Annotated in this window: 109 protein-coding genes, 2 tRNA genes and 1 riboswitch (2 of these 112 cut by a window edge); of the genes, 65 read left to right on the forward strand and 46 right to left on the reverse strand. The window is 67.9% G+C overall.

What is annotated here, in order from left to right:
* Positions 1-967 carry the 3' portion of a UTP--glucose-1-phosphate uridylyltransferase gene (locus tag ACZ3HL_RS08525; protein ID WP_465529699.1) on the forward strand. It extends 407 nt beyond the left edge of the window, so the window shows 967 of its 1,374 coding nt (coding positions 408-1,374); its start codon lies off the left edge, out of view; the stop codon is at positions 965-967.
* Here the strand turns inward: ACZ3HL_RS08525 and ACZ3HL_RS08530 are convergent.
* The 3 genes from ACZ3HL_RS08530 to ACZ3HL_RS08540 form a co-directional block, all read right to left on the reverse strand.
* Positions 964-1,686 carry a class I SAM-dependent methyltransferase gene (locus ACZ3HL_RS08530; RefSeq protein WP_465529701.1) on the reverse strand — a complete coding sequence of 241 codons (723 nt, stop codon included), beginning with the start codon at positions 1,684-1,686 and terminating at the stop codon, positions 964-966. The genes ACZ3HL_RS08525 and ACZ3HL_RS08530 overlap by 4 nt on opposite strands.
* 337 nt (positions 1,687-2,023) lie before the next feature.
* Entirely contained in the window at positions 2,024-2,167 is a 144-nt protein-coding gene (locus ACZ3HL_RS08535) for a hypothetical protein (RefSeq protein ID WP_465529703.1), read from the reverse strand.
* Positions 2,168-2,269: 102 nt separating this feature from the next.
* The gene (locus tag ACZ3HL_RS08540; RefSeq protein WP_465529705.1) at positions 2,270-3,025 is read right to left on the reverse strand and encodes a GNAT family N-acetyltransferase; all 756 of its coding nucleotides are present in this window, start codon (positions 3,023-3,025) and stop codon (positions 2,270-2,272) included.
* Between the two features lie 50 nt (positions 3,026-3,075).
* Between ACZ3HL_RS08540 and ACZ3HL_RS08545 the strand changes: the two genes are divergently transcribed.
* Positions 3,076-3,363: a CPCC family cysteine-rich protein gene (locus tag ACZ3HL_RS08545; protein WP_465529707.1), complete on the forward strand. Its 288-nt coding sequence runs from the start codon at positions 3,076-3,078 to the stop codon at positions 3,361-3,363.
* On the opposite strand, the gene ACZ3HL_RS08550 is transcribed toward ACZ3HL_RS08545, so the two are convergent.
* A complete protein-coding gene (locus tag ACZ3HL_RS08550) occupies positions 3,360-4,094 on the reverse strand; it encodes a DUF2786 domain-containing protein (RefSeq protein WP_125674159.1) in 735 nt (244 codons plus the stop codon). The two genes, ACZ3HL_RS08545 and ACZ3HL_RS08550, sit on opposite strands and share 4 nt — an antisense overlap.
* 95 nt (positions 4,095-4,189) lie before the next feature.
* Between ACZ3HL_RS08550 and ACZ3HL_RS08555 the strand changes: the two genes are divergently transcribed.
* On the forward strand, positions 4,190-5,623 hold the full coding sequence (locus ACZ3HL_RS08555) for a phytoene desaturase family protein (protein WP_465529709.1): 1,434 nt from the start codon (positions 4,190-4,192) through the stop codon (positions 5,621-5,623).
* Here ACZ3HL_RS08555 and ACZ3HL_RS08560 read toward each other — a convergent pair.
* A complete protein-coding gene (locus tag ACZ3HL_RS08560; RefSeq protein WP_457959783.1) occupies positions 5,611-6,168 on the reverse strand; it encodes a TetR/AcrR family transcriptional regulator in 558 nt (185 codons plus the stop codon). The two genes, ACZ3HL_RS08555 and ACZ3HL_RS08560, sit on opposite strands and share 13 nt — an antisense overlap.
* Positions 6,147-6,947 (reverse strand): SGNH/GDSL hydrolase family protein, encoded by an 801-nt coding sequence (locus ACZ3HL_RS08565; protein ID WP_465530019.1) that lies wholly within the window; start codon positions 6,945-6,947, stop codon positions 6,147-6,149. The genes ACZ3HL_RS08560 and ACZ3HL_RS08565 overlap by 22 nt, the downstream gene beginning before the upstream one ends.
* 94 nt (positions 6,948-7,041) lie before the next feature.
* Between ACZ3HL_RS08565 and ACZ3HL_RS08570 the strand changes: the two genes are divergently transcribed.
* Positions 7,042-7,629 (forward strand): DinB family protein, encoded by a 588-nt coding sequence (locus tag ACZ3HL_RS08570; RefSeq protein WP_465529711.1) that lies wholly within the window; start codon positions 7,042-7,044, stop codon positions 7,627-7,629.
* Here the strand turns inward: ACZ3HL_RS08570 and ACZ3HL_RS08575 are convergent.
* Entirely contained in the window at positions 7,592-9,082 is a 1,491-nt protein-coding gene (locus tag ACZ3HL_RS08575; protein ID WP_465529713.1) for a helix-turn-helix domain-containing protein, read from the reverse strand. The genes ACZ3HL_RS08570 and ACZ3HL_RS08575 overlap by 38 nt on opposite strands.
* Positions 9,083-9,186: 104 nt before the next feature.
* Between ACZ3HL_RS08575 and exaC the strand changes: the two genes are divergently transcribed.
* Both exaC and ACZ3HL_RS08585 read left to right on the forward strand, forming a co-directional pair.
* On the forward strand, positions 9,187-10,710 hold the full coding sequence (exaC, locus tag ACZ3HL_RS08580) for an acetaldehyde dehydrogenase ExaC (protein WP_465410992.1): 1,524 nt from the start codon (positions 9,187-9,189) through the stop codon (positions 10,708-10,710).
* On the forward strand, positions 10,710-11,093 hold the full coding sequence (locus ACZ3HL_RS08585) for a DUF779 domain-containing protein (protein ID WP_465410993.1): 384 nt from the start codon (positions 10,710-10,712) through the stop codon (positions 11,091-11,093). The genes exaC and ACZ3HL_RS08585 overlap by 1 nt, the downstream gene beginning before the upstream one ends.
* Here the strand turns inward: ACZ3HL_RS08585 and ACZ3HL_RS08590 are convergent.
* On the reverse strand, positions 11,047-11,619 hold the full coding sequence (locus ACZ3HL_RS08590; RefSeq protein WP_465410994.1) for a TIGR03086 family metal-binding protein: 573 nt from the start codon (positions 11,617-11,619) through the stop codon (positions 11,047-11,049). The genes ACZ3HL_RS08585 and ACZ3HL_RS08590 overlap by 47 nt on opposite strands.
* Positions 11,620-11,660: 41 nt before the next feature.
* Here ACZ3HL_RS08590 and ACZ3HL_RS08595 point away from each other — a divergent pair, with 41 nt between their 5' ends.
* Positions 11,661-12,356, forward strand: a complete 696-nt coding sequence (locus ACZ3HL_RS08595) for an MOSC domain-containing protein (protein ID WP_465529715.1) — start codon at positions 11,661-11,663, stop codon at positions 12,354-12,356.
* The gene (locus ACZ3HL_RS08600) at positions 12,346-12,957 is read left to right on the forward strand and encodes a TetR/AcrR family transcriptional regulator (protein WP_465410996.1); all 612 of its coding nucleotides are present in this window, start codon (positions 12,346-12,348) and stop codon (positions 12,955-12,957) included. The genes ACZ3HL_RS08595 and ACZ3HL_RS08600 overlap by 11 nt, the downstream gene beginning before the upstream one ends.
* A 7-nt stretch (positions 12,958-12,964) precedes the next feature.
* Here the strand turns inward: ACZ3HL_RS08600 and ACZ3HL_RS08605 are convergent, their stop codons facing one another.
* The 5 genes from ACZ3HL_RS08605 to ACZ3HL_RS08625 form a co-directional block, all read right to left on the reverse strand.
* Positions 12,965-14,545 (reverse strand): beta-N-acetylhexosaminidase, encoded by a 1,581-nt coding sequence (locus ACZ3HL_RS08605; protein WP_465529717.1) that lies wholly within the window; start codon positions 14,543-14,545, stop codon positions 12,965-12,967.
* Positions 14,546-14,654: 109 nt separating this feature from the next.
* Complete coding sequence (locus ACZ3HL_RS08610; RefSeq protein ID WP_465529719.1) at positions 14,655-16,526, reverse strand: propionyl-CoA synthetase; 1,872 nt, start codon at positions 16,524-16,526, stop codon at positions 14,655-14,657.
* 63 nt (positions 16,527-16,589) lie between these two features.
* Entirely contained in the window at positions 16,590-16,961 is a 372-nt protein-coding gene (locus ACZ3HL_RS08615) for a hypothetical protein (RefSeq protein WP_465529721.1), read from the reverse strand.
* Entirely contained in the window at positions 16,958-18,709 is a 1,752-nt protein-coding gene (locus ACZ3HL_RS08620; RefSeq protein WP_465529723.1) for a hypothetical protein, read from the reverse strand. Before ACZ3HL_RS08620 ends, ACZ3HL_RS08615 begins: the two co-directional genes overlap by 4 nt.
* Before the next feature lie 19 nt (positions 18,710-18,728).
* On the reverse strand, positions 18,729-19,373 hold the full coding sequence (locus ACZ3HL_RS08625) for a hypothetical protein (RefSeq protein ID WP_465529725.1): 645 nt from the start codon (positions 19,371-19,373) through the stop codon (positions 18,729-18,731).
* A gap of 104 nt (positions 19,374-19,477) precedes the next feature.
* Here ACZ3HL_RS08625 and ACZ3HL_RS08630 point away from each other — a divergent pair, with 104 nt between their 5' ends.
* Both ACZ3HL_RS08630 and ACZ3HL_RS08635 read left to right on the forward strand, forming a co-directional pair.
* Positions 19,478-19,993 carry a hypothetical protein gene (locus tag ACZ3HL_RS08630; protein WP_465529727.1) on the forward strand — a complete coding sequence of 172 codons (516 nt, stop codon included), beginning with the start codon at positions 19,478-19,480 and terminating at the stop codon, positions 19,991-19,993.
* A gap of 92 nt (positions 19,994-20,085) precedes the next feature.
* The gene (locus ACZ3HL_RS08635; protein WP_465529729.1) at positions 20,086-21,858 is read left to right on the forward strand and encodes a serine/threonine-protein kinase; all 1,773 of its coding nucleotides are present in this window, start codon (positions 20,086-20,088) and stop codon (positions 21,856-21,858) included.
* An 80-nt stretch (positions 21,859-21,938) separates the two neighbouring features.
* On the opposite strand, the gene ACZ3HL_RS08640 is transcribed toward ACZ3HL_RS08635, so the two are convergent.
* Positions 21,939-22,307, reverse strand: a complete 369-nt coding sequence (locus tag ACZ3HL_RS08640; protein WP_465529731.1) for a hypothetical protein — start codon at positions 22,305-22,307, stop codon at positions 21,939-21,941.
* Between ACZ3HL_RS08640 and ACZ3HL_RS08645 the strand changes: the two genes are divergently transcribed.
* Entirely contained in the window at positions 22,291-22,530 is a 240-nt protein-coding gene (locus tag ACZ3HL_RS08645) for a hypothetical protein (protein ID WP_465411001.1), read from the forward strand. The genes ACZ3HL_RS08640 and ACZ3HL_RS08645 overlap by 17 nt on opposite strands.
* Before the next feature lie 37 nt (positions 22,531-22,567).
* On the opposite strand, the gene ACZ3HL_RS08650 is transcribed toward ACZ3HL_RS08645, so the two are convergent.
* Positions 22,568-23,611 carry a DUF3558 domain-containing protein gene (locus tag ACZ3HL_RS08650; protein ID WP_465529733.1) on the reverse strand — a complete coding sequence of 348 codons (1,044 nt, stop codon included), beginning with the start codon at positions 23,609-23,611 and terminating at the stop codon, positions 22,568-22,570.
* Between the two features lie 84 nt (positions 23,612-23,695).
* Positions 23,696-25,267 carry a dolichyl-phosphate-mannose--protein mannosyltransferase gene (locus ACZ3HL_RS08655; RefSeq protein WP_465411003.1) on the reverse strand — a complete coding sequence of 524 codons (1,572 nt, stop codon included), beginning with the start codon at positions 25,265-25,267 and terminating at the stop codon, positions 23,696-23,698.
* Positions 25,268-25,335: 68 nt separating this feature from the next.
* Between ACZ3HL_RS08655 and rsmI the strand changes: the two genes are divergently transcribed.
* A complete protein-coding gene (gene rsmI, locus ACZ3HL_RS08660; protein ID WP_465529735.1) occupies positions 25,336-26,172 on the forward strand; it encodes a 16S rRNA (cytidine(1402)-2'-O)-methyltransferase in 837 nt (278 codons plus the stop codon).
* Here the strand turns inward: rsmI and ACZ3HL_RS08665 are convergent.
* A complete protein-coding gene (locus ACZ3HL_RS08665; RefSeq protein WP_225949353.1) occupies positions 26,169-26,645 on the reverse strand; it encodes a QsdR family transcriptional regulator in 477 nt (158 codons plus the stop codon). The two genes, rsmI and ACZ3HL_RS08665, sit on opposite strands and share 4 nt — an antisense overlap.
* Positions 26,646-26,822: 177 nt before the next feature.
* Between ACZ3HL_RS08665 and ACZ3HL_RS08670 the strand changes: the two genes are divergently transcribed.
* Positions 26,823-27,782 (forward strand): quinone oxidoreductase family protein, encoded by a 960-nt coding sequence (locus ACZ3HL_RS08670; RefSeq protein ID WP_465529737.1) that lies wholly within the window; start codon positions 26,823-26,825, stop codon positions 27,780-27,782.
* A gap of 10 nt (positions 27,783-27,792) precedes the next feature.
* On the opposite strand, the gene ACZ3HL_RS08675 is transcribed toward ACZ3HL_RS08670, so the two are convergent.
* The 5 genes from ACZ3HL_RS08675 to ACZ3HL_RS08695 form a co-directional block, all read right to left on the reverse strand.
* Entirely contained in the window at positions 27,793-29,070 is a 1,278-nt protein-coding gene (locus ACZ3HL_RS08675) for an aminodeoxychorismate synthase component I (protein ID WP_465411006.1), read from the reverse strand.
* Positions 29,071-29,179: 109 nt separating this feature from the next.
* Complete coding sequence (locus ACZ3HL_RS08680) at positions 29,180-29,800, reverse strand: glycoside hydrolase family 25 protein (RefSeq protein WP_465411007.1); 621 nt, start codon at positions 29,798-29,800, stop codon at positions 29,180-29,182.
* 86 nt (positions 29,801-29,886) lie between these two features.
* Entirely contained in the window at positions 29,887-30,651 is a 765-nt protein-coding gene (locus tag ACZ3HL_RS08685) for an ABC transporter permease (protein WP_465529739.1), read from the reverse strand.
* On the reverse strand, positions 30,641-31,651 hold the full coding sequence (locus ACZ3HL_RS08690) for an ATP-binding cassette domain-containing protein (RefSeq protein WP_465529741.1): 1,011 nt from the start codon (positions 31,649-31,651) through the stop codon (positions 30,641-30,643). Before ACZ3HL_RS08690 ends, ACZ3HL_RS08685 begins: the two co-directional genes overlap by 11 nt.
* Before the next feature lie 87 nt (positions 31,652-31,738).
* Positions 31,739-32,335, reverse strand: coding sequence for a PadR family transcriptional regulator (locus tag ACZ3HL_RS08695; protein ID WP_465529743.1), 597 nt, complete (start codon positions 32,333-32,335; stop codon positions 31,739-31,741).
* Between the two features lie 62 nt (positions 32,336-32,397).
* Here ACZ3HL_RS08695 and metG point away from each other — a divergent pair, with 62 nt between their 5' ends.
* The 3 genes from metG (at position 32,398) to ACZ3HL_RS08710 (ending at position 36,828) form a co-directional block, all read left to right on the forward strand.
* Entirely contained in the window at positions 32,398-34,191 is a 1,794-nt protein-coding gene (gene metG, locus ACZ3HL_RS08700) for a methionine--tRNA ligase (RefSeq protein ID WP_465529745.1), read from the forward strand.
* A gap of 7 nt (positions 34,192-34,198) precedes the next feature.
* Positions 34,199-35,035: a TatD family hydrolase gene (locus ACZ3HL_RS08705; RefSeq protein ID WP_465529747.1), complete on the forward strand. Its 837-nt coding sequence runs from the start codon at positions 34,199-34,201 to the stop codon at positions 35,033-35,035.
* Positions 35,036-35,448: 413 nt separating this feature from the next.
* Positions 35,449-36,828: a transglycosylase family protein gene (locus ACZ3HL_RS08710; protein ID WP_465411218.1), complete on the forward strand. Its 1,380-nt coding sequence runs from the start codon at positions 35,449-35,451 to the stop codon at positions 36,826-36,828.
* Positions 36,829-36,886: 58 nt separating this feature from the next.
* Here the strand turns inward: ACZ3HL_RS08710 and ACZ3HL_RS08715 are convergent, their stop codons facing one another.
* Both ACZ3HL_RS08715 and ACZ3HL_RS08720 read right to left on the reverse strand, forming a co-directional pair.
* Positions 36,887-37,894: a DUF222 domain-containing protein gene (locus ACZ3HL_RS08715; RefSeq protein ID WP_465529749.1), complete on the reverse strand. Its 1,008-nt coding sequence runs from the start codon at positions 37,892-37,894 to the stop codon at positions 36,887-36,889.
* A gap of 146 nt (positions 37,895-38,040) precedes the next feature.
* Positions 38,041-38,625 (reverse strand): GNAT family N-acetyltransferase, encoded by a 585-nt coding sequence (locus ACZ3HL_RS08720; RefSeq protein WP_465529751.1) that lies wholly within the window; start codon positions 38,623-38,625, stop codon positions 38,041-38,043.
* 40 nt (positions 38,626-38,665) lie between these two features.
* On the opposite strand from ACZ3HL_RS08720, the gene rsmA reads away from it, so the two are divergent.
* The 5 genes from rsmA to ACZ3HL_RS08745 all read left to right on the forward strand — a co-directional run bounded on the left by rsmA (position 38,666) and on the right by ACZ3HL_RS08745 (position 45,705).
* The gene (gene rsmA, locus ACZ3HL_RS08725; RefSeq protein ID WP_465529753.1) at positions 38,666-39,502 is read left to right on the forward strand and encodes a 16S rRNA (adenine(1518)-N(6)/adenine(1519)-N(6))-dimethyltransferase RsmA; all 837 of its coding nucleotides are present in this window, start codon (positions 38,666-38,668) and stop codon (positions 39,500-39,502) included.
* 223 nt (positions 39,503-39,725) lie between these two features.
* Positions 39,726-39,816: riboswitch (SAM riboswitch) on the forward strand.
* Positions 39,817-40,027: 211 nt separating this feature from the next.
* Positions 40,028-41,038 (forward strand): methionine ABC transporter ATP-binding protein, encoded by a 1,011-nt coding sequence (locus tag ACZ3HL_RS08730; protein ID WP_465411015.1) that lies wholly within the window; start codon positions 40,028-40,030, stop codon positions 41,036-41,038.
* A 119-nt stretch (positions 41,039-41,157) separates the two neighbouring features.
* The gene (locus ACZ3HL_RS08735) at positions 41,158-42,123 is read left to right on the forward strand and encodes a 4-(cytidine 5'-diphospho)-2-C-methyl-D-erythritol kinase (protein WP_465529755.1); all 966 of its coding nucleotides are present in this window, start codon (positions 41,158-41,160) and stop codon (positions 42,121-42,123) included.
* Positions 42,124-42,189: 66 nt separating this feature from the next.
* Complete coding sequence (locus ACZ3HL_RS08740; RefSeq protein WP_465411016.1) at positions 42,190-43,962, forward strand: ABC-F family ATP-binding cassette domain-containing protein; 1,773 nt, start codon at positions 42,190-42,192, stop codon at positions 43,960-43,962.
* Positions 43,963-44,013: 51 nt separating this feature from the next.
* Positions 44,014-45,705, forward strand: coding sequence for a fatty acyl-AMP ligase (locus tag ACZ3HL_RS08745; RefSeq protein ID WP_465529757.1), 1,692 nt, complete (start codon positions 44,014-44,016; stop codon positions 45,703-45,705).
* A gap of 61 nt (positions 45,706-45,766) precedes the next feature.
* On the opposite strand, the gene ACZ3HL_RS08750 is transcribed toward ACZ3HL_RS08745, so the two are convergent.
* The 4 genes from ACZ3HL_RS08750 to ACZ3HL_RS08765 all read right to left on the reverse strand — a co-directional run bounded on the left by ACZ3HL_RS08750 (position 45,767) and on the right by ACZ3HL_RS08765 (position 47,827).
* Positions 45,767-46,096: a DivIVA domain-containing protein gene (locus tag ACZ3HL_RS08750; RefSeq protein WP_465529759.1), complete on the reverse strand. Its 330-nt coding sequence runs from the start codon at positions 46,094-46,096 to the stop codon at positions 45,767-45,769.
* A complete protein-coding gene (locus tag ACZ3HL_RS08755) occupies positions 46,096-46,455 on the reverse strand; it encodes a DivIVA domain-containing protein (RefSeq protein ID WP_465411018.1) in 360 nt (119 codons plus the stop codon). The genes ACZ3HL_RS08750 and ACZ3HL_RS08755 overlap by 1 nt, the downstream gene beginning before the upstream one ends.
* A gap of 159 nt (positions 46,456-46,614) precedes the next feature.
* Positions 46,615-47,211, reverse strand: a complete 597-nt coding sequence (gene pth / locus ACZ3HL_RS08760) for an aminoacyl-tRNA hydrolase (protein WP_465529761.1) — start codon at positions 47,209-47,211, stop codon at positions 46,615-46,617.
* 10 nt (positions 47,212-47,221) lie between these two features.
* Entirely contained in the window at positions 47,222-47,827 is a 606-nt protein-coding gene (locus ACZ3HL_RS08765) for a 50S ribosomal protein L25/general stress protein Ctc (RefSeq protein WP_465411020.1), read from the reverse strand.
* A 339-nt stretch (positions 47,828-48,166) separates the two neighbouring features.
* Here ACZ3HL_RS08765 and ACZ3HL_RS08770 point away from each other — a divergent pair, with 339 nt between their 5' ends.
* Both ACZ3HL_RS08770 and ACZ3HL_RS08775 read left to right on the forward strand, forming a co-directional pair.
* A complete protein-coding gene (locus ACZ3HL_RS08770) occupies positions 48,167-49,288 on the forward strand; it encodes a hypothetical protein (protein WP_465529763.1) in 1,122 nt (373 codons plus the stop codon).
* A 96-nt stretch (positions 49,289-49,384) separates the two neighbouring features.
* Positions 49,385-50,002, forward strand: a complete 618-nt coding sequence (locus ACZ3HL_RS08775) for an NAD(P)-dependent oxidoreductase (protein WP_465529765.1) — start codon at positions 49,385-49,387, stop codon at positions 50,000-50,002.
* On the opposite strand, the gene ACZ3HL_RS08780 is transcribed toward ACZ3HL_RS08775, so the two are convergent.
* The 5 genes from ACZ3HL_RS08780 to ACZ3HL_RS08800 all read right to left on the reverse strand — a co-directional run bounded on the left by ACZ3HL_RS08780 (position 49,996) and on the right by ACZ3HL_RS08800 (position 55,373).
* Positions 49,996-50,871, reverse strand: coding sequence for a TIGR03621 family F420-dependent LLM class oxidoreductase (locus tag ACZ3HL_RS08780; RefSeq protein WP_465529767.1), 876 nt, complete (start codon positions 50,869-50,871; stop codon positions 49,996-49,998). The two genes, ACZ3HL_RS08775 and ACZ3HL_RS08780, sit on opposite strands and share 7 nt — an antisense overlap.
* A 129-nt stretch (positions 50,872-51,000) precedes the next feature.
* The gene (locus tag ACZ3HL_RS08785; protein WP_465529769.1) at positions 51,001-51,981 is read right to left on the reverse strand and encodes a ribose-phosphate diphosphokinase; all 981 of its coding nucleotides are present in this window, start codon (positions 51,979-51,981) and stop codon (positions 51,001-51,003) included.
* On the reverse strand, positions 51,978-53,465 hold the full coding sequence (gene glmU / locus ACZ3HL_RS08790) for a bifunctional UDP-N-acetylglucosamine diphosphorylase/glucosamine-1-phosphate N-acetyltransferase GlmU (protein WP_465411024.1): 1,488 nt from the start codon (positions 53,463-53,465) through the stop codon (positions 51,978-51,980). Before glmU ends, ACZ3HL_RS08785 begins: the two co-directional genes overlap by 4 nt.
* A gap of 44 nt (positions 53,466-53,509) precedes the next feature.
* Positions 53,510-55,258 carry a GGDEF domain-containing protein gene (locus ACZ3HL_RS08795; protein WP_126736467.1) on the reverse strand — a complete coding sequence of 583 codons (1,749 nt, stop codon included), beginning with the start codon at positions 55,256-55,258 and terminating at the stop codon, positions 53,510-53,512.
* 43 nt (positions 55,259-55,301) lie between these two features.
* A tRNA-Gln gene (locus ACZ3HL_RS08800) sits at positions 55,302-55,373 on the reverse strand.
* 174 nt (positions 55,374-55,547) lie between these two features.
* Here ACZ3HL_RS08800 and ACZ3HL_RS08805 point away from each other — a divergent pair.
* The 3 genes from ACZ3HL_RS08805 to ACZ3HL_RS08815 all read left to right on the forward strand — a co-directional run bounded on the left by ACZ3HL_RS08805 (position 55,548) and on the right by ACZ3HL_RS08815 (position 57,907).
* Positions 55,548-56,498: an acyl-CoA desaturase gene (locus ACZ3HL_RS08805; RefSeq protein WP_125674120.1), complete on the forward strand. Its 951-nt coding sequence runs from the start codon at positions 55,548-55,550 to the stop codon at positions 56,496-56,498.
* 98 nt (positions 56,499-56,596) lie between these two features.
* Entirely contained in the window at positions 56,597-57,190 is a 594-nt protein-coding gene (locus ACZ3HL_RS08810) for a TetR/AcrR family transcriptional regulator (RefSeq protein WP_037318732.1), read from the forward strand.
* An 81-nt stretch (positions 57,191-57,271) separates the two neighbouring features.
* Entirely contained in the window at positions 57,272-57,907 is a 636-nt protein-coding gene (locus ACZ3HL_RS08815; protein ID WP_465529771.1) for an LppU/SCO3897 family protein, read from the forward strand.
* Positions 57,908-57,911: 4 nt separating this feature from the next.
* Here the strand turns inward: ACZ3HL_RS08815 and ACZ3HL_RS08820 are convergent, their stop codons facing one another.
* Positions 57,912-58,304 (reverse strand): NUDIX hydrolase, encoded by a 393-nt coding sequence (locus tag ACZ3HL_RS08820; protein WP_465411026.1) that lies wholly within the window; start codon positions 58,302-58,304, stop codon positions 57,912-57,914.
* Between the two features lie 3 nt (positions 58,305-58,307).
* Entirely contained in the window at positions 58,308-58,829 is a 522-nt protein-coding gene (locus ACZ3HL_RS08825; protein ID WP_465529773.1) for an isochorismatase family protein, read from the reverse strand.
* 32 nt (positions 58,830-58,861) lie between these two features.
* Between ACZ3HL_RS08825 and ACZ3HL_RS08830 the strand changes: the two genes are divergently transcribed.
* On the forward strand, positions 58,862-59,587 hold the full coding sequence (locus ACZ3HL_RS08830; RefSeq protein ID WP_465529775.1) for an SDR family NAD(P)-dependent oxidoreductase: 726 nt from the start codon (positions 58,862-58,864) through the stop codon (positions 59,585-59,587).
* On the opposite strand, the gene ACZ3HL_RS08835 is transcribed toward ACZ3HL_RS08830, so the two are convergent.
* The gene (locus ACZ3HL_RS08835) at positions 59,584-60,768 is read right to left on the reverse strand and encodes a PQQ-dependent sugar dehydrogenase (protein WP_465529777.1); all 1,185 of its coding nucleotides are present in this window, start codon (positions 60,766-60,768) and stop codon (positions 59,584-59,586) included. The two genes, ACZ3HL_RS08830 and ACZ3HL_RS08835, sit on opposite strands and share 4 nt — an antisense overlap.
* 21 nt (positions 60,769-60,789) lie before the next feature.
* Positions 60,790-61,572, reverse strand: a complete 783-nt coding sequence (locus ACZ3HL_RS08840; protein ID WP_465529779.1) for an MmyB family transcriptional regulator — start codon at positions 61,570-61,572, stop codon at positions 60,790-60,792.
* 86 nt (positions 61,573-61,658) lie between these two features.
* On the opposite strand from ACZ3HL_RS08840, the gene ACZ3HL_RS08845 reads away from it, so the two are divergent.
* The 9 genes from ACZ3HL_RS08845 to ACZ3HL_RS08885 all read left to right on the forward strand — a co-directional run bounded on the left by ACZ3HL_RS08845 (position 61,659) and on the right by ACZ3HL_RS08885 (position 72,458).
* Complete coding sequence (locus ACZ3HL_RS08845; RefSeq protein WP_465529781.1) at positions 61,659-62,573, forward strand: LLM class flavin-dependent oxidoreductase; 915 nt, start codon at positions 61,659-61,661, stop codon at positions 62,571-62,573.
* A gap of 56 nt (positions 62,574-62,629) precedes the next feature.
* Positions 62,630-66,184, forward strand: a complete 3,555-nt coding sequence (gene mfd / locus ACZ3HL_RS08850; RefSeq protein WP_465530021.1) for a transcription-repair coupling factor — start codon at positions 62,630-62,632, stop codon at positions 66,182-66,184.
* Between the two features lie 93 nt (positions 66,185-66,277).
* Positions 66,278-67,282, forward strand: a complete 1,005-nt coding sequence (locus tag ACZ3HL_RS08855) for a hypothetical protein (RefSeq protein WP_465529783.1) — start codon at positions 66,278-66,280, stop codon at positions 67,280-67,282.
* A complete protein-coding gene (locus ACZ3HL_RS08860; protein WP_465529785.1) occupies positions 67,279-68,202 on the forward strand; it encodes a nucleoside triphosphate pyrophosphohydrolase in 924 nt (307 codons plus the stop codon). Before ACZ3HL_RS08855 ends, ACZ3HL_RS08860 begins: the two co-directional genes overlap by 4 nt.
* Before the next feature lie 141 nt (positions 68,203-68,343).
* On the forward strand, positions 68,344-68,886 hold the full coding sequence (locus ACZ3HL_RS08865; RefSeq protein WP_465411034.1) for an RNA polymerase sigma factor: 543 nt from the start codon (positions 68,344-68,346) through the stop codon (positions 68,884-68,886).
* Positions 68,883-69,698, forward strand: coding sequence for a zf-HC2 domain-containing protein (locus ACZ3HL_RS08870; RefSeq protein WP_465529787.1), 816 nt, complete (start codon positions 68,883-68,885; stop codon positions 69,696-69,698). The genes ACZ3HL_RS08865 and ACZ3HL_RS08870 overlap by 4 nt, the downstream gene beginning before the upstream one ends.
* 17 nt (positions 69,699-69,715) lie before the next feature.
* Positions 69,716-70,519 carry an ABC transporter ATP-binding protein gene (locus tag ACZ3HL_RS08875; protein WP_465530022.1) on the forward strand — a complete coding sequence of 268 codons (804 nt, stop codon included), beginning with the start codon at positions 69,716-69,718 and terminating at the stop codon, positions 70,517-70,519.
* Positions 70,516-71,889, forward strand: a complete 1,374-nt coding sequence (locus ACZ3HL_RS08880; RefSeq protein WP_465529788.1) for a hypothetical protein — start codon at positions 70,516-70,518, stop codon at positions 71,887-71,889. The genes ACZ3HL_RS08875 and ACZ3HL_RS08880 overlap by 4 nt, the downstream gene beginning before the upstream one ends.
* An 8-nt stretch (positions 71,890-71,897) precedes the next feature.
* On the forward strand, positions 71,898-72,458 hold the full coding sequence (locus tag ACZ3HL_RS08885) for a hypothetical protein (RefSeq protein ID WP_465529790.1): 561 nt from the start codon (positions 71,898-71,900) through the stop codon (positions 72,456-72,458).
* A 50-nt stretch (positions 72,459-72,508) separates the two neighbouring features.
* Here ACZ3HL_RS08885 and ACZ3HL_RS08890 read toward each other — a convergent pair whose 3' ends face one another.
* Entirely contained in the window at positions 72,509-72,919 is a 411-nt protein-coding gene (locus ACZ3HL_RS08890) for a PPOX class F420-dependent oxidoreductase (RefSeq protein ID WP_125674107.1), read from the reverse strand.
* 262 nt (positions 72,920-73,181) lie between these two features.
* On the opposite strand from ACZ3HL_RS08890, the gene ACZ3HL_RS08895 reads away from it, so the two are divergent.
* Positions 73,182-78,401, forward strand: coding sequence for an AAA domain-containing protein (locus ACZ3HL_RS08895; protein WP_465529792.1), 5,220 nt, complete (start codon positions 73,182-73,184; stop codon positions 78,399-78,401).
* Here the strand turns inward: ACZ3HL_RS08895 and ACZ3HL_RS08900 are convergent.
* Together ACZ3HL_RS08900 and ACZ3HL_RS08905 are read right to left on the reverse strand one after the other, a co-directional pair.
* Positions 78,361-78,588, reverse strand: coding sequence for a hypothetical protein (locus ACZ3HL_RS08900; RefSeq protein WP_465530024.1), 228 nt, complete (start codon positions 78,586-78,588; stop codon positions 78,361-78,363). The two genes, ACZ3HL_RS08895 and ACZ3HL_RS08900, sit on opposite strands and share 41 nt — an antisense overlap.
* A gap of 180 nt (positions 78,589-78,768) precedes the next feature.
* Positions 78,769-79,242 carry an imelysin family protein gene (locus tag ACZ3HL_RS08905; protein WP_465529794.1) on the reverse strand — a complete coding sequence of 158 codons (474 nt, stop codon included), beginning with the start codon at positions 79,240-79,242 and terminating at the stop codon, positions 78,769-78,771.
* A gap of 207 nt (positions 79,243-79,449) precedes the next feature.
* On the opposite strand from ACZ3HL_RS08905, the gene ACZ3HL_RS08910 reads away from it, so the two are divergent.
* Complete coding sequence (locus ACZ3HL_RS08910) at positions 79,450-80,154, forward strand: lysozyme family protein (RefSeq protein WP_465529796.1); 705 nt, start codon at positions 79,450-79,452, stop codon at positions 80,152-80,154.
* On the opposite strand, the gene ACZ3HL_RS08915 is transcribed toward ACZ3HL_RS08910, so the two are convergent.
* A complete protein-coding gene (locus ACZ3HL_RS08915; protein ID WP_465529798.1) occupies positions 80,127-81,047 on the reverse strand; it encodes an NAD(P)/FAD-dependent oxidoreductase in 921 nt (306 codons plus the stop codon). The two genes, ACZ3HL_RS08910 and ACZ3HL_RS08915, sit on opposite strands and share 28 nt — an antisense overlap.
* Positions 81,048-81,101: 54 nt before the next feature.
* Here ACZ3HL_RS08915 and ACZ3HL_RS08920 point away from each other — a divergent pair, with 54 nt between their 5' ends.
* Complete coding sequence (locus ACZ3HL_RS08920; protein ID WP_465529800.1) at positions 81,102-81,671, forward strand: helix-turn-helix domain-containing protein; 570 nt, start codon at positions 81,102-81,104, stop codon at positions 81,669-81,671.
* 74 nt (positions 81,672-81,745) lie between these two features.
* On the opposite strand, the gene ACZ3HL_RS08925 is transcribed toward ACZ3HL_RS08920, so the two are convergent.
* Entirely contained in the window at positions 81,746-82,159 is a 414-nt protein-coding gene (locus ACZ3HL_RS08925; RefSeq protein ID WP_465411041.1) for a tetratricopeptide repeat protein, read from the reverse strand.
* 72 nt (positions 82,160-82,231) lie between these two features.
* Here ACZ3HL_RS08925 and ACZ3HL_RS08930 point away from each other — a divergent pair, with 72 nt between their 5' ends.
* From ACZ3HL_RS08930 to ACZ3HL_RS08995, 14 genes are all read left to right on the forward strand, one after another.
* Positions 82,232-82,720: a VOC family protein gene (locus ACZ3HL_RS08930; RefSeq protein WP_465529802.1), complete on the forward strand. Its 489-nt coding sequence runs from the start codon at positions 82,232-82,234 to the stop codon at positions 82,718-82,720.
* 161 nt (positions 82,721-82,881) lie between these two features.
* The gene (gene eno, locus ACZ3HL_RS08935; RefSeq protein WP_126736446.1) at positions 82,882-84,168 is read left to right on the forward strand and encodes a phosphopyruvate hydratase; all 1,287 of its coding nucleotides are present in this window, start codon (positions 82,882-82,884) and stop codon (positions 84,166-84,168) included.
* 186 nt (positions 84,169-84,354) lie between these two features.
* Positions 84,355-84,717 (forward strand): FtsB family cell division protein, encoded by a 363-nt coding sequence (locus tag ACZ3HL_RS08940; protein WP_465411221.1) that lies wholly within the window; start codon positions 84,355-84,357, stop codon positions 84,715-84,717.
* An 18-nt stretch (positions 84,718-84,735) separates the two neighbouring features.
* Complete coding sequence (locus tag ACZ3HL_RS08945; protein ID WP_340687037.1) at positions 84,736-85,251, forward strand: DUF501 domain-containing protein; 516 nt, start codon at positions 84,736-84,738, stop codon at positions 85,249-85,251.
* A 182-nt stretch (positions 85,252-85,433) separates the two neighbouring features.
* The gene (locus tag ACZ3HL_RS08950) at positions 85,434-86,603 is read left to right on the forward strand and encodes a lytic transglycosylase domain-containing protein (protein WP_465529804.1); all 1,170 of its coding nucleotides are present in this window, start codon (positions 85,434-85,436) and stop codon (positions 86,601-86,603) included.
* Between the two features lie 75 nt (positions 86,604-86,678).
* A complete protein-coding gene (locus ACZ3HL_RS08955) occupies positions 86,679-87,632 on the forward strand; it encodes a Ppx/GppA phosphatase family protein (RefSeq protein WP_465529806.1) in 954 nt (317 codons plus the stop codon).
* 257 nt (positions 87,633-87,889) lie between these two features.
* A complete protein-coding gene (locus ACZ3HL_RS08960; protein WP_465411045.1) occupies positions 87,890-89,506 on the forward strand; it encodes a peptide ABC transporter substrate-binding protein in 1,617 nt (538 codons plus the stop codon).
* Between the two features lie 87 nt (positions 89,507-89,593).
* On the forward strand, positions 89,594-90,520 hold the full coding sequence (locus ACZ3HL_RS08965; protein ID WP_465411046.1) for an ABC transporter permease: 927 nt from the start codon (positions 89,594-89,596) through the stop codon (positions 90,518-90,520).
* Complete coding sequence (locus ACZ3HL_RS08970; protein ID WP_465411047.1) at positions 90,513-91,466, forward strand: ABC transporter permease; 954 nt, start codon at positions 90,513-90,515, stop codon at positions 91,464-91,466. Before ACZ3HL_RS08965 ends, ACZ3HL_RS08970 begins: the two co-directional genes overlap by 8 nt.
* Positions 91,467-91,472: 6 nt before the next feature.
* Positions 91,473-92,465, forward strand: coding sequence for an ABC transporter ATP-binding protein (locus tag ACZ3HL_RS08975; RefSeq protein WP_465411048.1), 993 nt, complete (start codon positions 91,473-91,475; stop codon positions 92,463-92,465).
* On the forward strand, positions 92,458-93,456 hold the full coding sequence (locus ACZ3HL_RS08980; protein WP_126736438.1) for an ABC transporter ATP-binding protein: 999 nt from the start codon (positions 92,458-92,460) through the stop codon (positions 93,454-93,456). The genes ACZ3HL_RS08975 and ACZ3HL_RS08980 overlap by 8 nt, the downstream gene beginning before the upstream one ends.
* Before the next feature lie 97 nt (positions 93,457-93,553).
* A complete protein-coding gene (locus tag ACZ3HL_RS08985; RefSeq protein ID WP_465530026.1) occupies positions 93,554-95,254 on the forward strand; it encodes a S8 family serine peptidase in 1,701 nt (566 codons plus the stop codon).
* 194 nt (positions 95,255-95,448) lie between these two features.
* Positions 95,449-98,085: an HAD family hydrolase gene (locus ACZ3HL_RS08990; protein ID WP_465529808.1), complete on the forward strand. Its 2,637-nt coding sequence runs from the start codon at positions 95,449-95,451 to the stop codon at positions 98,083-98,085.
* Entirely contained in the window at positions 98,082-99,029 is a 948-nt protein-coding gene (locus ACZ3HL_RS08995; protein ID WP_465529810.1) for a class I SAM-dependent methyltransferase, read from the forward strand. Before ACZ3HL_RS08990 ends, ACZ3HL_RS08995 begins: the two co-directional genes overlap by 4 nt.
* 58 nt (positions 99,030-99,087) lie before the next feature.
* Here ACZ3HL_RS08995 and ACZ3HL_RS09000 read toward each other — a convergent pair whose 3' ends face one another.
* Entirely contained in the window at positions 99,088-100,593 is a 1,506-nt protein-coding gene (locus ACZ3HL_RS09000) for a S10 family peptidase (RefSeq protein WP_465529812.1), read from the reverse strand.
* A 28-nt stretch (positions 100,594-100,621) separates the two neighbouring features.
* On the opposite strand from ACZ3HL_RS09000, the gene ACZ3HL_RS09005 reads away from it, so the two are divergent.
* From ACZ3HL_RS09005 to ACZ3HL_RS09045, 9 genes are all read left to right on the forward strand, one after another.
* A complete protein-coding gene (locus ACZ3HL_RS09005; protein WP_465529814.1) occupies positions 100,622-101,302 on the forward strand; it encodes an endonuclease V in 681 nt (226 codons plus the stop codon).
* Positions 101,299-101,991 carry a uracil-DNA glycosylase gene (locus tag ACZ3HL_RS09010; RefSeq protein WP_465411056.1) on the forward strand — a complete coding sequence of 231 codons (693 nt, stop codon included), beginning with the start codon at positions 101,299-101,301 and terminating at the stop codon, positions 101,989-101,991. The genes ACZ3HL_RS09005 and ACZ3HL_RS09010 overlap by 4 nt, the downstream gene beginning before the upstream one ends.
* A gap of 84 nt (positions 101,992-102,075) precedes the next feature.
* On the forward strand, positions 102,076-103,404 hold the full coding sequence (locus tag ACZ3HL_RS09015) for an NAD(P)/FAD-dependent oxidoreductase (RefSeq protein WP_005155795.1): 1,329 nt from the start codon (positions 102,076-102,078) through the stop codon (positions 103,402-103,404).
* A gap of 77 nt (positions 103,405-103,481) precedes the next feature.
* Positions 103,482-103,973 carry an SLATT domain-containing protein gene (locus tag ACZ3HL_RS09020; RefSeq protein WP_465529816.1) on the forward strand — a complete coding sequence of 164 codons (492 nt, stop codon included), beginning with the start codon at positions 103,482-103,484 and terminating at the stop codon, positions 103,971-103,973.
* A 23-nt stretch (positions 103,974-103,996) separates the two neighbouring features.
* Positions 103,997-104,070 (forward strand) — tRNA-Leu (locus ACZ3HL_RS09025).
* Between the two features lie 266 nt (positions 104,071-104,336).
* On the forward strand, positions 104,337-104,873 hold the full coding sequence (locus ACZ3HL_RS09030; RefSeq protein WP_465529818.1) for a hypothetical protein: 537 nt from the start codon (positions 104,337-104,339) through the stop codon (positions 104,871-104,873).
* Between the two features lie 314 nt (positions 104,874-105,187).
* The gene (locus tag ACZ3HL_RS09035) at positions 105,188-105,472 is read left to right on the forward strand and encodes a response regulator transcription factor (RefSeq protein WP_465529820.1); all 285 of its coding nucleotides are present in this window, start codon (positions 105,188-105,190) and stop codon (positions 105,470-105,472) included.
* 12 nt (positions 105,473-105,484) lie between these two features.
* Positions 105,485-106,324, forward strand: a complete 840-nt coding sequence (locus ACZ3HL_RS09040) for an alpha/beta fold hydrolase (protein ID WP_465411059.1) — start codon at positions 105,485-105,487, stop codon at positions 106,322-106,324.
* Entirely contained in the window at positions 106,321-106,905 is a 585-nt protein-coding gene (locus ACZ3HL_RS09045; RefSeq protein WP_465529822.1) for a DUF7010 family protein, read from the forward strand. The genes ACZ3HL_RS09040 and ACZ3HL_RS09045 overlap by 4 nt, the downstream gene beginning before the upstream one ends.
* Here ACZ3HL_RS09045 and ACZ3HL_RS09050 read toward each other — a convergent pair.
* Both ACZ3HL_RS09050 and ACZ3HL_RS09055 read right to left on the reverse strand, forming a co-directional pair.
* Entirely contained in the window at positions 106,878-107,525 is a 648-nt protein-coding gene (locus tag ACZ3HL_RS09050; protein ID WP_465411223.1) for a response regulator transcription factor, read from the reverse strand. The two genes, ACZ3HL_RS09045 and ACZ3HL_RS09050, sit on opposite strands and share 28 nt — an antisense overlap.
* A 30-nt stretch (positions 107,526-107,555) precedes the next feature.
* Entirely contained in the window at positions 107,556-108,746 is a 1,191-nt protein-coding gene (locus ACZ3HL_RS09055) for a sensor histidine kinase (protein WP_465529824.1), read from the reverse strand.
* Between the two features lie 223 nt (positions 108,747-108,969).
* On the opposite strand from ACZ3HL_RS09055, the gene ACZ3HL_RS09060 reads away from it, so the two are divergent.
* Positions 108,970-109,521, forward strand: coding sequence for a DUF4190 domain-containing protein (locus ACZ3HL_RS09060; protein ID WP_465411224.1), 552 nt, complete (start codon positions 108,970-108,972; stop codon positions 109,519-109,521).
* Between the two features lie 77 nt (positions 109,522-109,598).
* On the forward strand, positions 109,599-110,726 hold the full coding sequence (locus ACZ3HL_RS09065) for an acyl-CoA dehydrogenase family protein (protein WP_465529826.1): 1,128 nt from the start codon (positions 109,599-109,601) through the stop codon (positions 110,724-110,726).
* A 109-nt stretch (positions 110,727-110,835) separates the two neighbouring features.
* On the opposite strand, the gene ACZ3HL_RS09070 is transcribed toward ACZ3HL_RS09065, so the two are convergent.
* A complete protein-coding gene (locus tag ACZ3HL_RS09070; protein WP_465529828.1) occupies positions 110,836-111,282 on the reverse strand; it encodes a heavy metal-responsive transcriptional regulator in 447 nt (148 codons plus the stop codon).
* 129 nt (positions 111,283-111,411) lie between these two features.
* On the opposite strand from ACZ3HL_RS09070, the gene ACZ3HL_RS09075 reads away from it, so the two are divergent.
* Positions 111,412-112,186, forward strand: partial view of a TIGR03084 family metal-binding protein gene (locus ACZ3HL_RS09075; RefSeq protein WP_465411064.1) — the 5' portion only. The gene runs 23 nt beyond the window's last position; only the first 775 of its 798 coding nucleotides appear in the window; it begins with the start codon at positions 111,412-111,414; its stop codon lies off the right edge, out of view.

The following is a 112,186-nucleotide window of genomic DNA, read 5'->3' on the forward strand; positions in this document are numbered from 1 at the left end:
CACCCGCGAACCTTCGCTGGAGTTGCTGAAGAAGTATCCCGATCTCGCCGACGACGTCATCCCGGCCGACTTCCTTCAGGGCCGCGAGCCGAAGATCACCGCCGACGGCAAGCCCGCCGAGTGGCCGTCGAACCCGGAACTCGAATGGTGCCCGCCGGGACACGGCGACATCTACATCGCGCTCGCGGTGAGCGGGATGCTCGAAACGATGCTGGCGGAGGGCATCCGCTGGTGTTTCGTGTCCAACGCCGACAACCTCGGCGCGCTGCCGGACGCGCGGATCGCCGCGTGGATGGCGAAGGAGGACATCCCGTTCGCGATGGAGACGGTGCTCGGCACCGCTGCCGATCGCAAGGGCGGGCACCTCGCGCGGCGCGCGGGCCGCATCGTCCTGCGTGAATCCGCGCAGGTACCCGACGGCGACGACTCGTTCGGCGATGTCGGCAAATGGCGGTTCTACAACACCAACAACATCTGGATCGACCTCGAACGCCTGAAAGCCCTGCAGGACGCCGACCCGGCCGCGCCGCAGTTGCCGCTGATCGTGAACCGGAAGACCGTCGATCCGGCCGACGCGGCCAGCACGCCGGTGATCCAGCTCGAAACGGCGATGGGCGCGGCGATCGGCTCCGTCGAGGGCGCGCGGGCCATCGAGATCCCGCGGACCCGGTTCGCGCCGGTGAAGACCACCGACGACCTGCTCGTCGTCCGGTCCGACGCGTACGTTCTCGACGAGAGCGGGGAGATGATCCCGGAGTTCACCACCACCCCGCCGGTCGTTTCGCTGAGCAAAGAGTTCTACAAGCTCCTGCCGGACTTCGACGCGCGTATCCCTTCGGCGCCTTCGCTGAAGGAGTGCACGAGCCTCGCCGTGGACGGTGACGTCACCTTCGGAAAGGGTGTCGTCGTGCGTGGCGACGTGAAGATCACCGGACCGAAAACAGTTCCGGACGGCGAAGTCCTCTAGTCCCGCTGGGCGATGAACACGTACTCGCGTCCTGGACGATCCGGGGCGTCCCGGACGTCCAGGACGCGAAAACCGTGCTCCGCCAGCAAAGCTTCCAGTTCTTCGCGTTCGCGGAACCACAGGGTCGAGTCCGAGGTGACGACCTCGCCGTCGGAGAACCGGTAGCTGTACCGGAACGACACGAACGGGAGGTTCACCTCGGTGACCTCACGCCACTGCTCGACCTCGCCGACGCCCGGGACGTCGATGACCTCGTGGGCCGTGTCGGCGGCCCAGTCCTCCCACGCGCGGCGACCGGGGCGCCGGATCTCGAAGACCAGGCGACCGCCCGGCACCAGTGCGGTGCGGATGCCTTCGAGTGTCCGGCGCCATTCGTCGTCGGTCAGGAAGACCTGGGCCACGTTCCCGGTCATCACCGCGAGATCGGCCCTGGCGTCACCCGCCGCTTTCGCGTCGCCGCGGATCCAGGTGATCTTCCCTTCCGGATCTTTGGCCTTCGCCACCTCCAGTGACGCCTTCGCGGGATCGACCCCCACGACCTCGATCCCGCGCGCGGCGAGGAGGACGGCCAGGCAGCCGGTGCCGCAGCCGACGTCGAGCACTCTCTTCGCCCCGAGCTCGCCGATGATGGCGAGGTAGTGCTCCAGATCGTCGCGGGTGCCGTCGAAGGCGTCGTAGATCGGAGCGAGCCGGGCGTGGGCGAAGAGCTCGTCAGGCATTCGGCGACGATAGTTCCGGGACGCGTTCGCAGGCCACGGATTTACGGTCGCGCCGCCACGCCCGTTCCCCGATCGACGCCCGCCATCTTGTACTCGATGGCGCTCAGCGTGATGAAGACGCTGAACACGCCGACCATGATCGTTCCTGCTCGCGCGCGAGCGCGCCCCTGGCCCGGATGGTCGCGCCGAACTGCCACACGACCACCGTGATGACCACGGTGAGGAACACGGAAATGCCGATCAGCCCGGCGACCTCCTGCCCTTGATACCAGTTCGCGCTCGTTCCCCCTCGTCATCCGGTGCCGGTGTGCTCGGGGTTCCACCTCGTAGAACTTCATCACCTCCCGTCCTCCGACAGCTCCGAGGTGGCCGAAACGAGCCCGGCCGCCTCCAGTTCGCGCAGGCGGAGCTGCGACAGCGCCCGGCTGATGCCGAGCTCTCGCGCCAGCTGGCTGACATACGCGCGTTCCGCGCGCAGCACCGCGACGATCCGCAGCCGGTGTGGATTCGTCAGCGCCCCAGCAGTTCGTCGCCGGACGGTCCGGTGGCGGTCATGCCGAGCACCTGCACATGCCAGAGCGATCTAGGAGGCGCCGACTCCGGCCACCAGGTGCTCGAGCCAGACGTTCGGTTCGGTGTAGACGCCGACGTCCAGCGCCGAGGAGGCGAGCACCGGCGCGATCCCGCCCGGCACGGCCGTGAGGCCGTCCCGGAGTTCGACGCCGGCCCACGCCTTCCACTGGGCGAAGGTGCCGGTGACCGTCATCGCGAACGGCGCCACTTTCCGGAATTGGGCGCCGAGCCGCTCATGCGTGCGCAGCCACGGATCCTCCGGCAGCCCGTCCGCGCGACGGCGGGCGACGTAGTCCTCAAAGGACAGTTCCGGTTCGTTCTCCTTCCCGGCCGGGCGGACCGGCACGACGAGCTTGCGCATACCTGTTTCCGAGGCGCGCTTCTTCAACGCTTCCAATGCTTTTGTGGCCAGGCCGCCACCACGGCGGCCTGGCGCGACCATCACTTCGAGTGCGATCAGGGTGTTCGTCTCACGGGCGCTCAGCAGATCTTCCGCGGCCCAGATCAGGGCGGCGTCCCAGCCGTGGTCCGGCAGTTCCGGGCGTTCGGCCGTCGGGAAGCCGACCGGGACGGCGGCGGTTCTCGCCACGGGTGCGCCGTCTTCCAGCAGTACGAGGAAGTATTCCGGCCAGCGGGCGGCCAGATGGGACGACTTCGCCAGCAGGCCTGCCAGGCCGTGCTGGAGGAATTCGCCGCCGACACCGCCGAGTGCGAGCGCGGGTTCACGCAAATCGGGCCGGGTGGCCAGGTCTTCGATCACGATCATGTCCTCAGTAGACCCGAGGACACGCGATTCTCACGAGGTGGATTTCCGTCATGCGAGAAGAGCGAGGGCCAGGCGACGGTGGGCACGCCTGCCCTTGCTGTGGCTATCTCACGGTGGGCGAGCTCGGCGCGTATGAGGTCTGCCCTGTCTGCTTCTGGGAGGACGACGGGCAGGATGATCATAACGCGAACGTCGTCCGAGGCGGGCCTAACGGGCGCCTGTCGCTCACGGTGGCTCGGCTGAACTTCGAACTTCACGGTGCCTGCGAAGAGGCGCATATCCACAATGTCCGGCCGCCGAAACCGGACGAGATCCCTCCCGGCGGGAAGGACGGCTAGCGCACGGGCAGCGCGCGGCGCCGTCCGGTGATGCCGGTGGTGTTCAGGTTGGCGCGCTCGCCGGCGGAATGCCCGTCGAGGTAGCCGCTGCCGGACAACCGCCTCGGCGGCGCCGAGCGCAGATCTCCATATTGCTCATCGTACGCCTGCTTGACCATCGCCGTCCGGTCCTGGATCACCAGCTCGGCCGAGCGGTGACCGGCGGCGGCCGTATGGGTCCGGGCGGCGGTGTCTTCACTGTTGCGGAGCCGTTCGTAGACCGCGCCGGAGAACCCGTGCAGCCAGGTTCGCCGGTACGCGGCCAGCGATTCGCCCGCGAAGACCCGGTTCTCCGGGCGGACTCGGGTCAGCTGGGTGGTCGCCTGCAGCAGCAGGCTCGTGTACAGCAGCTCCGTGCGTTCCAGATCGGAACGGAAACCGAACACGGTCACCGCGGTGACCGACTGGCCGAGCCGGTGCAGCAGGGCCCGGCAGCGCAGCGGATGCGCGATGTTCGTGAGCAGTCCCGCCTTGTCCCGGCTGTACGGGTTGTCGAGCGGGATCATGATCTGGGTGATCTCGTCCGCGGTCGCCCCGGAGGCGGCCAGCAGCGCCTGATCGATGCCGTACCGGGCGATCAGTTCGGCGGCCTTGGTGTTGTACGACTCGGCTTCGGCCTCGGTGACCGCCGGGTCCTCCGCCTTCGCGAGGAGTTTCCGGACGCGCGCGAGCAGCGTGTCATGGTCGGGCATGGCCCTCCTTCCTGATTGGGTTGGAGCGGATCAATCTAGGAGAGAGGTCCGACAATATTCGGGTGAGCTGTCGCCGATCCCGGCAAGGGGGCACTATGGCGGTCGACGTGTCGGTGGTCGGTTCCGGCCCGAACGGCCTCGCGGCGGCGGTCCTGCTGGTCAGAGCGGGGCTGACGGTCGAAGTGCACGAGGCCGCGGACGAGATCGGCGGCGGGACACGCACGGCTTCGCTGTTCGAAGACGAGGTCCGCCACGACATCTGCGCCACCGGGCATCCGCTGGCCGCGGCGTCCCCGTTCTTCCGCTGGTTCGATCTGGCCGCGCACGGTGTCGATCTCCTGCGGCCGGAGATCGCGTACGCGCATCCTCTGGACGGCGGCCGGGCCGGTCTCGCTTACGAAGAGCTCGACCGGACCTGTGACGCACTCGGTGCGGACGGGCCGCGGTGGCGCCGTCTGCTGGGCCCGCTGGCCGAACACAGCCGCGAGCTGGCGGGACTGCTGCTCGGGGATCTTCGCCATCCTCCCCGTGACCCTCGGGTCGCCGCCCTGCTCCCGGCCAGGATCGCGATGCTCGCCGCCGGTCTGGAGCGGCGCCTGTTCACCGGCCCGGAGGCGCCGGCTCTTCTCGCCGGAGTCTCCGCGCACGTGATGGGCCGTCAACCCTCGCTCGCCGCGGCAGGCGCGACACTTCTGCTCAGCCACCTGGCGCACTCGACCGGCTGGCCGATCGCCCGCGGCGGCAGTCAGACCATCACCGAGGCGCTCGCCGCCGACGTCCGCGCGCAGGGCGGGCGGATCCACACCGGCAGCCGGATCACCGATCTGCGGCAACTCGCGAAGTCGCGCACGGTGATCCTCGACGTCGCCCCGCGCGGTTTCCTCGAAATCGCCCGCGATCTGCTGCCGCCGCGATACCGGAAGGCGCTGGAGTCCTATCGCTACGGACCCGGTGTGGCGAAGGTGGATTTCCTGGTTTCCGAACCGGTTCCGTGGGCGGCTCCGGAGGTCGGCAAGGCGGGCACGGTCCATCTCGGAGGCACGCGGGACGAGGTGTACGCCGCCGAAAACGCCGTCGCGCGCGGGGAGGACCCGGACGACCGGTTCGTGCTCGTTTCGGATCCGATGACGCTCGACCCGTCCCGAGGGCTGCCGGGGAAACGGCCGGTGTGGGCGTATTGCCATGTGCCACAAGGGGATCCGCGAGACGCCACGGAGCTGGTCCGGCGGCGGATCGAACGGTTCGCACCAGGATTCTCCGACACGGTCCTGGCGAGCCGTTGTCTCACCGCTCCGGAACTCGAGGCCTACAACGCGAACTATCCCGGCGGTGACGTCGCCGCCGGGGCGGTGGATCTGCGGCAGGTGCTCGGACGGCCGGTCGCCCGGTGGAACACGCATCGGACCCCGCTCGACGGAGTCTTCCTGTGTTCGGCGGCGACGGCGCCAGGGCCAGGTGTGCACGGGATGGGTGGCTGGCATGCGGCGAAAGCCGTACTGGGCAAGGACTTCCCGGTTCAGCCGAGATAGGCGTCGAGGGTGACGGCCAACGCCCTTTCCGGTGACGGCGCGAAGCTCGCACCGGCCAGCCCGCCCCAGAGCCACAGCTGGGCGAGACCGTGCAGCGACGCCCACAGCGAGGACGCGAGCAGTCGCGGATCGGTCGCGGGATGCCAGCCTCCTTCCTGCAGTTCGGCGACCATTCCGGCGAAGAAGTCGAACACCGCGCTGCTCACCCGCGTGAGTTCGGGATCGTCCGCGTCGATGAGGTCGCGGCGGAACATCAGCTCGAACATCGCCGGATTGGCCAGCGCGAAATCGAGGTAGCCGTGGCAGGCCGCGATGAGCCGTTCGCGCGGTGTCCCGTCCGGCAGGCCGGTGCCGCGATCGAGCAGTTCGGTGTAGCCGCGAGTGGCGACCGCCGAGAGCAGAGCAGCGCGGCCGGGGAAATGCCGCAGCGGCGCACCGTGCGAAACGCCGGCGGCCTTGGCTATCCCGCGCAGCGTCACGGCGCCGACGCCCTCTTCGGCCAGCAGGTTCGCCGCCGTGTCGATCAGGCGGGTTCGGGCGCCCACGACCGGGTCTCCTCGTGGACGGGCAGGAGTTCGGGACGCTTCGGCAGGAAACCGTCGCCCGGCTGGCGGCCGATGAGCCGGTTGCGGAAGCGGGTGCCCGCGACCGGGAGGACCTCCCGCGTCAGCCAGCGCAGATCCGCGCGCAGGCCGGGGCGTCCCGCCGATCCGGGCAGCGGGGCGAGCCAGGCCGGATCGTGGGAGACGCCGAGCTTGCCGAGGACGTGCCCGGCCAGGCGTCGATGGCCATGCTCGGACAGGTGCAGCCGATCCGGGCCGAAGTAGCGGGAATCGTGCGCGGCGTCGTCCGGCCAGAGGTCGACGAGGGTCGCGCCGTAGCTGACGGACGCCTCGCGGACGGCGTCGTTCAGCGCGACGAGGCGCGGGCGCATGCGGCGGCCCATCGGCATACGGTGGGAGATGTCGCTGAGGGTGAAGGTGACGACCTTCGGCGCGATCTCGGTGCAGGCGCGGACGGCCGTGTCGACGCGGCGGGCGACCGCGCGCGCGTCCCAGCCTCGGCTCATCACGTCGTTGCCGCCGCCGAACAACGCGATCAGGTCCGGCTGGAGCCTGCTCGCCGCCGGGGTCTGTTCGGCGTGGATCTGGTCGAGCCTGCGCCCGCGGACCGCGAGATTGGCGTAGCGGAAACCGGGCTCGTCCTCGGCGAGACGGGCCGCGACGAAGTCGGCCCAGCCGCGGTAGAAGCCGCCCGACGGATGCGGATCGGCCAGCCCTTCGGCGCAGCTGTCGCCGAGCGCGACGAAACGTTGGTAGCCCATCCAGATCTCCGTAACCACGAGTTCACCTTGTAGACACTGTCTATCAAACTCATGTAGACGCTGTCTACTCGCCGGGACCTGGCAGGCTCGGGTCATGGCCGATGACGTCGCGAAAGAGTGTTTGCACGGCGAACTGCGAGAGGTCCGCGAGGTTCTGGTCCGGAAGCTCGAAGGGCTGGGCGACTACGAGATCCGCCGTCCCCTGACCCGGACCGGAACCAACCTGCTCGGTCTGGTCAAACACCTGGCGCTCTGGGAAACCCGGTACTTCGGCGAGGTCTTCCACCGGCCGTTTCCCGAATCCCTGCCGCGTTGGGATGACCTCGAACAGCGTGGCGCCGACCTGTGGGTCACCGAGCACGAGACCCGTGAGGAGATCGTCGACCGCTATCGGCGCGCCTGGGCCCACTCCGACGCGACGATCGCGGCGCTGGCCCTCGATTCGCCCGGTCACGTTCCCTGGTGGCCGCGTCCACGGGTGACACTGGCCGGCGTCCTGATCCACATGCTCACCGAAACCAGCCGTCACGCCGGGCACGCCGACATCCTGCGCGAACAACTGGACGGCTCGACCGACGCCGCCACCGCGCAGCGCGACGAGGGCTTCTGGGAAGCCCGTCGCGATCGGATCGAGCGAGCAGCCGTCAAGTACGCCCGGACAGGACGCGGGCTCGATGAGTGAAGGTGACAGCGCGTCGCGGATCGCCGTCCGGGAGGACCCGGCACAGCGCGTCGACGATCTCCAGGTCGTCGGCTCCGCCCGGGGTCTCCCAGTACGACCACAGCGCCGTGGCGTCCCCGCTGCCGAGCACGACCCGGCGGACCGACGCGGTGACCGACTCACGCTCCTCGCGCACGGCGGGCGATTCCGATTCGGGCAGTAGCGGACCGCGGAACGCGTTCGCGGCCCCGGTGACATCGCCCCGTTTGAGCGCCGCTCGGACGCGCAGGAAATCGGCGTCGACCTCGGCGGAAAGCCGGTACGGCCGGGTCTGCACGATGTCGGAGCCGAGCTGCGTCCGGAGCCGGTGGATCTCCGCGCGGACGGTCACCGGGTTGCCGCTCTCGCCGTAGAGCAGCAGGGCCAGCCGCTCCGCCGAGAGGCCGCCTGGATGCAGCGCGAGCAGCGTGAGGATCTCCGCGTGCCGCAAGGTGAACGGCACGTCGCGACCGTCCACTGTGGTCGATGGCGGCCCGTCGGTGAGGAATTCCAGCGCGAGCCGCGGACGCCTCGGCGGGACCCGGTTCCGCAGGCGCAGCAGGTAACCCTCGCTCAACGGTTCCACCGTGCCGAGCCGTCCGTCGGGCAGGGTGACCGCGCCGCCGCCCGGCCGGATGTCCACAGTGGAGGGAAGATCGCCGCAGGCTTCGGCCGCCAGCACACGTCCCTTCGCGGAAAGCAGGGCGCCCGGCGCGCCGCGCAACGCTTCCAGGTGAGTCATGTTCGCCGCGCGCAGCCGCTCGTCGCGTATCGCGAGCCGGGTGCGCAACTGGCCTTCGGCGAGCTGCGCGGCCGCCGTGACCAGCGCGAGCATCGCGGGATGGACCGTGCGCAGCGGGCCGCTGACGTCGATCGACCCGAGCAGCGCGCCGGACTCCGGGTCGCGCACGGGCGCGGCCGCGCAGGTCCAGCCGTGATAGGTGCGCACGAGGTGCTCGGCCGAGTAGATCTGCACCGGTTCCCCGGTGGCGAGCGTGGTGCCCATCGCGTTCGTCCCGATGACGTCTTCACTCCACCGGGTGCCTTCGGCGAGCATCACGCCGTCCGCGCGCCGCAGCACGCCCGCCGCGCCCTCGCGCCACAGGATGTGCCCGGCCGCGTCGGTCACGATCATCATGTGCTCGGCGTCGTCGGCGATGCTCACCAGCGTCTGCCGCAGGATCGGCAGCACCGGCGCCAGCGGATGCTCCTCCCGCAGGCCGCTCACCTCGCCGGAGTCGTAGACCAGCGGCGCGACGCCCTTGTCCGGGTCGACGCGCGCGGCGAGCGAGCGATTCCACGAAGCCGACACGATCGACCTGGGGGAACGCGGCGCGGGAACCCCGGAGAGGACGGCGTCATGGACGTCCTTCAGCAGCCGCGCGTACGCCTGAGGGTCACGCGGCGACGCTTCACCTCCGGGCAGCTCCGCCACGTTTCCGAGGATAGGTGACCGCGCTCACTTCGTTGCAACGTGCGTGCAACCTCACCGGCCCTAGCTTCGCCGTCATCCGTCACCCGAGCGATGAGGCAGGAAAGATGGCCAAGTACGCGGCACCGAACACCGAAGGCAGCGTCGTCAGCTACGAATCGCGCTACGACCACTACATCGGAGGCGAGTACGTACCGCCCGCGAGCGGTCAGTACTTCGAGAACCCCACCCCGGTGACCGGGCAGGTGTTCACCGAGGTCGCCCGCGGCACCGCCGCCGACATCGACCGCGCGCTCGACGCGGCCGAAGGCGCGGCCGCGGCCTGGGGCAGGACGTCGGTGGACGAACGCGCGAACGTGCTGCTCCGGATCGCCGACCGGATGGAACAGAACCTCGAAGCGATCGCCGTCGCCGAATCGTGGGAGAACGGCAAACCGGTCCGCGAGACCCTCGCCGCCGACATCCCCCTCGCGATCGACCACTTCCGCTACTTCGCCGGCGCCCTGCGCGCCCAGGAGGGCGGTATCTCGCAGATCGACGACAACACCGTCGCCTACCACTTCCACGAGCCGCTCGGCGTCGTCGGCCAGATCATCCCGTGGAACTTCCCGCTGCTGATGGCGGTCTGGAAGCTCGCGCCCGCGCTCGCGGCGGGCAACGCGATCGTGCTCAAACCCGCCGAGCAGACGCCGGCGTCGATCCACCTGCTGATGTCGCTCATCGGCGATCTGATCCCGCCGGGCGTGCTGAACATCGTCAACGGCTTCGGCGTCGAGGCGGGCAAACCGCTCGCGTCGAGCAACCGCGTGCGGAAGGTCGCCTTCACCGGCGAGACCACCACCGGGCGGCTGATCCTGCAGTACGCCAGCGAGAACATCATCCCGGTCACCGTCGAACTCGGCGGCAAGAGCCCGAACATCTTCTTCGACGACGTGGCCGCGGCCAACGACGCGTTCTACGACAAGGCGCAGGAAGGTTTCGCGCTCTTCGCACTGAACCAGGGCGAGGTCTGCACCTGCCCGTCGCGGGCGCTGATCCAGTCCGGTATCTACGACCGGTTCCTCGGCGACGCCGTCGAGCGGGTCAAGAAGATCAAGCAGGGCCACCCGCTCGACACCGAGACGCAGATCGGCGCGCAGGCCTCCAACGACCAGCTGGAGAAGATCCTTTCCTACATCGACATCGGCGTGCAGGAAGGCGCGAAGATCCTCACCGGTGGCGAGCGCAGCGACCTCGGCGGCGAACTCTCCGGCGGCTACTACGTGCAGCCGACGGTCTTCGAGGGCGACAACAAGATGCGGATCTTCCAGGAGGAGATCTTCGGCCCGGTCGTCTCGGTGGCGAGGTTCGACGACTACGCCGACGCGCTGAAGATCGCCAACGACACGCTGTACGGCCTCGGCGCCGGTGTCTGGTCGCGCGACGGCAACACCGCCTACCGCGCCGGCCGCGACATCCAGGCGGGCCGGGTGTGGGTCAACAACTACCACGCATACCCGGCGCATGCGGCCTTCGGCGGCTACAAGGCGTCGGGCATCGGGCGCGAGAACCACAAGATGATGCTGGACCACTACCAGCAGACCAAGAACATGCTCGTGTCCTATTCGGACAGTGCGCTCGGGTTCTTCTGATGGCCGAGCGGGTCGGCTTGACACCGGCCGCCGCGGAGCTGCTGCGGCGGCTGGTGTCGCTCCACGGGCCGGTGATGTTCCACCAGTCCGGCGGATGCTGCGACGGGAGCGCCCCGATGTGCTACCCGGCGGGCGAATTCCGCACCGGGGCGTCCGACGTCCACCTTGGTGACCTGAGTGTCGAGGGCATCGACGACGTTCCGGTGTGGATGTCGGGCCCCCAGTTCGAATACTGGAAGCACACGCATCTGACCATCGACGTCGTTCCCGGCAGGGGGAGCGGATTCTCCTTGGAGGCGCCCGAAGGGGTCCGCTTCCTGGTCCGTTCTCGGCTGTTCAGCGATGAGGAGTCGGCTGAGCTGAACGGCCAAGCAACGCGATGAGCCGCGCACCCGGCCCGGCGTCCGGCGGTGCCTCGACAGCGTGGTCGAAGGCCCCGCCGGGCCCGCGCACCGGCATCACGTCGGGGTAGCGGCTCGCCACCTTCAACGCGGCCTCGGCGAGCTCGTCGTCCCAGTGGTGCTCGCGGCCCAGGGCGGTGTCGAGGTCCCAGTGGTGGGTGAGGGTGTCGACGAAGAGCACGGCCAGCGCGTTCTTCCCAGGAAGCTTGCCGAAGCTCCCGAAGTCGAAGCTCTTCTCCAGCGCTTCGGCGTCGAAGGCCGCGAGGAAATCGGCGGAACTCTCTTCGTAGGACCTGGCGAGGTCGCCGTCGGCCGACGACCGGGTCTTCATCGGGTGGCCGGTCGCCTGCGCGGTGCGGGAATCGTGCCCCTCGATCAGGTGTTTCACGATGTCGCGGACGGTCCACTCGGCGCAGGGGGTCGAGCGGTCCCAGTCGTCCGCGCCGATTCCGGCGATCGTGGTCCCGGTGGCGCGATGGGCTCTTGTCGTGAGTGCGATGAGATCCATGACGGGCAATGTATACGAACGGTCGTGCTATCTTCTAGGGTGTGAGCACTCTCGAAGTGAACGAGGTCTTCGTCGGGCGGCCGTCGGTGCTGGGGATGAAGCGCGACATCCCGGTGTACAGCGCCATCGCGAAGACGCGGGTGGATACGGCCTTCTTGGAGCTGGGCGAGATCAACCTGGCGGGTGACGACCAGGCGGACCGGAGTGTCCACGGCGGTGTCGACAAAGCGGTTTACGTCTACCCGGCAGCGCACTACGCGGCCTGGGCCGAGCAGGGCTTCCCCGTGGTGGCGGGCGATTTCGGGGAGAACGCGTCGGTGACGGGCGCCGACGAGTACGACGTGCGCGTCGGCGACGTCTGGGCCTGGGGCGACGCGCTGGTCCAGGTCTCGCAGCCGCGCACGCCGTGCTTCAAGCTCGCGATGAAGACCGGGCGCAAGGACGTCATCCCGGCGATGATCGATTCCGCTCGGAGCGGCTGGTACCTGCGGGTGCTCCGGACGGGCGAGGTCCCCACGTCGGGGCGCATGACGCTCGAAGAACGCGATCCGGTGAGCCCGGCGATCGCCGAGGTCTACGTCGCGTCGTTCACGAATGTCGCCCAGCTGGACGACGAGCGCCGTGACGCGTACTGGTCGCTGTTGGACCGGGTGCTCGCGGCGCCGGCGCTTTCCCGGCAGTACCGTGACGGCCTGGCATCGGCGAAAAGGCGACGAGAGGAGCGGAATGCCGGTTGACGGCCGGGTGGCCCGCGGTGACGCGACGAGGCGGATCGTGCTTCGGCGCGCCGTCGACATCGCGTCCGTCGAGGGGCTCGACGGGTTGTCCCTCGGCAGGCTCGCCACCGAATTGGAATTGAGCAAATCCGGGGTGTTCGCCCTGTTCGGTTCCAAGGAGGAACTGCAGCTCGCGGCGGTCGAGACGGCGAGCGCGATCTTCGCGGAGAACGTCGTCGAGCCGACTTTGCGGGTCGAGCAGGGGATCGAGCGGTTGCGCGCGTTGTGCGCGAACTGGCTCGACTATTCGGAGCGCCGGGTGTTCCCGGGCGGCTGTTTCTTCTTCAACACCGGCGCCGAGTTCGACGCACGGACCGGCCGGGTCCACGACGCGGTCGCGAACGCGAGCCGCGCCTTCGCGCAGTTCATCCGGTCCACCGTCATCGAGGCGCGAAAAGCGGGGCACCTGCGGGAGTCCGTCGACGTGAACCGGCTGGCCTTCGAACTGAACGCGCTCGGGCGGGCCGCGAACGCCGATTCGGTGATGTTCGGCGGTACCGAGCCCTACGTGCTGGCCCGGGCCGCCATCACCGCCCGTCTCGACGCCGCGGCCGCGCGATGAACGCCCGCTACTTCCAGTCGACCTGCGTGGACCGATAGAAGTCGATGCCCTGCTGGACCCACCGCGGGCTCTGCTTCGCCAGCCGGAGCCGGTACGCGTCCCAGGTCCGGGAATCCTTCGGCGACCAGCCGATCTCGGCGTGGCCGGGCAGCCTCGGGAAGGCCATGAACTCGATGTTGTCACTGGTGATCAGCGTCTCTGACCACAGCGGCGCCTCGACACCGATCACGTTCTTCTCGGACACGCCCTGCAGGTACGTGGCCGGATCCCAGTCGTAGCCGTCCTTGACCTCGATCAACGCGGCCCAGTCCAGGCCGAGCGGCGTCCCGGCGTGGTACTTCATGTCCAGGTACGCCTTGTTCGCGGGCGACATCAGGATCTTGTTGCCCCGCGCCGCCGCGGCGGCGACATGGGCGTCCGTCCCGGTCGTGCCCCAGAACTGCGGGACGGCCGAAACCGGCGGTTTCGTCTTGGCGATGTCGTGCCAGCCGGTGATCGTCTTGCCGTACTTCGCGACGATCGGGTGCACCTTCGTGGCGAATGTCTGGTAGTCCTCCGGCGTGGTCGAGTGGGCCTCGTCGCCACCGATGTTGATGTACTTCCCGGGGGTGATCGCCGACAGTTCGCGGATGACGTCGTCGACGAACTTGTAGGTGATGTCCTTGCCGATGCACAGCGAGCTGTAGCCGACCTCGATGTCCGTGCGCGGCGGTATCGGCTTGCCGTCGCAGTTCAGTTCGGCGTAGGAGTACTGGGCCGCGTTGGTGTGTCCGGGCATGTCGATCTCGGGAACGATCGTGATGTGCCGCGAAGCCGCGTAGCGCACCAGGTCCTTGTACTGCTCCTGCGTGTAGTAGCCGCCGGGAGCACCGCCGACGGCCGTCTGGCCGCCCACGGTCGCCAGTTTCGGCCAGCTCTTGATCTCGATCCGCCAGCCCTGGTCGTCGCTCAGGTGCAGGTGGAGATTGTTGATCTTGTACTGCGCGATCTGGTCGATGTAGAGCTTGACCTGCGCCGGCGTGAAGAAGTGCCGGGCGACGTCGAGCATCGCGCTGCGGTAGCCGAAGCGCGGATAGTCGAGCACCGTGCCGCCCGAAACCACCCATGAGCGCTTCTGGACGGTCTTCGCCTCGATCGCCGACGGGAGCAACTGCCGTAGCGTCTGGACGCCGAGGAACAGGCCGTCGTCGGTATTCGCCTTCAAGGACACGCCGGACCGCGACACCTTGAGCTGGTAGCCCTCGGCGCCCACGCGGCCGCTCGCGTGGCCGGTCTCGAGCGAGATGGCGGGGCCGCCGCCGCGGTGACCGCTGACGACGGGCAGCCGGTAGCCGGTGGCGGGCCGGAGCAGGCCTGCCAGGTACTCGGCGACCTGCCTGCCTTCGCGGTCGGCGCGGATGACGGTCGCGGGACCGAGCCGGAAGTCGGAGCGGGGATCGGGTTTCGCGTCGACCGGCGCCGGGACGACGTCGGCGACGGTGCGCTCGGCCTTCGCATGCTGCCCGGCGCTCGCCGTCGCGGGCAGGCCGAGCGTCACGAGGCTCAGGACCGCCACACCGAGCACGGTTCTGGACAGGCGTTTACTCATGGAGCACCTCCGGTCGGATACCTGGAGACTCTCTTCCCTGAGAAGGTATAGACCAATAGGGCAAACGCGACAACACCCGATCGGACCAGTACGCCGTACCGATCACCGGTCACTCGCCGCGCAGAACCGCTTTCAGGGCATCGAGAACGCTCGCGTCCTCGATCGTCGAAGGCACCTGTTCGTCGCGGCCGTCGGCGATCCCGCGCATGGTCTTGCGCAGGATCTTCCCGGACCGCGTCTTCGGCAGCGCGTCCACAATGGACACGTCGCGGAACGCGGCGACCGGGCCGATGTCGCGCCGCACCAGCGCGACCAACTCGGCTTTGAGCGTTTCCGCGTCGACGTCGGTGCCCGACTTCAGCACCACGAAGCCACGCGGAAGCTGCCCCTTCAGCTGGTCACGCACGCCGATCACCGCGCATTCGGCGACGGCGGGGTGCGAGGCCAGCACGGCCTCCATCGAACCGGTCGAAAGCCGGTGGCCCGCGACGTTGATGACGTCGTCGGTGCGGCCCATGACGAACAGGTAGCCGTCTTCGTCGACGTATCCGGAGTCGCCCGTCAGGTAGTGCCCTTCGTACCGCGAAAGGTACGCCTCGCGATACCGCTCGTCGTCCTGCCACAACGTCGGCAGCGATCCCGGCGGGAGCGGCAGTTTGATGGCGATGGCGCCCTCCCGTCCGGCGGGGAGCGGTTCGCCCGCCTGGTCCAGGATCCGCACGTCCCAGCCGGGCACCGGTTTCGTCGCGGAACCGGGTTTGACCGGCATCGGTTCCAATCCGCGCGGATTCGCCGCGATTGGCCAGCCGGTCTCGGTCTGCCACCAGTGGTCGATCACCGGCACGCCGAGCTTCCCGTGTGCCCAGTGATAGGTCTCCGGATCGAGCCGCTCACCGGCCATGAACAACGTCTTGAATCCACTGAGCTGGTATTTCTCGATTTCGGCCGCGTCCGGATCGACCTTCTTGATCGCCCGCAACGCCGTCGGCGCGGTGAACAACGCCTTCACTCCGTGGTCGGCGATGACGCGCCAGAACGCGCCCGCGTCCGGGGTCCCGACCGGTTTGCCCTCGTACATGACCGTCGTCGCCCCGATCAGGAGCGGCGCGTACACGATATAGGAATGGCCGACGACCCAGCCGACGTCGGACGCCGTCCACCAGACGTCGCCGGGCTGGATGTCGTAGATCGCGCCCATCGACCAGGCCAGCGCGACCGCGTGCCCTCCGGTGTCGCGAACGACGCCCTTCGGCTTCCCCGTGGTGCCGGAGGTGTACAGGATGTACAGCGGGTCGGTGGCGGCGACCGGCACCGGATCGGCGGGGGAGGCCTTCGCGACCAGTTCGGTCCAGTCGGCGTCGCGCTCGCCCAGTTCGGCGCGGGCACGCTCCCGCTGCAGCATCACGACCTTGTCCGGCTGATGGACGGTGCCCGCGAGTGCCTCGTCGATGATCGGCTTGTACTCGACGACCCGCGTCGGCTCGATCCCGCACGAAGCGGCCACGATGACCTTGGGTTTCGCGTCCTCGATCCGCGCCGCGAGCTCCTTGGGCGCGAAGCCGCCGAACACCACCGAGTGCACCGCGCCGAGCCGGGCGCAAGCCAGCATCGCGACCGCGGCCTCGGGGACCATCGGCATGTACACGATGACGCGGTCGCCCTTCCCGACGCCGAGCGAGGCGAGCGCGCCGGCGAAACGCGCGACGTCGTCCAGTAGTTCCGCGTAGGTGAATCGGCGAACCGAATCGGTGACGGGAGAATCCCAGATCAGCGCGGTCTGCTCGCCGCGGCCGTCTCGCACGTGCCGGTCGAGCGCGTTGAACGCGGTGTTCAGCTCCCCGTCCGGGAACCAGCGGTAGAAGGGCGCTTTCGACGTGTCGAGTGCCTGCGTCGGCGTGTGGGTCCAGTCGATCGCCTGCGCGGCTTCGAGCCAGAAACCCTCCGGGTCTTCGAGGCTCCGCTGGTACGACTCGGCGTGCATCGAATGCTCCTTCGCGTTCGGGTACCGGACCCCATCATGTCCCGGTTGTGGCGTGATTGCCCCTCAGGCGAAGATCTTGCCGACGCTCTCCGAGATCTTGCCGATCAGCTCCGTGAAATCGGAGGCGCCGGCCAACAAGTTCTTTACTTTTTCCCAGCGGCTCAGCGCTACCGCGGGGTTGGCGCCGGTCGGATTTCGGGCGTCCGCCGTCAGGTCGTCGAGGTTCTCCTCGATGACTTCGCGCTTCTCGACGCCGGACCGGCCGACCTCTGCCTTCAACCGGGCGAGCAGCCCGACGAGGTCGCCGATCTGTTCCGGCGTGGCGCCGTACTGGATCGTTCCGCCGCTGATGGTGCCGTGGTTCTCACCGCCGGTGACGATCGGCGCATTGCTGACCCCGGATATCGCGATGTGGTTGGTGGGTTCTCTCGTCATTTCTCCTCGTTTCTCGGCTGTTGAACGGTGCCTCCGGAGACCGTTCCGTGGTTCACGCCTCCGGTCATGATGGGTGCGTTGTTGGTGCCGGTGATGGTGATGTCGTTGTTGATCACCGTCGCGGCTTGGCTCTCGAACTGGGCGGCGGAGTAGCCGCAGTCCCGCATCACCTGGCTGATCGCCGGCACCAGTCTGCTTTCGAGGATCTTCTCGTACCTCTCGACGTCGACGAGCTGGAAGTAGTCGCGGACCTCATCCGCCGCGGCCAGCTCACGCAGCGTTCGGGCCGAGCCATATCGGTCAGGGTTCGGAGTATCGAGGTCGTGCGGCAGGGCCCGGATGACCCGCATCGCGTGCCAAACCCGGCCGGGGGTGGTGACCGGCAGTTTGAGCCAGCGCAGGATGCCCTGCCCGATCGGCGTCAGGTAGTTGAGCGTCATCCTGTCGACCGCGCGGTACTCGTCGCGTATCGGGGGCAGCACGTACGGCGTCCACTCGAGATAGAGCGTGCTGCTGTCGACAGCGGCGTGCAGGAACGCCGACATCATCAGCTCCCTGTCCCAGGTTTCCACTTGGAAGGTGAGGTAGTGCCTCGCCCATTCCCTCGGCTGGCGGCGTACCTGTTCGGCTTCGGCGGCCGGTAGCAGATACGAGGGTGGACCATCGTGGCGTGGCAGATAGGGAAGGGCTACGGGCTCGTTCGCGTGGTCTACGAGTTCGTCCGCGGCGGCATAGACGACATCTTGAATTCGCAGCTCACGCAGCCGCCTGTCCGGTGTCAGGGCGTCGCTTCGCTGCAGTACCTGCATCGCGGTGCGGATCCGCTGATAGAACGCGACCGTGGTCAGCTCGTCGAAGGCGGTGCCGTCGGGTTTGGCGGTCTCGTCGAGCTTTTCGAGTGGGAGCACCATCGACCATGGCTGCCGGGCGATACCGGCGCCTACGAACGGGTTGTAGCCACGGTAGACGACCAAGGGCACCACGCCGTCACCACTGTGGACTTGCCGGTCGTGGCGATGGCGGATCAGTTCCGTGCGGAATCGAGGTGGCGAGGCCGCGATGGACGGACGGTCGTCCAAAGACTTGCCACTGAACGGACGGGTTCGCGCCCGGCGGCCGTATCGGACGGTCAACAGCCGCCACACGGTGATCCGGTCGGCGACCACGATCAGCAGCATCAGCAAGGCGGCGATCGTGCCGATATAGGTCAGCGACGAATCCGAAACCGATGTCCCGTAATCGGAATAGTCGTCGCCGTACCGGCTCGAGTATGACGAAGATGACCTGCCATCACTCAGGTCTTCGAGAACCAGCCCGCCAAAGGTGATCGCCGTGACGACGAAGAGCACCACAGCCAGCGCGAACAGCCTGCCGAACCCGCGGAGCGCCGCGCCAGGGCGACCTGTCCGCATCTTCGACCAGATGGACCGGACCGACAGCAGGCCCGCGAGCAACGCCCAGATGAAGAAAAGAACCGTCCCGATCGAAAAGTACAGGAACACCAAGGCCAGTATGCCGAGAAGAGCGTCCCGGTATTTTCGTCTCGACCGGGCAGAGATCGCCTCGGCGAGCACAGTGGGTGCGTGGAACCCTGGTGAAGGCGGCACCGGCCGGGTTGGTTCCACGAGATACTCGCGGATGGCGTCATCGGCGTAGGACGAATCGAGATGGCTCGCCGCGGCGAGGTATCTGGTGCTGTCATCGGGTGGAGCATGGTGCGAAGCCGCCACAGCGGCCCAGTTCGTCATTCGGACTCCGTCAGTGCGATCAAGGTGTCGAGTTGTCGAGCATCACGGCGACGAACGGTTCCCATTCCGTCCAATCCGAAGCGGGCGACGAGACGTAGATGAAATACTCGATTCCAGCGGTACGCCAATAGACCGCCCTGACCCGCCGCGGTTGTCCTTCCCTGCCATCCCAGGTGAATTCCCAGTCCACCCCTTCGAAGCCGCGTACCGCGCGCGGCTCCATCCGGAGCCTGCTGAAGCCGGGGAGCCGGGTTTTCGTCTCCTGCTCCGAAGTCGACCGGAATTGCCGGATATCGCCGGAGGCGGAATAACTTCCGAACCGGACGTAGTGGCTGGTCCTCACGGGATCGGTGGCCTGGAAGGAACCAGGTTGATTTTTGATCGGTTCGGTTTTCCACCCGCGCGGGATGACGGTCCGGAAACCGTCCGTGCCGCTCGCCTGGTCGACGTCCGGTCGCGGTGTCGTAGCAGCGGTCACGGTCGAGGAGAGAGGAGGCGAGGAAAACGAGGCATTCGGCGACGACGAAACGGTCGACGCCGCGACTTGCGGCGTCGCCGATGGGTCTTTCGCCGTGGTGATCAGCAAAGTGGCGCCGACAAGGGCGCACAAGGTCAAGTTCGCGGCGGCCGCGACCAGCGCGAACCGCGCGTTGCTCGCCGACATTCGTGACCCTCCCCAGGCACGGTGCGAACAATTAGCAGGTATTCAAACGGGCACAGAGCGTAGCATGATTCGCTGGCGGATGAGTGGGGTTCGAGGGAGCGAAGATGGATAAGACGCCGGGCGATCGGTTGGCGGACGTCAGCCGTCTAGAGACAGAGCTAATGACCAGGCCGGACGACAGCGAGCTGAGAGAACAGCTCGCTGTCGAGCTCGCTGCTCTGTCTGTCGATGTCCGTAGCCTCACCCGGGACCGTGTCCCGGTGTTCACCTCTGTCCGGCAACGCGAATTCTGCGGATACGCGGCTGAGCGGTTGATCGAGTTGGGTGTGGGCGGCGAAGCCGTGCAGTCGTCGGCTGTGGCGCTTCAGGTCGAGCTCCGGGCGGGTGATGAGTGGGTATGGCGAAATCGTCACCTTTCCGTGGCGTTGGCGGCCATGGTCGTGATCGCTGGGCTCACGGTCGTCGTGCTGGGGGGACTGGCAGGGAACGTCCCGGTGGTCGTGGCAGCCGGCATGGTCGGCAGCGCCGGTCTGGTGGCTGTCGTGTTCGCCCGTCGCAGGCAGCGCTGGCAGATCGATGCCGAACGCGTCACACCGGTCATCTGGAGACACGGCATATAACCCGGCAACCCCTCGACCCTGTGGAGCGTCCTAAGCTGGACTAGGGGAAAAACTGCCGGAAACGGCCTAACCGAGCGAGGGGAGCAGGGTCCATGGGACTAGCGAGCGCGCTGCTTTCGTTCGCGCACAGCCTGTTCGGACCAGGGATCTGGCCTGGGGACTGGGTGTGGGCGACGAGCACCGCGGGAGCGCTGGTCGCGCTGCTGCCCGCACTGGGAGCGATGGTCGTCGCGATCATCCGCAAAGGCACCGGCAACCGCTACGACGTGGTGACCCTGTCCATCTTCGGCGGGATCGGCGTCGTCGCCGTCTTCCTGCTGCCGTGGCTGCTGGCCACCGGGGTTTCGCAGACGTACCAGGAGGCCGCGTCCAAATCGGGCGGTAAGTCCGGTTTCTCCGGTAGTGACCTGGCGACCTTCAACGCCGACTACAGCCCGCTGATCGGGAAGCAGAGCGAGTACCTCGGCCGCGGCCAGAACGTGTACGAGGTGCTGTTCTACCCGAACGGGATGCAGCTCGGTTACATCTTCTATCTGATCCTGCTGGTCGGGCTGCCGGCGCTGTCGTTGCTGTTCGTGATGCTGCAGGCGCGCACCGCGTTCCGTCGCGGCCCGAAGTGGCCTTCGCGGTTCTTCTGGATCCCGTTCGTGCTGATGGTGCTGGCGAGCGTCGGCATGGGCGCGAACACGGCCGTGCACTTCTGGCTCGGTTTCCTGCCGTTCAGCGTGCTGGGCCTGATCCCGGTCGCGCTCGTCGGCCCGCCGCCGTGGTCGGTGATCAACCGGCCCGACCCGCAGCCCCGGCAGAAGATCGAGCCATACCGCCCGGAGCCGCCCGCCCCGAAGCCGCAGCCGCAGCTGCCGCCCCCTCCGGCCAAGCAGTACCCGGCGACCGCGCTGGCACAGGCGCCCGAACCTCCCGCGCTGGCCGCCGTCCCAGGTCCGGTCCCGGAGCCCCCGGGCTCCCGCAACTCCGGCGGCAGCCGCTACAAGCGTGTCCGCCGGCTCGGCCACGGTGGCTTCGGCACCGTGTGGGAAGCGGTCGACACCCAGCTCAACCGCACGGTCGCGCTGAAGATCGCGCACGCGCCGGACCGGGACACCGAAGAGCGCATGCAGCGCGAGGCCAGGGCGCTGGCCGTGGTGAACCACCCCAACTGCGTGAAGGTGTACGACCTCGTCGAGGAACCCGACGGGCTCGCGCTGGTCATGGAGTACCTCGAAGGACGCTCGCTGGCCGAGATCGTCGATTCGCAGGGCCCGCTCGACGACATCGCCGCCGGACGGCTCTGGTCGACCATGGCCGGCGCGCTCGCCGCGGCGCACGAGAAGGGTGTGCTGCACCGGGACCTCAAGCCGTCGAACATCATCCTCGACCGCAACGGGCTCGCCCACCTCATCGACTTCGGTATCGCCCGCAGCCAGGGCGACTCGAAGATGACCGCGACCGGGATGATGATCGGCACGCCGGACTTCGTCGCCCCCGAGCAGGCGATGGGCTCACCGGCCAGCCCGGCGTCGGACGCCTGGCAGCTCGCCGCGACGGTCAGCTACGCGCTCTCGGGGCAGCCTCCGCGCGGCACCCGGGAGACCCCGATGGCCGCGCTGATGGCCGCGGCCCGCGCCGAACCGGTGTCGAAGCTGCCGAACCGCAGTGCGCACGCCCGGATCCTCATCGCGTCGCTCGACCAGGAGCCCCGCCGTCGTCCGACACTCACCGCCGTGCGGCGCGACGTCGAAGGCTGGCTCGCTCGCGCGGGCAAGTCGCCGGACGGCCCGGTGACGCAGATCGTACCGCGCCGCCCTCCGCAGTCACAGCCGCCGCAGCCCCACCAGCAGCCGCAGCCTCAGCGTCACCCCCGCTGACCTGCGAAAAGAGAGCAAGGGACCTTTGCTACCGTTAGTTAGTGCGCTAACGAACGCTAGCAAAGGTCCCTTGCTCTCCCTCAGTCGACGACGACCCAGGTCCCGCCCCGCCAGGCCATGGTGAACGTCTTGGGCTGGGCGGCCATCATGGCGATCTGCGGGCTGATCGCGCCCGGCGGCACGAGGACCTTGTCCGGCCCCTTGCTCTGCAGTTTCGCCCGGTCGACGCGAGTGGCCTTCAGCTTCTTGATGTCGTCGGCCGAGAGCATCCCGAACTGCACCGGGGTGAGGCTCCGGCATTCCTTCATCCCGCCGTCGAACGCCGGCGCGGTGATCCGGCAAACGGTGTCGAGGTCTTTGTCGCCCAAAGCGTGGTGATACTCCTCCATCACGCTCGCGACCCCGTCCGGGGTGTGCGCCACCGCGCCGCCGGTGGCGGGTTTGGTCACCTCGGACGCGACCGCGGAAGGCTTCGAAGCACTGGGCGGTGCGCTGCTGCTGGCCGGCGCTTCCGAACTGCTCGGAATGGCCGAAGTCTGCGGCGACGCGGCGCCCGGCGTCTGTTCCTCACACCCCGCGATCAAGAACAACGCCGCGGCCGCACAGGCCGCTCCCAACGGTCGGATCGTCATGATGCCCCCTGTCGAGCTGCGGTTGACCAGCGAAGAGTAACAACTCGGAGGCAAGTGTCACACTTGAATCGGAGGAATCAGGAGTCGCCCTTGATCAGGGCCAGCATCGACACCGACAAGATGAGCTGAGCGGAGACACAAGTCCGCGGCATCGCTTCCTTCTTCTTGCCGACGAAGTCGACCTGTACGACCTGTCCGTTGCTCAGCTGGACGCTCAGGGCGCAGGCCTCCGCGGTCTGCTCGAACCTGGCCTTCAAGGTGCCGAACTGGCCGTTCCGTACCTCCGCGCCCGCCTTCGGGGGCACGGCTTCGAGACCGCCCGTGCCGTTCGTGTACATCCCGACGGCTTTCGCGTAGGCGACTTCGTGAGTGCAGGTCGGTCCTAGCGGCCCTTCGCCCTTCTGAGCGCCTTCGCGGCCGGCGTTGACTCCGGCGTAATTCGCATGAGTGAACTTGACGACTTCGCAGATGTCCGCGTTCTTCAGCGCCTCGGCCGGAGGCTCCTGAACGGTGCTCGGCGCCGGTTTGCCACCGGCGAGCGGGACGAACTTCTTCAACACCACTTCGGCGACCTTCTTCGCCAGCTCGCAGTGCTCGGCGCGAGTGCCGGCTTCGTCGCTGTCGACGTCATAGGCATCGACGGCGATCGAGGCGTAGGCGCGGACGTCCATGTTGACCGAACAGAAAGTCACCGGCTCCGGGTCGAAGGCGTAGGTCCGGCCCTTGATCCCGGCGATCTCCACCGGCTCCATCACCGGGGAGTCCTGCGTGATCCAGCTGTACGGGCTGTAGGCGTGCACCTGCGCGCCCTTGTTGTCCGGGAACACGAACTGGCAACCGCTGAGCACGCCCTTCGTGCTCACGAGACCGAGCGGCTGGAGATCCGGTTTGATCGACTCCAGCCAGTCGCAGCCTTCCTCACCCTGTTTCACAGGCAGGGCCAGCGGCTGATCGAGCGCCTGGTCGCTGAACCCCGACCCGTCGGCGGGCGGTGTGTAGCGCGGAAACTTCGTATCGCTCGCGCCCGGTGCCGAGCCTTCGCGGAAGGCTTTTCCGTCGATGGCGCTGGAGCACCCGGTGAGCAGCAGGGCAACGGCCACGAGAACCGGCCAACGAGACATGACGACCCCCAGAAATCCTCAATTCGGACGGGAGTCTAAGCCGGTCCCGGACGCCTCGCTGGGCCTTCGCTCAACCGGACGTGGTCACTTCCAGGACGGCAGCCACAATTCGGCGTTCCAGTGATCGTTGGTGATCGCGTTGCCGTTGAGAATCGGCCACAACCAGGCGAAATTGGCCACGACGAGGCCCACGTAGAGAGCGACGACGAGCATGCCGGTGCCCCGCCGTTCGAATCCGCGTTTCGCGCTGCCGAGGATCTGCCCGAGGACCAGCGTCAACCCGAGTACCAGGAACGGCGCCAGCGGTGTCGCGTAGAAGTAGTACATCTGGCGGTCGAGGTTGGTGAACCACGGCAGGAACCCGGCCAGGTAGCCGACGAGCACGGCGGCGTAGCGCCAGTCCGCGCGGAAGACCGACCGCCATACGCTCCAGCCGAGCATCGGCAGGGCCAGCCACCACATGGCGGGCGTGCCGATCAGCATCGTCGCCCGCACACAGGTCGACTCGCCGCAGCCGGTCGCCTCGGTGCCGCCCGCGTAGGCGTAGAGCATCGGCCGCAGGCCCATTGGCCACGTCCACGGCTTCGACTCCCATGGATGCGGTTTGTCCTTGGGCGTCACCAGGTTCGCGTGGAAATCGAGGACGTTCATCGTGTAGTCGCCGAGCGAACGCAAGGCGGGCGGCATCCAGGCCCAGAACCCGGGATCGATGTCCTTGATCGCCACGTAGTTGCGGTCGGTCGCGGTCTCGCTCGCGAACCAGGCCCAGTAGCAGGCGAGGTACACCAGGATCGGGATGACGACGATCGCCCACAGCGCGGGCAGCACGTCGCGGCGCAGCGTGCCGACCCAAGGCCGCTGAACCCCGGCGGCCCGGCGCGCGGCGACGTCGAAGAAGACGGTGAGCAGTCCGAACGCGGCGATGTAGTACAGCGCCGACCACTTGACGCCGAAGGTCAGCCCGATCATCAGGCCGCCGGCGAACCGCCACCACCGGAAACCCAGCTTGGGCCCGAACCGGGACTCGTCGATCCAGCCTTCGCGAACGGCCACGGCGAGCCGCTGTCGCACCTGGTCGCGGTCGCAGAGCACACAGGCGAAGGCGGCGAGGACGAACAACGCGATGAAGATGTCGAGCATCCCCATGCGGGACTGCAGGTGCAAGACGCCGTCGCTGATCACCAGGATCCCCGCGACCGCGCCGAGCAGGGTCGAACGGGTGAGGCGCCGGGCGATCCGGATGACGAGGAACACGATCAGCGTGCCCGCCAGCGCTGGCATGATCCGCCAGCCCCAGGCGTTGTAGCCGAACAGCCATTCGCCGATCGCGATGAGATGCTTCGCCAGTGGCGGGTGGACGATCAGTTCGTAGCCGTAGTTGTCCTCGTAACCGCCGTTGCGCAGCATCTGCCACGCCTGGGGGACGTAGTGCTTCTCGTCGAAGACGGGCGTGCCCTTGTCCGTGGGCGTTCCCAGGTTCTGGATCCGGACGATGCCGCCGATGAGCGTCAGCACCAGGGTGACGATCCAGCCGCGCAGGCGATCGGTCGGCATGCCGCGGCCGAGGAGGGTGGCCTCCCGGTCATTCGGTGGCCTGAGCGCGTCGACCGGATCCGGCCGCACGCTCTCGTTGTCCCGGGTCAGCAGTGCGGTCACGGGGCATGATCCTACGGGCGGAAGAGTGAACTCGGTGTCCGGATCCGCGAACCGGTTAACCTTCGGGAATGACCGAAGGACGCCTCGTGCTGGCAGCCACCCCGCTCGGAGACGTCCGTGACGCTTCGCCGCGCCTGTCCGAAGCCCTCGCGACGGCCGACGTGATCGCCGCCGAAGACACCCGTCGCCTGCGCTCCCTCACCGCGGCTCTCGACGTCTCTCCGGCCGGGCGTGTCGTGAGCTTCTACGAGGACGTCGAGACGGCTCGTCTGCCGAAACTGCTCGAATCGCTCCAATCGGGCGAGACGGTGGTTTTGGTGACGGACGCCGGAATGCCGAGTGTTTCGGATCCCGGGTTCCGCCTGGTGGCGGCCTGCGTCGAGGCGGACGTGCCGGTGACCTGCCTGCCCGGCCCGTCCGCGGTGACCACGGCCCTGGCGTTGTCCGGCCTGCCTTGCGACCGTTTCTGTTTCGAAGGTTTCGCCCCGCGCAAGCCCGGCGAACGCGCGAAATGGCTCAATTCGCTGAAGGACGAGCCCCGTACGGCCGTGTTCTTCGAATCTCCGCACCGTCTCGCGAGCACGCTCGCCGACGCCGCCGAGGTCCTGGGGCCCGACCGTCGCGCCGCCGTCTGCCGCGAACTGACCAAAACCTACGAAGAGGTCAAACGCGGCAATCTGCCGGATTTGGCGGCCTGGGCCGCCGACGGCGTCAAGGGCGAGATCACCGTCGTGCTTTCGGGGGCGTCGCCGCGTTCGGTGAGCGTCGAGGACCTGGTCTCGGAGGTTTCGTCGCGGGTCGCGGCCGGTGAACGTCTCAAGTCGGCCGCCGCCGAGGTAGCCGAAGCGACCGGTGTGTCGAAGAAGGAGCTTTACGACGCAGTGCTCGCGTCCCGTAAGAGCTAGGACAGCAAGGCCGTCACGGCCGCGTGCGCCTTCGCGGCATCGGGCTCCGCGCCGGTGATGACGTCCGTGTAGATGAAGGATTCGCCGATCCGCACCAGCAGGTAGGCCAGGTCCTCGACCGGCAGCGGCGGGGTGAGCCGACCCGCCGTGACCTCTTCGTCGAGGAATTCGCGCATTTTCGCGATCGCGCGACTCTGCACCACGCTGGCCTTCGTCGTCAGGATCCGCAGCGCCCGCTCGGGCTCGTTGCGCAGGAACTCCCGGAACGGTTTCGAACCGTTCACGGTCCGGACGAAGGTGCCGACGAGTTCCGCGATCCCTTCCGCGCCGCGGCCGAGCTTCCCGGAAGCCCGCGCTTCGAAGACCTCGACGGTCATCGACCACAGGATCTCGCCGAGCAGCTGATCCCGGCCGCCGACCCACCGGTGCAGCGTTGCCCGGCTGATCCCCAGCTCACCGGCGAGTTCGCCCATGTCCACCCGGCGCCCGTCCAGGAACCAGGCGCGCGCGATCGTGAACGCGCGCAGGGCGTCCGGGCGCGGTGAAGTCAGCTGACGTTCGAGTGCAGTTTCGATGAGTGAAACATATCACGGCATGTCTCAGGCATGAGACATATGCAAGAATGTCTCATCTCGACGAGGAGGATGCGGATGCGCGCAGTACAGGTGACCGAGTTCGGCGGACCCGAGGTGCTCAACCTCGTCGACCTCCCCGATCCCGTCCCGGGCCCAGGCCAGCGGCTGGTCGAGGTCGACCGGATCGGCGTCAACTACGCCGACACCCACCAGGCCGAGAACTCGTACCTCGCCCCGAGCAAGCTCCCGCTCGTCCCCGGCGGCGAGATCGTCGGCCGCGCCGCGGACGGTAAGCGGGTCGTCGCGCTGCTCAACGGCGGTGGCGGTTACGCCGAGCGCGCGGTGGCCGACGACGTCACCAGCTACGACGTTCCCGACGGCGTCGACGACCTGACCGCGCTCTCCTTCATCGTCCAGGGCACCACGGCCTCGCTTCTGCTGCGCAAGAGCGCCCACCTCGAACCCGGCGAATCCGTCGTCGTGCACGCGGCCGCCGGCGGGGTCGGCTCCATCGCCGTGCAGCTGGCGAAAGCCTGGGGAGCGGGCCGGGTCGTCGCGACCGCCAGCAGCGACGAGAAACGTGCCCTCGCCCTCGAACTCGGCGCGGATGTCGCCATCGATTCGCGCGCGGAGAACATGACGGACGCGCTTCGTGAGGCGAACGGCGGCAAACGCGTCGACATCGTGCTCGACATGACCGGCGGCACGGTCACGGACCAGAGCATCGCGGCCCTCGCGCCGTTCGGCCGTCTCGCCTTCTACGGCATGGCCGGTCGCGAGAACCCGAAGCCGATCGAAGCCCGCAACCTCCTCGGGCACAGCACCACCGTTGCCGGGATGTGGCTGCCGCACGCCTTCAAACTCCCCGGAAACGTCTTCGGACGCGCGCTCGACGAGCTTTTCGAGCTGGCTCTCGCCGGCCGGATCCGCGCCATCGCCGGCGGTGAGTACGCGCTGTCCGACGCGCGCGCCGCCCACGAGGCTCTGCGCTCGCGCGGCACGATGGGCAAGCTTCTGCTGGACCCTGCCAAGTAGTACCGAGTAGTCAGTCGAGCAGGCGCTCCAGCGGAGCGGACTTGTGCAGGCATTCCTGCCATTCCGCTTCGCTGTCGGAGTCGGCGGTGATCCCGCCGCCGACTCCCAGCGCGATCGTGCCTTCGTGGATTTCGAAGGTTCTGATCGCGACGTTGAGTTCCATTCCGGCGATCGGCGAAGCGAGCCCGATCGCGCCGGTGTAGACGCCACGCGCGGCCGGCTCCAGTTCGGCGATCAGATCCAGCGCGCGGATCTTCGGCGCGCCCGTGACCGAGCCCGGCGGGAAGGTGGCCGCCAGCAGGGCCGCGTCGTCGACGTCGTCGGCGAGAGATCCCTCCACAGTGGACTCCAGATGCCAGACCCCCGGCGCGGGCCGGACCGCGAGCAGCTCGGGAACCCGTACGGTGCCGGTGGCGCACACCCGCCCGAGATCGTTGCGGACGAGATCGGTGATCATCACGTTCTCGGCGACGTCCTTGGTGGATTCCCGCAGCCGCTGCGCGAGATGCGCGTCGGAGGCGTTCCGCCGGGGCAGCGTGCCCTTGATCGGCGTCGACCGGACGTGCCGGCCATGCCTGGCAAGGAAAAGCTCGGGGGAGAACGACACCACCGAGCCCCATTCGCCGCTGAGGAACGCCGCCCGGCGTGCTCCTAGGCGGCGCGCGCCTTCGGCGAACAACGCGATCGGGTCGCCGGTGAACCGTCCGCTGAAGCGGGCGCAGATGTTCGCCTGGAACAGCTCTCCGGCCTCGATCGCGTGCACACAGGCTTTGACCGCGTCGTAATGCTCCGAGGGAAGCGGACGCGACAACGGGCCGGAAGTCCAAGTTGTCATTTCCGGAACGTCGTCGAGCGCGGATTCCACCGCGGCCACTTCGTCGACCGGATCCGGGGCGCCGTCGGGAACCAGGGCTTCGAACCACCACGAGCCGTCGGCGTCCAGCCGGAGAACCCTGTCGACCCAGCCCCAGGCGGCCGGAGGAAGCGCACCGGAACGGCCCGCGGGATCGGTCAAGTCATAACCCAGGTAACCGAACCAGCCGCCCCCGACCGCGCCGGGTATCGCGTCGCGAACTTCGGGCAGCCGAGCAGGGATCGCGAACGCTTCGGCCGCGTCACGGACCGGAGTCAGGGAAGCGTTCAGCGCGATGACCGCGCGCGAAGAGAACCATTCTCCGCACAGCGCGGCGGGCGGTGCGAGCCCGAGCTTCCCGGCGCGTACTCCGAGGACCGCCAGTGCCCGTTCGGGCCCGACGTCCGTCCGCAGCCTCCGGCACATCAACCGCACGCGACATTGTCACCGTTCGGACGGCCGGAAACGCAACCCACGCCGGTCGGAAAGTGAGATCCGCGACCACGTGGTGACGTCGTGCACACCCGTCGTCACGCAATGGGCACTACAAAAGCACATCCGTGAGCTTGAACGGGTAGACCACGGTGTCCTGCGCGATCGGTCCGTCCACACCGGGCAGCCCGGTGCCGAAACCGTGCTGATGCAAGCCCAGCCGTGAGTGGAACCATCCCGGCCTTCCGGGGATTTCGTTGTGCCTGACCAGCCACAACACCACTTCGCTGTCCGCCCACTTGTCCGGGTGCAAGCGGTTCGTCCAGCAGTCGAGCCCCGCGTACACCAGCACGCGTTCGACCCGGGCCGCGTTCCTGACGTGCTTGATCCACGCCTTGATGAACCGGTCGTCGACGCTCGGTGCCTCCACCTCCAGCGCGGGCGCGAGCGAACCAGGTGCGAACGCGCCGAGCGCGCTCGCGGTCCGCACGAAATGGTCGGCCTGGTCGTGGACGGCGCCGGGACGGGCGTAGTGCCGTGCGCCGGTGTGGATGCCGGCATGCTGCGCGCCGGCGAGATTGCGTTCCGCCGCGGCGTCCCGCCAGTTGGTGTTTTCGGTGACGGTGACCGAAGCGAACCGGATGTCGGCGCCACGCACCGCCGCCCAGTCCGTCACCGTCTCGCGGTGGGACAGGGTGACGCCGTGCTCACCTTCCGGATCGATCGAACTCACCTGCCTCGCATTTCGCCCCAGTACGACCGAAAGGTCACCCTACGTCCGCGGAGCGGCCGCAAGGTGACCTTTCGGTTCAGCGTGTCTCAGGCGTTTTCGCGTTGGAACGTCCGCGAGCCCCACCAGATGGCCAGAACGGCCATGACCAGCACCACGACGCTCCCGGTGAACAGGGCGTCCATCGAGAAGTCACCGCGGAAACTGTTCCGTTCGACATCCACCACGTGCCGGAACGGATTGATACGGGAAATCGTGTACAGCCACTCCGGCGCCGAGCCCGCGGTGATCGGGATCAGGATTCCGGAAAGCAGCAGCAGTGGCATGAGAACCGCGTTGAGCAAGGCCGGGAAGGAGTCTTCGCTCTTGAGGGTCAACGCCAGCGCGTACGAGCACGACGCCAATGTGATCGCCAGAAGGAAGACGATCGCCAGGCAGAGCACGACACCACCGAACGGCGAGTTCAGGTCGAAGACCAGATACGCCAGCGCGATGATGAGCAGGGCCTGGACGATGGTCTGCAGCGCGTTGGCGAGCACCTTGCCCAGCAACAGCGCCACCCGGCTCACCGGCGTGACGCGCATCCGCTCGACCACGCCCATGCGGTACTCCGCGAGAAGCCCGAACCCGACGAAAGAGCTGCCGAACAACGCGAGCTGCGCGATGATCGCCGGGGTGAAGATCATCCAGCCGTCCACATCGGACAGGCCTTGCGCGTTGAGCGACTTCACCAGAAGCGGCCCGAAGAAGAACAAATAGAGCAGTGGCTGCATCACGCCGATGGCCAGCCACGTCGGGTTGCGCAACGCCGCGAGCATGTCGCGGCGGAAGATCAACCAGGTGTCATGCAACATGCGTGGCCTCCTTCTCCTCGGCGGCGTCGACCGGCGCGCCTTCTTCGGCGTCGCGCAGGCTCCTGCCCGTCAGGGTCAGGAAGACGTCGTCGAGCGTCGGCCGGTGTACCTGCATGGACGTCATAGCGATGCCACGCGCGTCCAGCGCCCGAAGCAGTTCGGGCATCGCGGTGTCACCGCGTGGGACGCGGAACCGCACGGTGCCGTCGGTGACGGTCAGCTCGTGTGCCCCTTCGAGGCGGCCCGCGACCGCCGCGGTCTCGGCCGCCGCTTCCGGTGAGACCCCGATGACGACGCTGTCGCCGGAAACCCGCGCCTTCAACGAGTCCGGTGTGCCTTCGGCGACGATCTTCCCGTCGTCGATGACGATCAGCCGGTCCGAGAGCGCGTCGGCCTCGTCGAGGTAGTGCGTGGTCAGGAAGACCGTGACACCCTGCTCGTCGCGCAGCCTGCGGATGTGGTCCCAGAGGTTCGCCCGGCTCTGCGGGTCGAGTCCTGTCGACGGTTCGTCGAGGAAGACGAGGCCAGGTGAGTGGATCAGCCCGAGCGCGATGTCGAGACGGCGGCGCTGCCCGCCCGACAGGGTCGCGGTCATCCGCTGGTCGAGCCCGGCCAGATCCAGTTGTTCGGCGAGGACGGCCCCGCGTGCGAGCGCGTCCGCCTTGCTCATCCGGTACAGCCTGCCCTGGAACTCGATCTCCTCGATGACCTTGCTCGCCGGCGCGGTGCCGCCGCCCTGGGCGACGTAGCCGATTCGCCGACGCACCCCCAGCGGGTCGGCGAGCAGGTCGCAGCCGCCGACCGTCGCCTCGCCGGCGGTGGGCTTGAGCAGCGTCGTCAGCATGCGCAGGGTCGTGGTCTTCCCCGCGCCGTTCGGTCCGAGGAAGCCGACCAGTTCCCCGGCCGACACGTCGAGATCGACGCCCTTGACGGCGTGGACCTCGCCCCCATTGCGGCCCTTGCGGCGGAACCGCCGCTCAAGGCCGCGTGCCTTGATCATGTCTGCTCCTTTCGGCGCCCATCTAGTCAAGTTTGACTAGTGGCAGGACGCACTGTGCCCTAGGAGTCGTTCCGTAGTCAAATTTGATTACTTGGGTGGCGCGCCGAACACGGGTTCGTCGCCCGCGCCTTCGCCCGCCATCACGTATTCGCCGGCCTCAAGACGGCCGATCAAATCCCGCATCCAGGTCACGTTCGCTTCCGCGTGCGCGCTCCACAGGCGGTACAGCTCGCTCACGTGCGGCGGTTTCCCCAGGTCGACGGCGTGCTCGCGCGCGTAATGAGTCGATTGGGCGTGCGCTTCCATGTTCGCCAGCTGCTGCTTCAGCAGCGCCAGAACCTGCGCGCGGGGAAGGGCCGGCATGAACGTGACCGCCGCCGACAGCGAGTACCCGGTCGCGTCGTCGCTCGACAACGCCCTGCCGAGTTGCACGAGGAACTCGGTCTCGCCGTCTTCGGTCAGCCTGTAGGCGACGCGATCGGGCCCGCCGCCCGTTTCGACGTCCTCGACCTGTTCCAGAAGGCCTTCGGTGGTCATCTTCTTCAGCGCGTGATAGATCGAACCCGGCTGGACATTGCCCCACTTGTCGGCCGCCCACGAGAGAAGCTCGCGCCGGACCTGGTAGCCGTGTGCCTTCCCGTACATGCGCACGACACCCAGCACCAGCAGACGCGTGGCGGACACCGAGGCCTCCGATCCTCTCCCGGACAACAATGCCTTAGACGGCGTCCGTAGGCTAAACAAGCATGAGCACCCCAGTGTTGACTGCGGTGGCCTGGCCCTACGCCAACGGCCCCCGCCACATCGGCCACGTGTCCGGATTCGGCGTCCCGTCCGACGTCTTCTCCCGCTACCAGCGAATGGCCGGCAACCGGGTGCTCATGGTGTCCGGTACCGACGAACACGGCACCCCGATCACCGTCCAGGCCGACAAAGAAGGCATGACCTCCCAGCAGACGGCCGACAAGTACACCCGCCAGATCGGCCAGGACCTGCAAGGGCTCGGTCTCACCTACGACCTGTTCACCCGCACCACCACGGGCAACCACGCCGAGGTCACGCAGCAGATCTTCCTCGCGCTGCACCGCAACGGCTACGTCGTCCCCAAGACGACCCGGGGCGCGATCAGCCCCTCGACCGGCCGCACCCTGCCCGACCGGTACATCGAGGGCACGTGCCCCATCTGCGGCTACGACGGCGCCCGCGGCGACCAGTGCGACAACTGCGGCAACCAGCTCGACGCCGCCGAACTGATCAACCCGAAGTCCCGGATCAACGGTGAAACGCCGAAATTCGTCGAGACCGAGCACTACTTCCTCGACCTGACCGCGTTCGTCGACACGCTGGGCAAGTGGCTGTCCAGCAAGACCGACTGGCGTCCGAACGTCCTCAACTTCACGAAGAACCTGATCGACGACATGCGGCCGCGGCCGATCACCCGCGATCTCGACTGGGGCGTGAAGATCCCGCTGGACGGCTGGCGCGACCAGCCGCTCAAGCGCTTCTACGTCTGGTTCGACGCGGTCATCGGCTACTTCTCGGCGAGTGTCGAGTGGGCGCGCCGCACCGGCAACCCGGACGCCTGGCAGGAGTGGTGGAACAACCCGGACGCCCGCTCCTACTACTTCATGGGCAAGGACAACATCACCTTCCACGCCCAGATCTGGCCCGCTCTGCTCTTCGGCCACAACGGCGAGGGCGACCGAGGCGGCGTGGCAGGCAAGTACGGCAACCTGCACCTGCCCGACGAGATCGTTTCCAGCGAGTTCCTCACCATGAGCGGCTCGAAGTTCTCGACCTCGCGCGGCACGGTCATCTACGTCCACGACTTCCTGCGCGACTTCGGCCCGGACACGCTGCGGTACTTCATCTCGGTCGCGGGCCCCGAGACCCAGGACACCGACTTCACCTGGGACGAGTTCGTCCGCCGGACCAACTTCGAGCTGGCCAACGAGTGGGGCAACCTCGTCAACCGGTCCATTTCGATGGCCCACAAGAACGTCGGAGCCATTCCGCGTCCCGACGCGCCCACGGCCGCCGACGAGGAGCTCAAGGAGCTCTCGCGGAAGGCGTTCGACACCGCCGGCGCCCACCTGCAGCGGTCACGGTTCAAGGCCGCGGCGAGCGAGGCCATGCGCGTCGTCACCGCCGCGAACCGGTACCTGTCGGACCAGGAGCCCTGGAAGCTCAAGGACGACCCCGCCCGGCGCGACAGCGTTCTGCACACCGCTCTGCAGGTCGTCTCGGACGCCAACACGCTGCTGACTCCCTTCCTGCCCCACTCGGCGCAGAAGGTGCACGAGGCACTCGGCGGCACCGGCGTCTGGGCGGCCCAGCCCGAGCTTCAGGAAGTCGAGGACCTCGACATCCCCGGCCGGATCAACCCCATCATCACCGGGGACTACAAGACCGAGCAGGCGCGCTGGAAGTCCGTCCCGATCGAGGTCGGCAAGCCGCTGGAGAAGCCGACCCCGCTGTTCGCCAAGCTGGACCCGGAACTCGGCGAGACCGGTCCCGAATGGGCCCCGATCTCGAAATGACCGACTGATGGGTGCGGAGAAGAAGGAGCCGCCGCCGATCCCGGACAGGTTGCCGGTGTCGGTGGTGGACGCGCATACCCACCTCGACGCGTGCGGTGCGGTCACCGCGGCTGATGTGACAGCCATGGTCGACCGCGCCGAACGCGCCGGTGTCTCCAGGGTCATCACCGTCGCGGACGATCTCGCGGCCGCTCGCTGGGCGGCGCAAGCGTCCACTTGGGACCCGCGGGTCTGGGCCGCCGTCGCGATCCATCCCACGCGTACCAAGGATTTCGGTGAGCCCGAGAAATCCGAAGTGGAGCGTCTCGCCAAAGAGTCCAGAGTGGTCGCCGTCGGCGAGACCGGTCTCGACTACTACTGGGACTACTCGCCCCACGATGCACAGCAGGACGCCTTCAGGTGGCATATCGATCTCGCCAAGCGGATCGGCAAACCGCTGATGATCCACGATCGAGACGCCCACGACGACGTCCTCCGGATCCTCGAGGAAGAGGGAGCACCCGAGCAGGTCGTCTTCCACTGTTTCTCCGGAGACGAGCACATGGCGCGCCGGTGCGCCGACGCGGGATACGTGCTTTCGTTCGCCGGCACGGTCAGCTTCCGAAACGCCCGCGGGCTCCACGAGGCGGCACGGATCGTTCCGGCGGACCAGTACCTCGTCGAAACGGATGCTCCGTTCCTGACCCCGCATCCGTTCCGCGGGCGTCCGAACGAGCCCTACTGCGCCGCCTACACGGTTCGGCACCTCGCCTCGCTCAGGGGCGAGGCGGTACACGAGGTGGCCGAATCGGTGCGGACGACCGCCGAGCGCGTCTTCGGATTGCCGACAGTCACCACCGGTTGAACGGATTGCGACATTAGTGATCGACAATGGTCCACTCTGATGAGTGAGCAACGTCACGACACTCCGGGCGGTGTTTGCGCAACCCGGCGAGGTTCGTTACTGTCCCGTGATCGTGCCGGTCGGGGCCCGCTCAAGCGGTTTCCGGCTGTTACGCCCACAGTCACGTCAGTGCACGTCGGGGAAGCGGAACCAGGAGAGGTACGGCCTGGAACCGTGACGATGGCGCTGGCTGCGGGTGTCGGACTTCTAGAGGTGTGCCGAAGTGCGCATCGAGACGAAGGACGTAGTGGAGTGGTTGTCGAGCTCCTCGACGTCTTGGGAAAGGGAACGACCCAGTGACTGGTAGCAGTAGGCAGGATGGCTCGCGCCTCGGCGCAGAGACGAACACCTTCGCTTCCTCCGGTTCGGTTGCCGTGCTCGACCGCGACACTCAGTACGGCGAGCTGGACTACTCCGACGATCCGCGCATCACGCACCAGGACGTCCTGGCCGCGCTCGGCCCCGACGCCGACGCCCTGATGGCCGAGATCGACGTCGACGTCGACGAGCTGATCCGCCTCATCAGCGCCGAGACCACCATGCTCCCGCCGATCGTCATCCCGGACGAGCTGGCCGAGGACCGCACCGCGGGCGCGCCGATGAAGGCCGCGACCAAGGACGAGGTCATCGCGAACTCGACCCGCGTCTGGAAGAAGCGTTTCCTCAAGGGAACCGTCATGGCGGTGCTGCTCACCCTCGGTGGTGGCGGCGCGGCCGCGATGGCGATGAACAAGAGCGTCACCCTCGACGTCGACGGCAAGCAGCAGACCGTCCACAGCTTCGGCGACACCGTCGGTGAGGTCCTCGAAGACGCCGGCCTCTCGGTCGGTGCGCACGACTCGCTCTCGCCCTCGCCTCAGGCCGAGGTGGGCGATGGCGGCGTCATCAAGCTGGAGCGCGGTCGCAAGCTGAACCTGATCGTCGACGGCGCACCGCAGCAGGAGTCCTGGGTCCGCGCGACCAACCTCGGCGAAGCGCTGAACCAGCTCGGTCGCGCCGACCTCGCCAAGGCCGGCACCTGGACCTCGCTCCCGCAGAACGGCGAGCTGCCGCTCGAAGGCGCCACCGTCGAGGTCAAGACCCTCAAGAACGTCACGGTCTACGACGGCGCGAACGAACCGCGCAAGGTTCAGACCAACTCCGTCACCACCAAGGAATTCCTCGGTGAGCTTCGGATGACCCTCGGCCCCGACGACGAGGCCGTCGGCGGTCTCGACGTCAAGCTGGTCGACGGCGCCGAGGTCCACATCAGCCGGACCGGCGTCACCATGGTCAAGCAGAACGAGGAAATCGCTCCGCCCGAGCAGAAGGTCGACGACCCGAACCTCGAAAAGGGCAAGACCAAGGTCGAGGACCCGGGCACCCCGGGCCAGAAGACCGTGACCTACAAGGTCACCAAGCGCAACGGCAAAGAGGTCGACCGCGAGAAGGTCTCGGAAGAGGTCATCACCGAGGCCAAGCCCAAGATCGTCAAGGTCGGTACCAAGAAGCCCGCCGACCCGGTCATCGGAGACGCCGGCGCCTGGGACCGCATCGCGCAGTGCGAGTCGACCGGGAACTGGTCCGCCAACACCGGCAACGGCTACTACGGTGGCCTGCAGTTCAACAAGAGCACCTGGGACGCCTACGGTGGCGACCAGTACGCCGCGTACCCGCACCAGGCCAGCAAGGCCCAGCAGATCGCTGTCGCCGAGAAGGTCCGCGATGACCGTGGCGGCTACGGCGCTTGGCCGCACTGTGGCAAGAAGGCCTGACGCCAGATCCATCCTCCTTCCTGAAGGTCATCGTGTGGGTTCGCCCGCAAGGTGGCCTTCAGGCCGTTAGGGGCTTCGGTGGCTGAGCCGGGTTCCCGGCTCTCGGTTTCGAGAGTCTCGCCCACCAGCGCGCAGTCCGAATGTGGGCCACGTTCCTGGCCGGTTGTCGAACCCCTCCGCCGCCGCGGGGCGGGCTTTGGGGGCCCTGAGGCGGCGTCTGGGCGGGCTTGGGGTGTTTTCTGGGCCCCTCGGCTGGCTCGGCAGCCTGAGGCTGCTCGCTGACCTGTTCCGAGCCCTGCCGGGGCACAGGGATGTCCGGGTCGCTTTCCGCGAGCTCGACGATCTCCGCGAACGCGTCGCCGCGTCGCTCGGCCGGCGAACGGTCGTCGGCTTCCTTGTCGGGGGCCGGGTAGGCCCGCGGCACCAGGAGCGCGTTCAGGCGGGCGCCCGTCTCGGCATCGAGGTTGCCGCGCATGTCCCAACGACCGGTTCGTTTCTGGCGCAACCAGAACTCGCTCCGCTGCCGTTGCGGACCAGGGGCGTCTTTGGGTTTTCCATCCGGGTCGTGTCTTGCGAGCAGCTCTGTTCCTGCGACCGTCACGTCGCGCGGTCTCGCGACGCCGGCGAGCTCGACCAAGCCCTTCTCCTCCTCGAGCCGTGCGCTCGCGGTGACGTGCTCGGGCAGCTTCTTCATAACCGTGACGATCCGGTCGATACTGGCTTCGGCCAGCGCACCGGTGGTGGCCGCAGTGCCGGTCAGGGGCGCGACGGGGTCGATCGACGTGCCGTCGCGCGCCCGTCTCGAATTGAGTGCCAGCGCTCTGCCGGTCACTCTTTGTGCCTCTGCACGAGGCACCCGGGCCACATGCTCGTAGAAGACGGCGATCGAGTTGTATCCATAGAGATCCCGGACACCACGTGACTCGATCTCGGCCAGGATCTGGCCGACCTCGGCGACAAGACGTCGCCCTTCGCGTAGCCGTGTCTGCAACTCGTCGAGAAGCAGTTCGGCGTCACCTTCCGGCAGGTTGAGCGGGAAGGCCTTGGGAATGTTTGTGCTGGTCATCCCTCGATTGTCGAGGCAGATTCGAACGAATGCACGGTATCGATCGAGTGGATGATCATCACGCTCCGGCTGCGCCGACCTGCGCCGATCACCCTTGAGTGGGATGCGTGTCGCTTGGGAAAAGCCATCCGGATGGTGGGGCCGGATCAGGTCGGCCCCATGCCTGGGCGATGCATCCGATCCCACTCCTCGCGGAGCACCCCGTAGACGACGGCGTCATGGACGCCGCCGGACCAGCGCCGGGCTCGCCGGAACCGGCCTTCTTCGACGAACCCGAGGCGCCGCCCGACGGTGATCATTCCCGGGTTCCCCGAGAATGTGGCGAAGTCCAGGCGGAGCGCGTCGGTTCGGGAGAACAAGTAGGTCGTCCACATGCGCAAGGCCTCGGTGCCGAACCCGCCGCCCCAATACCGCTGGTCGTAGATGACCAGCCCCATTCGCCGCCAGTCGGTCTCCCTGCTTTCCCAGTACCAGCTGACCCGGCCGATCAACCTTCCGTCGCTCGAATCGCACACGGCGAGGCTGGTGCGGGGATCGGGTGGCTCGGTCTTGATCGTGGTGAGTTCGCGCGCCGTGGATTCGGCGGCGGCCATGGTCGGGCTGCCGAAGTAGGGCCCGTTCGTTGCGTGCCAAGGCCGCGCGGGATCGAGCAGGTCGAGGAGCGGCCCGAGGTCGGACGGGCGCCAGTCGCGCAGCCGGACTTTCTCACCATCGAGTACGACGTCGTCCACCGGCCAATCGTGGCTTACCGGACGTGGTTACGATCGTCGGGTGACTGAACTGCTCGGTCCTGCGGAAATCAGGGCGCTGGCGGCCGAGCTGGACGTACGTCCGACCAAGAAGCTCGGCCAGAACTTCGTGCACGATCCCAACACGGTGCGCCGCATCGTCGACCTCTCGGGGATCGGCGAAGGGGATGTCGTCCTGGAGGTCGGGCCGGGCCTCGGCTCGCTGACGCTCGGACTGCTCGCGACCGGCGCCGAGGTCGTCGCGGTCGAAATCGATCCTGTGCTGGCGGGGCGGCTGCCGAGCACCGTGGCCGAGCGAGGTGGGGCCGAAAGGCTGGCGGTCGTCGGCGCTGACGCGTTGCGGATCAGCGCGGACGATCTGCCCGCACGGCCGACGGCACTCGTCGCGAACCTGCCCTACAACGTCGCCGTTCCCGTCGTGCTCCACCTGCTCGCCGAACTGCCGTCGCTGACCAGTGGTCTCGTGATGGTCCAGACCGAAGTCGCGGACAGGATGGCGGCGGGGCCGGGAAGCCGGACTTACGGCGTGCCCAGCGTCAAGCTCGCCTGGTACGGGAAGACGCGCAAGGTCGCCGCGGTGCCCCGAGCGGTTTTCTGGCCCGTTCCGAACGTGGACTCCGCCTTGGTCTCGTTCGAGCGGGGCGACGTGGTGTCGTCCGTGGAGCGGGAGCGGCTGTTCGCGGTCGTCGATGCCGCCTTCTCGCAACGGCGGAAGACCTTGCGAGCCGCGTTGGCGTCGTGGGCCGGTTCCGCCGAACGCGCGGGGGAACTGCTCGAAAAGGCGGGAATCGACCCCAAGACCCGCGGGGAACAGCTGGACGTTCATCAGTTCGCCCGGATCGCCGCGGCCGCCGGCTGACCACCCTGTCGCGGGTGTGACCGGAGCCGCGCGGCTGCGTGGTTCCTCCCCTCGATTCGACGCGGACGAATCTCGTCTTAGCAGGCAGCACGCCTGTCGTGAGCCGGATGTAGCTGGCGGCATCTCATGATGTGGACAGCCCATCCTGTATGATGGACGCGACCAGACGTGTGATCTGCGCCTACGTGCTTGCTTTCATCCAGTGGGATCGGTTTTACTCAGTAAGCCATCCCGAGCGACTGAGAGACCTGGCTCGCCGAAGTCGCAGCAACCACCCTCCACAGGGCAGGTGCTACAGCCAGGACCGATGGAGGCTGTGCCTAATGAACAGGGTCACCCACCCGCTCCTGCTGACCAGGCGACGTGTCGTCGATGAAGGTCGCCGCACGGTAAGTGCGTGTCGACGCTCCACCGTTACTGCCTGAGTCCTTTCCCTTACCTCTGAATCCGTCCGTTTCCGGACGGTCACTCGGTGACGGTCGGCGCGCTCGAAAGAAGCAGCGCCCCATGTGCATGGAGCCTTTCGTGATCACTGTCGAAAACCTGTCCAAGTCCTTTCCCCTCAACGGAAATCCCGTCGTCGCACTGCGCGATGTGAGCGTGGAAATCCAAGCTGGCTCGCTGTTCGGAGTCGTCGGTCCGGCGGGCTCCGGCAAATCGACCCTCGCTCGGTGCATCGGTCTTCAGGAGCGTCCCGACCGCGGCGTCGTTCGCCTCGACGGCCTCAACACCGGGACTCTCGACGGACGCCGACTCCGGGAAATCCGGCGCCAGGTCGGCGTCGTGAGCACCAAGCCGGAATTGCTCGCCGAGCGCACCATCGCCGGCAACATCGCTTCGCCGCTCGAGCAGCTCGGCCTCGACGGGCCGCAGCGTCGCACCCGGGTCGGCAACCTGCTCGACCTGGTCGGGCTCACACCCCGTGCGGGGCAGCGACCGGGCGACCTGTCCGAGGGGCAGCTGCGCCGAGTGGCCATCGCCAAGGCGCTGGCCGCCGGGCCGTCCGTGCTCCTGGCCGACGACCCGACCGCGGGCGTGCAGTCCGAGGAGTCCGGTGCGGTCCTGACCGTGCTCGACCGTGCGCGGGCCGAGCTCGGCGTCACCGTGCTGCTCACCACGCCCGACGCCGGTGTCGTCCGCCGTGTCTGCGACGACGTCGCCGTGCTGGAGGCCGGCGCGGTCATCGAACGCGGAACCGTGCTCGACCTGGTCTCCGACCCGAACAGCCGGACCGCGCAGGCGCTGCTTCCCGCGATCGAAACCGGGCGGGCACAGGCCTCGAAGTACGACCGTGCGGTGGACGTCGTGCTCGTCGGCTTCGCCTCGGTCGGTGCACTGCTGCCGGAGGCCGCCGGTCGCTTCGACGTCGAGCTCGCCACCATCGGGGGCGGCCTGACCCGGATCGGAGACACTCCGGTCGGCCGGTTCCGCCTCGGGGTGCGCGGTGAGCGCGCGGACGCCGCGCTCGCCTGGATCGCCGAACGTGGCGGCCACGTGACCCACCCGGTCCGCGGACCGCAGGGTGTCGCCGCCTGATTTCTCCTCGAACGGGCCGCTCAGGACGAATCGCGTCCGGGGCGGCCCGTTCGCGTATGCCCGTCCGTTCTCTTTCTCCTGGTGACAGCGCAAGTGGAGCGGCCACGTAGGCTTGAGGCGTGCTCGCCGTCGTACCGCCCCCAGTAACCGTCAGGGTTCCCGCCAAGGTCAACCTGCACCTGTCGGTCGGTGACGTACGCCCGGACGGTTACCACGAGCTGGTGACCGTGTTCCAGGCGCTTTCCCTGACCGACGAGGTGACCGTCGCGGTCACCGAGGACCCCGGCGTCGAGGTCTACGGCGAAGGTGAAGGTTCCGTACCGATAGGAGCCAACAACCTCGCCTGGAAGGCTGCGCAGGCGCTGGCGGCCCATGTCGGCAAGGCGGACGGCGAGTCCAAGGTCAGAGTGGTGCTGCGCAAAGGCATCCCGGTCGCGGGCGGGATGGCCGGTGGCAGCGCCGACGCGGCCGCGACCCTGGTGGGGCTCGCGTCGCTCTGGAAACTCGACATTTCCCGCGACGAACTGGCGGGTATCGCCGCGAAGCTCGGTAGCGATGTTCCTTTCGCGCTTTACGGCGGGACAGCGCTGGGCACCGGCCGAGGCGAGCAGCTGGTGCCTGTCTTGTCGAGGCACACCTTCCACTGGGTCTTGGCCTTCGACCAGCGTGGGCTTTCGACTCCGAGGGTGTTCGGCGAGCTGGACAAGTTGCGTGAAGAGGGCAGCCCGCCGCGGATCGGCTCGCATACTCCGGTGGTGGAAGCGCTGGCATCCGGCGATCCGCGGCAACTGGCGCTGCTTCTCGGCAATGACCTCCAGGCGGCCGCTGTTTCGTTGCGTCCGGGGCTGCGTCGCACGTTACGGGCGGGAGTCAACGCTGGTGCGCTCGCCGGCACCGTGTCCGGATCCGGGCCGACCTGCGCGTTCCTGTGCGCGGACGCCCAGTCGGCCGTCGAGGTCGCCGCGGAACTGTCCGGCGCGGGTGTCTGTCGCACGGTGCGCGTCGCGCACGGGCCGGTCCCCGGAGCCCGGCTGGTCGGCGGGGACGACGCGCCGCGGCCGTCGCCGCCTCGGGTGCACGCATGAGGGTGTCCGAAATGGACACCGACTAATTCGTTTGTGGTGCGAGCTTTGGAAAGGATCGGCTGAGGCATGGCCAACTTGGTCAACCTGGAGTCGGTGAGCAAGTCCTTCGGGGTGCGCCCGCTGCTCGACGGTGTTTCGCTCGGTGTGGCGGAGGGGCAGCGTATCGGTGTCGTCGGTCTCAACGGGGGCGGGAAGACGACGCTGCTGGAGGTCCTCGCCGGGATCAGCGAGCCGGACACGGGACGGGTCAGCCAGGTCCGGGGTTTGCGGATGGCGGTGGTCACCCAGCGAACCGAACTTCCCGACGGCAGCACGGTCGGAGATGTCGTGCTGGAGCGCTACGGCGCGGAGCACGAGTGGGCCGCTGACGCACGTGTCCGGTCCATTATGGATGGTCTGGGCATCACCGCTCTCGGCATCGACAAGGAAACGGCGAACCTGTCGGGTGGCGAACGCCGCCGGGTGGCGCTGGCGGCCGCCCTCACCGGTGAACTGGACCTCGTGGTCCTCGACGAGCCGACCAACCATCTCGACGTCGAAGGTGTGCGCTGGCTCGCGGATCATCTGCTCAACCGCAAGATCGCGGTCGTGGTCGTCACGCACGACCGGTGGTTCCTCGACACGGTCGCGAGTGTGACCTGGGAGGTCGCCAACGGTCGTGTCGAGCAGTACGAGGGCGGTTACGCGGACTGGATCTTCGCGCGCGCAGAGCGGGCGAGGCTGGCGGCGACGGCAGAAGAGAAGCGACAGAACCTCGCTCGTAAAGAGCTCGCGTGGCTGCGCCGCGGTCCGCAGGCCAGGACCTCGAAGCCCCGCTACCGCGTCGAGGCGGCGGAGGCGTTGATCTCCGACGTGCCGGAGCCGCGTGATTCGGTCGAGCTGCAGGCGTTCGCGCGCCGTCGGCTGGGGAAGACCGTGCTGGAGATCGAGGACGCCACGTTGACCGTCGGCGACCGCACCCTGCTCGATCACGTCACCTGGCGAATCGGGCCCGGCGATCGGATTGGCCTGGTCGGCGTCAACGGGTCCGGCAAGACGACGCTCCTCAAGCTGCTCGGCGGTGACAGGGAGCCTGAGACGGGTCGACGCATCCAGGGCAAGACGGTCAGCCTCGCACATCTGCGGCAGGAGCTCGACGACCTGCCGGGCGATCTGCGTGTGCTGCAGGCGATCGAAGAGGTCTCCGGACGGGTCGTGTTCGGCAAGCAGGAGCTCACCGCTTCGCAGCTGGCCGAAAAGCTGGGGTTCCCCGCCGCGCGGCAGTGGACGCCGGTCGAGGACCTTTCCGGTGGTGAACGCCGCCGTCTGCAGCTGTGCCGGCTCCTGATGGCCGAGCCCAACGTGCTGCTGCTCGACGAACCGACGAACGATCTCGACATCGACACTTTGCAGCAGCTCGAAGATCTGCTGGATTCCTGGCCGGGCAGCCTTGTCGTCGTTTCGCACGACCGATACCTGGTGGAACGGGTCTGCGACACGATCGTGGCCTTGTTCGGGGACGGGCAAGTAACCCATCTGCCGGGCGGGATCGAGGAGTATCTGGACCGGCGTGCCAAGAGCCTCGAGAAAGCAGGCGGCGACCGGAAGACGGGCAACGCGCAGGCCTCCGCGCCCAAGAAGAGCGCCGCGGAACAGCGGGCGGCTCAGAAGGAACTGTCCCGCCTTGAGCGCAAACTCGACCAGCTGCACACGAAGGAAGAGAAGCTGCACGCGGCGCTGCTCGCCGCGGCGACCGATCCGACGAAGCTCATCGAGCTGAACACCGAATTGAAAGCCGTCGAAACGGAGAAGGAGGAGGTCGAGGCCCAGTGGCTCGAGACCTCCGAAGCGATCGAATGAGTTCACTCGACGGCGAGCGGGCCTTTCAGCGCGGACAGTAGTGTGACGCGCATGAGTCGGTTCGTGGACACGCTCGTCGCCACCGCGGCGGGGCGAGGTCAGCAGCGGGGAATGGTCACCGGGGAGCCCAAGGAGCCGGTTCGGCGGACGTGGGCCGAGATTCACGAGCAGGCCAAACGGGTCGCCGGGGGTCTGGTGGCGGCTGGGCTGGAGCCCGGCAAAGCGGTCGCGGTACTGGCGGCGGCGCCGTCACTGATCGCGCCGACGGTTCAAGCGGTTTGGCTCGCCGGTGGCAGCGTGACCATGCTGCACCAGCCGACGCAGCGCACCGACCTCGCCGAATGGGCCGAGGACACCGTTCGTGTGCTGAGGATGATCGGGTCCGGCCTGGTCCTGCTCGGTGAGCCGTTCGACCAGCTGGCGCCGGTGCTCACGGAGCACGGCATCGCGTTCCAGGTCATCACCGAGCTGCTCGAGGCCGAACCGCTGGCGGAGCCCGTGCCGACGGCCGAATCGGACACTGCACTCCTCCAGCTGACCAGCGGATCGACGGCCGACCCGAAGGCCGTTCAGATCACCTACGGGAACCTCTATTCGAACGTCAAGGCGATGGTCGACCGGGCCGAGTTCGATTTCGACGTCGACGTGATGGTCTCGTGGCTGCCCACCTTCCACGACATGGGGATGGTCGGCTTCCTGACGGTGCCGATGACGTTCGGCGTCGAGCTCGTCAAGATCACGCCGCTCGAGTTCCTGTCGGGACCGTTGATCTGGCCGCAGCTGATCAGCAAGTACAACGGCACGACCACGGCCGCGCCGAACTTCGCGTACGCGATCGTGGGCAGGCGGATGGCCCGTGTCGAGGACGACGACGCATACGACCTCTCGAAGCTCCGGATCGCGCTGAACGGCGCCGAGCCGATCGACGAAACGGCTGTGCGGACGTTCGTCGAAGCGGGGGCGCGCTTCAAGATGCCCGCCGAATGCGTATTCCCGGCGTACGGCATGGCGGAGGCGACTCTCGCGGTTTCGTTCGCGCCGTTGTTCACCGGCTTGACGCTGGACGTGGTCGAGGCCGATGCACTCGAAGCGGACAACCGCGCGGTGCCGGTTCCCGAGGGCGACCCGCGGCGTGGGACCGACGAAGTCCGGTCGTTCGCGGTGCTCGGGCCGCCGCTCGACGGGCTCGAGGCCGAGATCGTCGACGACAAGGGAACCGTGCTCGGGGAACGCGAGGTCGGGGAGATCCGCCTGCGTGGCGAGGCCGTGACACCGGGGTACCTGACCATGGAAGGTCCGCTCGCGACTCAGGACGACGACGGCTGGCTGCTCACCGGCGACCTCGGTTACCTGGTCGACGGCATGATCGTGATCTGCGGCCGTCGCAAGGACGTCATCATCATGGGCGGCCGGAACCTGTACCCGACCGACATCGAACGCGCGGCGACCTCGGTCGAGGGAGTGCGGGCGGGGAACGCCGTGGCCGTGCGGCTCGACGCCGGCAGCCGCCGGGAGCGGTTCGCCGTCGTCGTCGAATCGAAACTCGCCGGGGATCCCGAAACGGAGAAGGCGCTGGCGAAGGAGGTCGCGGCCAAGGTGCGCGGCGCCGTCGACATGCGGCCTTTCGCGGTCGTGGTGCTCCCGGCGGGGAGCCTGCCGAAGACGCCCTCGGGCAAGGTGAAGCGGGCCGCCACCGCCGTCCAGTTCGCGGACAAGATCGCCAAGAACGCGGCGACCAGCTGACACGAAAGGGCCGGGTTCGCGAGCATCGCGGACCCGGCCCTTTCGCTGCACCTCCCGGTGGTCAGCGGCGTCGCCAGAGTGGCTTGCGGTTGTGGGTGTGTTCCAGGGCAGGCGCTATGTAGTAGCCGGAGGACTGGGACAACCCGGCCAGTGTTCCCTCGACGTCTCGCAGGAACGCGTCGACGGCTGCCGGGTCGTAGCCTCGTTTCGAGAGCGGCGCTTTGGCGAACGCGACGTTGTGAACGTCCGAAACCGTCAGGTCGTCATCGCCGTCGAGGGTCGCCGCGACCCGTTCGAGGAAGGCGTCGACCGCGGGTTCGTGGTAGCCACGTGCGCCGAGCGGCGCCCGGTCGAACTGCCGGGTTCTGGCCTCGAAGGCGGTGACGGGCACTAGCGCTCCCGCAGGAACTCGACGGGACCGCGGTCCGGGACAGCGCGTTCGGCGGTTGCTTCATCCTCGTCGCGGGCGCCGGGCACGCCGAGCGCGTGCTGGCCGGTCCGGTGGGCGAGCTGCGCTTCGACCTTGTCGAGGAAATCGTCGACTTCGCGTTCGTCGTAGCCGCGCTTACCGATCAACGGACGCGAGAACATGACGTGGTGGACCTCTGCGGCAGTCAGGTCGTCCCGGTCCGAGATCGTGTCGGCGATCCGTTCCAGGAACGCGTCGACCTCGTGTTTGGCGTATCCGCGTCGCCCGATCGGGGCGTTCGGGAAAGTGGCGCCGGTGATGTCTTCGGCCGTAAACGACATGAAACTCTCTCCGGTTTCGGTGGGGAATGCGATCTCCGCATTCCGTCCTAACGGGTTTGAGAGTTCCCGGGAAGAGCTCGCGCTATTCCACGACTCGATCAGGGGCGTGGTGAAACGCCTTCGAGTGACGAGGTGTAACGCACCGCCATGTGAGCGGGTTCACCCAGCGTGGAAGGCGTTCTGGGCCGCGGCGAGCCCGGTGCTGATAAGCGCTTCAACGGCGTCGGCGCAACGATCGATCTCGAAAGCGAGCTCTTTCCGTTCGACCGTCGAGAAGTCCTTCAGCACGAAATCCGCCGGATCCTGCCGCCCGGGAGGGCGGCCGACGCCGAAGCGGACACGGTAGTAGTCCTTCGTACCCAGCGATTTGGTGATCGAGCGGAGGCCGTTGTGGCCGTTGTCGCCGCCGCCCAGTTTCATCTTGAGCGCGCCGAAGTCGACGTCCAGCTCGTCGTGGACGACCACGACACCCGCCGGGGGGATCTTGTAGAACCGGGCCGCGCCCACCACAGGGCCGCCCGAAAGGTTCATGTACGAACGCGGCTTGGCCAGGACCACCCGCCGGCCCGCGAGCCGTCCTTCGAGGATTTCGGCGCCGCTCTTGTGGGCCTTGAACTTGCCGCCGACACGGTGAGCGAGCTCGTCGAGCACCATGAAGCCGACGTTGTGCCTGTTGCCCGCGTACTGGGGGCCGGGATTGCCGAGGCCGGCGAGCAGGATCTGCTCGCCGGCCCCGGGAAGTACTGCTTCGGTCACATCGGTGACTTTATTCGGCGTCCTCGGCGGGGGCCTCCGCAGCCTCGGCCTCTTCGCCCTCGAGCGCGGACTCGGACGGCGACTCGTTCACGGCGACGACCAGGGCATCGGGGTCGGTGACCAGCGTGGCGCCCTTCGGCAGGACCACGTCCGAGGCGTTGATCTGAGTGCCGGCGGCGACGCCCTCGACCGAGACCTCGACCTGCTCGGGGATGTGCAGCGCCTCGACCTCGATCTGGATGGCGTCGAGGTCGGTGGTGACCAGGGTGCCGGGGCCGGGGGTGCCGGTGACGACGACGGGGACGTCGACGGTGACCTTCTCGCCGCGGATGACGACCAGCAGGTCGACGTGCTCGATGTAGTTCTTCAGCGGGTGGACGACGATGGTCTTCGTCAGCGCCAGCTCGCTCTTGCCCTCGAGCTCGAGGGTGATGACGGCGTTGCTGCCGTTCTCACGCACGACGCGGGCGAACTCGAGGGCGGGGAGGGCGTAGTGGCGCGGGTCCGAGCCGTGCCCGTACAGCACCGCGGGGATCTTGCCGGCACGACGCGTGCGACGCGCGGCACCCTTGCCGAATTCGGTGCGGGGCTCGACGGACAGGGTTACCTCGGACACGGTGTAGCACTCCTTCAATTCACCAACATGTTCAGCGAAAGCATGCTGAGGTGGGGATGGTTGGGGCGGTTCTGGTGTTCGGCGGCGAATTCCACAGGCGTGCTCGACCGCGTGTGGCCACTCAAGCCGCCGCGTCGATCACGTCGGGCACCAGGTGCTCACGGAACCCGCCTCGCCGAGACCGGGAAAGTGTAGACCAAGCGGCCGTGCGGTGGTCCCGCCGGGTGCCTCGTACAGGTGACAAGTCGGTGACAGCTGCTTCGCGAACCCGCGGATGCGGTGGTGCGCGACCCCTTTTCTAAGGTGTGATCTGCTCGCACGCGAGACAAAGGGGATGGGATGCCGGCACGACGGTCGAAGATCGGCGCGATCGCCGCCCTGTGCTGTCTCGTGGCCGGTTGTGACGTCGCGATCGACGGGGCGGCCGGGATCCCGGCCGCCGAGCAGCAGAGGGTGGATCGGCGCGCGGAGCAACGCGGTGCTGTCGAGAGCGCGCTGAAGGCGCTGGAGCAGGCTCCGGCCGTTGTCTACAAGACGACGATCAAGGACACGTCCGGGCAGCCCGCGGAACTGCAGTTCCGGATCACCCGGAACGGGAGCGCGCACGGCGCGCTGCCGGTCGACGGCCAGACCATCCAGCTCATCTCCGCCGACAAGCAGCTGTACCTCTCGGCGACGCCGGAGTACTGGAAGGCGCACGGGCTCGGCGACAGCGCTCAGTACGGCACCAGCTGGGTCCGAACGGACAGCTCGGATCTGCCGGTGAACGTCGTCGAGGTGCTCAGCCCGCGCAAGGCCGCGTCGACACTGAGGACCGCGGTGTCCGGGATGAACCCGTTGACCGATCCGGTCCGTTCGAAGTTGCCCGACGGGACCGAGGTCTACGACGTCGGTAGCGGGCTCGGAACACTGCGGGTGACCACCGCGGCGCCGCATCGGGTCGTCAGTTTCGCGCCTTCCCTCGTCGCCGCGGCCGGCGGCAAGACACTCGGCGCCGAGATGCGGGTCGAGCCGCTCGCCGGGGAAGCGCTCAAGAAGCTGCAGACCGATCTGGACGGCGCGATCGGCGGGCTCGGGCAGCCGTTCGACGCGCTCACCCAGGTCAGGGTCAGTGTCGTCAACGACAAGCTGGACTGCACGGACTTCGTCGGGACCTGCCGGGCGACCATCGACGTCGCCAACTCCGTCATCGGCGGCGTGAGCGGGACGCCCGTGCGCCTGTCGCTCACCGTCGACTTCACCGCGCAGTCCCTCGGCGCGCAGAGTTGCACGGCCAACGCCGACGCGGCCCCGGACACCACGACGAGCATGACCTGTGAGGTCAAGTTCAAACTGCCGAATCGGAACGCCAGCTACCAAGTGCAGGCGAAGCCCTCGGCCAAGGGCGAGGTCCGGGCTCCGGTCGACGTCGCCGGCGTTCGCGAAAAGCTCAAGTCCGAGTTCGCCACGCTGGGCGGCTGACCTGCACGCTCACCTCGGGGTGCGTTGCATACGTTGAAGTAGCCGATCTTGCGTTCCTAGCATCGGAGTGGTCGCCGATGAAAAGGGAGAAACGCGATGGCGAAGTTGGTTGTGTTCGGAGGAACCGGGTACGCGGGCGGGAAGATCGCCGCGGAGGCACGCGGCCGCGGTCACGACGTCTTGGTGGTGTCGAGGAACGCCGAAGGCGAGGGGACCAAGGCGGGCTCGCTCTACGACGAGGCTTTCTTGGCCGATGTCGCCAAGGGGGCCGACGTCCTGGTCATCGCGGTCCACGGGCAGAGTGGCCTGCTCGACGCGGTGCCCTCGATCGCTCAGGTCGCGAAGGACAACGGCGCCCGGATCGGCGTTGTCGGCGGTGCGGGCAGCCTGCACGTGGCCGAGGGCGGGCCGCGCCTGATCGACACCCCCGAGTTCCCGGACGAGTACAAGGGTGAAGCGGGTGCGCACGCCGAGGTGCTCGAAGCGTTCCGGAAGCTTCCGGGGGACGTCGACTGGTTCTACCTCAGCCCGGCCGCGGAGTTCGGCGCTTGGGCCGAGGGGGAGCGGACCGGTGAGTTCAGGCTCGGCGGCGACGTGCTCCTGGCCGACGAGAACGGCGGCTCGAAGATCAGCGGCGCCGACTACGCGATCGCGTTCGTCGACGAGATCGACGAGCCGCAGCGCCGCCGTCAGCGTTTCTGCGTGGCCTACTGACCGGACAGTTCCTTCACGACCGGCGCGAACGATTCCAGCATCGGCTCGAACACCGTGATGTAGGAGAAGCCGTACCGTTCGCGACGCTCCTGGAGCTGCCGGACCATTTCTTCGGTGGTTCCGAACAGCAATTGGGGCGTTTCGAGCAGGACGTCGACGTCGAGGCTGTCCTGGTCCTCGAGTTCCTCACGCCAGGACGCGGCGGCCGCGCGCCGGTCGTCCGTGACGACGACCCGCTGGACGAGCATGTTCAGTTCGGGATCACGGCCATTCGCGTGTGAGCGGAAGAAGGCGACGCGTTCGTCCATGCGCTCGGCGTCGTCGAGCCGGAAGGTGCCCGGCGGCTTCCCCGGTGCCTGGCGAAGGCCCGCGAAGCCGGCGATGTCGGCTTCGCGGGCGGCGAGTGAGAGCACGCCGTCGCTGTTGCCCGCGAGGAGCAGCGGCGGGGGCGTGATTCCTTCGCCGGTGAAGTGTTCACGCAGGTGGTCAAGGCTCTTGGTGAGGTACTCGATACGTTCCTTGGCCGGGATCCACGGCAGGCCGGCGTCGTCGAATTCCGACTTCATGTGGCCGGAGCCGAGCCCGAGGTCCAGCCGGTCGCCCGTCATCTTCACCGTTGTGACGACTTCGCGGGCGAAAAGCGCGGCGTTGTAGAAGGCCATGTTGGAAACGAGAGTGCCGACGCGGGGCCGCTGGGTCACCGCGGCGGCCATGGTCAGCGCCGGGAAAGGCGCGTTCCGTCCCGGGCCGAGATGGTCGGGCACGGAGATGACGTCGTATCCGAGGGCCTCGACGCGGCGGCACTTCGCGACCCAGTCTTCACGGTTCTCGGCGCCCCACAGGTTCACGCCGAATTTGAATTTCCCCATGAAGGGAACCTAGCCACGCCGGGAGGCCGGGCGCGCGCCGTTTCGCGAGGAGCCGAAAACGAAGCAAGGGACCTTTGCTCTCACTCTCCGAAAGAGAGTGGTAGCAAAGGTCCCTTGCTTCGTCGGGGATCAGGCGTTGCCGTCGAAGAGGGACGTGACCGACCCGTCCTCGAAGACCTGCTGGATGGCCTGCGCCAGCAGCGGCGCGATGGACAGCACGGTCAGCCCGGGGAACCGCTTCTCCTCCGGGATCGGCAGCGTGTTGGTGACGATGACCTCGCGCGCCTTGCAGTTCGACAGCCGCTCGGTGGCGGGGTCGGACAGGATGCCGTGGGTCGAGGCGATGACGACGTCGGACGCGCCTTCGTCGAGCAGGGCCTCGGTGGCCTTCACGATCGTGCCGCCGGTGTCGATCATGTCGTCGATCAGCACGCACAGCTGACCGCGGACCTTGCCGACGACGCGGTTGGCGACGGCCTGGTTCGGCTTGTCGGGGTCGCGGGTCTTGTGGATGAAGGCGATCGGCCGGTCACCCAGCTGCGCCGCCCACTTCTCGGCGAGCCGCACGCGGCCGGAGTCCGGCGAGACGACGGTGAGGTTCTCGTCCCGGTAGGTCTTGTTGATGTGCGCGGCCAGCACGTTCTGCGCGAGCAGGTGGTCGACGGGGCCGTCGAAGAAGCCCTGGATCTGCGCGGTGTGCAGGTCGACCGTCATGATCCGGTCGGCGCCCGCGGTCTTGAACAGGTCCGCGATCAGGCGCGCGGAGATCGGCTCGCGGCCCTTGTGCTTCTTGTCCTGCCGCGCGTACGGGTAGAACGGCATGATCACGGTGATCCGCTTGGCGCTCGCGCGCTTGAGGGCGTCCACCATGATCAGCTGCTCCATCACCCACTCGTTGATGGGAGCGGGGTGGCTCTGGATCACGAACGCGTCGGTCCCGCGCACCGATTCGTTGAACCGGACGAAGATCTCCCCGTTGGCGAAGTTGTGCGCGGTCTGCGGAACGACCGACACGTTGAGGTGCTTGGCGACCTCTTCCGCGAGTTCCGGGTGGGCGCGCCCGGAGAAGAGCATCAGGTTCTTCTTCGGTGTTCCGGACTTCGAGCTCATGCTGGCGACTCCCCGTCGTTTCCCTTATTCGAATCGGACACAACGGTGGTGTCCTGCTTCGCGGCGGAAGCTGCTTCCGCCGCGGGTGTGCCCGGCCGGCGCCGGGACACCCAGTCTTCGATGTTGCGCTGCGGCCCGGTGGACACGGCGAGCGCGCCCGGGGGCACGTCTTGCCTGATCACGGTGCCTGCCCCACTGTAGGCGCCGTCGCCGATGGTCACCGGGGCGACGAACGTGTTGTCCGCGCCGAGCCGCACATGGGAGCCGATCGTGGTGTGGTGCTTGTTCACGCCGTCGTAGTTGACGAAGACGCTGGAGCACCCGATGTTGCTGTTCTCGCCGATGGTCGCGTCGCCGACGTAGGTCAGGTGCGGGACCTTCGTGCCGGCGCCGATGTCGGCGTTCTTCGTCTCGACGAAAGCGCCGAGTTTGCCCTTGGTCCCCAGCTTCGAGCCGGGACGCAGGTAGGTGAACGGGCCGACCTTCACGCCGTCGCCCAGTTCCGAATCGGAACCGTGGGTCCGCACCACCGACGCGCCCGCGCCGACGGAGACGTTCTCCAGGGTGCTGTCCGGGCCGATCTGCGCGCCCTCGCCGACCGACGTCGAACCCTTCAGCTGCACGCCGGGCTCGATGACGACGTCGCGCGACAAGGTCACGCCCGCGTCGATCCAGGTGCTCGCGGGGTCGACGACGGTGACGCCCGCCCGCTGCCAGCCACGGACGATCCGGCGGTTCAGTTCGGCGCCGAGGACCGACAGTTGAACGCGGTCGTTGACGCCTTCGGTCACCCACGGGTCGTCGATGACCAGCGCGCCGACGCCCTTGCCGTCGCCGCGGGCGATGCCGAGGACGTCGGTGAGGTAGAGCTCGCCCTGCGCGTTGTCCGTCGAAAGCCGCGAGAGCCCGTCGACGAGGACAGAAGCGTCGAAGGCGTAGACACCGGAGTTGATTTCGGCGATTTCGTGCTGTTCGGGGGTGGCGTCCTTCTGCTCGACGATCGAGGTGACGACGCCGTTTTCGTCGCGGATGATCCGGCCGTATCCGGTCGGGTTCTCGACGACCGCGGTCAGCACGGTGACCGCGTTACCGGTGGAGGTGTGCTCGGCGACCAGGGAAGCGAGCGTTTCGGTGTCGAGCAGCGGGACGTCGCCGTAGCTGACGACGACGGTGCCGGTCAGTCCGCCGGGCAGCGCGGAGAGCGCGCACGAGACGGCGTGCCCGGTGCCCTTCTGCTCTTCCTGGACGGCCGTGACGACCTCGCGGCCGAGTGCCTCGCCGACCTTTTCCAGCCGGGCGCCGACCGAGTCGCGACCGTGGCCGACGACCACGACCAGGTGCTCGGGGTTCAATCCCGCGGCGGCCCGTACCGCGTGCTCGACCAACGGACGGCCGGCGATCGGGTGCAGCACCTTCGGGGTGGACGAACGCATGCGGGTGCCCTCACCCGCGGCGAGGATCAACGTGCTCAGCGGGCCGGTCACGGCTCTCCCAACATTTCACCAACGGTGGTTGTCGGGCATTGATCCTACGTGGGCTGCTCGGCGTCCCACGCGGGGTCGGTCGGAGCATCCTCGCCGGGCCATCCGGTCGCCGGGTCGATGGCCATCGAGTTCACCGACGAAACCTGGTTCCCGCCGCCGCGTTTCGCCTGGTACATGGCCGCGTCGGCGCGGGCGAGGACCTGCTCGGCCCGCTCCTGCGGGCGGAGTGAGACGAGGCCGACGGAGAGGGTGACGCCGTGCGAAAGATGGTGCGGCAGAGATGCGACGGCATTCACAGAACGACCCAGGGCCTGCTTCGCCGCGGAGGCCGGAGCCCCAGGTAGAAGCACGATGAACTCGTCTCCGCCGTAGCGGGCGACCACGTCGTCACCGCGCAGGGCGTCGCGCAGCGTGCTCGCGATGACACGGAGAACGTTGTCACCTTCGGCGTGCGACTGCTTGTCGTTGACGTCCTTGAATCCGTCGAGGTCGACCAGCGCGACCGCGAGCGGCTGGGCGTCGGCGGACGACGCCAGCGAACGCAGCTTTTCGTCGAGCGCGCGCCGGTTCGGCAGCCCGGTGAGCGGGTCCTGGAGGGCCTGCTGGGTGATCGCGCCGTGCTCGGCGGACAGCCGCTCGTGTTCCCGGCGCGCGTTGAGCGTGGCGATCTGCGATTCCCGCAGTGACCACATCTCCGTTTCCAGGATGGTCGCGTAGTCGATCAGCGACTGGCTCGCCCCGGACGCGTAGTCCGGGGTGGTGTCGAGCCGGGCGAGCTCGCGGGCGAGGTTCAGCCGCATCGACGGCAGTGAGCCGTCCTCGTTGTCCTCGCGGACCTCTTTGAGCACCTGAAGGGCGTCCTCGCGGCGGCCGTCGTTGTCCAGGCAGCGGGCCAGCGCGATGGCGATGATCTCGCGTTCGTGCGGGAAGACCAGTTCCGGATGCAGCAGCGAGTTCAGCCGCTCGATATGCGACGAATCGGGCGACGCCAGCGCGGCGGCCGCGGCGAGCACGCCGACCTGGTCGATCGCGGGCACACCCGCCTTGCGCGGGAAGAGCGACTCGGTGAACGGGCCTTCGGCGGCCTGGGCCATCGACGCGGCGGTGCGGAACTTGTCCGCGCCCTCGTCGTAGCGCTCGATGCGTTCGAGCCGGAGACCCCAGCCCAGCAGCATCTTGACCCGGTTGATCAGCTGGAGCGCGATCTCGTGCGGGCTCGCGCTGTCGCGGATCGCCTGCGCGGCGCGGGCGATGGCCTCCTCGGCCGCCTCGTAGACGCCCAGCTGGTTCAGCACCAGCCAGCAGTCGACCAGGGTCGTGGACAGCATCCGGTCCCAGTTGCGCCTGCCGACCTGGCGGTCCGGGACCGCGGAATCGTCGAGGATGGCGAGCGCCCTGGCGATCTCGGTGAGGGCGGCGTCCTCCTGTTTGGCGATCACCAGCCGACGGCCGCGCATGGCGTGCGCGTCGGCCCGCATCAGCGCGAGACCGTGCCGCCTGGTGTGCGCGAGCATCTCGTCGAGCCGGGGTTCGGCTTCGGCGGCGAGGCCGCGGGTGACCAGCCTTGCCATCGCCGAGTAGCGCAGCAGCTGGGCGACCAGCAGAGGTTCGCCGCGGCGCTGGGTCTCGTCGAGGAGTTCGTCGAGGCTGGTGACGATGTCCAGCTGCTCGGCGAAACTGACCCGCTGGATGGCCGCCCCGAGTTCGCGCGCGCGACCGTAAAGCCAGGCGTCGGACATCTCCGCAAGCGCCGGCCGCCTGCCACTGGTCGTCGCGTCCTCGGTCAGCCGCACACACCCCCACCGTTGAAAACGCCGCTGGTCATCTGTTCGTCTGCTCCGCCGCCAGGATTCGAACCTGAACTGTCAGAACCAAAATCTGAAGTGCTGCCGATTACACTACGGCGGATCGATCCTGGTCAGGATAGCCATGCCGGGGACCTCCGCGTGCGCCCGGGGGTTGCCTCACCTTCGCGGGCACTCCACAGGGGACCAAACCTCCTGTACCGTAACTTACGGCATCGTAGGTAAGGTCACCCTTAGGGATACCCTCAAGGGCTGCTCGTAGAAAAGAAGTGACTGCATGACGGCTACCCTGGACCGTTCCCAGAAGCCCGCGAAGGGCCCCAAGCCGGTAATCGAAGGACATCGATCGAGCGGCGTGCAGCTCTCGGTCTACCTCGGGGTCATCTTCCCGCTCGCCGCGTTGCTCGCGGCCGTCCCGTTCGCCTGGGGCTGGGGACTGACCTGGGTCGACGTCGGCCTGTTCGTGGTCTTCTACGCGATCAGCGGGCTGGGTATCACCGTTTCGTACCACCGCTACTTCACGCACGGCTCGTTCAAGGCCAAGCCGTGGCTGCGCGTCGCGATGGCGATCGCCGGCAGCATGGCCGTCCAGGGCCCCGTGATCACCTGGGTCGCCGACCACCGGCGCCACCACGCCTTCTCCGACCGCGACGGCGACCCGCATTCGCCGTGGCTGTTCGGGACGACACCGGTCGCCATCGCCAAAGGGTTCTGGCACGCGCACATGGGCTGGCTGTTCGACCGCGACCAGACCAACGCCGAGCGGTTCGCGCCGGATCTGGTGAAGGATCCGGCCATCAAGAAGGTCGACGACCTGTTCTGGCTGTGGAGCCTGCTCACCCTGGTGCTGCCCGCGATCCTGGGTGGCCTGATCACTTGGTCGTTCTGGGGCGCGGTGACCGCGTTCTTCTGGGCCGGGCTGGTGCGTGTCTGCGTGTTGCACCACGTCACCTGGTCGGTCAACTCGGTCTGCCACATGATCGGTGAGCGCCCGTTCGCCGCGCGCGACAAGTCGGCCAACTTCTGGCCGCTGGCGATCTTCTCCTTCGGCGAGTCGTGGCACAACCTGCACCACGCCGACCCGACCTCGGCACGGCACGGTGTGCAGCGCGGCCAGATCGACATTTCCGCGCGGCTGATTTGGATCTTCGAGAAGTTCGGCTGGGCCTACGACGTGCGCTGGCCGACTCCGCAGCGCCTCGCGCGCATCGCCACTGAAAGCAAATAGCGAGGTCGCGTTAGTCTTCTGCGATGGCGGGGAGAAGGCGGACCAAACGTGAAGCGGTCACCGGGGCGCGTCCTGTCGCCCCGGTGGCCCGGGTGCGGATGACGGGGACCGAGCGCAGGCAGCAACTGCTCAACGTCGCCAGGGCTCTCTTCGCGGAGAAGGGGTTCGAAGGCACGTCCATCGAGGAGATCGCGCATCGCGCGAACGTCTCCAAACCGGTGGTGTACGAGCATTTCGGCGGCAAGGAAGGCATCTACGCCGTCGTCGTGGACCGCGAGACGCAACTGCTGCTGGACCGGATGGTCTCCACCCTCCACGGTGGACACCCGAGGGTGATGCTGGAGCAGGCGGCGATCGCGTTGCTCTCCTACGTCGAAGACTCGCACGACGGCTTCCGCATCCTGGTGCGGGATTCGCCGGTCGCGAGTTCGACGGGCACGTTCTCGACGGTGCTGAACGACATCGCCAGCCAGGTCGAGCACATCCTCGCGCAGCAGTTCGCCGCGCGAGGCTACGACGAGAAGCTGGCCGCGCTGTACGCGCAGGCGCTCGTCGGGATGGTCGCGCTCACCGGGCAGTGGTGGCTCGACGCCCGGAAGCCGAAGCGTGACGAGGTCGCCGCGCATCTGGTGAACCTCGCCTGGAACGGTCTGTCCAATTTGGAGCACAAGCCCAAGTTGCGGCTGTACTGAGCCGGCGCCGCGTCGCCGTAACGTTTCCCGGGTAGGGAGCGCTAGGACCCCCATAGAGGTCATCCAGCTGGGGGAAGCACTGTGGAGAACCACCTCGCGCCCGCCGTCGAACAGATGGTGCCGCGTAAGACGAGACCGTGGCTGAAACCAGTCATCTTCCTCGGTGTTTTCGCTGCCATCGTCCTGCTGGGGATCTTCGTCGACGATCCGTTGACGGCGTCGCGTACCGAGGTCGGCGCCTGTCTCAAGGGCGACGTCGACAACGCGGAAAGTATCAGAAACGTCGAGTGCGGGACGCCGGAAGCGAACTTCAAGGTCGTCGGGAAACAGGGCGGGAAGTCGGAAGGCGGGATACTGCTTTCGGGCGGGTCCGAATGCGACGAGTATCCCACCGCCGACCTGTACTACTTCCAGGGCAGGCAGACGGCTCCCGACGGCATCCTGCTCTGTCTGGAGAACCTCAAGAATCCGGGCGCGCGATTGCCGGCTGTCGGGGACTGCCTCCCCGGGGATGCCTTCGCGGCGAAGAAGCTCGAGACGGTGGACTGCGTGGGAGCGCACTTCAAGGTGCTCGCCATCGAAAACCGGCCCGATCTCGCCGTCGAAGACCCGGCATGCGCCTCCGTTCCGTCAACGGATATGAAGCTCACGTCGTACTCGGGCACGGGAGGGCTGATCCCGCGCGACCGAGTGCTGTGCCTCGACGAACTGAAGTAGATCGTCAGCGCAGGAGCCCGGTCTCTCGCAGGTGGTCGAAAATGATCTTGTCCACCGCGGAGACCCGGTCCCTGTCCTCGTAGCCCAGCCACGCGAGCTCGTCGATTTCACTGCTGGCCGTGAGTGTTCCGCTGAAGCCGGCCGTGTAGCAGGTCATCCGGACAAGAAGACCTGTCGCGTGGCCATCGGCCTGCGCTTCGAAGACCCCGGCGGGCTCGATACTCGCCGGATCGATCTCGACGGTCAGTTCCTCGCGGACTTCGCGGATCAAGGTCTCTGTGTCGGTTTCGCCGGATTCGCGTTTGCCGCCGGGCAAATAGAACACGGACTTCCCGCGTGAGCGAGTGCTCAGGATCCGGCCGTCCCGCAGGTGCAGCCAAGCGATCTTGTCGATCATGGGTCAGCCCAGCGCCGCGGCGGTCTCGGCGGTCGTGAGCACTTCGCCCAGCCGCGGGAACACCTTCGTGACCGCCGATTCGTGGGAAATGGCGGCGATACCCGCCATCGCGTCCGAAACGGCGATGGTCTCGTAGGCGTGGTCGACCGCGGCCCGCAGCGTCGATTCGACGCCGTATTCCGTGGCGATCCCGGCGATCACCAGTGTCTTCACGCCGAGTCCGCGCAAGAGTTCGTCGAGACCGGTGCGGTAGAACGCGCCGATCGTGTTCTTGGTGATCAGGTGCTCGCCGTCGCGCGGTGTCAGTTCGGCGACCAGTTCGCTGCCGGGCGGCTGCTCGTCGACGTTCGGCCGGTGCGCGCGCACGTGGACGATCGGCGAGCCGGCCGCGCTGAAAGCGTCTCGCAGCAAGACCGCGTTCGACACCACCTCGGTGCCGTCGATCGGGACGGTCTCCAGCGCGACGATCCGGGTCTGGAGGTCGATCAGGACGAGCGCCGTCGTCGCCGGGTCGATCTTCGTCATGCGGGGAAGCCTAGTGTCCCTATCCTGGAGGTATGGGGCAGAACAGGGAAGTAGTGGTCACCGGCGGCGGAACCGGGATCGGGTACGCGGTCGCGGCGGCGTTCGCCGCGCGGGGTGACCGGGTGACGATCACCGGCCGCCGCGAACAGGTTCTCACCGAGGCCGCCGCGCTGCTCGGCGCGAACCCGGTCCCGTTCGACGCGGCCGATCCGGACGCGGTGGAACGGGCGCTGGCCGCCTTGCCGGAGCGCGTCGACGTCCTGGTCAACAACGCGGGTGGGAACACCGACTTCCGGAACGGGCAGGCCGAAGACCTGAAAGCCTTCGCGGCGAACTGGCAGGCCAACCTCGACGCGAACGTGTTCAGTGCCGTGCTGGTCACCCGTGCCTTGCGGGAAAGGTTCGCCGACGGCGCGCGGATCGTCACCATCGGCTCCATCGCCGCGCGGACGGGCGCGGGCTCCTACGGTGCGGCCAAGGCCGCGCTGGAGGCGTGGAACGTCGACGTGGCAAGGGAATTCGGGCCGCGCGGGATCACCGCGAACATCGTCGCGCCAGGACTGGTCGGGGACACCGAGTTCTTCCAGGGCAAGCTCTCCGACGAACGCCGGGCGTGGCTGATCGGCAACACGCTGACCAAACGCGCCGGCGAGCCCGCGGACGTCGCCGAAGTGGTGGCCTTCCTGGCGAGCCCGGAGGCCCGGCACGTCACCGGTCAGATCGTCCACGTCAACGGCGGCGCGCACCTCGGCCGTTAGGCGCCGGGGGTGACCTTCAGCAGCTTGTCGTCCTCGCCTTCCGAAGTCGTGATGTAGAGCGAGCCGTCGGGCGCGCTTCGGATGGCGCGAAGCCTGCCGAACTTGTCGTCGAACTCCGGCGGCAGCGTCACCTCGGTGACCTTGCCCGCGTCGTCGAGGCGGAACAGCAGGAGTTTCTGGCCTTTCAACGCGGTCACGGCCAGCGATCCTTCGAGCGCGCCCCACTGTGATCCGGTGAGGAACTCCGCGCCGCAGATGGCCTCGGTGATCTCGCCTGTCGTCCACAAAGGACTGACGGCGTCCGGGAAGCGCTGCTTGTCGGTCATCGGGACGCTCTCGTCGTAGCTGGTCTCGGTGCCGCCCTTGGACGGATCCCAGCCGTAGTTCGCGCCCGCGGTCTCCAAATTGACCTCGTCGTCGATCGTCGGCCCGTGCTCGGCGGTGAACACCTGCCCGGTGCCCGGACGGACCGTGGCGCCCTGGACGTTGCGGTGCCCGTAGGTGAACACGCGCTGTTCGTTCGGGTTCGCGGACTTGATGAACGGGTTGTCCGGCAACGCGCTCCCGGTCTTCGCGTCGATACGGAGCACCTTGCCGCCGAGACTCGTCCGGTCCTGGGGATGCTGCGGGCGGGCGGTGTCGCCGGTGCCGACGAGCAGCGCGCCGTCCGCGCCGAACGCGGGACGGCAGCCGGAATGCCTGCCGCTGGGGTTCACCGGCAGGCCGGTCAGGAGGTCCTTGACCTTCGTGGCGCTCGCGCCGTCGTCCGACAGCCGCCAGGTGACCAGCCGGATGTCGACGGCGGTGTCGCCCTCCTTGTGGGTCTGGCACGTGATGAACTCGCGCGACGTCGCGAAGTCCTGGCTGATCACCATCCCCATCAGGCCGCCTTCGCCGCGGACGTGGACGTCGGAGAAGTCGGCGGCGACGTCGCGTTTCGAGCCGCCCTCGATCAGGGCCAGCTTCCCGGGACGCTGGGTGACGAGGATCTTCCCGTCCGGGAGGAAACCGACGTCCCAGCCGTGTTCGAGCCCGGCCGTCACCTGCTCGACCTTCAGCGCCGAAACGGCGGGCTTCGAAGTGACCGGTGGCGCGCTCTGCACCATCTCGCTCGACGCCCCGGAACAGGCCGTGACCAGCAACGACAGGGACGCGAACGCGGCGACGGCGGAAGTGCGCATGTCTTCAGCATGCCACCGTGCTCAACCGCCCACTAGGGACGAACCGGTCAGGATCGCGGCCGTCTCGGCGTCGGCGGGCAGGAAAGTCTCCAGTTTCAATTCCGACACCGTGACGTCGGCCGCGGTGGCGAACGTCGTGATGGCCGTGATCAGCCGCAGCTCACCCGCCGACGTGGACAGGCGCATCGGCACGGCGAACCCGAGATGGTCCGGGCCGGGCGGCCCCGGCTCCGGAACGTAACTTTCGAGTTCGGCCAGCAGCGCGGTGAGCCGCTCGTCGGGCGCGTGCGCGATCTCCTGCGTCAGCCGTTCCAGGATGTGCCGCGCCCAATCCGCGAGGTTCAGCACCCGAGGCGCCATCCCCTTCGGATGCAGCGCGAGCCGCAGGGTGTTGACCGGTTCCTCCAGCAGCTCGGGCGCGACGTCCTCGAAGAGCAGGTCGAGCGCGTCGTTGCGGGCGACGAGCACGCCGTAGCGGTCGACGACGATGGCCGGGTACGGCCGGTGCCCGTCGAGCAGCCGCCGCATCCCGTCGAGGACCGGCTTCAACCCGGGATCGTCGAGTTTCGTTTCGGGGAAACCGGGGGCGTACCCGGCCGCGAGCAGCAGGCCGTTGCGCTCGCGGAGCGGGAGTTCGAGCGATTCGGCGACGCGCAGCACCAGGCCGCGGCCGGGGATCGACCGGCCGCCTTCCAGGAAACTCACATGCCGTTGGGTGGTCCCGGCCCGGAGCGCCAGTTCCAGCTGGGACAGCCGCCGCCGCTCACGCCAGCCCTTCAGCGCGGGGCCGAATCCGGAAACCATGGTCGTCATCTTGGCCGAGCCGCCGTCGGCGCCGCCATTCCCTCGAAGGAATTGAGACGATTCCCCGCCGCGGCGACGCTCACGGTATGAAATTCGGTCTGGTCGTCCCCACTTATCGGTCCATCCTCGACGCCGGGCGCACCGCGCCGGAAATGGTCGCGATCGCGGTCGAAGCCGAACGCCTCGGCTTCGATTCGGTCTGGGTCGGCGACACCCTCGCGAAGGCGCCCATCGATTCGTTGACGTTGCTCGGCGCGTTCGCCGCCAGAACCGAACGGGTCACCCTCGGCACCGCCGCGCTGCTCCCGGCGTTGCGGGATCCGCTGCTCTCCGCGAACGCGATCCTCTCACTCGACCTGCTCAGCCAGGGCCGGATCACGCTCGGCGTCGGCGCGGGGTTCGCCGGCCGCAGCGAACCCGAGTTCGCCTTCACCCGCGTCCCGTGGGAACGCCGCCGCGCCCGGCTCGACGACATCATCGCGCTGTGGCGGCATGTCTGGAGCGGGAAGGGCGGTCCGTTCCACGGCGAGGTGCTGCACTACGACACCCTTCCGGAGTACTCCGAACCGCACCGTCCGGGTGGTCCGCCGGTGTGGCTGGCCTCGTTCACCCCGGGCGCGCTCGAGCGAGTGGGACGGCTTTACGACGGCTGGCTGCCGTATCCGCCCGACGTCGCGGACTACGCCGACGGGCTCGCGAAGATCCGCGAAGCAGCCGTACGCCCCGTGACGCCCGCGTTGTTCGCGACAGTGCTCATCGAGGAGGACCCGGTGCGGGCCCGCGAGCGGTTGGAGGACTACGCACAGCGGAATTACGGCGTTCCGCTGGACTTCGTCGAGAAGATCCAAATGCAGATCGCGGGCAGCCCGGCGCAGGTCGCCGACCGGCTGCGCGAATACCAGGACGCGGGTGCCGAACACGTGCTGATCCGGATCGCGACGCAGGAACCCGCCGAGTTCGACGAACAGCTTCCGATGGTCGCCGGCGCCCTGCCCAGGTAATCGCGCGGCGGACTGTCGGTGCCCCCACGTAGGCTGGGACGGTGACAAACGCTCCATTGTCCGGACTCCTTCATTCCATCCTTCCCGATCCGGCCCTGCGCGGGGTCGTCGAGCGGGCCGGTGCCCCGGTGCTCGAACTCCAGGGCGCGATCGCCACCCGCCAGCTGGTCGTGGGCGCCCTCGCCGCGGACGAGGGCGCCGGCCGTCCCGTGCTCGCGGTGACCGCGACCGGCCGCGAGGCCGACGAGCTGACCGCTTCGCTGAAGTCGTTCCTCGGCGAAGAGGCCGTCGCCGACTTCCCGTCCTGGGAGACGCTGCCGCACGAGCGGCTGTCGCCCCGGGCGGACACCGTCGGGCGGCGGCTGGAGGTGCTCCACCGGCTCGAGACGGCGGCCGACGGCCTGCGCGTCGTCGTCGCGACCGTCCGCAGCCTCATCCAGCCGATGGCGCCCGGGCTCGGTTCGCTCGCGCCCATCGACCTGGTGGTCGGCGAGGAGCAGAGTTTCGAAGGCCTGCTGGAGCGGCTGGTCGAGCTCGCGTACACGCGGGTGGACATGGTCGAGAAACGCGGCGAGTTCGCCGTGCGCGGTGGCATCCTCGACCTGTTCGGGCCGACGGCGCAGCATCCGGTGCGGGTCGAGTTCTGGGGCGACGAGGTCAGCGAGATCCGCGCGTTCGCGGTGTCGGATCAGCGGTCGCTGCCGGGGGAGATCCGGCACGTCAGCGCGCCGCCGTGCCGTGAACTGCTGCTCACCGAGCCGGTGCGGGCGAAGGCCGCCGAGCTGGCGACGACGTACGAGGCGGACGCCCAGCTCACCGAGATGCTCACCAAGCTCTCCGGCGGCGTGCCCGTCGAGGGCATGGAGGCGCTCATCCCCGTGCTGTGCGAGGGCGAGCTGGAGCTGCTGACCGACGCGATGCCCCAGGGCACGCACGTCCTGCTGGCCGATCCCGAGAAGATCCGCGCCCGCGCGGCCGACCTGGTCCGCACCGGGCAGGAGTTCCTCGAAGCGTCCTGGACCACGGCCGCCGCGGGCGGTCAGGCGCCGATCGATCTCGGCGCGTCCGCGTACCGGGACCTCGCGGGGATCGCGAAGCACGCTCAGGAGACGAAGCGCCCTTGGTGGACGCTGACGCAGCTGGCCAGCGACGATCCCGACGTCTACCGCGTCTCGATCGAGGCCGCGCCGAACTACCGCGGCGAGGTCGAGCGCGCGACGACGGACCTGCGCGCGCACACAGCCGCGGGCGGGACGGCGGTGCTCGTGGTCGCCGGGCACGGCACGGCGGCCCGCGCCGTCGAGCAGCTGTCGACGGGGGACGTGCCCGCGTCGCTCGCCGAAGGCATCACCGGTCCGCTGACGCCCGGCGTCGTGACGGTGACGTGCGGCGGCCTTTCGGACGGCTTCGTGTCGCCGGAGCGAGCGCTGGTCGTGCTGTCCGAATCGGATCTCACCGGCCGGGGTTCCGGCGCGGGGACGTCCACAAAGGACTTCAGCACCAAGATGCCTTCGCGGCGCCGCAACGCCGTCGATCCGCTCGCCCTCAAGGCTGGCGACTACGTCGTGCACGATCAGCACGGCATCGGGCGGTTCGTCGAGATGGTGCAGCGCACCGTCGCCGGCGCGACCCGCGAGTACCTGCTGCTCGAATACGCCTCCTCCAAACGCGGGCATCCGGGGGACCGGCTGTTCGTCCCGACCGACCAGCTCGACGAGGTCTCCCGCTACGTCGGCGGTGAGCTGCCGACGCTGAACAAACTCGGCGGGTCGGACTGGAAGAACACCAAGGCCAAGGCGAAGAAGGCGGTCAAGGAGATCGCCGCCGAACTCGTGCAGCTCTACGCCGCGCGGCAGGCCGCTCCCGGGCACGCGTTCGGGCAGGACACCCCGTGGCAGGGCGAACTCGAAGACGCCTTCCCGTTCACCGAGACCAACGACCAGCTCGCCGCGATCGACGAGGTCAAGGCGGATATGGAACGCGGTGTCCCGATGGACCGCGTCATCTGCGGCGACGTCGGCTACGGCAAGACCGAGATCGCGGTGCGCGCGGCGTTCAAGGCGGTGCAGGACGGCAAACAGGTCGCGGTCCTGGTGCCCACGACGCTGCTCGCGCAGCAGCACCTCAACACCTTCACCGAACGGATGAGTTCGTTCCCGGTGAAGATCAAGGGGCTCTCCCGGTTCACGAACAAGCCCGAGTCCGACGCGATCCTGGAGCAGCTGGCCGCCGGCGACGTCGACATCGTGATCGGCACGCATCGCCTGCTGCAGACCGGGATCCGGTACAAGGACCTCGGTCTGGTGATCGTCGACGAGGAACAGCGGTTCGGCGTCGAGCACAAGGAACACATCAAGGCGCTGCGGACGCACGTCGACGTGCTGACCATGTCGGCGACGCCGATCCCGCGGACGCTGGAGATGTCGCTCGCCGGGATCCGGGAGATGTCCACGATCCTCACCCCGCCCGAGGACAGGCACCCGATCCTGACCTACGTCGGCGCGTACGACGACAAGCAGGTCGGCGCCGCGATCCGGCGCGAACTGCTGCGCGACGGCCAGGTCTTCTACGTGCACAACAGGGTCTCCTCGATCGAGAAGGCCGCGAAGCGCATTCGCGAGCTGGTGCCGGAGGCGCGCGTCGTCACCGCGCACGGGCAGATGAACGAGGACAAGCTCGAGAAGATCATCCAGGGTTTCTGGGAGAACGAGTACGATGTGCTCGTCTGCACCACGATCGTCGAGACCGGGCTGGACATCTCCAACGCCAACACCCTGCTGGTGGAACGAGGGGACCTGCTGGGTCTCGCGCAGCTGCACCAGTTGCGCGGCCGGGTCGGGCGTGGGCGTGAGCGCGGGTACGCGTACTTCCTGTACCCGCCGGAAGCCCCGCTCACCGAGACGGCGCACGACCGGCTGGCGACCATCGCGCAGAACACCGAACTGGGCGCGGGCATGGCTGTCGCGATGAAGGACCTGGAGATCCGCGGCGCGGGCAACATCCTCGGCGCTGAGCAGTCCGGGCACATCGCGGGCGTCGGTTTCGATCTGTACGTGCGGCTCGTCGGCGAAGCGGTCGACGCGTTCCGTCGTCACGCGGGTGCGGAGACCTCCGAAGAGGAGGAGCTCGCCGAGGTCCGCGTGGATCTTCCGGTGGACGCGCATATCCCGCACGACTACGTGCCGGGCGAACGGCTGCGGCTGGAGGCGTACCGCAAGATCGCGGCCGCGCCCGACCAGGCCGGGCTCGACGCCGTCCGCGAGGAACTGGTCGACCGCTACGGCCAGCCGCCCGCCCCGGTGCGGAGGCTGCTCGCGGTCGCCACGTTCCGGCACACCTGCCGCGCGGCCGGGGTCACCGAGGTCTCCGCCCAGGGCACGTCGATCCGGTTCGCGCCGCTGCCGCTGGCGGATTCGCAGATGGTGCGGCTGAAGCGCTTGTACCCCAAGGCTCTCTACAAGGCGGTGACGAACACGGTCTCCGTGCCGAAGCCGACGGAGGGCCCGGCGGGCGGACGGATGGGCGCCCCCGCGCTGCGAGACGAGGAACTGCTGGAATGGTGTGCGAAGCTGCTGACGAATCTGATGAAGTCGCCGGCGCCCGTCGCGTGATCGGAGGCGGAACTCGCGTGATGGGCCGAGCCCGAATCGCGACTTACGACCTGGTTCTCTCACCGGGGCCGGTGTGAGAGGGTAGGCCCTGTGATGCGGATCATGGGGCGCCGTCGCGCGCTGCTCGGGGTTCTTGCCGGTTCTCTCCTTCTCGCCGGATGCAACGCCGGACCCGGGCAGGTCGGTGCGGCGGTGATCGTCGACGGCAGGACCGTCTCGGTGGATCGCGTGCAGCAGCTGATCGACAAGGCCGTCCGTGAGCACCCGTACGGGCAGCAGCTCGCCAAGGAACACAAGCTCGACCTCGTCGGCCGCGAGATCGTCCGCCAGGAGATCCTGCACGACCTCACCGAACGCGCCGCTCAGCGGGAAGGCATCGGGGTCGACGAATCCCTCGTGGTGAACGCGTTGCAGAACGATCCGCTCGCGAAGCCGATGGAAGCCAACCCGCAGGACGACCCCGAGCTCAGTGTCGAGCAGCTGGTGGCGCGGGTGCGGGACCACCGCGAGGCATTGGTCGACGCGGCGCTGCAGACCCAGCTCGCGATGAAGTACCTCGACAAGCTCACCGTCACGTTCGATTTCAGCTCGGTGTCCTCGACCGACGCCACGGGAGCCGACTCGGACCGGCTGCGCGAGCAGGCGATCGAGAAGGCCCGCCGCTTCGCCGCCTCGCCGAACGCGGCCGCCGAGCTGATCGCGCAGGACCAGCAGACCTCCGACACCCAGGCGGGCACCGGCCAGAAGCTGCCGGCCATGCAGTCGCCCGCGACCGCGGCCACCGTCCTGTTCGGTCTCGAACCCAACACCGTCGCCGCCTTCCAGCCGACACCGCAGCAGCCGCTTTGGGTCGTCGTGGTGATGCGTGAGCGGACCGCGGACACGCCCGTCGCGTCGGATCAGGCCGCGCGGCCCTCCGCTCAGCAGCTGGCCAAGGTCGGTGTCCGGCTCCTCCAGTCGTACCTCGGCCAGGTCGACCTCAAGGTGAACCCGCGCTACGGCGTGTGGGATGTTGTCGAGATGGACCTCGCGCCCAACGAAGCTTCGAAGAAGGGCATCGTGCTGCCTGTGCACGGTGCCGCCCCGCAAAACCCGTGACCGCTGCCGTCGTCGTGATCGCGCGCGGTGCGACACTGCCCGCCGCGGCGCTCACGATCCTGCGGAGCAGCGATGCCGTGTACGCGGCTTCCGATGTCGATCCCGAGATGTTCGGGGTGCCCGCGCTCGGTGAGGCAAAGGTGCGCGACCTCGTGCTCATCGCCGGTTCTCGAAGGGAGCCGGAGGTCGCCGCGCTGATCAGGGCCGGAGCGCGGGTGATCGAAGCGCCCGTTCCGCCGCTGGTCGAGGCCGCCGAGGTGATGGACCGGCTTCGCTCGCCGGGTGGCTGCCCGTGGGACGCCGTCCAGACGCACGAGTCGCTGCGTCAATACCTGGTCGAGGAGACCTACGAGCTGCTCGACGCGATCGAGGAGGGCGACCGGGTCGCCTTGCGCGAGGAGCTCGGCGACGTCCTGCTGCAAGTGCTGTTCCACGCGCGCGTGGCGGTCGAGGACGCGGACGATCCGTTCGGGATCGACGAGGTCGCTTCCGAACTGGTCGCGAAACTCGTCGGACGTCATCCGCATGTCTTCGCCGACGCCCCCCGGGTCGAGACCGTCAGCGACCAGAATCTCAAGTGGGAAGAACTGAAGCAGGCCGAGAAAAGCCGACAGTCCATTGTGGACGGTGTTGCGCTCGGACAGCCCGCCGTGGCGCTTGCCGGGAAGCTCGGCCAGCGCAGCGGCCGGGCCGGGATCCCGCTCGACCTGTTTCCCGGCGGTTCCGAAGCGGCCGTCCAGCTGTTCCGGGTGGCCGCGACCGCGCGCCGCGCGGGGATCGATCCCGAAGGCGAGCTCCGTGCCGTCGCGAAGCGATTCGCCCGCGACATCCGGGACGCCGAACAGGCCGCGCGCGATGCCGGTCTGGAGCCGACGACGCTCGAGGCCGACGGCTGGCGCAAGTTCTGGCCGGACTCCTGAGGGGTACGGCGTTTGTGCGGGCCCGACGCGTGCGGCCGAGTTCGCGACATAGCCACGTCCGACCGGACCTTCACGGAGGTTCTGTGACACAGGACACAATCGGGTGAGAACCGTTTCGGCGATCTCGGCGTCTTGCCGGATGTGAAAGGAACGGAACCGGACGAAGAGCAGCTCGTCCGCCGCACGGCCAAAGGTGACCGGGCGGCGTTCGAGGAGCTCTACCGCCGCACGTCGCCGTGGCTGGCCGTGCGCCTGCGCCGTCGCTGCGCCGACGATCAGATCGTCGCCGAGGTGATGCAGGAGACCTACCTCGCGGTCTGGCGCGCGGCGGGTGCGTTCGCCGGTTCCGCCGTCGGCGGGAGCGCCGTGGGCTGGCTGTGGACGATCGCCGCGCGCCGGCTGGTCGACGCCTTCCGCCGCCGGGCGCGGCACGCCCAGCCGCTGCCGGTCGCGGAAACCACCGTCGCGCCCGCCGCCGAGGACGAAGCACTCGCGGGCGCGGTCGGCGACCACGTCGGCGACGCGCTGCGCCGTCTCGCGCCCGAACTCCGTCAGGTCCTGCAGGCGATGGTGCTCGACGGGCTGACCGTCCGGGAGACCGCGGTCCTGCTCGGCCTGCCGGAAGGAACCGTCAAAACCCGCGCCAGGCGGGCTCGGATCGCGATGCGGGAGGCGCTGTCGTGAACAAGGAACACGTGTCCGATCAGCTCCTCGCCGGTTACGTCCGCGGGGACGACGGCTTGGCCGGTGACGAGGTCTGGGCGGTCGAAGCCCATCTCGAAAAGTGCGCGGAATGCCGGGGGAGGCTGTCCGCCCTCAGCATGCCGTCGGTGTCGGCGCTGGTGGACGACGTCTGGGCGGGGCTGGGGCCGAAGCTCGCCGAAGCGGGCCCGAGCCCGATGAGGAGCCGATGGGTCGGACGGCTGCACAGCTGGGTGACGCCGGTGATGCTGCCGTGGCTGGTGATGATCCTGCTGATCCCGGCGATCGGCTTCCTGCTGGACGCGGTCGGGTTCACCGGCTCGAAGGGTTACTCGTTCGTCCAGCTCTTCTCGCCGGTGCTGCCGGTGCTCGGGGTCGCGGTCTCGTGGGCCAAGGGGCTCGATCCCGCGTACGAACTCGTCACTTCGACGCCGAGGGCCGGGCTCTACCTGCTGCTGCGCCGGACGACGGCGGTCCTCGCGGTCGTCTTGCCGATCCAGGGCCTTTCGAGCTGGCTCGCCGGCGGCGGATTCGGGCTCGGTCTCCTGCCGAGCCTGGCCTTCACCACCGGGACGCTCGCACTCGGCGGGCTGATCGGGGTGGTACGGGCGGCCTATGTCCTCACCGGGGTCTGGATGGCGGTGATCCTGGCGCCCGCGGTGGCTTCGCAAGGGCGCGCCACCGCGCTCGAACCCCGGCTGCTCCCGGTGTGGGGCGCGATCTTCGCGCTGACCGCGGTCGTGGTGGTGCTCCGGCGGAGCGTCTTCGGCCTCCTCACCGGATCCGAACGATGAACGAAGGGGAGAACATGATGCGTGCTGTCGGGGCCGCGGAGGTCGCACCGACGACCTACGCGTGGCAGATCAAGGCGGAGGGACTGAAGGTCCGGGTCGGCAAACGCAAGTTCGCCGTGAACGGGCTCGACCTGGAACTGGGCACGGGGGTGCACGGTCTGCTCGGCCCGAACGGGGCGGGGAAGACCACGCTGATCCGGGCACTGGCGACGGTGCTCCGGCCGGCGGAGGGAGGGCTGGCGCTGCTCGGTGAATCCGTCGGGGGGTTCACCGATCAGCGCCGCCTGCGCCGCCGTATCGGCTATCTGCCGCAGAATTTCGGTTTCTACAAGCGGTTCACCGTCCGCGAGTTCGTCGAATACATCGCCTGGCTGAAGGAGATGGCCAAACCGGACATCCCGGCCGCGGTGCAGCGGTCGATCGAACGGGTCGGCCTCGCCGATCGGGCCGACGACCGGATGAAGACGCTGTCCGGCGGCATGGTGCGGCGGGTCGGGATCGCGCAGGCGATCGTGAACGATCCGGACGTCCTCCTGCTGGACGAGCCGACCGCCGGGCTCGACCCGGCACAGCGCGTGCGGTTCCGGGATCTTCTTCAGGAAATCGGCCGGGACGCCTGTGTCGTCGTCTCGACGCATCTCGTCGAGGACGTCGCGACCGCCTGCACCGACGTCGTCCTGTTCGAAAACGGGAAACTCGTCTTCCAGGGGACGCCGGACGAGCTGGCCGCGGCCGGGAGCGAGGAGTACGTCGGCGACAGCCCGATCGAGCGCGGCTACTCGGCGCTGCTGGGGCACGAGCCGGGGAGGGGGAACTGGTGAACACGCGTGTCCTGCGGACCGAACTCCGCCGTTCCATCGCCCCCTGGGCGACGCTCGCCATTCTCGTCGTCGCGTTCGGGTTCCTGTATTCGTTCAGCGGTCCGTGGACGAAGGCGCCGCTCGCCTGGGACGAGCATTGGACGCACGCCGCGGAGTGGAGCCGGTTCCTGCTGGTGTTCCTGTGGCCGATCGCGATCGGTGCCGGTGTCATCCAGGGTATGCGCGACAGCCGCTCCGGCACGGCCGAACTCATGACCACCATGCCCCGTCCCGGATGGCAGCGGGCGGCGAAACTCGCCGGTGCGCTGGGTGGTCTGCTGGCATTGGGCTACCTGCTGATTTTCGCCGTCGGTGCCGTCCAGGCCGCCTTCAACGGCGGGTTCTTCACCTTCGGCTGGCTGCCGATCGTCGTCGTCGGCGTGCTGGGAATGCTCGCGGGTGCCTGGATCGGGCTGGGGATCGGCCGATTGCTGCCGCACCCGCTGACCGCGCCCGCGGTGGCCGTCGCCGCCTTCGTAGCCGTGCTCCTGTTCCAGTTCTCCGGGGCGGAGGGCAGCGTGCTGGCCGATATCGTGCCGTTCCGGGTTTCCCTGCTCTCTCCCGCGATGGACGTCGTCAGGGATCCGTTCAGCACCACCGCGGGCCGGATGGATCTCGGGCAGGTGGTCTGGCTCGCCGGACTGGCCGCGACCGGATTCCTCCTGTTGGCCGCCCGCTCCAAGCGGGCGAAGGGGCTCGCCGTCGTTCCCGCGCTGGCGGCGGCCGCGATCGCCTTGCCCGTTCTTCCCGGTAGCACGGCCGAAGCCGAGGTCGCCGACCCGAACGCGACGGAGATGGTCTGCGACGGCCCGGTCTGCGTCCCCCGCATGCTCGAAGCCGAACTGCCTCGCCTCGCCGGGCCGGGCAAGGAAGCGTTGCGGCTGTTGGGCACTCTGCCGGACGCGCCGGTCAGGGTCGCGGTACTGGACCGGCGGCTGGGCTACGACGAGATGCCGCCCCGTGCCGCCGGCACCATCTACGTGGACCTGGTGGATTGGTCCATCCGCTCGGTCCTGAATTCGGACGACATGACGCGGACACTGGTCGCCGGCTCAGGCACGCCGACCTGCTACACCCTCCACGGTGTCGACAGGTCCTTCATGGACGAACTCACCGCGCGGTCGATCACGTCGAGCTGGTACCTCGGCGAATGGGAGATGCTCAGGGGTTCGTGGCTGAGCGACGACAAGAAGAACGAGGTCCTCCGGCAATGGGAGACCTTCCGGGCTCTTCCGCCCGATGTGCAGCGAGAGCGGATCATCGCGCAGCGGCGGACCGGCCTGACCTGCCAGGGCAGCCAGCTCGACGTCCTCCTCGGCGGCGCCCGATGAGGTGGGCGGTGTTGTACGCGCGTTCGCGCGCCATGCCCGCGTCGCTCGCGGCGCTGGTGGTGAGCATGGCGGTGATCTGGTTCCTGGCACGGGACCGCTGGTCGGAGATTCCGGTTTCCCTCGCGCTCCTGGTGGCGATCGCGGTGACCGCCATCGGCCTCAGCGGGCAGGACGTCGATCTCGACCGGACCGCCGCGATCCGCTGGGCGCCGCGCCGCTTCCTGCATCTCCTGCTGCTCGGCGGCCTCGGCATCGGTGCCGTGCTGCTGCCGCGGCTGTGGGAAGCGGAGCGGGTTCCGGTGGAGATCATCGTGCGGAACGCGAGCGGCCTGCTCGGTCTCGCCGGGCTCGCCGCGGTGCTGTTCGGCGGGGCCTTCGGGTGGACGTTGCCGCTGGCCGGGTTCGCGGTCGCGTTCGTGGTCTGGGCGACCACGTCGAGTACGGAGAGCGCGCAGCTGGTGATCACTTGGCCCTTCCAGCCCGCCGGGGTCGCCGAAGCCACGTGGACCGCCGTGGTGCTCGCCGTGGCCGGTTTGGGGACCTACGCGGTCTACGGTGCCCGTCGCTGAAAAGGTCGTTCCTGACGCTTTTCGTCAGGAACGACCTCTTCTTTCCCCGGTCAGACGTTTCGGTTGTGCGGAACGAGATCGAGCGGGTCGTGATCCGGGTCGTCGACACCGAGGCTGATGATCCGCGACGGGTGGATCCGGATCACCGCGCCGTCGAGGTGGCCGTCGGGGGTGCGGGCGCCGGTCAGCGCCTCGGCCCGGCCGCGGATCTCGAGGCAGCGGATCCTCGGCGGGTCCTGCGAGGGCATGTCGTCCACCACGAAGGCGGCCTGCCCGTTCGCGGCCACGTTCCGGAACTTCTTGCTCTTCGCCAGCTCGTAACCGGTGATGTCGATCGTCCGCGTCTCGGTGTTGTACGCGTAACCGACGGGGCTGACCTGCAGCGTGCCGTCCGGCTGCGCCGTGGCGAGCCGCCCGAGCCCTTGGGTGGCGAGATAGTCGAGTTCCGCTTCACTGAACATGGGAATCAGTGTGATACCTCCACTTAACTGGAGGTCAAGACGATCCGGAAGGTTGGTAGACCCACATCGTTCCGACCGGCATCGGTAAGTATGTTTCCTGGGTCATTCCTTGATCGTCATCTGTTGGATCGGGCAGCTCGACCGCGGGGCGACGCTCGGACGTTCGAGCCGCCTTTCGTAACGGTGTGGTGTCGACTGTATCGCCCTACGCCACTTGGGCGATGAGAACGATGATCTATTCGGTGGCAGAAGGAGGACAGCGGTGGCGAACAAGGACGCTGCTCCGAATCCGCGGGATACGGCGGTCGATCGAGCGGTAAGGCTCTTCCAGTTCCTGGCGCGAAGCCAGCAGCTCAAGTCGAACTCGCCCCGCACCACCGATCGGTACGACTCGGTCCAGTGGTTCTGGCAATTGCCCGAGCACCCGGCCATCCGGTCCGCTCACCGCGAGGAAGCGCTCGAGCCAGGAGAGGTCTTGCTCTCGGTCGAGAGAGTCGCGCACCAAGAAGCGCCCGAGCCGGACACGGAGCTGAAGTGTTGGTTGGACGGTTCTTGGGACGACCCAAACGCACAGCCACGGTTGCACGAGGCAATTGGTGAAGGTGACCAGCGCGTCTTGCTTGAGAAGATGCCCGGTATTCGCGACGCCCATGCCGAATGGGCAGCTCGATGGTCGGAGTGGGCCAAACGTGAACAAACCGACCAGCCTGCCCGGGACGTCTACAACGATTTGTTCTCCGCTTACGTCACCGCGGCCGCGCATGCGGAAGAACTAGAACTGGTCATCGGCGTCGGCTGCCTGTCATGGGCCCCGCCCGGGCACTATGTCGTCCGTCGGCACCTCGCCACAGTGCCCGCGACGATCCATTTCGACGATGGTACGGGTCGGTTGACTCTCCATCAGGCCGAACCGGCGGATGGCTTGAACATCGAGCTGGACATGCTTGATCCGGGTCGTGTCGCCAATCCTCAGCATGTGGTGCAGATCAGGAACGAAGGCCGTGAGGTCACTGCCGCGATCTTCAATCGCGAAATCGTGGGTGGTGTTTTGCGGCGTCTCGTGCACGCCCTCGACGGAGATGCCGCGTACCTCGACGAGGACGACGCGCAGAAGCCCGGTACGCACGCGGCGGCGGCGTTCGCCCCTGCCTTGATCCTCCGCAGGCGTTCGAGCCAGGGCATCGTTGATATCCTCGATTCGGTCGCCGCGCAGATCGGCGAGTCCGGTGGCGTCCCAGACGGGCTGCTTCCGCTCGTCGACCCTGACCACCGGCCTGCGACGGAGCGCTCTCGTGAACCTGGTGCTTTGGTCGAGGTCGACGATGAGCCCTTCCTGCCGCTTCCGGTCAATGACCAGCAGTTGCGTGTCCTGTCGCAAGTCGACTCGAAGGCCCAAACCCTCGTCCAGGGTCCACCTGGGACCGGCAAGACACACACCGTTGCAGCTTTGCTGTCCCACCTTCTCGCACAAGGGAAGCGAGTCCTCGTCACCGCGCACACCGATCGGGCGCTGAAAGAGGTTCGTGCGAAGTTGCCTGAAGCCATCACGCCGCTGGCCGTTTCGGTCGTCGGATCCTCGCGGTCGGACTTGGCCGACCTCAAGGTCGCGGTGGAGCGGATCAGTCATATGGCCAGCGAGTACGACGTCAGTGGGGCGCAAAGGGTAATCAACGAGCACCTTGGCGCGATCGAGGACCTGAGACTGCAGCGCGCCGGGTTGTACCGGCGTTTGATCGACGCGCGTGGCGAGCAGGTGGCGAAGCACGACGTCTGCGGGTACCAAGGCACCCTTGCCGGCATCGCGCAATGTCTGGAAGCGGAGCGGCCGCGTTTTGGTTGGCTGGAAGGCCTGGTCGAGGTGCCCGGTGTCGTCCCGTCCCCGATCGCCGCGAGCGACATCATCGAATGGCATCGGAGTGCCGTCGACGACGGGCTGAACGCCGATGAGGCGGAATCTCGGCTCAAGCTAGTGCGGCTCGGTGATGTGCCCACGCCACAGGCGTTCTTCGCGCTCGTGACTGCGGAGCGGCAGGCGATCGCGGTGGAAGAAGTGCACGGAAGCCTTACGCGGCACACAGCGTTCGACGCTGTGCGCCGCCTCGATCAAGCCACACGAGCCGTGCTTCGTGAGCGGCTCAACGGGTTCGCGCGAGAAGCCGGGGATCTTTCCAAGCGACGCGAAGAATGGATGAACGACGCGCTTTCCGATGTGCTCGTCGGGCGTGCGAACCACTGGCGGTCGCGCTGGAACCAGATCGCCCAGCTCATCGGACACGTCGGTCCGCTCGTTGAGCGTCTCGGCCCGGTCACAGAGGTAAGGGTCGCTTCTGCAGACATGGGGGTACTCGTCGCTCTGGCAGGGGCACTTCGCGCTCATGTCGGTGCCGGTGGAAAGCTCAAGAGCAATCCAGACGGTTCGCCCAAGACCGGGGCTCTTGCCCCCAAGGCCGTCAAACAGGCACTACCGCTGTTCCAATCTGTTCGGGTGAATGGCCTCCCGCCGACCACAGCAGACCAGCTCGACGCGTTCCTCATCTGGGCTGACGCCAGCAGGACACTGGACGCACTGGACCGGGCGTGGCCGGAGTCGGTGCGGGTACCTGTCGAAGACACCTTGGGCGAACGCCTGCAGTGGCATGTAACAGAGTTGGAGCAGCTACGTCGAGTCTTGGCGCTGGGCGAAGCCCTCGAAACGGAAGAGCGAGCTTTGGCGGGGCGCGGCCTCCCGCGTCCGAACTGGACCGACCTCGACGCCGTGCAGACCTATGCCCGGCTCGTCGATGCCGCCGCGGCCTCCGACGCGCGTACCGCCGCGACCTTGCCCTTGCTGGACGTCGTCCGGGTCATCGCGGACGTGGCCCAGTGGGCGGATGCGGCGCCGTGCGTGAAGGATCTCATGCAGGCTGTCGAGCACCGCGAGCACGAGTCCTACGCTGCCGCTCACCGGAGAATGGCACACCTGGCCGAAGTCGCGGAGCTGGCTCGTCGACGTGACGAGATCGCGGCGACTCTCGCTCATCTGCTGCCGCGCGTCAAGGAAGCGGTGTCAGCGGATCCTCGTGATCCCGCCTGGTTGGAGCGGCTGGCTGATTGGGAGTCCGCGTGGTCGTGGACCGTGGCATTGAAGTGGTTACAGGCACGGAAAGACGAGGATGTCAATTCACTCCAGGCCGAGGTGCTGAGCGTCGAGAAGCAGGTACGTGGCCGGATTGAACGGCTGGCGGCCGAGCGGGCGTGGGGCCACGCTGTGTCCCCGGAACGGTTGTCCGGTAAGGCACGGGCCGATCTGCTTCAATACGCCCAGCTGGTCAAACTGCTCGGCAAGGGCACCGGGGTGTACGCGAACCAGCGCAGGGCCGACATCAAGGCCGCGATGGACCGATGCCGGCCAGCCGTACCTGTATGGATCATGCCCGTCTATCGGATCGCCGAGCAATTCCGCATCCGGCCTGACATGTTCGACGTCGTCATTGTGGACGAGGCGTCGCAAGCGGGTTTGGAGGCGACGTTCCTGCAGTACCTCGCGCCCAAGATCGTGGTCATCGGCGACGACAGGCAGGTTTCGCCCACAGCGGTGGGGGTCGACCAGCAGCAGTTGCGCCACTTGGCTGACCAGTATCTGTGGGACAACCCGTATCGCGCGACGTGGCAGGAGCCAAAGAGCAGTCTGTTTGATGAAGCGAAGAAACGCTTTGAGGGCATGACGACGCTTGTCGAACACCGTCGTTGTGTGCCGGAGATCATCGGCTTCTCGAACCGGATCGCTTACGAGCCGGATGGTATCCGGCTGGTGCCTGTACGCCAGTACGGTGCGGATCGTCTTGAACCGATCAAGCCGGTGCTCCTCGAGAACGGCTATGAGCGCGGCGTGACAGACAAAGTCAACCCGGTCGAGACGGACGCCATCGTCGACCAGATCGAGAAGTGCATCGCCGATCCCCGGTACGACGGGTTGACATTCGGCGTCGTGTCACTGCTTGGTCGCGCCCAGGCGAAGAGGATCGAGAAGCGCCTGTTGGAGCGCATCCCGCCCGAGGAGTGGAAGGCACGTGAACTGCGATGCGGTGATTCGGCCGACTTCCAGGGCTCCGAGCGTAACGTGATGTTCCTTTCGATGGTGAAGGCGCCGGAGCCGGGCAAACGGATCGCGTCGCTCACCCAGGACATGTACGTCCAGCGTTTCAACGTCGCGGCGTCCCGTGCCAAGGACCAGATGTGGGTCTTCCACTCGCTGCGGCTGTCCGACTTGGGCAACCCCGAGGACATGCGGTTCCAGCTGCTGGACTATTGCTACGCAGTATCCGGGTGTGCCGACGACGTGGACGGCGCCAGGCGTTCAGCCGTCTCCGACGATGAGCGTGTGGAACCTTTCGACTCGTTGTTCGAGCAGCGTGTATTCAACCGGATCGTCGATCGTGGATACAGCGTTGTCCCCCAGTTCCCAGCTGATGGCTATCGACTCGACCTGGTGGTCGTAGGCGCCAAGGCCAGGCTGGCGATTGAGTGTGACGGTGACGCTTGGCACGGACCTGAGGCGTATGGCCGCGACCTTGCCAGGCAGCGTGACCTCGAACGATGCGATTGGCGGTTCTTCCGCATTCGCGAGTCTGAGTTCTACGTGGATCGGCCGGCGGTTTTAGCCCGCTTGTGGGACACGTTGCACGGTTTGGACATCCACCCTTCCGGATGGGTCTCGGATGGCGACGACCCGTCGGCAGCGGAACCACGACAGCAGGCGGCGGACGTCGAGGTTGCTCCGATGGGTATCGCGCTCGAAGCAGTGGCGCCAGAACGCCCGTCCGTTCATGAGCCGGCTGCTTCACAGGAGACCCCGTACGTTCCGGCGGCGGAGCCCGCTATGGTGCCGCAGCCTGTGGCCACTATTGAGGACCTGGAAGCTCCCGGGAGGGCGCTCTTGGAGCGAGAGGAAGGGTGGCCGCCGGTGCCTGCCGCTAAGCAAGAGGCGCTCGGAGCGGATCCCATCCTCGCTGGGTACAGCCAGTTCGGCGGAACCGCTGTCCAGGTGGGCACGGCGTCCAGACGGGAACTGGTGGAAGGTCTGGTGCGGATCGTCGAGGCCGAAGGGCCTGTGCTGGGGAGCCGGCTGCACACAGCCTATGTCCGTGCGTCGGGAGCTGTCAGGGTCACGAAGCTGGTCGCGGGTGAACTGAACAAGGCGATCGCCCAGGCGGTAAGGCAGAGACAACTAGTCGAAGACAACCCACTCGGCAAGAGCGGCGTCAAGCCCCGTACCTACCGGCTTCCTGCGCAGCCAGAGGTCGTGACTCGTGAGTTGGGTCCGCGTTCTTTCGAAGAGGTGCCGCCGAGTGAGCTGGCGACATTGCTCGATCACGTCACTACCAGGGATGGCGACGCGGGAGACGAAGCGTTGCAACGTGCCGTCTTGGAATTGCTCGGCTTGAAGAGACTCACCGACAACGTCAAGAATCGCTTCGCCGAGGTTTGGGCTCTTCGGTCCTGAGAGGCAGTCTTTCAGCGTGCCGAAGCCGCAACGTCGAAAGACGGACCTCGCCGATGTCGTGAGGTGGTTGGTTGTCGGCGTTTTTGTCATGCGTCCGTCCACGTGCGCAGCAGTTCGACAGGCTTTCGCGGTCCTTCGTCGTCACGTCCAGCGCGACGAAATGCAGGTTCTCTTGCACGGGAGTCATGATCCCGGCCTGATACTCGCCGTGGAACTCGACAACACTCTGCGCCGCCTGCCCCAAGCTGTCCCCGTCAAGGAGCCGGTTCGCGCCGAAGCCTGCCGCGGCGCAGGGTCCTGGCCAGGGAGGTGTCCGCGCCGGCCATGCCGAACAGCTTCCAGCGGGTGACCGGTGTGTTCCCCCCGGTCATTGCGCCGTGAACTCGCCGACCTTGCTCAGCGCGTCCACCGCCGACGCGAAGGCCGGGGCCTTCGCCTGCAGCAGCGGGCAGAGTGAGGCGATCGCGGACTTCGAACCGTCGAGGTTGCTCTGGAGGTTCGAGAGGTCGGTGTGCGCGAACGCCTCATCCTCGCCGGTGAACTTGCCCGCGGCGATCTTGGCGAGCAGTTCCTTGGCGCCGTTGGCCAGGTCGAGCGCGTTCAGCTCGATCGACGCCGACTTGGTCACCAGTTCCTTGACGTCGGCGACGAGCTGATCGGCGACCTGCGGGGAGTCGGCCCGCAGACCGGTCATCCAGAGGCGCTTTTCCAGCCGGTGGAACCCGGTGAACTTCTGGCCCGGTTCGAGGTCGGCCTCGCGCGCGTCGATCTTCGGGACGAGGTCGCCGATCTTCTCGGCCACAGGCTCGACCCATTCGAAGTAGACACGCGTACCGGGCACATGCGTGTCTACCCCTCGTGACCTTGCCTGCTTCACCAGCACGACAAACTTGGTGCTCTCCTCAGAATCATTCCCTGGTCAGCGTGACCTCGGTGGCTCATATACCGAACCGGCTGCCGAAGACCAGTCACCGATTCGCTTACCGTCGGTCGGGTTCGTAAGCCGATTGGGGCATCGCCCGGAAGGGTGGCGAAGTAACCTGACCGGGTGGCCGAAACCGCCCAGAGCACCGAAGCCCCGGAGCATGCTGCCCGCCCTCTGCCGCCGTACGTGCCCAGGCTCGCTTTCGCGGGTGGGCTCGTGCTCACTGGCGTGGTGCTGATCATGACCGTCGGGGTGAACCGGCCGGGAGGCGATGAGCCGCCTCCGCCGGCTCAGCCCCAGCCCGCGCTCGCGGTTCCCGACCAGAAACCCCAGCCGGGGGCGGCGACACCGCGTGCGGGGCTCGCCGCGCCGCCCGACCGGCCCACCGTTTCCGACGCGGCCGAACTCGAGACCTGGGCGAACCGGGTGGCGGCGAAGACGCGGCTTTCCGCCACTGACCTGTCCGCCTACGGCCGGGCCGAGATGTGGCTCCGGCGGCAGAAGCCGGGTTGCCACCTCTCGTGGGCGACCCTCGCCGGCATCTCCCACGTCGAAACGGCGCAGGGCAGGCCCGGCCCGATCACGCTCCCGGCCGACGTCTGGGCCAAGCACTCCGCCCGCGCCAGGAGCGACGGCAAGCAGCCGGATCCGAAGGATCTCGACGACGCCGCCTTCGCCACCGCCCGCTACCTGTGCGCCGCCGGCGACGACATCGCCACCCCGGACGGCTGGTGGAAGGCGATGCGGGTGTTCAACCCGGCGGTGCCCTACGTCCAGGAGGTCTTCAGCGCGGCCGACACCTACGCGGACGCCAGCGTCGCGCCCTGATCCTCGAGCACCAGGTCGAAGTTGAGCGCCGACGCCATCCGGTAGGCGTCGCCCGCGGCGACGACCAGCTGCGCCATCGGATCGACGACGTTCCCCGCCGCCCAGACGCCATCCACGTTCGTGCGGCCCTGCGCGTCCACCGCGATCGAGCCGCTTTCGGTGCGCGCGCAGCCGATCTGGGCGAGAAGCCGGTCGTGCGGGACGAACTTCGGGCCGACGAACACGACATCGCGTTCGACGAAGCCGCCGTCGACGAGCCGGACGCCGGTCAGCCGGTCGTCTTCGACGGCGAGCTCGGACACCTTCCCGTCGACGATCCGGATGCCCAGCCCGGTCAGCTTCGCCCGGTCTTCCGCCGAGAGCTGCTGCGTATGCGTGAAGAAGGTCAGGTCCTTGCTCCACTGCCAGACGATCAGCGCCTGGTGGACCGACTTCTCCGAGGTGGCGAGTACGCCGAAACGCTGATCGCGCACCTCCCAGCCGTGGCAGTACGGGCAGTGCAGGACGTCGGCGCCGAAACGCTCCGCGACGCCGGGGACGTCCGGCAGTTCGTCGGCCAGCCCGGTGGTCACCACGATCCGGCGACCGTGGACGACCCGGCCGCCAGCCAGTTCCACGGCCTTGTCGTGCCGCAGCCGGTGGACGACGTCCTCGACGATTTCGACGCCGTACGCGCGGACTTCGTCGCGGCCTATCTCCAGCAGTTCCTTGGGTGGGATGCCGTCCCTGGTCAGGAAACCGTGGGCGTGCGCGGCGGGCGCGTTGCGCGGGGTGCCGCCGTCGATCACGACGACCCGGCGCCGTGCCCTGCCCAAGACCAATGCCGCGCTGAGACCCGCGACGCCACCACCGATGATCACCACGTCGTATTCGTTGTTCATGTTGCCGAGCATCCGGATCTCCGCACGAATTGGCAAAGTTCATTGCCGATTTGGCAAACTGGACGCATGGAGGACATCGAACGGCGGCTCGCCGAGGTCGGCCCGAAGCTCAAGCAGCTCCGCAAGGAACGCGGCACCACCCTCTCCGCGCTCGCGGAGGCGACGGGGATCTCCGCCAGTACGCTCTCGCGGCTCGAATCGGGCACCCGGAAGGCCACGCTGGAACTGTTGCTCACGTTGTCGGCGGCGCATCAGGTGCCGCTCGACGAACTGGTCGGCGAACCCGAACCCGCCGACCCGCGCGTCCGGATGAAACCGCAGAAATTCGGCAGGTTCACCGCCTGGGCGCTGACCGCGCAGCCCGGCCAGCCGCAGGCGTTCAAACTGTTGATCCCGGTCGAGGACATCGAGCCCGTGCAGCGCACGCACGAGGGCTACGAGTGGATGTACGTCCTCAGCGGACGGCTGCGGGCGCTGCTCGGCGACCGCGACTTCACGATGGGCCCCGGCGAGGCCGCGGAGTTCGACACGCGGGTGCCGCATTGGTTCGGCAGCGCGGGGCCGGGGCCGGTGGAGCTGCTGGTGCTGTTCGGCAAGCAGGGGGAGCGGGCCCACCTGCGGGCCAGGTCGACGTGACAGCAAAGGTCCCTTGCTCCAGGGGTGACGGCGATCAGGACTGCGAGCAAAGGTCCCTTGCTCCCCGCGCCGGGTCAGTCGCGCAACGCGATCCGCGCGTTGACCTCGCTGATCGCCTCCAGATATTCCGGGATCGGATGCATCGCCGACGCTATCCGCATCTGCGCGAGCGCCTCGGTCAACCGGCCGAGGCGTTGGAGGGTCCGCCCGAGCACGAACCGCGCGTAATGATCGGTGGGGTCCAGCTCCAGCACCCGGGTGAAGGCGCGTTCGGCCCGCCGCAACTGTGCGGAGTGGAAGTACGCGCGGCCTGCCAGCAACTGGACGCTCGGTTTGTCGGTTTCGTCCTCCAGCAAGGGCTCGAGGGCCTTGAGAGCGTCGAGCGGCCTGCGGCTTTCGACCAGCGCCTCCGCCCGTCGGAAGGCGCGGAACCGAGACTCTCCGGACGAGTCCTCGCCGGGTTCTGGGGCGGGTTCGGCATCCATCATGGTCCGCTCCACGATACGCCTGGGCAGGGTCGTTCACGAGGAGCTGAAACGGTCATGGTGGACTGTCCTGCCATGAGCAGTGCCGAAGCGGATAGGCCCGAAAGCGAGCCCGGTTACCTCGGGCTCGCGCCGTACCTCTACTACGCCGACGCCACCGAGGCGGTCGCGTGGCTGGTCAGAGTGTTCGGGTTCACCGAGGAAGTGCGCTTCGCCGACGCCTCCGGAGAGGTGTTCCAAGCCACGCTGTGCGCCGGCCCGGCCAAGATCCAACTGGCCGGAGTCGGCCCCGAGTACTGGCAGGCGAAGGGCGTCGACGGCCCGGTCGGGCAGCTGAACATCGTGTACGTCCCCGACGCCGACGCGCAGTACGAGCGTGTCCGCGCCGCGCTCGGCGACGACGCCGACATCGACGCGCCCCAAGATCAGCCGTACGGCGCCCGCGTGTTCACCGTCTCCGACATCGGCGGCAACAGCTGGACCTTCTGGCAGCAGTTCTCCGACACCGTCGAGCTTCCGTCGGGCTGGAAGGAAGTCCGGGCGGACGAACCAGTCACCGAATAGGTACTGCGGAGCGCAGCTCCCCGGTCGAGGGTGGCGGTGGGGAGGAAGGCCGGAAAGGTCTGGTCGACGGCTGATGTGGCGCGTGCCTCCAACGGGTGAACTGCGGTGACGGCTAGGCTGGGCCCGGTCACCGCAGGCACAACCCACATGAGGAGCATGGCGTGGCGCTCATCGAGCAGGTAGGCGCTCGCGAGATTCTGGACTCGCGAGGCAACCCGACGGTCGAAGTGGAGGTGGCTCTCGACGACGGCACGCTGGCGCGGGCCGCGGTCCCCTCGGGTGCCTCCACCGGCGAACACGAAGCCGTCGAGCTGCGTGACGGCGACACCGGCCGGTACAACGGCAAGGGTGTCGAGCGCGCGGTCGCGGCCGTCCTGGACGAGATCGGCCCGGACCTGGTCGGCACCGACGCCGTCGACCAGCGCATCGTCGACCAGAAGCTGGTCGACCTCGACGGCACGCCGGCGAAATCCCGCCTCGGCGCGAACGCCATCCTCGGTGTTTCGCTCGCCGTCGCGAAGGCCGCCGCGGAGTCGGCCGAGCTGGAGCTGTTCCGCTACCTCGGCGGGCCGAACGCGCACGTGCTGCCGGTGCCGATGCTGAACATCCTCAATGGTGGGGCGCACGCCGACACCGATGTCGACATCCAGGAATTCATGATCGCGCCGATCGGCGCCGAGTCGTTCCGCGAGGCCCTGCGCTGGGGCACCGAGGTCTACCACTCGCTGAAGTCGGTCTTGAAGGGCCGCGGCCTGGCCACCGGCCTCGGTGACGAAGGCGGCTTCGCGCCCAGCCTGAAGAACAACCGCGAGGCGCTCGACCTGATCCTTCAGGCGATCGAGAAGGCCGGGTACGCCCCGGGCCGCGACGTCGCGCTCGCGCTCGACGTCGCTGCGACGGAGTTCTTCTCCGACGGCGCGTACACCTTCGAAGGCGCGAAGAAGAGCGCCGAGCAGATGTCGGCCTACTACGGCGAGCTCGTCCGCGACTACCCGCTCGTGTCGATCGAGGACCCGCTGAGCGAGGACGACTGGGACGGCTGGGTCCAGCTGACCACCGAGCTCGGCGAGAAGGTCCAGCTGGTCGGCGACGACCTGTTCGTCACCAACCCGGACCGCCTCGAAGAGGGCATCACCCGCCGCGCCGCCAACGCGCTGCTGGTGAAGGTCAACCAGATCGGCACCCTGTCGGAGACCCTCGACGCGATCTCGCTGGCCACCTCCTACGGCTACAAGTCGATGATGAGCCACCGGTCCGGCGAGACCGAGGACACCTTCATCGCCGACCTCGCCGTCGCGACCGGTGTCGGCCAGATCAAGACCGGCGCCCCGGCGCGCGGCGAGCGGATCGCCAAGTACAACCAGCTGCTCCGCATCGAGGAGACCCTCGCCGACGCGGCGCGCTACGCCGGCGACCTCGCGTTCCCGCGGTTCAGCACCGAGGGATAACGAACGATGGCGGACCGGGGGAGGGCGCGGACCCGTCGTAGCGGGCGCGCGAGCGGTGGCGGCTCCAGCAGGGGCCGCCGACCGGAGCGTGCCCGTCGCACGACGACGACGGAGGTCCGCGCCCGAACCCGGCTGCGCCGCAGCCTGGCGGCGAAACGGGCATCGGGTGCCGCGAAGGTGCTCGGCATGTCCACCACCCGCCGGGCCGCGGTGGTGGCGATCGTGGTGTGCGCGCTCGCGTTCACCATCGCCGTCCCGCTGCGCACGTACCTCAGCCAGAAGTCCGAGGTCACCGAGCAGCAGCAGTTGCAGTCCGAACTGCAGCGGAGCGTCACCCAGCTGGAAGGCCGCAAGGCCGAGCTGAGCGACCCGGCGCAGATCGAGGCGGAGGCGCGGAAGCGGTTCGGTTTCGTGAAGCCCGGGGAGACGCCGTACATCGTGCAGCTCCCCGAAGACAAGGCGCCCGTGCAGGGGCAGCCGCAAGGTCAGCAGCCCGTGCCCGCTGGCTCCTGGTACGAGAAGCTGTGGGATCAGGTCGCGGGCGGCTGAAGTGCGCCCTTTAGCCTTATGGGTGTGAACAGCACGGAAAAGTCTTCATACGAGCCTGTGACCGACGCCGACCGCGAGATCATCGCGGAACAGCTCGGCCGGGCCCCCCGTGCGCTGCGCGCCGTCGCCGCGCGCTGCCCGAGCGGCCACCCGTCGGTCGTGCAGACCAGCCCCCGCCTCGACGACGGCACACCATTCCCCACGCTCTACTACTTGACCTGCCCGAAGCTGACGTCCATGGTCGGCACGCTCGAGGCGTCCGGGCTGATGAAGGAGATGACCGACCGGCTCGCGGAGGACCCGGAGCTGGCGGCCGCCTACCAGCGGACCCACGAGAGCTACCTCGCCGAACGCGACGCCATCGATTCGCTCGGCCACGAGGTCAGCGCGGGCGGGATGCCCGGCCGCGTCAAATGCCTGCACGTCCACCTGGCGCACACGCTGGCCGTGGGCCCCGGCGTGAACCCGTTCGGGGACGAAACGCTCGCGTTGCTCAAGGCGAACGGCTGGCCGTCCGGCGACTGCCAGGGGTAACACCCGCCCGCGATGAACAGATAGTTCCTCCAGGTGGGTTAATTCACCCGATGTCGGCCAACTGGTCCTCCGCTATGGGGTGAAACCGGTCACCGTATGCGGCAGGCTGGGCACGACTGGGTTGACCGGGGTGGGTGAGTACCGGATCACCGGGTGGTGATCCGCCGGGAGGGTTCTGAGTTATGCGCGTGAGGCACGTGCCAGGCGCGGTGACCGGTCACGTCCGGAGACTCTGTCTCCGGCACCGCACGATCGCCGCGGTGGCCGGAGGTGTCCTCGCCATCGTCCCGGCCGGTGCCGCGGTCGTCGGTGCCGGCAGCTGGGCCGCGACGGCGAGCACGGTCCATTCCGACAATGTCGCCCTCGTCGGCGGCTACGACCCGAAGAACCCGCTCGTCCAGCAGATCGGTGTCGACGGCAGCCTGCCGAACGCGCCGACCCCGCTCCCGCTCCCCGCGGACGAACTCCCCGAGGGACCGCTCGGCATCCCGGTCACCGCGCTCGCCGCGTACCGCAACGCCGCCGACATCCTCATCGCCGAACAGCCCGGCTGCCACATCGACTGGGCTTTGATCGCGAGTATCGGCCGCATCGAGTCCAATCACGCGCGCGGCGGCTACGTCGACGCGAAGGGCAACACCCTCGAACCGATCCTCGGTCCGCAGCTCAACGGCGCCGGGCCGTTCGCGGCCATCCCGGACACCGACGGCGGCAAGTACGACGGCGACACGGTGTGGGACCGCGCCGTGGGCCCGATGCAGTTCATCCCGTCGACGTGGAAGGGCTACGCCTCCGACGGCAACGGCGACGGCGAGTCGAACCCGAACAACATCTTCGACGCCGCGCTGGGCACGGGCCGGTACCTGTGCTCAGGTGGGCTCGATCTGTCCAAACCGGACCAGTTGCGCGCGGCCGTGTTCCGCTACAACAACTCGGACACCTACGTGAACACCGTGCTGATCTGGGCCGAGGCGTACCGCACGGGTGTGCTGCCGACGCCGGACAGCAAGGTGCCCATCGGCGCCCCGAACGCCGGTGCCGCCCCTCCGCCCGCGTCGGTGCCGCCGCCTCCGGTGCCGTCGACGCCGCCCGGTTCGGTGACGCCGCCGCCGTCGAGTTCGCTGCCGCCGGGCAATTCGGGTTCGTCGTCTCCTTCGAAATCGTCGTCGACGACCCCGACGCTGCCGCCGTGCCCGACGGTCACCGAGACGGAGACGCAACCGACGTCGACCACGAGCACAAGCACGAGTTCGACGACCACGACGCCGCCTCCGGCGCCGACCTGTACCTCGCCGACGACGACCACGACGACCACGACGGTGTCGTCGGCGAGCGGTTCCAAGACGCCTTGATCGCATCGACTGTCCATCCGTGCCCCCGCCACCACCCTCGACGGAGAAGCTCCGCTCCGCTGTAATCTCCGGGGCATGCCTCGTGTTGCCGCGATCGACTGTGGGACCAACTCCATCCGCCTGCTCGTCGCCGAGCTGACCCCCCGCCACGACGGGACGGTCGACCTGCGCGACCTGCACCGCGAGATGCGGATCGTCCGCCTCGGCCAGGGAGTGGACGCCACCGGCAGGCTGGCCCCCGAGGCGCTCGAGCGCACCCGCAAAGCGCTGGCCGACTACACGATCGCCGCGCGCCGCAAGGGCGTCGAGAAGGTCCGCATGGTCGCGACGTCCGCGACCCGCGACGCGAGCAACCGCGACGAGTTCTTCGCGATGACACGCGAGGTGCTCGGCACCGAGGCCGAAGTAATCAGCGGGGACGAAGAGGCACGCCTGTCCTTCACCGGCGCGGTCGGCGAGCAGGATCCCGACGACGGTCCCTTCGTGGTGGTCGACGTCGGCGGCGGCTCGACCGAGCTCGTGGTCGGCACCTGGGACGGCCGCCAGGCCGAGGTCATCGCGGCCAAATCGGTCGACATCGGCTGCGTGCGCATCACCGAACGCGCGCTGAAGTCCGACCCGCCGACCGCGGCCGAGATCGCCGAAGCCCGTGAGCTGGCCGCCAAGGTCCTCACCGAGGCCTTCGACGTCGTGGACGTGTCCACCGCCAAGACGTGGATCGGCGTGGCCGGGACGGTCACGACCCTGACCGCGGTCGCGCAGGGCCTCTCGGAGTACGACTCCGAGCGCACTCACCTCTCGAAGCTGTCCCATGCCGACATCGACCGCGTCGCGCAGTCGCTCCTCACGGCCGACCACGCGACCCGCGCCGCGAACCCGGTGATCCACCCCGGCCGGGTCGACGTGATCGGTGGCGGCTCGGTGATCGTGCAGGTGCTGGCCGAGCAGTTCGCCACGCGCGGTGGTCCCGGCGAACTGGTGATCTCCGAGCACGACATCCTCGACGGGATCGCGCTGTCGTTGGCCTGACGGTCGGGTTTTCTCTTACAGGAAGCCATTTCTTTAGGTGATCAAGCGGTGACCTCCAGTCCGGATTGGGCCGTTCGGCGCAGCGCCGTTCCTACCAACGTTGTGCTCTAACCGGGTGGTCCGGGAGACCGTCACACATTTGCAACACCAACGCACTGTGATCGGCTTCACCTGTCCCATAGCGTCGTCTCACCTTCTGGACGGTGGGGCGCGACCAGCGCTCGCCGGACTATCCGACGACGAGAGTTGGAGTGGACATGCGGGCTTCACGCGGGTTCTGGGGAGCGACGGCGGTGGTGGCCACGGCGGCCCTGCTGCTGACGGCCTGTGGAGGTGGTGGCTCCAGCGAGAACAAGGGGTCCGGCGCCGTCGACGCCAACGCGTCGGTTTCGGTCTACGGCACCGAGCCGGAGAACTCGCTGATTCCCGCCAACACCAACGAGCTCGGTGGGTCCAAGGCCCTCAAGCCGGTCTTCTCGGCGCTCGTCGGCTACAAGTCCGACACGGCCGAGCCGTACAACCTGATGGCCGAATCGATCACCACGACCGATTCGAAGGTCTTCGACATCAAGATCAAGAAGGGCTGGAAGTTCCACGACGGGACCGAGGTCAAGGCCAAGAACTTCGTCGACGCCTGGAACTACAGCGCGAACGGCAAGAACGGCATGCAGAACGCGTCGTTCTTCGAGCAGATCCAGGGCTACGACGAGATCAGCGCCAAGGAACCGGCCGTCAAGGAGATGTCCGGGCTCAAGGTCGTGAACGACTACGAGTTCCAGGTCACCCTCAAGGGACCGTTCTCCGTGTTCGCCACCAAGATCGGCTACCTCGCCTTCGCGCCGCTGCCGGACAAGTTCTTCGCCGACCCGGAGGCGTTCGCCAAAGCCCCGATCGGGAACGGGCCGCTGAAGTTCGTTTCGCGCACGCCGAACCAGAACATGAAGCTCACGCGGTTCGACGAGTACCAGGGCGAGGACAAGGTCAAGTTCAAGGATCTGGAAGTCCGCATCTACACCAGCCAGGAGACCGCGTACCAGGACCTGCTGAGCAACCGCCTCGACTTCATGGAGGCGCTTCCGCCCGCGGCGAAGGCCGGTGGCAAGTACAAGACCGACCTCGGTGAGCGGTTGATCGAAGGGAAGCTGCTCGGCATCAGCGCGCTGGCGCTTCCGTACTACGTCCCGGGCTACGACAACCTGGACCTGCGCAAGGCGATCTCGCTGGCCATCGACCGCGAGCAGATCGTCAAGACCGTCATGAACGACACCTACGCGCCCGCCGACGGCTACGTGTCGCGCGGTATCGAGGGTTACCGGCCCGGCGTCTGCGAATTCTGCAAATTCGACCCGGTGAAGGCCAAGGAGTTCTTCGCGAAGTCCGGCTACACCGGCAAGCTGACCATCGCGTCGAACGCCGACGGTGGCCGCAAGGAGCCGCTGGTCGCGGCGTGCAACAGCATCAAGAACGCGCTCGGCGTCGAATGCGACTTCGTGCCGGCGACCGACTTCGGGCAGTGGCGCAGCATCGTCAACAACCGCCAGCTGACCGGCATGGGCCGCTCCGACTGGTCCGCCGACTACCCGTCGATCGAGAACTACCTGAACCCGCGCTACAAGAGCACCGGTTCGTCGAACGACTCCACGTACAACAACCCGGCCGTCGACGCGCTGCTGACCCAGGCGGACCAGACCGCCGACAAGGCGGCCGCGATCAAGCTGTACCAGCAGGCCGAGGATCTGATCGCGAAGGATCTGCCCCAGATCCCCGTGTGGGAAGAGAAGGGTGTCGGCGGCAAGTCGAACCGGCTCAAGACCGTGAAGCTGGACTTCGGCAGACTCGCGGACTACTCGTCCATCGAGGTCGCGGCGAAGTAATCGCGTGGTCGTGCCGGCCGGGAGCGCACCGCTCCCGGCCGGCCGGACCCACGGCTCCCACCACGCGATCCTCAGGACGGCACGCCCATGCCCCAGTACATCCTCCGACGACTACTTCAACTCATCCCGGTCTTCTTCGGCACCACGTTCCTCATCTACGCCCTCGTGTGGGCGGTGCCCGGTGACCCGTTCGCCGGCAAATGCGGTCAGGTCGCCTGCCCGCCCGCCTACATCGAGATGATGACCGCGAAGTTCAACCTCGACGATTCGATCTTCGTCCAGTACTTCAAATACCTCGGCAACCTGTTCACCGGCGACTGGGGCGAGACCTTCAACGGTGTCTCGGTCGGCGAACTGATCGGGAACGCCTATCCGGTGACGGTCCGGCTCGCCCTCATCGCGGTGGCCATCGAAGCGATCATCGGCCTGTCCGCGGGCATCCTGACCGGCCTGCGCGGCAAGGGTTTCCTCGACAACCTCGTGCTGATGTCCACCACGTTCCTGATCTCGATCCCGGTGTTCGTCACCGCGATCGTGCTCCAGATCGTCCTCGGTTCGGAACTGGGCATCATCGACGCGAGCGTGTCCGAGGACGCCACGGTCGGCGAACTGATCGTGCCAGGGATCGCGCTAGGCAGTTTGTCGATGGCCTACATAGCCCGGTTGACCAGAACGAGCATCGCCGAGAACCGGCACGCCGACTACGTCCGCACGGCCGTCGCGAAGGGGCAGCCGCGCAGCCGCGTCGTCGGCGTGCACCTGCTCCGGAACTCGGTGATCCCGGTGCTGACCTTCATCGGCACCGACATCGGCGCGCTCATGGGCGGGGCCATCGTCACCGAAGGCGTGTTCAACATCAACGGCATCGGCGGGCTCATCTTCCGCGGTATCCAGAACCGGGAGGGCGCCACCGTCACCGGCGTCGTCGTCCTGCTGGTGATGGTCTACCTGCTGGTGAGTCTCATCGTCGACCTGCTCTACGCCGTTCTCGACCCGAGGATCCGTTATGACTGACCCCAATGTGGCCGGCGGGGTGTCCTCCGTGGACGTCGCCGGCGCCGGTGTCGCCGACGATTCCGCGGAGGCGCACAAACCGCGCAGCCTCGGCGGCGACGCCTGGCGGATGTTGCGCAAGCGGCCGTCGTTCATCATCTCCGCCGTCATCATCACGCTCGTCGTGCTCATCGCGATCGCGCCCGACCTGTTCAGCTCCCGGCCCGCCGGGTTCAGCGATCTGCTCCACGCCAACGAAGGACCGTCCGCGGAAGCCTGGTTCGGTTACGACAACCAGGGTTACGACGTCTACGCGCGGACCATCCACGGCGCGCGGGCATCACTGCTGGTCGGTGTCTTCGCGACGGTGCTGACGATCCTGATCGGCTCGGTGGTGGGGATCATCGCCGGGTACTACGGCCGTCTCGTCGACAGCCTGTTCTCGCGGGTGGGCGACATCTTCGCGGCACTGCCGTTCGTGCTCGGCGCGATCGTCATCCTGACCACGTTCAACGCGCCCGGCTCGAACCCCGGGGTCGTCACCATCATCGTTCAGGTGGTCGTGTCGATCGCCGCGCTGAGCTGGCCGGTGGCGATGCGCATCATGCGCTCGGCGACGCTGGTGGCCAAACAGCTCGACTACGTCAAGGCCGCGCGCGGGCTCGGCGCGAGCACGCCGCGCATCGTGTTCCGGCATCTGCTGCCGAACACGGTCGCGCCGGTGCTGGTCTACGGGACCATCGCGCTCGGCGCGTTCATCGGCGCGGAAGCGACGCTGGCGTATCTCGGCGTCGGTGTGCGGCCGCCGGTCGTTTCGTGGGGTGTGATGATCAGCGACGCGCGGGACTACTTCCGGGTGAATCCGCACATGTTGTTGTTCCCCGCGGGGTTCGTGACCATCACCGTGCTCGCGTTCGTCATGCTCGGTGACGGCATCCGCGACGCGCTCGACCCGAAGGCCCGGTGATCGTCCGTGACCGACGAACTGCTGCTGGAGGTGGAAGACCTCCATGTCGAATTCCGCACGTCCGACGGCGTCGCGACCGTGCTCAACGGCGTCGACTACTCCGTGCATGCCGGGGAAACCCTTGCCGTGCTGGGAGAATCGGGCTCCGGCAAGAGTGTGACCGCGCAGACGGTGATGGGGATCCTCGACAGCCCGCCCGCCGTCGTCACCGGCGGCGCGGTCCGTTACCGCGGCGAGGATCTGCTCACGGCCACCGAAGAGCGGCGCCGTGAGGTACGGGGCGGGGAGATCGCGATGATCTTCCAGGACGCGCTGTCGGCGTTGAACCCCGTGTTCACCGTCGGATTCCAGATCGAGGAACAGCTGCGGGTCCGGCTCGGGATGTCCAAAAAGGACGCCCGGAAGCGCGCGATCGAACTGCTCGACATCGTGCGCATCCCCGCCGCCGCCCGCCGGGTGCGCGAGTACCCGCATCAGTTCTCGGGCGGGATGCGGCAGCGCGCGATGATCGCCATGTCGCTCGCGCTCGATCCGGATCTGCTGATCGCGGACGAGCCGACGACCGCGCTCGACGTCACCGTGCAGGCCCAGATCATGGACCTGCTGGCGGAGATCCAGGCCGAACGGCGGATGGGGCTGATCCTGATCACCCACGACCTGGCGGTGGTCGCCGAGGTCGCCGACCGGATCGCCGTGATGTACGCGGGCCGGATCGTCGAACAGGCCGACGTCAGCGAGCTGTTCCGTTCGCCGGGGCATCCCTACACCGAGGCGCTGATGGCCTCGCTGCCGCGGCTCGACCTCAAAGGACAGACGCTGGAGACCATCAAGGGCCTGCCGCCGAGCCTGCTGAACATCCCGTCCGGCTGCCCGTTCCATCCGCGCTGTCCGCGGGCGCAAAGCCGGTGCGAGACCGAACGGCCCGCCCTGCACAACCTCGGCTTCGGCCGGGTCAGCGCCTGCCACTTCGCCGACGAGGTGGTGAGCGACCGTGTCTGAGCCTATTCTGCGCGTCGAAAACCTGGTGAAGTACTTCCCCGTGCGTGCCGGGATCCTCTTCAAACGCACCATCGGGCACGTGAAGGCCGTCGACGGCGTGTCCTTCGACCTGATGCCGGGCGAAACGCTCGGCGTGGTGGGGGAATCCGGGTGCGGAAAGTCCACATTGGCCCAGGTGCTGATGCGGCTGGAAGAACCCACGGGCGGCCTCGCGACCTTCGAGGGTCGCGACATCTTCGCGTTGCGGGGAGCCGAACTGAGGAGACTGCGGCGCGAGATCCAGATCGTGCTGCAGGATCCGTACACCTCGCTGAACCCGAGGATGACGGTCGGCGACATCATCGGTGAACCCTTCGAAATCCACACCGAGGTGGCGCCGAAGGGGTCGCGGGCGGCGAAGGTGCGCGAGCTGCTCGACGTCGTCGGGCTGAATCCCGAGCACATCAACCGCTATCCGCACCAGTTCTCCGGCGGGCAGCGTCAGCGCATCGGGATCGCGCGGGCGCTGGCGTTGCGGCCGAAGGTGATCATCTGCGACGAGCCGGTTTCCGCGCTCGACGTTTCGATCCAGGCGCAGGTGATGAACCTGCTCGGTGATCTGCAGAAGGAATTCGGCCTTTCCTATGTGTTCATCGCACACGATCTGTCGGTTGTCCGTCACCTTTCCACGCGCGTGGCGGTGATGTACCTCGGCAAGATCGTGGAAATGGGGACGGAAGAGGAGATCTACGAACATCCGTCGCATCCCTACACGCAGGCGCTGCTGTCCGCGGTGCCGGTCGCGGATCCGGCGCTGCGCGGGCAGCGGCAGGTGATCCGCCTGGAAGGCGATGTGCCGAGCCCGCTGGATCCGCCGTCCGGCTGCCGGTTCCGCACGCGGTGCTGGAAGGCGCAGGACATTTGCGCGGAGCAGGAACCCGAATTGATCACCCGGTCCGGCGGGCATTTGTCCGCCTGCCATTTCGCGGAAGAGAAAACCGTCGTCCCCTGACTTTCGTAGGGACTTCGTTGATACGCAGGGATCGCTGACGTAGTTTGCCCGAATAGTTTCCTTCAGGAGGCAGGTAGTGAAAAAGTCCAGATCTCTCGTGCTCGCGCTCGCGGTACCGCTGTTCGGCGCTGTCGTGGCCGCGCCGACGGCTTCCGCGCAGCCGCAGCTCTCCGGGGCGGCGACCGAGTTCTCGGTACTGGCCCGGGAAGGCCAGAGCGTCGCTTCGGTGGAAAGGGCGGTCCGTGCCGCCGGGGGCACCGTCGTGACGAGCAACGCCGCGGTCGGCCTGATCACCGCGACCGCGCCCGCCAACGGTTTCGCCGAGCGCGTCTCCGCGGACCGGTCGGTCTTCGGTGCCGCCAAAGCGAAGGCGATCGGTACCGCGCCGAAGCAGGGCAAGGCGAAGGTCAAGCCGGGCGTCGTCGAAAAGGAGGGCCGCGGCGCCGCCTCGGCCAAGAAGCCGGTGCAGGCGAACGCCGTCGGCATGGACCCGCTCGACGACCAGCTGTGGGGCCTCAAGTCGGTCCGGTCGGACCTCTCGCGCACCAAGCAGCCGGGCGACAAGCGGGTGAAGGTCGGCGTCATCGACACCGGCGTCGACGGGAGCCACCCGGACATCGCGCCGAACTTCGACCGCGCGGCGTCGCGGAACTTCACGAAGGACATCGTCTCCGACGTCAACGGCGCCGTCGTCGACGGGCCTTGTGAATTCCGCGGCTGTGTGGACCCGGCGGACCACGACGACAACGGGCACGGCACGCACGTCGCCGGCACCATCGGCGCCGCCGCGAACGGTTTCGGCGTCTCGGGTGTCGCGCCGAACGTGACGCTGGTGAACCTCCGCGCCGGTCAGGACTCGGGCTTCTTCTTCCTGCAGCCGACCGTGGACGCGATCACCTACGCCGGCGACGCCGGTGTGGACGTCGTGAACATGAGCTTCTTCACGGACCCCTGGCTGTACAACTGCACCGCGAACCCCGCGGACACGCCCGCGCAGCAGGCCGAGCAGCGCACCATCATCGAGGCGACGACCCGCGCGCTGAACTACGCGCACCGCAAGGGCGTCACCCAGGTCGTCTCGCTGGGCAACCAGCACAGCGACCTCGCCGCCCCGCAGCCGGACGCGTCGAGCCCCGGCTACCCGTCGAACAGCACGCACCCGCGGCAGATCGACAACGCGAGCTGCCTGTCGCTGCCCATCGAAGGCCCGCACACGATCGGTGTCTCGTCCTTCGGCCCGTCGCAGGCGAAGGCGGACTACTCGAACTACGGCGTCGAGCAGATCTCGGTGTCCGCGCCCGGCGGATACTTCCGTGACTACTTCGGCACCCCGTGGTACCGCACGAACGAAAACCTGATCCTCTCGACGTACCCGCGCAACGTCGGTGTCGCGGAGGGCATGATCGACGCGGACGGGAACCTCACTCCCGACGGTGTCACCGCCGGCATCAAGAAGGCGACCGCCGCCGACGGCCGCGTCGGCTACTACCAGTGGCTGCAGGGAACGTCGATGGCGTCGCCGCACGCGACCGGTGTCGCCGCGCTGATCGTTTCGCAGTACGGCAAGGGTTCGCGCGACTTCGGGATGAACCCGGACGCCGTGCAGCGGGTGCTCGAAGGCACGGCTTCGGACATCGCCTGCCCGACGCCGCGGACCGTCGACTACCTGAAGGAAGGCCGGGACGCGTCGTTCACCGCGACCTGTACCGGTGACGCTTCGTTCAACGGCTTCTACGGTCACGGTGCCGTGGACGCCTGGTCGGCCGTCACGCGGGGTGCGCAGTACCTGCGAGGCTGATTCTCGGTCGATAAGTACAGACCGGACAAATCCGCGCCATCCGACTCTGGATGGCGCGGATTTGCCTTTTCAGACGCGTTCGCGCGAACGAGTGGGCACTTCCTTGTAACGTCACCCGTTCGGGTGACGATGCGCAGTAGTGATCGGGACAGCTTGACGTTCCGGCCGTCGGGCTGACTTCTACTGGGGGTTTTGTGGCAGTCGACAACTATGGGGTTTCCGGCCACCCGAGACTCGAGCAGGTTGCTCGGCGCATCGCCGATCGATCCTGCTCGGTCGTCTCTTTCGATATCTTCGATACGATTCTTTGGCGCCGGACTCCGCGTCCTGCGGACGTGTTCGGCCTGGTGGCGGCCCGTCTGCGACAGGCGGGCAAATGTCCGGAATGGATTTCCGACGCCGCTTTCCGTCGTATGCGCGTCGCGGCTGAAAGAAATTCGCGAAAGGGCCAGGAAGCGCTGGGAAGCGAAGTTTCGCTTTTCGGTATTTGGCGGGCCATGCCGCTCTCGTTGTTCCCCGGCGCCACCCTCGACGAGCTCGTCCGCGCCGAGGTCGACGCGGAACGCGAGCTCACCGAGGTCGACCTCGACATCGCGGAGGTCATCCGGCTGGCGAAGGACAGCGGTGTCCCGGTCGTCCTGGTCTCCGACACGTACTTCACCGAAGAGCAGTTGGGACACCTCCTGGACCGGCCCGAACTGGAGGCGCTCAAGGGCGCCCGGATCTTCCGGTCCCACGAGCACGGTGTCGACAAGGCGTCCGGGCTGTGGGAGGTCGTCCTTTCGGATCTCGGTCGCAGGCCGGAGCAGGTGCTCCACGTCGGCGACAACCCGGTCGCCGACGTCGAGGTGCCGGGTGGGCTCGGCATCCGGACGGTGCACTACGAACGAGCCGACGAGGGTTTGGCCAGGCTGCTCGAACGGGAAGGGGAGCCGCAGGACCCGTTCGGTCCGTATTCCCCCGACCTCGATCCGGACCACGGCGACTTCGGGATCACCAGCCTTCGTGCGAAGACCTTGCAGGCGCACTCACCTGGTGGTGCTTCGTCGACCCGCTTCGCCTGGCGGTACGGGGCTTCGGTCGTCGGTCCAGTGATGACCGGGTTCGCGGAGTGGGTCGCCCGCAAGGCTCACGAGACGGGAACCCCGGTGCTGTGGTGCCCCATGCGGGAGGGCGAGCTTCTCGCCGAACTGGTCGAGAACGCGGCCCGGGCGCGAGGCTGGGACGTCACCGCCAAGCCGGTGTGGTTGTCCCGGCAGGTCACCTCGATCGCCGCGCTGGACAGCGCCGACCGGCAGTCGATCCAGGAGTTCGTCCGGCAACGTCATCAGCTGACCGTCCGGCAGTTGCTGGAGATGCTGCACCTGCGGGTCGGTGACGTACCGCATCTCGCACAGGACCTCGACACGGTCCTGGACAACGATGACATCGTGGGTCGCCTCGCCGTCGCGCTGACCGAGACCCCGCACCTGGTGAACCGGCTCGCCGTCACCGCGACGGCCGCGAGGGAACGGCTGATCCGTTCCCTGCGTGAGGCCGGGGCGCTGGACCGCCCGGACCTCACTCTCGTCGACCTCGGCTGGGGTGGCACCATCCAGCGCCAGCTGGCCAGGGTGCTGAAGCTGGCCGGGATAGACATCGCACCCGCGGGTCTCTATCTGGCCACCGACGACAGGTCGGAGAAGGTGCTGCTCGCAGGCCTGCGTGCGGAGGGCTTCCTCGGCCAGGCAGGGCATCCACGGGAGATCGTCGGGGCGATCGTGCGCAGCCCGGAGGTCCTGGAGCAATCGGTGAACGCACTGTGCGGTTCGCTCATCGACTTCACGAACGACGGCTCACCGGTACTCGGCGTCGCCGCCGGAAGCGACGCGCAGAACGCAGAGCGCTCCGCCATCCAGGACGGCATCCGGGCCTTCCAGCACCAGTGGAATCGCTACGTGACCGCGTCGGACGGTGCCTGGCCGACCTTGACCCGCGTGGGCGGCGACAGGCTGGCGAACATCCTGGTTTCCGCGCTGAAACTGCCGACCGCCGAAGAGGCTTCGGTGTTCGGGAACTGGGAGCACGAGGACAACTTCGGCTCCGACATGGTCACCCGGGTCCTGCCGGAAGACCTTGTCCCGGCGGTGCCGTACCTGTCGCCGAGCGACCTTGACGATCTGGGCATGCGGGACTCGTTCTGGCCCGCCCTCCTCGCTGCGTCCGATCCGCACCTGGGCGCGGCCGCCCGCGCTGTGCGCGCCGGTGTCATCGACCCCGCGATGTTCGAACCGGCGGGTGAGCCCTCCGCGACTTCGGTGCGATTCCGTACCACCGGCGGCGAATGGTTCGACGGAGCCGATCGTCGTGTGCGGATCAACCACAACGGACTGTCGTTCGCGCGGATGGACGTGCATGCGGTCGACGTCGAGGAGATCGCGCTGGCGGTACCGGGCAGGCCCGCCCTCGTGCGGGTCGACTGGATCGAGATCAACGTCATCGCGGGTGGGCGGCCACAATCGCTGCGCTGGAACACGACCGAAGACTTTTCCCGGCTGCATTACGAGGATTGCACCTGGCTCGGCGCGAACATGGTCGAGTTCCATTCGCCGCTGGCCGCGATCTGGCTGCCGCTGGCGGCTCGTGCCGGCGCGCCGGTGAGCTCGTTCCAGCTGACCGTCGCGTTCGCGATGTTGCCGCGTTCGCGATCCGGGCTCGGTCATCGCATGCCCGCCGCCGGCCGCACGCAGCGACTGTCGGCGAAGGTGCGTGACGAGTTGCGTGAGCACGGCCCGGCCGGGCTCGCGGTCGGCGCCGCCCGGATCGCGGCGAAGAGGCTGAGGAACCGGTGACGGGCTTCCACGGCGGGACGAGGGAAGACCCGCACGCACAGACAAGGGCTGCCCGGAACGCGCCGGTGCTGCTGCATTCGATGTCGGTTTTCAGGGAGATCTTCGAGGTCGTTTTCGCCCGGCGCCAGATCCGTACCGTCGTGGAGATCGGAGTCGAATCCGGTCAGGTCAGCGGAATCTACGCCGAACTCGGTGCATCGGACGTCTATTGCGTCGACCCCGCGCCCACCGAACGGGTGCGGGAGACGGTCAAGGCCCATGACGCACTGCACCTGGTCACCGTGCCGTCGCCGGAGGTGCTGCCACAGTTGCCGGTCGCCGATCTCTACGTTCTCGACGGTGATCACAACTACGCCGTGGTCGAGCGGGAACTGGCCTGGATCCTGGAGCACGCCCCGGACGCGGTCGTCGCGATGCACGATGTCCTCTGGCCATGGGGCAGGCGGGATCTGTACTACGAGCCGTCCCTGCTGTCCCCGCGAGACCGGCATGCGGCAAGCGAGGACGGGCCGACGGTCTGGCACGACGAGCTCACGCCCGCGGGGTTCGTGGGCCTGGGTGCCTTCACGGTCGCTCGGCACGCGGGCGGCGAGCGGAACGGCGTTTTGACGGCCGTCGAAGACGCGCTGTCCGCGTATCCGGATTGGCGATTCGAACTCGTACCCGCTGTCTTCGGGATGGGTCTCCTGTACCGGACGGAGCATGAATCCGCCGACGGGCTGCAGAGCGCGCTGCGGCCGTACACGTCGTCGAATCTGTTGGCTGCCATGGAGAACAACAGGATCGCGCTGTACACCAGGGTGTTGCAGCTGCAGTTCGAGGCGGCGGCACAGGCGGGTCACCTCGATGAACTGGCGGGCACTGTCGCCGCGCAGCGGCGTGAGATCGACCGGCTCTCCGCTGAATTGCACCGAGCGTGGGCTGTGCTCCGGACCGGGCGTTAGCTGCCCTCGTGAGTGGTAAGGACGGTTCTAACCGTCCTTACCACTCACGAGTATCCGGCTACTTCCCGGAAGCGGCCTTGATGAACTTCGCCAGGTCCTTCGCCTGCCGCACCCGCGACTCCTCGTGCACGTACATCATGTGCCCGGCCGGGTAATACGCCGTGTCGATGTTCTCCCGCAGCTCCTCGGGAATCTGCAAGCGCGCCAGCACATGCTCCGAAGCGAAGTACGGCGTCGCGCCATCGTAGTGACCGAAGGCCACGTGCACCCGAAGGTGCGGGTTCGCCCGCATGGCCGACGCGAGCGAGTCCACAGAGGACACCGAGCGGCCTTCGAAGTCCGAGTACGACCAGGCCTTGAACACGTCGGTCGACAGGACCTCGTACGGCAGGTCGTTCTCGTAACCGAGTTCGGCCCGCACGTAGTGGTTGAGCCCGCCCGCGTAGGCGCCGATGATCCGCGAAATCGACGGATCGTCGCTCATGTGCTCGCGGCCGCCGTCGGGCTCCCAGGTGGTGAACCGGCCGTCCATCCGTCCGACGACGAGACCCTTGTCCCGCAACAGCTCGGTGAAGTACCGCACGTGTTCGATCCGCAGGTTGACCCGGTCCACATAGGACTCGCTCAAGCCGGTCAGGGAAGCGAGTGTCGCCACCACCTCCGCTCGGTCCTGTGTGGACAGACGTGCACCGCGCGCGAGAGCCCAGGGGAGTTCCTTGGCCGCGAAGTCCTCGGCGTCGGCGAGGACGTCGTCGAGCGGCCGGTCGCCGTGGAGGCCGTGGTAGTGCGCGATCGCCGCGTACGTCGGCACGAAGAGCGAGTACGGCAGGTCGTTGCCTTCGGTGAACCGCAGCGTGCCCATGTCCAGCACGGACGAGATCAGCAGCAGCCCGTTCAGGTACATGCCATGGCGTTCCTGGAGGTGTGACGCCAGTCCGGCCGCGCGGAGCGTGCCGTACGACTCGCCCGCCAGGAATTTCGGCGAGAGCCAGCGCTGTTTGCGCGAGACCCACAGCCGGATGACCTCGCCGATGGACTCGATGTCGGCGGTGTACCCGTGGTACTCCTTGGCGGCCTCGCCGTCCACGGCGCGCGAATAGCCGGTCGACACCGGGTCGATGAACACCAGGTCGCTGTGCGCCAGCAGGGTTTCCTGGTTGTCGGTCAGCCCGTAGGGCGGCGCGACCGGGTCGTCGACATCGCCCGAAAGTACCCTGCGCGGCCCGAGCAGGCCCATGTGCAGCCAGACGCTCGCCGATCCGGGCCCGCCGTTGAACGCGAACGTGACCGGGCGCGAGCCGGGCTCCGCGTCGTCGAGAGTGTAGGAGGTCAGGAACACCTCGGCCTTGGCCTTGTGGCCCTCGGACTTGCCGTCGGTGATGACCTCCTTCCGCAGCACGATCCGCCCGGTCTGGGCGGTATAAGCGAGCTTCTTGCGCTTGAGCGTCAGCGTGTGCTTCGTGGTGACCAGGTCGTCGGTCGGCTCGACCTTGGTTTCCACCGACGGGGTGTCCTTCTCGTCGGCGGCCTTGTCGGTGTTCGAATCGGGATTGGTGTCCGGCATGCCTCCAACTTACTGGCAGTCTGTAGGAGTGGACATCGTCACGGCGCATGATCGCCCGAGCACGCCCCAGGAGGCGGTCGGGATCCAGGAAACCCTGCGTGGCCTGGTCGAACTCGAAGATCGCTGTCCACAAGAGATCGCCACGGTCACCGGGCTGGACGTCGCCTACGACGAGGACAGCGGCCTCATCGCCGCCGCCGCGGTCACCCTCGAAATCGACGGATTCCGCGTCGTGGAAAAGCGATCCGTCGTTTCCCGGATCTCGTTCCCGTACGAACCGGGCCTTTTCGCGTTCCGCGAGCTGCCGCCGCTGCTCGACGCCCTCCGCGCGCTCGATCACGTCCCGGATCTGCTGGTCTGCGACGGCCACGGCCTGGCGCATCCACGCCGGTTCGGGCTCGCTTGTCACGTCGGCGTCGTGACCGGCCTGCCGTCCGTCGGCGTCGGCAAGACCCGGTTCGTCGGCGAGCACGACGAGCCGGGCCTCGAACGCGGCTCGCGGGCGCCCCTGCTGGACGACGGCGAGGTCGTCGGCGCGGTGCTACGCACCCAGGACGGCGTGAAGCCCGTTCATGTCTCCGTCGGCCACAAGATCTCGCTGGACAACGCGTGCCGCCAGGTGCTGCGGCTGTGTCCCGCGTTCCGCCAGCCGGAGACCACCCGGCAGGCCGACCGTCTCGCCCGCGACGCGTTGAAGGAGGCGTTATGAGGTTCCGCTCGCTCGCCGAACTCGACGCCGAGGTCGTCGGCTGCCGCGCCTGCCCACGGCTGGTCGCGTGGCGCGAGGAGATCGCCGTCGTCAAGCGCGCGGCGTTCGCCGGCGAGACCTACTGGGCCCGGCCGGTGCCCGGCTTCGGCCCGCCGGACGCGTCACTGGCGATCGTCGGTCTCGCCCCGTCGGCACACGGCGCGAACCGGACCGGCCGTCTCTTCACCGGCGACCCGTCCGGTGACGTTCTCTTCAAGGCGCTTCACCGGGTCGGGGTCGCGTCGCAGCCGACGTCGACCCATATCGGTGACGGTCTCGAACTCCGCGGGACCCGGATGGTCTCCCCGGTGAGATGCGCGCCACCCGCCAACAAGCCCACACCTGAGGAACGGGAAACCTGCCGATCGTGGCTCGCGGCGGAGCTCGCCTTGCTGAAGCCGACGCTGAAAGCCGTCGTGGTGCTCGGCGCGTTCGGCTGGCAGGCGCTGCTGCCGGTGCTCGCGGAGGCGGGCTGGCCGGTGCCCGCGCCACGCCCGAAGTTCGGCCACGGAGCCGAACTGGAACTCGGCGACCTGCGCCTTTTCGGCTGTTATCACGTGTCGCAGCGCAATGTCCAGACCGGCCGCCTGACCCTTGACATGGTGTGCGACGTCCTCGCCTCCGCGACCTCGGCGGCCGGCCTGAACTGAATCGGTGCGGAAACCGTGGCGACGCTGGTCACAGCCGGATGGGGTCTCCGAGCGATCTCAGCAGATGGGTGCGACTATAGGAATATGGCTGGTGTTAAGTCGGAACCGACACGGATCCTCGTCCTTGGTGGTGGGTACGTCGGGCTCTACACGGCGTACGGGCTCCAGAAGATGCTCCGGGCCAACGAAGCGTCCGTGACGGTCGTTGATCCGCAGCCGCACATGACCTATGCCCCCTTCCTGCCCGAGGCGGCGGCCGGTGCGATCGAACCGCGGCACGTGGTCGTGCCGCTGAGGCGCGTGCTCAAGCGCTGCCACGTGCTCACCGCGCGCGTGACGAAGATCGAGCACGAGCGCAAGGCCGTGACGGTCGAGGCCGCCGACGGGCACGTCGAGCAGCTGAACTACGACGTCCTCGTGGTCGCTCTCGGCGCCGTCGCGCGCATCCTGCCGATCCCGGGCCTGGTCGAGGAAGGCATCGCCTTCAAGACCATCGGCGAGGCGATCTACCTGCGCAACCACGTCATGACGAAGCTGGACGAGGCCGCCAGCACGCTCGATCCCGAGCAGCGCAAGCGCCTGCTGACGTTCACCGTCGTCGGCGGCGGGTTCGCCGGTATCGAGGCGCTCGCCGAACTCGAGGACATGACCCGGTTCGCGGTGGAGAACTACTACCCGAACCTCAAGGTCGAGGACATCCGCTGGGTGCTCGTCGAGGCGGCAGGCCGGATCCTTCCCGAGGTGCGCGAGACGCTCGGTGTGTACACCGTCGAGCAGCTCGAAAAGCGCGGCATCGAAGTCTATTTGTCGACAGCGGCGAAGTCGTTCGAGAACGGCCACGTCGTGCTCTCGGACGGCACCGAATTCGACACCGACACGATCATCTGGACCGCCGGCGTGAAGGCGAACCCGGTGCTCGCCAGCTCGGACCTGCCGCTCGACAAGCGCGGCCGCGTCGAGGCCACCGCCGCGATGCAGGTCGTCGGGCACCCCGACGTCTGGACCGCCGGTGACAACGCCGCCGTGCCGGACCTCTCGCGCACCGAGCAGGACCCGACCGCGACCTGCCCGCCGAACGCGCAGCACGCCGTTCGCCAGGCGCGACTGCTGTCGAAGAACATCATCAAGGTGATCCGCGGCGGCAAGCCGAAGGACTACTACCACAAGAACCTGGGTGCGGTGGCCAGCCTCGGCCTGCACAAGGGTGTCGCCGACGCGCTGAACCTGAAGATCAAGGGCTTCCCGGCTTGGCTCTTCCACCGCGCGTACCACCTCAAGGCGATGCCGACGTGGAACCGCAAGATCCGCATCCTGTTCGACTGGATGCTCGGTGGCCTGTTCCGGCGTGAGGTCATCTCGCTCGGCCAGATCAACAACCCGCGCGAGGAGTTCGACCGACTGTCGAAGTCCTGAGCTCGTAATGCCGTGAAGGCCTCCTTCCCTACCTTGAGCGTAGGGAAGGAGGCCTTCACGGCGTTTAAGGTGTGCCGGTGCAGGCATTCCGGAAGTCCGTACCCGCCGTTCCGCTCGCCACAGGCCTGACTCCGGCCGAACTGGCGAAGCACATCTTGGAGCGGATCGAGCGCGACAACGCGCACGCCCGCTCCCGGAAGAAGCGCTTCCGCTGGCGCGCCGTGTCCATCAGGGTCTTCCTGCTCGTGCTGTCCGCGACGTCCACGATCATCCTCGGCTTGCAGAACCTCGACGGCTGGACAGGTGTGGCGTTCGCCCTCGTGGCCGTGACGACCGTCGTCGGTGCGCTCGAGCCCTTTTTCGCCTGGCGTTCCCTGTGGGTCCTGATGGAAGAGGTGCAGTTCCGGCTCTATCGGCTGCGCGACGAGCTCAGCTTCTACATCGCGTCGACCCCGCCCGACCGGATCGATCCCCGGTTGATCAACGAGAAGTTCGAGGAGTACCAGGCCGTCTGGAACGAGCTCGGCCTCCGTTGGCTCGAATATCGGCGTACTGAAGCCGGGAACTGACGGGCATCGCCTAGGCTGTCTGTGCCCCGGTAGCCCAACTGGCAGAGGCAGTCGACTTAAAATCGACACAGTGCGGGTTCGATCCCCGTCCGGGGCACGTACGGCATCCACGCAGCGCTCAGGCGCTCGTGAGCTGCTGCTCTCCGCGGCCGCCAGGATCGCTCCGCGGCGCTGTCGACCTTGAGCACCGTTTGGGTGTCTGGGCGGCCTGATGTTCGGCAAGAAGAACGGTCTCGCGCAGGACGGCCATCGGGCCATGACCCTGGGTGAGGGACCGCGCCGATGTAATCGGCGAACCTCCACGGGGTTTGCGCCTGGAGGAAAACATGTTGTTCCACTGTCCGCGCCGGGGGACGGTTGCTGATGCTGACAGCAGGCGTGGGATTGTTCTTGAGAAGGGGCGGATTTGTCGTGCGCATTAGTTCGCGATCAATTCTGGCGATCGTCGTCGGACTGTTGATGAGTATGGGCCTGTCGCTTCAGGGCGCCACCTCGGCGGTGGCTTCCGCCGGTGACGTGTCCGTGAAAGCTGACTGCTTCGTATCAGACCCTGACAGGTTCAATGGCAAGAAGTGGCGCGGATACACAAAGTCCGGGATGCAGTCGCCGGTAGGCTGGTTACCCGACGGACATGCGGACTTCGCGGAGCGCGGCGAAACCCTCCGTGTAGTCGATACCCACTCGAATGGGCGCCGCGTCGTCGTGGATTTCGATATCTGCTACGACGGTAAGTGGCGAGAGTACAAGAACTACGACAGCGGAAAAGACGAAGGAGCCAATGATGTGAACGAGTACGGTTTGGCGTTCAAGGACGGCCGCAAGCTACGCATGCGGGTATGCCAGGCTGACGGCAGTGGTGGGCTCAGGGACTGCGGTGGCACCATCTACATGGTGGCCTGAAGCGGCGCACCGACGTGTTGTGTGGCCGGGCCGCCACACCGGGCCCTGTGAACTCGGCGAGTCGCCTCGGAGTCGTCGTGGGCCGGGATCTCGTCGATCAAATGGCTGGGACGTATCGAAGTCCCGGACACACCACTGGGTGTCGCCGTGGAACACGCGGTACTACCGGCTGCTCGGGCCGGACTATCCGGCGGAGGGACAGGCGGCAGGTATGCGCTGCGCGGCCGATCGAGGCTGGCGACACTGAGAGATCCCTTGGCGCTCCGGCATTCTCGGTACCCGTACGCCGTGGTCGCGGGCCACGGACATCGCCGGTGTCTCCCAGCCGGAGGTCACGCCGCAGGGCTACCTGTTCGACGCCGTCGTCCGGCATTCGGTCCGGGTGGTGTGAGCTGGAGTCCACCAGGCTCGAGTTCGACCTCCTGCTGTTCCTCGGCCGGAATCCGGACCGTGTCACGCTGATGGAACAGGTCTGGGGCCTGACCGGCGGCAACGGGCGGACCGTGGACGTCCATGTCCGCAAGATCCGCGGGAAGCTGGAACCCGTGCGGGCCAGGTGCTCATCGCGGCGAGCCGTGACCCGGGCGAAGCCGGGATGACAGGATACGAACGTGACTCCGACTTATGTTTTCGTGCACGGTTCCAGCAGCGCCTCCTTCACCTGGGGCCCGCTGCAACGCGAGCTCGCACTGCTCGGCCACCGCACCCTGGCCGTCGACCTCCCCGGACACGGCTTCGCCGCCGGTTTCCACGCCGCTTACCAGGCGCCGCAAGACCTCGAAGCGCTGGCCACGACGCCGTCGAACCAGGCGGGTGCCACGCTGGCCGAGGCCGTCGAGCAGGTGGTGGACGTCGTGCGCAAGGTCGCCGAGCACGGTCCAGTCGTCCTGGTGGGGCACAGCCGCGGCGGGCTCGCGCTCACCGGCGTCGGCAACGCGGTCCCCGAACTCATCGACCGGATCGTCTACATCTCGGCGTGGTGCTGCGTCGACGCGACCGTCGGCGAGTACATGCAGGGACCCGAGTACGCGAGCAGTGCGCTCAATGACGTCGGCGGGGTCGTCGTCGCGAATCCCGCCGAGCTCGGCGCGCTCCGGATGAACTGGCGCACGGGCGATCCCACGCTGCTGGCCGCGTTGAAGAACGCCATGCTCGAAGACGGCACCGAGCAGGAGTTCTTCGCGTACCTCAACACTCTCGAACCGGACGAGAGCCTCGACGCCGGAACCGAACTCGCCGACGCCGCCACCTGGGGCCGGATCCCGCGCACCTACATCAGGCTCACCGAGGACCGGTCGATGCCGCTCGCGCTGCAGGACCGGTTCATCAAGGAGGCGGACGCGCTCACCCCGGACAACCCGACCGACGTGCGGTCGCTCGCGAGCAGCCATGTCCGGTTCCTCATCCACCCGCAGGAGGCGGCCGCCGTCCTCGCCGGCCTCGCGGGATGACGGACGGACGGTTCACCAAAGGGCATCTGATCACCTTGCTGATCAGTTCCGCGATCGGCGTGGGATTCGGTGCCGGATGGTGGTTCTTAGGCGCCTCCTCCGTTTCCGGCGGATCGACGCCGCTGGTCGTCGTGGGTGTCGCCGCGGTGCTGGGCCTGGCAGGCTGGCTCGTCTCGATCGCCCGCGGGGGTGCGGGGCTGCCCGCGGGCGAAGGCCGGGAGGAAAGCCCGTTCGGCAAACGCTATGGGATCGCCGTGCTGCTCATGCTGGTGGGGATCTTCGCCGGAGCGCGGGTGCTCTCGGCAGTCTTCGAAGTTCCCGAAGCCGTGCCCGCGTGGGTGCTCTTCGTGGTCGGCCTGCATTTCCTGCCGTTCGCGAAGTTGTTCGGCTCGCGGCGTTTCCTGGTGCTCAGTGCCGCGTTGTGCGGCCTCGCCGTGCTGGCCGCCGTACTCGCGATCGCGGGCTGGGCGGCGGCCTGGCAGCTCGTGCCGGGTTTCGGAGGCGCCGTGGTCCTCTGGGGAACCGTCGCCGCCGGGTTGCTCGCGACGGACGTTCAGGGAGCGACGAGCCCGGCTTCGTAGGCGAAGATCGTCAGCTGGACCCGGTTGGTCGCGTCGAGTTTCGCGAAGATCCGGGTGATGTGGGTCTTCACCGTCGCTTCGCTCAGGTGCAGGGCCGCGCCGATTTCGGCGTTGGTCCCGCCCTGCGCGACGGCGGTGACGATCTCCCGCTCGCGTTCGGTCAGGGTGTTCAGCCCGGTTCGCGCCCGATGACGGCGAGGGCTCGTCCTGGCCGCGACGAAGTGCCCGATGAGTTTCCGTGTCGTCCGCGGCGAAAGCATCGCCTCGCCCGCCGCGACCACCCGCACCGCGTCGATGATCTCCTGCGGCGAACCCTCTTTCAGCAGGAACCCGCTCGCGCCCGCGCCGAGCGCGTCGAAGACGTATTCGTCGAGGTCGTAGGTGGTCAGCACGAGGACCTTCGGCGGATTGGGCAGCGCGGTGACGGCGGCGGTCGCGGTGAGGCCGTTCATCCGCCGCATCCGGATGTCCATCAGCACGACGTCGGGCGCGTGCATGGTCACCTTCGGCACGGCTTCGTCCCCGTCACCCGCCTCCGCGACGACCTGGATGTCGCCCGTGCTGGACAGGATCATCGACAAACCGGTTCGTACGAGCGGGTCGTCGTCGACGAGCAGCACTCGCAGTGGGCGCTGGTTCACCCGGACAGGTTAGTGGTGTCCCCACGGTAGCCAAGCCCGGACGGCGAATGTGCCCTCCTCGGTGGGGCCGGCGCTGGCGTTCCCGCCGATCAGCGTGACCCGTTCGCCGATCCCGGTCAGCCCCGCGCCGGCACCGGGCGGCTTGCCCGCCGCGGGCAGCGGATTGACGACCTCGACGGTGAGCCCGTTCCCGGGGCCTCCGCGAACCGAAACTTCGGCAGGCGCGCCCGGCGCGTGCTTCAGGATGTTGGTCAGCGACTCCTGGACGATCCGGTACGCGGTGGTGCCGAGCAGCGCCGGCGCGCCGCCCGCGTCGTCGAGCAGGATCGTCACGTTGACGCCCAAGCCTGCCCGTCGCGCGTTGGCGACCAGCTCGGGAATGTCCGCCAGCGTCGGCTGCGGCGGCTCCGGATGGGATCCGTGCTCGCCGTTCTCACCGAAACCCTGGCCATCGCGCAGGACACCGATGACCTGCCGCAGATCTTCGAGCGATTGACGGGCCGTCGTGCGGACGGTCTTCGCGGCTTCCGTCGTCGCTGGCCCCTTGCTGACCTCGAGCGCGCCGGCCTGCAGCGACAGCAGGGAAAGCCGGTGCCCGAGGACGTCGTGCATCTCGCGTGCGATCCGGGTGCGTTCCGCGCGGCGGGTCATTTCGGCGCGGAGCTCCGCTTCCTTGGCCTCACGGATCGCGATCGTGCCCTGCATCCCGCGGACGACCCCGACGGTGAGCGGTACGGCCGTCAGCACGACGGCGACCGTCAGCGTCCCCATCACCTGCACCGCGGACAACTGCTTGCCGACGATCTGCCCGGCGACGGTCACATCGGGATGGCGGTTGGCGTCGCCGAACAACGCCCACGCCGTCGCGATGTAGACCAGTACGGACCCGGTCCACAGGAAACGGTCGCGGCGGTGCGCGGCCAAAGCGGCGAGGGCGACCAACGCGGCCAGCGCGTCGGAGCGGAAGCAAAGCGGCGGAACCAAGGCGATGCCGAGGACGAGTTCCGGCCATTTGTGCCGCCAGCAGAGCATGACCGCCGCCGCGATCCCGGTGAAGAAGCCGAGCGTGGACCACCACGTCGGTTCGAACGTTTTCGTCGCCGGAAGGTAGCCCTGGGCGCTGAAGACGAAAATGCTGCTGATCACGCACGCCGCGACCGCCACGACGGTGAGCACCACACCGAGCACACGCCTTGCCATGCGCTGAGCGTACGCAAGCAGGCCAGTCCGCCCGCATCAGCGGAACCGATCCTTCGCGGCGCGCGAATTACGACTTTCGTCGTAACGGGTTCACGCGCCGAGGACGACGCGGCCGCCTCGCGATCACTGGTTGTATGCCGCCTCGTTCATCCCGTTGGAAAGGAAATCCCCCGTGACCCAGCAAACCCCCTACACGCCGGCCCCGCAAGCCCCCGCCAGCCCGATGCCGCCCCGCAACGGCATCGGCGTCACGGGCTTCGTCCTCGGCCTGGTGGGGCTGGTCTTCTCCCCGATCCCGTTCGTCGGCGTCATCGCTTGGCCGCTGGTGATCCTCGGCCTGATCTTCTCGATCATCGGGCTGATCCGCGTCAAGAACGGGAAGGCCTCCAACAAGGGGCTCTCCATCACCGGTATCGCCCTGTCCGCGCTCGGGCTCGTGGTGTGCGTGGTGTGGATCTTCGTGTTCAACGCGGCGGTCAACGAGGTCAACAACGAAATCAACCGCACTGCGAAGGTTTCCTACGAAGTCACCGGTGACGCCACGAACGTCGAGGTCATCTACGGCGAGGTCCTGAACCCTGCCACCGAGACCGTTCCGGCGCTGCCGTGGAACAAGGAAGTCGAGAACAAGGGCGTCTACAAGGGCGGGACGCTCACCGTGACCACTGGCGAGACCGGTGGATCCGTCACCTGCAAGATCACCGTCGACGGCGCGGTCGTTTCGACCAAGACCGCTTCGGGCGAATTCGCCATGGCCGCCTGCACCGGAGTGTGACGGCCGGACCGTGAAAGGCCTCCTTCGCCATTCTCGGGGTGGCGAGGAGGCCTTCGCGATTCCGGCATGATGCGGTCATGACCGAGCCCGTCCATCCGTTCGACCCGCCCGCCCATGAACGTCACTGGATCGAAACAGTCACCGAACTGGCAAGGGACTTCTCCGCGAGTGCCGCCGAATTCGACGACACGGCCGAGCTGCCCATCGCCAACCTTCGCGCATTGCACGCGACCGGACTCGACAGGGCGACGTTGCCCGCGGAGCTCGGCGGCGAGGACCTGAGCTATCGGAGCTACGGCGAGATCGTCCGTATTCTCAGTGCCGCTTGTTCCTCCACCGCGTGCGTCTGGGTGATGCACATCGGTGCCGCGGTCGGGCTGGCGCAGTTGTCCGCTCCCGGCGTGGGCCGCTTTTACGCCGAAGAACTCATCGGTGGGAAGCGGTTCGCCAACGCGCTTTCGGAACCGAGCAGCGGAAACATGTTCCTGATGCCGCAGCAGATCGCCGAGCCCGCCGACGGCGGATACCGGCTCACCGGCGCCAAACGGTTCGTTTCCGGCTGCGAGGCCGCCGACCACTTCCTGGTCAACGCGCTCGTCGGCGGCGTGCCCACCTTCTTCGGCGTCTCGCCGGACGACACGATGACCTTCGTGCCCATCTGGGACACGATGGGCCTGCGCGCCAGCCGAAGCCAGCTCGTCTCCTTCGAAGGGACCCTCCTGCGGGAGGACCGCAGGTGTCCGCCTTCTGCCGAGCCGCGCCCGAACCACATCGCGGCAGGCCTCGCGTTCCTGTCGCTGGGGATCGCCGACGCGGCGGAGGAGGCTCTGGTCTCGCACGCCCGAAGCCGCGTCATCCCCGCGACCGGGCAGCCGCTCGCCGAAATGCAATGGCTCCACTTCGAAGCCGCGGACGTCCACGCCAGGCTCGAAGCCGCACGCATGTACTGCCGGAACATGGCATGGCTGGCGGATCGGAATTCGCCGGAATTCATGCCCGCGACCATGACGGCGAAGGTGCTCGCGAACGACATCGCCCGCGAGGTCGCCCAGCTGGCGCTGAAGGCGGGCGGTGGTTCGGGCTTCCTTCGCACGTCGCCGATCCAGCGGTTGTTCCGGGACGCGCAGGCCGGCGGCCTGATGGCCTACTCGGCCGAAGTCTGCAAAGACCGGATCGGGAAAACCGTGCTCCTGGCGCGGGACTGACCTCGGATGGCCGGCCGGGTGACGTCAAGCCCGGCCGGTCCCGCCGAAGCGGGTCAGCAGCAGCCGCTGCCGCAGCAGTCGCAATCGCACCAGTCGTCGTTCCGCATGATCATCCACCTCCTCCCTCGGGGTCGCAGCCGGGCGGGCACCAGGCACCGGGAACCGGATCGGCGCAGGCCTCGCCGGACATCCCGGACAGCATGGAAGTGAGTTCGGCGCGCAGCTCGCCGAGCCGCGCCATCTCCGCTTCGATTTCGGCGAGATGGCGTTCCAGCATGGTTTCGGCAGGTTCGCATGGGCACACGCCGGTGTCGCGCACGCTCAGCAGGTCACCGATCTCGGTCAGCGTCAGCCCGAGCCGCTGGGTGCCGCGGATGAACCGCAGCCTCTCGATGACGCCTTCGTCGTAGCGCCGGTGGGCACCGGTCGTCCGCGCGGGCGTGGGCAGGAGGCCGATGCGCTCGTAGTAACGCACGGTGTCCGGCCGCACTCCGGCGCGTGAGGTCACCTCGGACATGGTCAACGCCGTCAGCGCCTTCGCCGCTTCGGTTCGCATGAGACGAGGGTAGAACCTGGACCCGGCTCCAGAATCAAGTCCGAAATCCGAGGGGGCTCACGAAGAGAAGACGACGGCCGGTCGCGTCCGCATCATTCGAGAGGGTGGAAACGGCGAGAGGACGGCACGGTGACTGACTTCCGGAACGTGATCAGGGATCTCACCACGGAGGGTGAACAGGTCGACGCCCTGGTGGCCGGCCTCGACGACGCGGGATGGGATCTTCCGACGCCCGCGACGGGCTGGTCGGTCAAACACCAGATCGCGCATCTCGCGTTCATCTTCAAGATCGCCGGATTGTCCGCGGCCGAGCCGAGGGCCTTCGCCGAACTCGCGAAGTCTTCGATGGCGCGCGGGTTCGACGCCGCCGTCAACGCGGCCCTCGACGACTACCTCGGTGACCCCAACGAGGTCCTGCTGAGCCGCTGGCGCGCCGAACGCGACGCCGGTATCAAGGCGCTCGCCGCGGTCCCGGCGGACCAGGTCGTCCCGTGGCTGGTCAACCCGCTGCCGCCGGCCATCCTCGCCTGCGCCGGGATGATGGAACTGTTCGCGCACGGCCAGGACGTCGCGGACGCGCTGGGTGTGCGGCCGGAGCGGACGGACCGGCTCGCGTACCTCGTCGGCTTCGCCGTCCGGGTGCGGGACTTCGGCTACGAGGCGCGCGGCCTGACCCCGCCGGAGCAGGAGTTCCGGTTCGAGATCACCTCGCCGTCCGGGCAGTCCTGGACGTTCGGCCCGGAGGACTCGCCCGAGCGGATCACCGGGAGCGCCGAGGACTTCTGCCTCCTGGTCACGCGGCGCCGTCACCGCGACGATCTCGACGTCCGCGCCGAGGGCGCGCTGGCGGACCAGTGGCTGGACATCGCGCAGGCGTACCGCGGTCCGGCGGGCGAAGGTCGCT

It is taken from the genome of Amycolatopsis sp. NPDC000009 (genome assembly GCF_055563465.1).

Excerpts from the sequence above, each read along its gene's own strand:
- ACZ3HL_RS08780 (WP_465529767.1), bottom strand. The coding sequence starts at position 50,871 with ATGGGGAAATTCAAATTCGGCGTGAACCTGTGGGGCGCCGAGAACCGT.
- ACZ3HL_RS08605 (WP_465529717.1), bottom strand. The coding sequence starts at position 14,545 with ATGAGTAAACGCCTGTCCAGAACCGTGCTCGGTGTGGCGGTCCTGAGC.
- ACZ3HL_RS09010 (WP_465411056.1), top strand. The coding sequence starts at position 101,299 with ATGAGGTTCCGCTCGCTCGCCGAACTCGACGCCGAGGTCGTCGGCTGC.
- ACZ3HL_RS08635 (WP_465529729.1), top strand. The coding sequence starts at position 20,086 with ATGGGACTAGCGAGCGCGCTGCTTTCGTTCGCGCACAGCCTGTTCGGA.
- ACZ3HL_RS09055 (WP_465529824.1), bottom strand. The coding sequence starts at position 108,746 with ATGGCAAGGCGTGTGCTCGGTGTGGTGCTCACCGTCGTGGCGGTCGCG.
- ACZ3HL_RS09000 (WP_465529812.1), bottom strand. The coding sequence starts at position 100,593 with ATGCCGGACACCAATCCCGATTCGAACACCGACAAGGCCGCCGACGAG.
- ACZ3HL_RS08705 (WP_465529747.1), top strand. The coding sequence starts at position 34,199 with ATGGGTGCGGAGAAGAAGGAGCCGCCGCCGATCCCGGACAGGTTGCCG.
- ACZ3HL_RS08555 (WP_465529709.1), top strand. The coding sequence starts at position 4,190 with ATGGCGGTCGACGTGTCGGTGGTCGGTTCCGGCCCGAACGGCCTCGCG.
- ACZ3HL_RS09015 (WP_005155795.1), top strand. The coding sequence starts at position 102,076 with ATGGCTGGTGTTAAGTCGGAACCGACACGGATCCTCGTCCTTGGTGGT.
- rsmI (WP_465529735.1), top strand. The coding sequence starts at position 25,336 with ATGACCGAAGGACGCCTCGTGCTGGCAGCCACCCCGCTCGGAGACGTC.
- ACZ3HL_RS08715 (WP_465529749.1), bottom strand. The coding sequence starts at position 37,894 with ATGACCAGCACAAACATTCCCAAGGCCTTCCCGCTCAACCTGCCGGAA.
- ACZ3HL_RS08530 (WP_465529701.1), bottom strand. The coding sequence starts at position 1,686 with ATGCCTGACGAGCTCTTCGCCCACGCCCGGCTCGCTCCGATCTACGAC.
- metG (WP_465529745.1), top strand. The coding sequence starts at position 32,398 with ATGAGCACCCCAGTGTTGACTGCGGTGGCCTGGCCCTACGCCAACGGC.
- ACZ3HL_RS08970 (WP_465411047.1), top strand. The coding sequence starts at position 90,513 with ATGACTGACCCCAATGTGGCCGGCGGGGTGTCCTCCGTGGACGTCGCC.
- ACZ3HL_RS08845 (WP_465529781.1), top strand. The coding sequence starts at position 61,659 with ATGAAATTCGGTCTGGTCGTCCCCACTTATCGGTCCATCCTCGACGCC.
- exaC (WP_465410992.1), top strand. The coding sequence starts at position 9,187 with ATGGCCAAGTACGCGGCACCGAACACCGAAGGCAGCGTCGTCAGCTAC.
- ACZ3HL_RS08830 (WP_465529775.1), top strand. The coding sequence starts at position 58,862 with ATGGGGCAGAACAGGGAAGTAGTGGTCACCGGCGGCGGAACCGGGATC.
- ACZ3HL_RS08875 (WP_465530022.1), top strand. The coding sequence starts at position 69,716 with ATGCGTGCTGTCGGGGCCGCGGAGGTCGCACCGACGACCTACGCGTGG.
- ACZ3HL_RS08915 (WP_465529798.1), bottom strand. The coding sequence starts at position 81,047 with ATGCTCGGCAACATGAACAACGAATACGACGTGGTGATCATCGGTGGT.
- ACZ3HL_RS08670 (WP_465529737.1), top strand. The coding sequence starts at position 26,823 with ATGCGCGCAGTACAGGTGACCGAGTTCGGCGGACCCGAGGTGCTCAAC.
- ACZ3HL_RS08650 (WP_465529733.1), bottom strand. The coding sequence starts at position 23,611 with ATGTCTCGTTGGCCGGTTCTCGTGGCCGTTGCCCTGCTGCTCACCGGG.
- ACZ3HL_RS08945 (WP_340687037.1), top strand. The coding sequence starts at position 84,736 with ATGGGTGTGAACAGCACGGAAAAGTCTTCATACGAGCCTGTGACCGAC.
- ACZ3HL_RS08890 (WP_125674107.1), bottom strand. The coding sequence starts at position 72,919 with ATGTTCAGTGAAGCGGAACTCGACTATCTCGCCACCCAAGGGCTCGGG.
- ACZ3HL_RS08940 (WP_465411221.1), top strand. The coding sequence starts at position 84,355 with ATGTCCACCACCCGCCGGGCCGCGGTGGTGGCGATCGTGGTGTGCGCG.
- ACZ3HL_RS08965 (WP_465411046.1), top strand. The coding sequence starts at position 89,594 with ATGCCCCAGTACATCCTCCGACGACTACTTCAACTCATCCCGGTCTTC.
- ACZ3HL_RS08550 (WP_125674159.1), bottom strand. The coding sequence starts at position 4,094 with ATGCCCGACCATGACACGCTGCTCGCGCGCGTCCGGAAACTCCTCGCG.
- ACZ3HL_RS08565 (WP_465530019.1), bottom strand. The coding sequence starts at position 6,947 with ATGGGCTACCAACGTTTCGTCGCGCTCGGCGACAGCTGCGCCGAAGGG.
- ACZ3HL_RS08690 (WP_465529741.1), bottom strand. The coding sequence starts at position 31,651 with ATGATCAAGGCACGCGGCCTTGAGCGGCGGTTCCGCCGCAAGGGCCGC.
- ACZ3HL_RS08545 (WP_465529707.1), top strand. The coding sequence starts at position 3,076 with ATGCGAGAAGAGCGAGGGCCAGGCGACGGTGGGCACGCCTGCCCTTGC.
- ACZ3HL_RS08835 (WP_465529777.1), bottom strand. The coding sequence starts at position 60,768 with ATGCGCACTTCCGCCGTCGCCGCGTTCGCGTCCCTGTCGTTGCTGGTC.
- ACZ3HL_RS08920 (WP_465529800.1), top strand. The coding sequence starts at position 81,102 with ATGGAGGACATCGAACGGCGGCTCGCCGAGGTCGGCCCGAAGCTCAAG.
- ACZ3HL_RS08685 (WP_465529739.1), bottom strand. The coding sequence starts at position 30,651 with ATGTTGCATGACACCTGGTTGATCTTCCGCCGCGACATGCTCGCGGCG.
- ACZ3HL_RS08855 (WP_465529783.1), top strand. The coding sequence starts at position 66,278 with ATGCGGATCATGGGGCGCCGTCGCGCGCTGCTCGGGGTTCTTGCCGGT.
- ACZ3HL_RS08625 (WP_465529725.1), bottom strand. The coding sequence starts at position 19,373 with ATGTCGGCGAGCAACGCGCGGTTCGCGCTGGTCGCGGCCGCCGCGAAC.
- ACZ3HL_RS08620 (WP_465529723.1), bottom strand. The coding sequence starts at position 18,709 with ATGACGAACTGGGCCGCTGTGGCGGCTTCGCACCATGCTCCACCCGAT.
- ACZ3HL_RS08590 (WP_465410994.1), bottom strand. The coding sequence starts at position 11,619 with ATGGATCTCATCGCACTCACGACAAGAGCCCATCGCGCCACCGGGACC.
- ACZ3HL_RS08775 (WP_465529765.1), top strand. The coding sequence starts at position 49,385 with ATGGCGAAGTTGGTTGTGTTCGGAGGAACCGGGTACGCGGGCGGGAAG.
- ACZ3HL_RS08825 (WP_465529773.1), bottom strand. The coding sequence starts at position 58,829 with ATGACGAAGATCGACCCGGCGACGACGGCGCTCGTCCTGATCGACCTC.
- ACZ3HL_RS08570 (WP_465529711.1), top strand. The coding sequence starts at position 7,042 with ATGGCCGATGACGTCGCGAAAGAGTGTTTGCACGGCGAACTGCGAGAG.
- ACZ3HL_RS08585 (WP_465410993.1), top strand. The coding sequence starts at position 10,710 with ATGGCCGAGCGGGTCGGCTTGACACCGGCCGCCGCGGAGCTGCTGCGG.
- ACZ3HL_RS08785 (WP_465529769.1), bottom strand. The coding sequence starts at position 51,981 with ATGAGCTCGAAGTCCGGAACACCGAAGAAGAACCTGATGCTCTTCTCC.
- ACZ3HL_RS08810 (WP_037318732.1), top strand. The coding sequence starts at position 56,597 with ATGACGGGGACCGAGCGCAGGCAGCAACTGCTCAACGTCGCCAGGGCT.
- ACZ3HL_RS08745 (WP_465529757.1), top strand. The coding sequence starts at position 44,014 with ATGAGTCGGTTCGTGGACACGCTCGTCGCCACCGCGGCGGGGCGAGGT.
- ACZ3HL_RS08820 (WP_465411026.1), bottom strand. The coding sequence starts at position 58,304 with ATGATCGACAAGATCGCTTGGCTGCACCTGCGGGACGGCCGGATCCTG.
- ACZ3HL_RS09070 (WP_465529828.1), bottom strand. The coding sequence starts at position 111,282 with ATGCGAACCGAAGCGGCGAAGGCGCTGACGGCGTTGACCATGTCCGAG.
- ACZ3HL_RS09065 (WP_465529826.1), top strand. The coding sequence starts at position 109,599 with ATGACCGAGCCCGTCCATCCGTTCGACCCGCCCGCCCATGAACGTCAC.
- ACZ3HL_RS09045 (WP_465529822.1), top strand. The coding sequence starts at position 106,321 with ATGACGGACGGACGGTTCACCAAAGGGCATCTGATCACCTTGCTGATC.
- ACZ3HL_RS08540 (WP_465529705.1), bottom strand. The coding sequence starts at position 3,025 with ATGATCGTGATCGAAGACCTGGCCACCCGGCCCGATTTGCGTGAACCC.
- ACZ3HL_RS08955 (WP_465529806.1), top strand. The coding sequence starts at position 86,679 with ATGCCTCGTGTTGCCGCGATCGACTGTGGGACCAACTCCATCCGCCTG.
- ACZ3HL_RS08665 (WP_225949353.1), bottom strand. The coding sequence starts at position 26,645 with ATGGGCGAACTCGCCGGTGAGCTGGGGATCAGCCGGGCAACGCTGCAC.
- ACZ3HL_RS08960 (WP_465411045.1), top strand. The coding sequence starts at position 87,890 with ATGCGGGCTTCACGCGGGTTCTGGGGAGCGACGGCGGTGGTGGCCACG.
- ACZ3HL_RS09030 (WP_465529818.1), top strand. The coding sequence starts at position 104,337 with ATGCTGACAGCAGGCGTGGGATTGTTCTTGAGAAGGGGCGGATTTGTC.
- ACZ3HL_RS08805 (WP_125674120.1), top strand. The coding sequence starts at position 55,548 with ATGACGGCTACCCTGGACCGTTCCCAGAAGCCCGCGAAGGGCCCCAAG.
- ACZ3HL_RS08615 (WP_465529721.1), bottom strand. The coding sequence starts at position 16,961 with ATGACGAGAGAACCCACCAACCACATCGCGATATCCGGGGTCAGCAAT.
- ACZ3HL_RS08630 (WP_465529727.1), top strand. The coding sequence starts at position 19,478 with ATGGATAAGACGCCGGGCGATCGGTTGGCGGACGTCAGCCGTCTAGAG.
- ACZ3HL_RS08740 (WP_465411016.1), top strand. The coding sequence starts at position 42,190 with ATGGCCAACTTGGTCAACCTGGAGTCGGTGAGCAAGTCCTTCGGGGTG.
- ACZ3HL_RS08900 (WP_465530024.1), bottom strand. The coding sequence starts at position 78,588 with ATGACTCCCGTGCAAGAGAACCTGCATTTCGTCGCGCTGGACGTGACG.
- ACZ3HL_RS08610 (WP_465529719.1), bottom strand. The coding sequence starts at position 16,526 with ATGCACGCCGAGTCGTACCAGCGGAGCCTCGAAGACCCGGAGGGTTTC.
- ACZ3HL_RS08600 (WP_465410996.1), top strand. The coding sequence starts at position 12,346 with ATGCCGGTTGACGGCCGGGTGGCCCGCGGTGACGCGACGAGGCGGATC.
- ACZ3HL_RS08925 (WP_465411041.1), bottom strand. The coding sequence starts at position 82,159 with ATGATGGATGCCGAACCCGCCCCAGAACCCGGCGAGGACTCGTCCGGA.
- ACZ3HL_RS09060 (WP_465411224.1), top strand. The coding sequence starts at position 108,970 with ATGCCGCCCCGCAACGGCATCGGCGTCACGGGCTTCGTCCTCGGCCTG.
- ACZ3HL_RS08755 (WP_465411018.1), bottom strand. The coding sequence starts at position 46,455 with ATGTCGTTTACGGCCGAAGACATCACCGGCGCCACTTTCCCGAACGCC.
- ACZ3HL_RS08840 (WP_465529779.1), bottom strand. The coding sequence starts at position 61,572 with ATGGTTTCCGGATTCGGCCCCGCGCTGAAGGGCTGGCGTGAGCGGCGG.
- ACZ3HL_RS08770 (WP_465529763.1), top strand. The coding sequence starts at position 48,167 with ATGCCGGCACGACGGTCGAAGATCGGCGCGATCGCCGCCCTGTGCTGT.
- ACZ3HL_RS08950 (WP_465529804.1), top strand. The coding sequence starts at position 85,434 with ATGCGCGTGAGGCACGTGCCAGGCGCGGTGACCGGTCACGTCCGGAGA.
- ACZ3HL_RS08930 (WP_465529802.1), top strand. The coding sequence starts at position 82,232 with ATGAGCAGTGCCGAAGCGGATAGGCCCGAAAGCGAGCCCGGTTACCTC.